At 56.5% G+C, this 101,156-nt stretch carries 98 protein-coding genes and 4 tRNA genes (1 of these 102 running past the window's edge); 32 read left to right on the forward strand and 70 right to left on the reverse strand.

What is annotated here, in order from left to right; genetic code table 11:
• Positions 1 to 599, forward strand: partial view of a TIGR01777 family oxidoreductase gene (locus NR114_RS16985; RefSeq protein WP_234528927.1) — the 3' portion only. The gene continues 316 nt to the left of window position 1, outside the view; 599 of the gene's 915 nt are visible here — the last part of the coding sequence; its start codon lies off the left edge, out of view; its stop codon occupies positions 597 to 599.
• A gap of 41 nt (positions 600 to 640) precedes the next feature.
• Here the strand turns inward: NR114_RS16985 and hisP are convergent, their stop codons facing one another.
• From hisP to NR114_RS17060, 15 genes are all read right to left on the reverse strand, one after another.
• Entirely contained in the window at positions 641 to 1,414 is a 774-nt protein-coding gene (gene hisP, locus NR114_RS16990; RefSeq protein ID WP_020827863.1) for a histidine ABC transporter ATP-binding protein HisP, read from the reverse strand.
• Positions 1,415 to 1,432: 18 nt separating this feature from the next.
• Positions 1,433 to 2,137, reverse strand: a complete 705-nt coding sequence (locus tag NR114_RS16995) for an ABC transporter permease (protein WP_020827864.1) — start codon at positions 2,135 to 2,137, stop codon at positions 1,433 to 1,435.
• Positions 2,134 to 2,820, reverse strand: a complete 687-nt coding sequence (locus NR114_RS17000) for a histidine ABC transporter permease HisQ (RefSeq protein ID WP_020827865.1) — start codon at positions 2,818 to 2,820, stop codon at positions 2,134 to 2,136. The genes NR114_RS16995 and NR114_RS17000 overlap by 4 nt, the downstream gene beginning before the upstream one ends.
• An 85-nt stretch (positions 2,821 to 2,905) precedes the next feature.
• On the reverse strand, positions 2,906 to 3,688 hold the full coding sequence (gene hisJ, locus NR114_RS17005; protein WP_020827866.1) for a histidine ABC transporter substrate-binding protein HisJ: 783 nt from the start codon (positions 3,686 to 3,688) through the stop codon (positions 2,906 to 2,908).
• A gap of 302 nt (positions 3,689 to 3,990) precedes the next feature.
• Entirely contained in the window at positions 3,991 to 4,563 is a 573-nt protein-coding gene (locus tag NR114_RS17010) for a UbiX family flavin prenyltransferase (protein WP_020827867.1), read from the reverse strand.
• A gap of 131 nt (positions 4,564 to 4,694) precedes the next feature.
• Positions 4,695 to 6,212 (reverse strand): amidophosphoribosyltransferase, encoded by a 1,518-nt coding sequence (gene purF, locus NR114_RS17015; RefSeq protein ID WP_020827868.1) that lies wholly within the window; start codon positions 6,210 to 6,212, stop codon positions 4,695 to 4,697.
• Between the two features lie 21 nt (positions 6,213 to 6,233).
• Positions 6,234 to 6,734, reverse strand: a complete 501-nt coding sequence (gene cvpA, locus NR114_RS17020; protein ID WP_020827869.1) for a colicin V production protein — start codon at positions 6,732 to 6,734, stop codon at positions 6,234 to 6,236.
• 232 nt (positions 6,735 to 6,966) lie between these two features.
• The gene (gene dedD, locus NR114_RS17025) at positions 6,967 to 7,731 is read right to left on the reverse strand and encodes a cell division protein DedD (protein WP_048763008.1); all 765 of its coding nucleotides are present in this window, start codon (positions 7,729 to 7,731) and stop codon (positions 6,967 to 6,969) included.
• Positions 7,732 to 8,997, reverse strand: coding sequence for a bifunctional tetrahydrofolate synthase/dihydrofolate synthase (gene folC, locus NR114_RS17030; RefSeq protein ID WP_020827871.1), 1,266 nt, complete (start codon positions 8,995 to 8,997; stop codon positions 7,732 to 7,734). It lies immediately after the preceding gene.
• Positions 8,998 to 9,204: 207 nt separating this feature from the next.
• Complete coding sequence (accD, locus tag NR114_RS17035) at positions 9,205 to 10,113, reverse strand: acetyl-CoA carboxylase, carboxyltransferase subunit beta (RefSeq protein WP_020827872.1); 909 nt, start codon at positions 10,111 to 10,113, stop codon at positions 9,205 to 9,207.
• Between the two features lie 233 nt (positions 10,114 to 10,346).
• Positions 10,347 to 11,009 carry a DedA family protein gene (locus NR114_RS17040; RefSeq protein WP_020827873.1) on the reverse strand — a complete coding sequence of 221 codons (663 nt, stop codon included), beginning with the start codon at positions 11,007 to 11,009 and terminating at the stop codon, positions 10,347 to 10,349.
• Between the two features lie 75 nt (positions 11,010 to 11,084).
• Positions 11,085 to 11,906 carry a tRNA pseudouridine(38-40) synthase TruA gene (gene truA, locus NR114_RS17045; RefSeq protein ID WP_020827874.1) on the reverse strand — a complete coding sequence of 274 codons (822 nt, stop codon included), beginning with the start codon at positions 11,904 to 11,906 and terminating at the stop codon, positions 11,085 to 11,087.
• The gene (locus NR114_RS17050) at positions 11,906 to 12,916 is read right to left on the reverse strand and encodes an aspartate-semialdehyde dehydrogenase (protein WP_046373047.1); all 1,011 of its coding nucleotides are present in this window, start codon (positions 12,914 to 12,916) and stop codon (positions 11,906 to 11,908) included. The genes truA and NR114_RS17050 overlap by 1 nt, the downstream gene beginning before the upstream one ends.
• An 89-nt stretch (positions 12,917 to 13,005) precedes the next feature.
• Complete coding sequence (pdxB, locus tag NR114_RS17055) at positions 13,006 to 14,127, reverse strand: 4-phosphoerythronate dehydrogenase PdxB (protein ID WP_046373046.1); 1,122 nt, start codon at positions 14,125 to 14,127, stop codon at positions 13,006 to 13,008.
• A 177-nt stretch (positions 14,128 to 14,304) separates the two neighbouring features.
• Positions 14,305 to 15,078: a helix-turn-helix transcriptional regulator gene (locus NR114_RS17060; protein ID WP_046373045.1), complete on the reverse strand. Its 774-nt coding sequence runs from the start codon at positions 15,076 to 15,078 to the stop codon at positions 14,305 to 14,307.
• 117 nt (positions 15,079 to 15,195) lie between these two features.
• On the opposite strand from NR114_RS17060, the gene NR114_RS17065 reads away from it, so the two are divergent.
• Positions 15,196 to 16,098 carry a DMT family transporter gene (locus NR114_RS17065; protein WP_020827878.1) on the forward strand — a complete coding sequence of 301 codons (903 nt, stop codon included), beginning with the start codon at positions 15,196 to 15,198 and terminating at the stop codon, positions 16,096 to 16,098.
• Here the strand turns inward: NR114_RS17065 and NR114_RS17070 are convergent.
• The 3 genes from NR114_RS17070 to NR114_RS17080 all read right to left on the reverse strand — a co-directional run bounded on the left by NR114_RS17070 (position 16,095) and on the right by NR114_RS17080 (position 18,721).
• A complete protein-coding gene (locus NR114_RS17070; RefSeq protein WP_020827879.1) occupies positions 16,095 to 17,513 on the reverse strand; it encodes a sensor histidine kinase in 1,419 nt (472 codons plus the stop codon). The two genes, NR114_RS17065 and NR114_RS17070, sit on opposite strands and share 4 nt — an antisense overlap.
• Entirely contained in the window at positions 17,500 to 18,174 is a 675-nt protein-coding gene (tctD, locus tag NR114_RS17075; protein ID WP_020827880.1) for a transcriptional regulator TctD, read from the reverse strand. The genes NR114_RS17070 and tctD overlap by 14 nt, the downstream gene beginning before the upstream one ends.
• Positions 18,175 to 18,394: 220 nt before the next feature.
• A complete protein-coding gene (locus NR114_RS17080; protein WP_046373043.1) occupies positions 18,395 to 18,721 on the reverse strand; it encodes a hypothetical protein in 327 nt (108 codons plus the stop codon).
• Positions 18,722 to 19,021: 300 nt separating this feature from the next.
• Between NR114_RS17080 and NR114_RS17085 the strand changes: the two genes are divergently transcribed.
• From NR114_RS17085 to NR114_RS17095, 3 genes are read left to right on the forward strand one after another with little or no spacing between them, the layout of a single operon-like run.
• Entirely contained in the window at positions 19,022 to 20,002 is a 981-nt protein-coding gene (locus NR114_RS17085; protein WP_020827882.1) for a tripartite tricarboxylate transporter substrate binding protein, read from the forward strand.
• 13 nt (positions 20,003 to 20,015) lie between these two features.
• A complete protein-coding gene (locus NR114_RS17090) occupies positions 20,016 to 20,447 on the forward strand; it encodes a tripartite tricarboxylate transporter TctB family protein (RefSeq protein ID WP_046373041.1) in 432 nt (143 codons plus the stop codon).
• Between the two features lie 11 nt (positions 20,448 to 20,458).
• Positions 20,459 to 21,976, forward strand: a complete 1,518-nt coding sequence (locus NR114_RS17095) for a tripartite tricarboxylate transporter permease (RefSeq protein WP_020827884.1) — start codon at positions 20,459 to 20,461, stop codon at positions 21,974 to 21,976.
• A 35-nt stretch (positions 21,977 to 22,011) separates the two neighbouring features.
• On the opposite strand, the gene NR114_RS17100 is transcribed toward NR114_RS17095, so the two are convergent.
• Both NR114_RS17100 and NR114_RS17105 read right to left on the reverse strand, forming a co-directional pair.
• On the reverse strand, positions 22,012 to 22,641 hold the full coding sequence (locus NR114_RS17100) for a CatB-related O-acetyltransferase (protein ID WP_020827885.1): 630 nt from the start codon (positions 22,639 to 22,641) through the stop codon (positions 22,012 to 22,014).
• Between the two features lie 155 nt (positions 22,642 to 22,796).
• Positions 22,797 to 23,792 carry a DMT family transporter gene (locus NR114_RS17105; protein ID WP_256813469.1) on the reverse strand — a complete coding sequence of 332 codons (996 nt, stop codon included), beginning with the start codon at positions 23,790 to 23,792 and terminating at the stop codon, positions 22,797 to 22,799.
• Between the two features lie 169 nt (positions 23,793 to 23,961).
• Here NR114_RS17105 and NR114_RS17110 point away from each other — a divergent pair, with 169 nt between their 5' ends.
• Positions 23,962 to 25,419: a PLP-dependent aminotransferase family protein gene (locus tag NR114_RS17110; protein WP_122080656.1), complete on the forward strand. Its 1,458-nt coding sequence runs from the start codon at positions 23,962 to 23,964 to the stop codon at positions 25,417 to 25,419.
• An 8-nt stretch (positions 25,420 to 25,427) separates the two neighbouring features.
• Here the strand turns inward: NR114_RS17110 and NR114_RS17115 are convergent, their stop codons facing one another.
• The 4 genes from NR114_RS17115 to NR114_RS17130 are packed head-to-tail and all read right to left on the reverse strand — an operon-like array spanning position 25,428 to position 29,085.
• Positions 25,428 to 25,928 (reverse strand): protein disulfide oxidoreductase, encoded by a 501-nt coding sequence (locus tag NR114_RS17115; protein ID WP_020827888.1) that lies wholly within the window; start codon positions 25,926 to 25,928, stop codon positions 25,428 to 25,430.
• Complete coding sequence (locus NR114_RS17120; protein ID WP_256813468.1) at positions 25,921 to 26,637, reverse strand: DsbA family protein; 717 nt, start codon at positions 26,635 to 26,637, stop codon at positions 25,921 to 25,923. Before NR114_RS17120 ends, NR114_RS17115 begins: the two co-directional genes overlap by 8 nt.
• A complete protein-coding gene (locus NR114_RS17125; RefSeq protein ID WP_256813467.1) occupies positions 26,634 to 28,670 on the reverse strand; it encodes a protein-disulfide reductase DsbD in 2,037 nt (678 codons plus the stop codon). The genes NR114_RS17120 and NR114_RS17125 overlap by 4 nt, the downstream gene beginning before the upstream one ends.
• A 49-nt stretch (positions 28,671 to 28,719) precedes the next feature.
• On the reverse strand, positions 28,720 to 29,085 hold the full coding sequence (locus tag NR114_RS17130; protein ID WP_046373035.1) for a hypothetical protein: 366 nt from the start codon (positions 29,083 to 29,085) through the stop codon (positions 28,720 to 28,722).
• A gap of 305 nt (positions 29,086 to 29,390) precedes the next feature.
• Here NR114_RS17130 and flk point away from each other — a divergent pair, with 305 nt between their 5' ends.
• Positions 29,391 to 30,419 carry a flagella biosynthesis regulator Flk gene (gene flk / locus NR114_RS17135; protein ID WP_046373034.1) on the forward strand — a complete coding sequence of 343 codons (1,029 nt, stop codon included), beginning with the start codon at positions 29,391 to 29,393 and terminating at the stop codon, positions 30,417 to 30,419.
• Between the two features lie 95 nt (positions 30,420 to 30,514).
• On the opposite strand, the gene NR114_RS17140 is transcribed toward flk, so the two are convergent.
• Positions 30,515 to 30,970, reverse strand: a complete 456-nt coding sequence (locus NR114_RS17140) for a rhodanese-like domain-containing protein (protein WP_129983429.1) — start codon at positions 30,968 to 30,970, stop codon at positions 30,515 to 30,517.
• Between the two features lie 93 nt (positions 30,971 to 31,063).
• Here NR114_RS17140 and NR114_RS17145 point away from each other — a divergent pair, with 93 nt between their 5' ends.
• Positions 31,064 to 32,497 carry a PLP-dependent aminotransferase family protein gene (locus NR114_RS17145; RefSeq protein WP_372907087.1) on the forward strand — a complete coding sequence of 478 codons (1,434 nt, stop codon included), beginning with the start codon at positions 31,064 to 31,066 and terminating at the stop codon, positions 32,495 to 32,497.
• 32 nt (positions 32,498 to 32,529) lie between these two features.
• Here the strand turns inward: NR114_RS17145 and NR114_RS17150 are convergent, their stop codons facing one another.
• A complete protein-coding gene (locus NR114_RS17150; protein WP_020827894.1) occupies positions 32,530 to 33,426 on the reverse strand; it encodes an endonuclease/exonuclease/phosphatase family protein in 897 nt (298 codons plus the stop codon).
• 214 nt (positions 33,427 to 33,640) lie between these two features.
• On the opposite strand from NR114_RS17150, the gene pepT reads away from it, so the two are divergent.
• On the forward strand, positions 33,641 to 34,873 hold the full coding sequence (gene pepT / locus NR114_RS17155; RefSeq protein WP_256813465.1) for a peptidase T: 1,233 nt from the start codon (positions 33,641 to 33,643) through the stop codon (positions 34,871 to 34,873).
• A gap of 43 nt (positions 34,874 to 34,916) precedes the next feature.
• Here pepT and NR114_RS17160 read toward each other — a convergent pair whose 3' ends face one another.
• Positions 34,917 to 36,029 (reverse strand): SLC13 family permease, encoded by a 1,113-nt coding sequence (locus NR114_RS17160; protein WP_149572613.1) that lies wholly within the window; start codon positions 36,027 to 36,029, stop codon positions 34,917 to 34,919.
• A 157-nt stretch (positions 36,030 to 36,186) separates the two neighbouring features.
• On the opposite strand from NR114_RS17160, the gene apbE reads away from it, so the two are divergent.
• Positions 36,187 to 37,218: an FAD:protein FMN transferase ApbE gene (gene apbE / locus NR114_RS17165; protein ID WP_046373029.1), complete on the forward strand. Its 1,032-nt coding sequence runs from the start codon at positions 36,187 to 36,189 to the stop codon at positions 37,216 to 37,218.
• A gap of 46 nt (positions 37,219 to 37,264) precedes the next feature.
• Here the strand turns inward: apbE and NR114_RS17170 are convergent, their stop codons facing one another.
• The 7 genes from NR114_RS17170 to fabB all read right to left on the reverse strand — a co-directional run bounded on the left by NR114_RS17170 (position 37,265) and on the right by fabB (position 45,764).
• Complete coding sequence (locus NR114_RS17170) at positions 37,265 to 40,384, reverse strand: efflux RND transporter permease subunit (protein ID WP_256813464.1); 3,120 nt, start codon at positions 40,382 to 40,384, stop codon at positions 37,265 to 37,267.
• Complete coding sequence (locus NR114_RS17175) at positions 40,381 to 41,832, reverse strand: efflux RND transporter periplasmic adaptor subunit (RefSeq protein ID WP_256813463.1); 1,452 nt, start codon at positions 41,830 to 41,832, stop codon at positions 40,381 to 40,383. The genes NR114_RS17170 and NR114_RS17175 overlap by 4 nt, the downstream gene beginning before the upstream one ends.
• Positions 41,829 to 43,088 carry a TolC family protein gene (locus tag NR114_RS17180; protein WP_256813462.1) on the reverse strand — a complete coding sequence of 420 codons (1,260 nt, stop codon included), beginning with the start codon at positions 43,086 to 43,088 and terminating at the stop codon, positions 41,829 to 41,831. Before NR114_RS17180 ends, NR114_RS17175 begins: the two co-directional genes overlap by 4 nt.
• Before the next feature lie 10 nt (positions 43,089 to 43,098).
• Positions 43,099 to 43,422: a copper-binding protein gene (locus tag NR114_RS17185; protein ID WP_020827901.1), complete on the reverse strand. Its 324-nt coding sequence runs from the start codon at positions 43,420 to 43,422 to the stop codon at positions 43,099 to 43,101.
• Positions 43,423 to 43,490: 68 nt separating this feature from the next.
• The gene (locus NR114_RS17190; RefSeq protein ID WP_020827902.1) at positions 43,491 to 43,913 is read right to left on the reverse strand and encodes a hypothetical protein; all 423 of its coding nucleotides are present in this window, start codon (positions 43,911 to 43,913) and stop codon (positions 43,491 to 43,493) included.
• A gap of 204 nt (positions 43,914 to 44,117) precedes the next feature.
• Positions 44,118 to 44,339, reverse strand: a complete 222-nt coding sequence (locus NR114_RS17195) for a membrane protein (protein WP_020827903.1) — start codon at positions 44,337 to 44,339, stop codon at positions 44,118 to 44,120.
• A gap of 210 nt (positions 44,340 to 44,549) precedes the next feature.
• Positions 44,550 to 45,764: a beta-ketoacyl-ACP synthase I gene (gene fabB / locus NR114_RS17200; RefSeq protein WP_020827904.1), complete on the reverse strand. Its 1,215-nt coding sequence runs from the start codon at positions 45,762 to 45,764 to the stop codon at positions 44,550 to 44,552.
• Positions 45,765 to 45,934: 170 nt separating this feature from the next.
• Here fabB and mnmC point away from each other — a divergent pair, with 170 nt between their 5' ends.
• Positions 45,935 to 47,959 (forward strand): bifunctional tRNA (5-methylaminomethyl-2-thiouridine)(34)-methyltransferase MnmD/FAD-dependent 5-carboxymethylaminomethyl-2-thiouridine(34) oxidoreductase MnmC, encoded by a 2,025-nt coding sequence (gene mnmC, locus NR114_RS17205; protein WP_256813461.1) that lies wholly within the window; start codon positions 45,935 to 45,937, stop codon positions 47,957 to 47,959.
• 46 nt (positions 47,960 to 48,005) lie between these two features.
• Here mnmC and NR114_RS17210 read toward each other — a convergent pair whose 3' ends face one another.
• The 6 genes from NR114_RS17210 to prmB form a co-directional block, all read right to left on the reverse strand.
• Positions 48,006 to 48,287 carry a YfcL family protein gene (locus tag NR114_RS17210; protein ID WP_020827906.1) on the reverse strand — a complete coding sequence of 94 codons (282 nt, stop codon included), beginning with the start codon at positions 48,285 to 48,287 and terminating at the stop codon, positions 48,006 to 48,008.
• 285 nt (positions 48,288 to 48,572) lie between these two features.
• Positions 48,573 to 49,130: an elongation factor P hydroxylase gene (locus tag NR114_RS17215; RefSeq protein WP_020827907.1), complete on the reverse strand. Its 558-nt coding sequence runs from the start codon at positions 49,128 to 49,130 to the stop codon at positions 48,573 to 48,575.
• 66 nt (positions 49,131 to 49,196) lie between these two features.
• A complete protein-coding gene (locus tag NR114_RS17220; RefSeq protein WP_256813460.1) occupies positions 49,197 to 49,997 on the reverse strand; it encodes a sulfite exporter TauE/SafE family protein in 801 nt (266 codons plus the stop codon).
• A gap of 128 nt (positions 49,998 to 50,125) precedes the next feature.
• Positions 50,126 to 50,953 (reverse strand): penicillin-insensitive murein endopeptidase, encoded by an 828-nt coding sequence (mepA, locus tag NR114_RS17225; RefSeq protein ID WP_044552709.1) that lies wholly within the window; start codon positions 50,951 to 50,953, stop codon positions 50,126 to 50,128.
• A 5-nt stretch (positions 50,954 to 50,958) separates the two neighbouring features.
• Positions 50,959 to 52,044, reverse strand: coding sequence for a chorismate synthase (aroC, locus tag NR114_RS17230; RefSeq protein WP_020827910.1), 1,086 nt, complete (start codon positions 52,042 to 52,044; stop codon positions 50,959 to 50,961).
• A 62-nt stretch (positions 52,045 to 52,106) separates the two neighbouring features.
• Positions 52,107 to 53,039 (reverse strand): 50S ribosomal protein L3 N(5)-glutamine methyltransferase, encoded by a 933-nt coding sequence (gene prmB, locus NR114_RS17235; protein ID WP_041415542.1) that lies wholly within the window; start codon positions 53,037 to 53,039, stop codon positions 52,107 to 52,109.
• A gap of 170 nt (positions 53,040 to 53,209) precedes the next feature.
• Between prmB and smrB the strand changes: the two genes are divergently transcribed.
• Positions 53,210 to 53,740: an endonuclease SmrB gene (gene smrB, locus NR114_RS17240; RefSeq protein WP_041415545.1), complete on the forward strand. Its 531-nt coding sequence runs from the start codon at positions 53,210 to 53,212 to the stop codon at positions 53,738 to 53,740.
• Positions 53,741 to 53,806: 66 nt separating this feature from the next.
• Here smrB and sixA read toward each other — a convergent pair whose 3' ends face one another.
• From sixA to NR114_RS17260, 4 genes are all read right to left on the reverse strand, one after another.
• Entirely contained in the window at positions 53,807 to 54,289 is a 483-nt protein-coding gene (gene sixA / locus NR114_RS17245) for a phosphohistidine phosphatase SixA (protein ID WP_041414795.1), read from the reverse strand.
• 405 nt (positions 54,290 to 54,694) lie between these two features.
• Positions 54,695 to 56,860 (reverse strand): fatty acid oxidation complex subunit alpha FadJ, encoded by a 2,166-nt coding sequence (fadJ, locus tag NR114_RS17250; protein WP_256813459.1) that lies wholly within the window; start codon positions 56,858 to 56,860, stop codon positions 54,695 to 54,697.
• On the reverse strand, positions 56,860 to 58,170 hold the full coding sequence (gene fadI / locus NR114_RS17255; protein ID WP_044552712.1) for an acetyl-CoA C-acyltransferase FadI: 1,311 nt from the start codon (positions 58,168 to 58,170) through the stop codon (positions 56,860 to 56,862). Before fadI ends, fadJ begins: the two co-directional genes overlap by 1 nt.
• Positions 58,171 to 58,363: 193 nt before the next feature.
• Positions 58,364 to 58,660 (reverse strand): YfcZ/YiiS family protein, encoded by a 297-nt coding sequence (locus NR114_RS17260; RefSeq protein ID WP_020827916.1) that lies wholly within the window; start codon positions 58,658 to 58,660, stop codon positions 58,364 to 58,366.
• A gap of 405 nt (positions 58,661 to 59,065) precedes the next feature.
• Between NR114_RS17260 and fadL the strand changes: the two genes are divergently transcribed.
• Positions 59,066 to 60,400 carry a long-chain fatty acid transporter FadL gene (gene fadL / locus NR114_RS17265; RefSeq protein WP_046373020.1) on the forward strand — a complete coding sequence of 445 codons (1,335 nt, stop codon included), beginning with the start codon at positions 59,066 to 59,068 and terminating at the stop codon, positions 60,398 to 60,400.
• A gap of 117 nt (positions 60,401 to 60,517) precedes the next feature.
• Here fadL and mlaA read toward each other — a convergent pair whose 3' ends face one another.
• From mlaA to ccmA, 10 genes are all read right to left on the reverse strand, one after another.
• Positions 60,518 to 61,276 carry a phospholipid-binding lipoprotein MlaA gene (gene mlaA, locus NR114_RS17270; RefSeq protein ID WP_020827918.1) on the reverse strand — a complete coding sequence of 253 codons (759 nt, stop codon included), beginning with the start codon at positions 61,274 to 61,276 and terminating at the stop codon, positions 60,518 to 60,520.
• 35 nt (positions 61,277 to 61,311) lie between these two features.
• Positions 61,312 to 62,523: a c-type cytochrome biogenesis protein CcmI gene (gene ccmI, locus NR114_RS17275; RefSeq protein WP_234530618.1), complete on the reverse strand. Its 1,212-nt coding sequence runs from the start codon at positions 62,521 to 62,523 to the stop codon at positions 61,312 to 61,314.
• A complete protein-coding gene (locus NR114_RS17280; protein ID WP_020827920.1) occupies positions 62,523 to 62,996 on the reverse strand; it encodes a cytochrome c-type biogenesis protein in 474 nt (157 codons plus the stop codon). Before NR114_RS17280 ends, ccmI begins: the two co-directional genes overlap by 1 nt.
• Positions 62,993 to 63,544, reverse strand: coding sequence for a DsbE family thiol:disulfide interchange protein (locus NR114_RS17285; RefSeq protein WP_020827921.1), 552 nt, complete (start codon positions 63,542 to 63,544; stop codon positions 62,993 to 62,995). Before NR114_RS17285 ends, NR114_RS17280 begins: the two co-directional genes overlap by 4 nt.
• Complete coding sequence (locus NR114_RS17290; RefSeq protein ID WP_256813458.1) at positions 63,541 to 65,511, reverse strand: heme lyase CcmF/NrfE family subunit; 1,971 nt, start codon at positions 65,509 to 65,511, stop codon at positions 63,541 to 63,543. Before NR114_RS17290 ends, NR114_RS17285 begins: the two co-directional genes overlap by 4 nt.
• On the reverse strand, positions 65,508 to 66,002 hold the full coding sequence (gene ccmE / locus NR114_RS17295; protein WP_012146100.1) for a cytochrome c maturation protein CcmE: 495 nt from the start codon (positions 66,000 to 66,002) through the stop codon (positions 65,508 to 65,510). The genes NR114_RS17290 and ccmE overlap by 4 nt, the downstream gene beginning before the upstream one ends.
• A complete protein-coding gene (gene ccmD, locus NR114_RS17300; protein WP_020827923.1) occupies positions 65,999 to 66,235 on the reverse strand; it encodes a heme exporter protein CcmD in 237 nt (78 codons plus the stop codon). The genes ccmE and ccmD overlap by 4 nt, the downstream gene beginning before the upstream one ends.
• Positions 66,232 to 66,969: a heme ABC transporter permease gene (locus NR114_RS17305; protein ID WP_020827924.1), complete on the reverse strand. Its 738-nt coding sequence runs from the start codon at positions 66,967 to 66,969 to the stop codon at positions 66,232 to 66,234. The genes ccmD and NR114_RS17305 overlap by 4 nt, the downstream gene beginning before the upstream one ends.
• 118 nt (positions 66,970 to 67,087) lie before the next feature.
• Positions 67,088 to 67,747, reverse strand: coding sequence for a heme exporter protein CcmB (gene ccmB, locus NR114_RS17310; RefSeq protein ID WP_234529619.1), 660 nt, complete (start codon positions 67,745 to 67,747; stop codon positions 67,088 to 67,090).
• The gene (gene ccmA, locus NR114_RS17315; RefSeq protein ID WP_020827926.1) at positions 67,747 to 68,379 is read right to left on the reverse strand and encodes a cytochrome c biogenesis heme-transporting ATPase CcmA; all 633 of its coding nucleotides are present in this window, start codon (positions 68,377 to 68,379) and stop codon (positions 67,747 to 67,749) included. Before ccmA ends, ccmB begins: the two co-directional genes overlap by 1 nt.
• Before the next feature lie 251 nt (positions 68,380 to 68,630).
• Between ccmA and NR114_RS17320 the strand changes: the two genes are divergently transcribed.
• The 4 genes from NR114_RS17320 (at position 68,631) to dsdC (ending at position 71,682) form a co-directional block, all read left to right on the forward strand.
• Positions 68,631 to 69,560: a formate/nitrite transporter family protein gene (locus tag NR114_RS17320; RefSeq protein ID WP_234529618.1), complete on the forward strand. Its 930-nt coding sequence runs from the start codon at positions 68,631 to 68,633 to the stop codon at positions 69,558 to 69,560.
• A 129-nt stretch (positions 69,561 to 69,689) separates the two neighbouring features.
• Positions 69,690 to 69,764 (forward strand) — tRNA-Arg (locus tag NR114_RS17325).
• A gap of 201 nt (positions 69,765 to 69,965) precedes the next feature.
• Positions 69,966 to 70,505: a DUF2058 domain-containing protein gene (locus NR114_RS17330; RefSeq protein ID WP_020827932.1), complete on the forward strand. Its 540-nt coding sequence runs from the start codon at positions 69,966 to 69,968 to the stop codon at positions 70,503 to 70,505.
• Between the two features lie 247 nt (positions 70,506 to 70,752).
• The gene (gene dsdC, locus NR114_RS17335) at positions 70,753 to 71,682 is read left to right on the forward strand and encodes a DNA-binding transcriptional regulator DsdC (RefSeq protein WP_020827933.1); all 930 of its coding nucleotides are present in this window, start codon (positions 70,753 to 70,755) and stop codon (positions 71,680 to 71,682) included.
• A gap of 28 nt (positions 71,683 to 71,710) precedes the next feature.
• On the opposite strand, the gene NR114_RS17340 is transcribed toward dsdC, so the two are convergent.
• The 3 genes from NR114_RS17340 to NR114_RS17350 all read right to left on the reverse strand — a co-directional run bounded on the left by NR114_RS17340 (position 71,711) and on the right by NR114_RS17350 (position 73,322).
• Entirely contained in the window at positions 71,711 to 72,010 is a 300-nt protein-coding gene (locus NR114_RS17340) for a hypothetical protein (protein ID WP_048762969.1), read from the reverse strand.
• Positions 72,011 to 72,013: 3 nt separating this feature from the next.
• Positions 72,014 to 72,937 carry a DMT family transporter gene (locus tag NR114_RS17345; RefSeq protein WP_234529617.1) on the reverse strand — a complete coding sequence of 308 codons (924 nt, stop codon included), beginning with the start codon at positions 72,935 to 72,937 and terminating at the stop codon, positions 72,014 to 72,016.
• 94 nt (positions 72,938 to 73,031) lie between these two features.
• Positions 73,032 to 73,322, reverse strand: a complete 291-nt coding sequence (locus NR114_RS17350) for a hypothetical protein (protein ID WP_130016444.1) — start codon at positions 73,320 to 73,322, stop codon at positions 73,032 to 73,034.
• A 419-nt stretch (positions 73,323 to 73,741) separates the two neighbouring features.
• Here NR114_RS17350 and NR114_RS17355 point away from each other — a divergent pair, with 419 nt between their 5' ends.
• Positions 73,742 to 74,893 (forward strand): porin, encoded by a 1,152-nt coding sequence (locus tag NR114_RS17355; RefSeq protein ID WP_116690036.1) that lies wholly within the window; start codon positions 73,742 to 73,744, stop codon positions 74,891 to 74,893.
• Between the two features lie 56 nt (positions 74,894 to 74,949).
• On the opposite strand, the gene mltB is transcribed toward NR114_RS17355, so the two are convergent.
• Positions 74,950 to 76,035, reverse strand: a complete 1,086-nt coding sequence (gene mltB / locus NR114_RS17360) for a lytic murein transglycosylase B (RefSeq protein ID WP_234529616.1) — start codon at positions 76,033 to 76,035, stop codon at positions 74,950 to 74,952.
• A 293-nt stretch (positions 76,036 to 76,328) separates the two neighbouring features.
• Between mltB and NR114_RS17365 the strand changes: the two genes are divergently transcribed.
• The 3 genes from NR114_RS17365 to ypdK all read left to right on the forward strand — a co-directional run bounded on the left by NR114_RS17365 (position 76,329) and on the right by ypdK (position 77,917).
• Positions 76,329 to 76,769 carry a hypothetical protein gene (locus tag NR114_RS17365; protein WP_234529615.1) on the forward strand — a complete coding sequence of 147 codons (441 nt, stop codon included), beginning with the start codon at positions 76,329 to 76,331 and terminating at the stop codon, positions 76,767 to 76,769.
• 74 nt (positions 76,770 to 76,843) lie between these two features.
• A complete protein-coding gene (locus NR114_RS17370) occupies positions 76,844 to 77,284 on the forward strand; it encodes a transcriptional regulator (RefSeq protein ID WP_020827940.1) in 441 nt (146 codons plus the stop codon).
• A 558-nt stretch (positions 77,285 to 77,842) separates the two neighbouring features.
• A complete protein-coding gene (ypdK, locus tag NR114_RS17375) occupies positions 77,843 to 77,917 on the forward strand; it encodes a membrane protein YpdK (protein WP_104410986.1) in 75 nt (24 codons plus the stop codon).
• Positions 77,918 to 77,984: 67 nt separating this feature from the next.
• On the opposite strand, the gene NR114_RS17380 is transcribed toward ypdK, so the two are convergent.
• From NR114_RS17380 to NR114_RS17390, 3 genes are all read right to left on the reverse strand, one after another.
• Positions 77,985 to 78,509, reverse strand: coding sequence for a cytochrome b (locus NR114_RS17380; RefSeq protein WP_020827942.1), 525 nt, complete (start codon positions 78,507 to 78,509; stop codon positions 77,985 to 77,987).
• A 110-nt stretch (positions 78,510 to 78,619) separates the two neighbouring features.
• Positions 78,620 to 79,858 (reverse strand): alanine transaminase, encoded by a 1,239-nt coding sequence (gene alaC / locus NR114_RS17385; RefSeq protein WP_115058380.1) that lies wholly within the window; start codon positions 79,856 to 79,858, stop codon positions 78,620 to 78,622.
• Positions 79,859 to 79,979: 121 nt separating this feature from the next.
• A complete protein-coding gene (locus NR114_RS17390; protein WP_046373010.1) occupies positions 79,980 to 80,519 on the reverse strand; it encodes a GNAT family N-acetyltransferase in 540 nt (179 codons plus the stop codon).
• Between the two features lie 169 nt (positions 80,520 to 80,688).
• Between NR114_RS17390 and NR114_RS17395 the strand changes: the two genes are divergently transcribed.
• From NR114_RS17395 to NR114_RS17405, 3 genes are all read left to right on the forward strand, one after another.
• Positions 80,689 to 81,933 carry a DUF1479 domain-containing protein gene (locus tag NR114_RS17395; protein WP_046373009.1) on the forward strand — a complete coding sequence of 415 codons (1,245 nt, stop codon included), beginning with the start codon at positions 80,689 to 80,691 and terminating at the stop codon, positions 81,931 to 81,933.
• Between the two features lie 108 nt (positions 81,934 to 82,041).
• Positions 82,042 to 83,733 (forward strand): sensor histidine kinase, encoded by a 1,692-nt coding sequence (locus NR114_RS17400; protein ID WP_115060978.1) that lies wholly within the window; start codon positions 82,042 to 82,044, stop codon positions 83,731 to 83,733.
• Positions 83,730 to 84,464: a LytTR family DNA-binding domain-containing protein gene (locus NR114_RS17405; RefSeq protein ID WP_020827947.1), complete on the forward strand. Its 735-nt coding sequence runs from the start codon at positions 83,730 to 83,732 to the stop codon at positions 84,462 to 84,464. Before NR114_RS17400 ends, NR114_RS17405 begins: the two co-directional genes overlap by 4 nt.
• 10 nt (positions 84,465 to 84,474) lie before the next feature.
• Here the strand turns inward: NR114_RS17405 and NR114_RS17410 are convergent, their stop codons facing one another.
• Entirely contained in the window at positions 84,475 to 84,801 is a 327-nt protein-coding gene (locus tag NR114_RS17410) for a DUF2502 domain-containing protein (protein ID WP_256813455.1), read from the reverse strand.
• A gap of 397 nt (positions 84,802 to 85,198) precedes the next feature.
• Between NR114_RS17410 and NR114_RS17415 the strand changes: the two genes are divergently transcribed.
• Positions 85,199 to 86,425: an OFA family MFS transporter gene (locus NR114_RS17415; protein WP_020827949.1), complete on the forward strand. Its 1,227-nt coding sequence runs from the start codon at positions 85,199 to 85,201 to the stop codon at positions 86,423 to 86,425.
• A gap of 65 nt (positions 86,426 to 86,490) precedes the next feature.
• On the opposite strand, the gene glk is transcribed toward NR114_RS17415, so the two are convergent.
• A complete protein-coding gene (glk, locus tag NR114_RS17420) occupies positions 86,491 to 87,456 on the reverse strand; it encodes a glucokinase (RefSeq protein ID WP_122080658.1) in 966 nt (321 codons plus the stop codon).
• A gap of 342 nt (positions 87,457 to 87,798) precedes the next feature.
• On the opposite strand from glk, the gene NR114_RS17425 reads away from it, so the two are divergent.
• Positions 87,799 to 89,052, forward strand: coding sequence for an ion channel protein (locus NR114_RS17425; RefSeq protein ID WP_020827951.1), 1,254 nt, complete (start codon positions 87,799 to 87,801; stop codon positions 89,050 to 89,052).
• Here the strand turns inward: NR114_RS17425 and NR114_RS17430 are convergent.
• Together NR114_RS17430 and NR114_RS17435 are read right to left on the reverse strand one after the other, a co-directional pair.
• Positions 89,049 to 89,741, reverse strand: a complete 693-nt coding sequence (locus tag NR114_RS17430; RefSeq protein ID WP_256813453.1) for an aspartate/glutamate racemase family protein — start codon at positions 89,739 to 89,741, stop codon at positions 89,049 to 89,051. The two genes, NR114_RS17425 and NR114_RS17430, sit on opposite strands and share 4 nt — an antisense overlap.
• A gap of 67 nt (positions 89,742 to 89,808) precedes the next feature.
• Complete coding sequence (locus NR114_RS17435) at positions 89,809 to 90,261, reverse strand: multidrug/biocide efflux PACE transporter (RefSeq protein ID WP_020827953.1); 453 nt, start codon at positions 90,259 to 90,261, stop codon at positions 89,809 to 89,811.
• Positions 90,262 to 90,419: 158 nt separating this feature from the next.
• Here NR114_RS17435 and NR114_RS17440 point away from each other — a divergent pair, with 158 nt between their 5' ends.
• The gene (locus tag NR114_RS17440) at positions 90,420 to 91,280 is read left to right on the forward strand and encodes a LysR family transcriptional regulator (protein ID WP_020827954.1); all 861 of its coding nucleotides are present in this window, start codon (positions 90,420 to 90,422) and stop codon (positions 91,278 to 91,280) included.
• 5 nt (positions 91,281 to 91,285) lie between these two features.
• Here NR114_RS17440 and NR114_RS17445 read toward each other — a convergent pair whose 3' ends face one another.
• Positions 91,286 to 92,947 carry an alpha-keto acid decarboxylase family protein gene (locus NR114_RS17445; RefSeq protein WP_256813450.1) on the reverse strand — a complete coding sequence of 554 codons (1,662 nt, stop codon included), beginning with the start codon at positions 92,945 to 92,947 and terminating at the stop codon, positions 91,286 to 91,288.
• A 245-nt stretch (positions 92,948 to 93,192) separates the two neighbouring features.
• Here NR114_RS17445 and mgrA point away from each other — a divergent pair, with 245 nt between their 5' ends.
• Both mgrA and NR114_RS17455 read left to right on the forward strand, forming a co-directional pair.
• Complete coding sequence (mgrA, locus tag NR114_RS17450) at positions 93,193 to 94,182, forward strand: L-glyceraldehyde 3-phosphate reductase (protein WP_046373005.1); 990 nt, start codon at positions 93,193 to 93,195, stop codon at positions 94,180 to 94,182.
• A 230-nt stretch (positions 94,183 to 94,412) separates the two neighbouring features.
• The gene (locus NR114_RS17455; RefSeq protein WP_020827957.1) at positions 94,413 to 94,814 is read left to right on the forward strand and encodes a DUF2502 domain-containing protein; all 402 of its coding nucleotides are present in this window, start codon (positions 94,413 to 94,415) and stop codon (positions 94,812 to 94,814) included.
• A 135-nt stretch (positions 94,815 to 94,949) separates the two neighbouring features.
• Here NR114_RS17455 and NR114_RS17460 read toward each other — a convergent pair whose 3' ends face one another.
• Positions 94,950 to 96,182 (reverse strand): Nramp family divalent metal transporter, encoded by a 1,233-nt coding sequence (locus NR114_RS17460; RefSeq protein ID WP_234529613.1) that lies wholly within the window; start codon positions 96,180 to 96,182, stop codon positions 94,950 to 94,952.
• A gap of 378 nt (positions 96,183 to 96,560) precedes the next feature.
• On the opposite strand from NR114_RS17460, the gene NR114_RS17465 reads away from it, so the two are divergent.
• Positions 96,561 to 97,748: a NupC/NupG family nucleoside CNT transporter gene (locus NR114_RS17465; RefSeq protein WP_020827959.1), complete on the forward strand. Its 1,188-nt coding sequence runs from the start codon at positions 96,561 to 96,563 to the stop codon at positions 97,746 to 97,748.
• Positions 97,749 to 97,903: 155 nt separating this feature from the next.
• Here the strand turns inward: NR114_RS17465 and NR114_RS17470 are convergent.
• Together NR114_RS17470 and NR114_RS17475 are read right to left on the reverse strand one after the other, a co-directional pair.
• A tRNA-Ala gene (locus tag NR114_RS17470) sits at positions 97,904 to 97,979 on the reverse strand.
• A 60-nt stretch (positions 97,980 to 98,039) separates the two neighbouring features.
• Positions 98,040 to 98,115: transfer RNA gene (locus NR114_RS17475), tRNA-Ala, on the reverse strand.
• 307 nt (positions 98,116 to 98,422) lie between these two features.
• Between NR114_RS17475 and NR114_RS17480 the strand changes: the two genes are divergently transcribed.
• Positions 98,423 to 99,208: a formate/nitrite transporter family protein gene (locus NR114_RS17480; protein ID WP_234529612.1), complete on the forward strand. Its 786-nt coding sequence runs from the start codon at positions 98,423 to 98,425 to the stop codon at positions 99,206 to 99,208.
• Between the two features lie 66 nt (positions 99,209 to 99,274).
• On the opposite strand, the gene gltX is transcribed toward NR114_RS17480, so the two are convergent.
• The gene (gltX, locus tag NR114_RS17485; RefSeq protein ID WP_020827961.1) at positions 99,275 to 100,690 is read right to left on the reverse strand and encodes a glutamate--tRNA ligase; all 1,416 of its coding nucleotides are present in this window, start codon (positions 100,688 to 100,690) and stop codon (positions 99,275 to 99,277) included.
• Between the two features lie 292 nt (positions 100,691 to 100,982).
• Between gltX and NR114_RS17490 the strand changes: the two genes are divergently transcribed.
• Positions 100,983 to 101,058 (forward strand) — tRNA-Val (locus tag NR114_RS17490).
• The last annotated feature ends 98 nt before the right edge of the window (positions 101,059 to 101,156 follow it).

The raw sequence follows: 101,156 nt of genomic DNA on the forward strand, positions 1-101,156 counted from the left end.
CCAGCGTGCTGATTTCCGGTTCCGCGACCGGTTATTACGGCGATCAGGGCCAGGCGGTGGTCACCGAAGACGAAGCGCCGCATGACGAGTTCACCCATCAACTGTGTCAACGTTGGGAATCGTTGGCGTTGCAGGCGCAAAGCGATGCCACCCGCGTCTGTCTGCTGCGCACCGGCGTAGTGCTGGCGGCAAAAGGCGGCGCGCTGGCGAAGATGCTGCCGCTGTTCCGCTTCGGTCTGGGCGGGCCCATCGGCAGTGGCCGTCAATACCTGCCGTGGATCCACCTGGACGACATGGTCAATGGCATTATCTATTTGCTGGATCACCAGACCCTGCAAGGCCCTTTCAATATGGTTGCCCCCTACCCGGTCCACAACGAGCAGTTTGCCGCTCAGTTGGCCAACGTGCTCGATCGACCGGCATTTTTGCGCGTACCGGCATTCGCCATGCATTTATTGATGGGGGAAGCGGCAGTGTTGGTCTTGGGTGGGCAACGTGCGGTGCCGAAACGGCTGGAAGAGGCAGGCTTCAGCTTCCGCTTTCTGGAGCTGGAGCAGGCGCTGGATGATGTGATCAATCAGCGGGACCCAGTCCGCTGAGGAAGTTATCGGGGCCAGAAAAATCCGGCCCCGACAATCGATTATTTTAATGCGCCGGAAAGAAACTGCTGCAAACGCGGGCTTTTCGGATTGCCAAACAGTTCGGCCGGTGGCCCCTGCTCTTCAATCAGCCCTTTGTGCAGGAAAATCACGTGGCTGGACACGTGGCGAGCAAACTCCATCTCGTGCGTCACCACCACCATGGTTTTCCCCTCTTCCGCCAGCTTTTGCATGATGCGCAGCACTTCCCCTACCAGTTCTGGATCCAGCGCCGACGTCGGTTCATCAAACAGTAAAACTTCCGGCTCCATCGCCAACGCCCGGGCGATCGACACGCGCTGCTGCTGCCCGCCGGACAGGTGCACCGGGTATTTGCCGCGGGCACGTTCATCGATGCCGACCTTATCCAGATAGCGTATCGCGCGCTCACGCGCCTCGGTCTTGCTCAACCCCAGCACCTGCACCGGTGCTTCCATCACGTTCTCCAGCACCGTCATGTGGCTCCACAGGTTGAAGTGCTGAAACACCATGGTCAGGCGGGTACGCAGCAGCTGCAGCTGTTTCTTGTCGAACACCTTAAGCTGCCCGTCCTTGTCGCGCACCATGCGGATATCTTCATTGTTCAGGCTAATGGACCCTTCACTCGGCTTTTCCAGGAAGTTAATGCAGCGTAAAAAGGTACTTTTACCGGACCCGGAAGAGCCGATGATGCTAATCACATCCCCTGCGTTAGCCGCCAGCGATACGCCTTTCAACACTTCGTGTTCGCCATAGCGCTTATGCAGTTCGGTGACGGCTAATTTATTCTCAGACATAGTGTGTTCCCGTCATTATCAGTGATTAACGTGTGCCATCCAGCGCTTTTCCGCCTTGCGGAACAGGCTGATTAACCCGTAGGAGATAATCAGATACAGCACCGCCGCAATGCCGAAGGCATAAAACGGTTGATAGGTCGCCGCATTGATGTCACGCGCTATCTTCAGCAGATCCGGCACGGTGGCGGTAAACGCCAGCGCGGTAGAGTGCAACATCAGGATCACTTCGTTGCTGTAGGCCGGCAACGCGGTGCGCAGCGCGGAAGGTAAAATGATGCAGCGATACATTTTAAAGCGTGAGAAACCATAGGCATTGGCTGCCTCGATTTCACCATGCGGTACCGCGCGAATAGCACCGGCGAAGATTTCGGTGGTATAGGCACAGGTGTTCAGCGTCAGCGCCAAAATGGTGCAGTTGAGCCCGCTGCGGAAGAAGGCGTTGAGGAAGTCCGTACCACGCACGATTTCCAGGCTGTACATGCCGGAGTAGAACACCAGCAATTGCACATACAACGGCGTGCCGCGGAAAATGTAGGTATACAGCCATACCGGGAAACGCACCCAGCTGATGGAGGAAACGCGCGCCACCGCCATTGGGATCGCCAGCAAACCGCCCATCACCACCGAGGAGATCAGCAACCACAGCGTGACCGCCACGCCGGTAAAGCGATAACCGTCGCTCCACAACAACGACTGCCAATACTGTTGCAAAATTTCGATCATAGCTCAGCCCTCCGGACGCCGAGGGAATAACGCCGTTCAAGCCACAACAGCACGCCATTGGACACGGTGGTGAAGACCAGATAAACCACTCCTGCCACGATCGCAAAGAAGAACGGCTGATAGGTGCCTTTACCGGCCAGCTGGGTGGCCTTCACCACGTCGTTCAGGCCCAGAATTGACACCAGCGCCGTCGCCTTCAGGATCACCTGCCAGTTATTGCCGATGCCCGGCAGGGCAAAACGCATCATGGCAGGGAACAGAATGCGGCGGAATATTTGCGAACCGGAAAAACCGTAGGCGGTGGCCGCTTCTATCTGCCCTTTCGGCACCGCCAAAAAGGCCCCACGAAAAGTCTCAGTGAAATAGGCACCGTAGATAAACCCGAGGGTGATGATCCCCGCGCTGAGCGGATCAATATCGATTTGCGAAAAACCAAGCAGTTCGGTGATGTTGTTAAGTGCAATTTGCAGGCCGTAGAAAATCAGCAGCATCAGTACCAGATCGGGTACGCCACGGATCAGCGTGGTATAAGCGCCAAACAGCGTGGAAAGCAGGCGGTTATGGGAAAGCTTGCCACCGGCGCCGATCAAACCAATCACCACCGCCAGCAGTACGGAACTGAGGGCCAGCTCCAGCGTCACCAGAGCGCCCTCAAATATCAATTGGGAGTAGCCTTGCAGCATTTACTTCACCCTGTCGTCATAGGATCCCGAACCATCGGGGCCGGCAGACCGGCCCCGTAGTCACAACATGGAAGGGTATGCGGCATTAACCGCCGTAGACGTCAAAGTCGAAGTATTTCTTCGCAAACTTGTCGTAGGTGCCGTCTTTGCGCATTTCGGCAAAGGCCTTATCCAGCGCCGCCTTGAGCTCGGTATCGGTCTTGCGCAGGCCCATGCCGGTACCTACGCCAAAGAATTTGTCATCCTTCACCGATTCGCCGGCGAAAGCGTAATCCTTGCCTGGAGGCTGTTTCAGGAAGCCATCACTCCCTGCGACTTCATCCTGGAAGGCGGCATCGATACGGCCGGATGCCAGGTCGGCGTAGACCAAATCCTGGTTCTGATAAGGCACAACGGTGATGCCCTTAGGTTGCCACATGGCGTTGGCATAGGCTTCCTGAGTGGTGCCCTGCAGCACGCCGACGCTCTTGCCTTTCAGCGCATCCACGGTAGGCAACAGTTTCGACCCTTTCGGCGCGATCAGGCGGGCGTTAGCGGCATACAGCTTGTCGGTAAAGGCAATTTCCTGCTGGCGTTTTTCGGTGATCGACAAAGAAGAGATGATGGCGTCAATTTTCTTCGCCTTCAGGGAAGGGATCAGCGCGTCAAAATCGCTTTCCACAAAGGTACATTGGGTATTTATGCGTTTGCACAGCTCTTTGGCCAGATCGATATCAAAGCCGACCAGCTCACCTTTGGCATTTTTGGACTCAAAGGGTGCATAGGTCGGATCGGTACCTATCTTCAAGGTCGATGGTACGGCGGCAAATGCGCTGCTTGCCGCGCTTAAAGCCAAGACTAAAGGAAGAACCTTAACCAGCTTTTTCATAAATTACCCTCAAATTGATTTTTTCGATGCCACTGCGGGCATTATTTTTCCACCAAATCAATTTGCAGTAATCGTGCCACATTGGTTGCTGTAGGCGGAGGGAACGGCTCCGACCTTCACAAAACTGTTTCCTGGGACGATAACCGCAAAATTAAATCGGCCTGGCTGGGCCGCGCCACGGGCAATGGAGAAATACCAGCGCCTTGAAACAGTGAACGTGATGAAGTGGGATCATTATGGTGCAGGTGCCGCCCTAATTCAGTGCGGTGTTGCACAAATGTGCCAAATTGGAGAGAAATTTGTTAATTGGCACCTTGCCAGCGGGAAAATAAATCTTTGGGTAATTCAATATCGAACTGATCGACCACCCGGTTCACCGTTTGGTCGATGATGTCTTCTACACTTTCGGGGCGGTGATAAAACGCCGGCACCGGCGGCATAATGACGGCCCCCATTTCTGCCGCTTGAGTCATCAGGCGCAGGTGGCCCACGTGCAGCGGAGTTTCACGCACGCACAGCACCAACCGGCGACGCTCTTTAAGCACCACGTCAGCGGCGCGCGTCAGCAGACCATCGCTGTAGCTGTTGGCGATACCGGACAACGTTTTGATTGAGCAAGGTAAAATCACCATCCCGATAGTTTTGAACGATCCGGAAGAGATGCTGGCGCCAATATCGCGCGAGTCATGTACCACATCGGCCAGCGCCTGCACTTCGCGCAGGCTGAGCGCGGTTTCCAGCGACAGCGTTTGTCGCGCTGCATTACTCATCACCAAATGGGTTTCCACCTCTGCGACGTCACGCAATACCTGCAGCAGGCGCACGCCGTAGATAGCGCCGCTGGCGCCGGAAATACCGATGATGATTCGTTTCATAAAGCTGGCCTCTGCCACGGAAAAAATAGGATCAGGCAGACTTTGCCGCAATGGCGCTATATAAGCAAGTCAGGCGGGAATAATGCACCGCAGCGACCGCCGCGGTGCACCATTTTGGTCAGTGCGAAGGCTTAACCTTCGTTGTGCATTTCCAGATTTTCCGCTTCGGTCTGGCTACGCATTTCTTTGGCGTCGTCATTGCGCAGCGATTCCAGATACTCGAGGTAGCTCTGGTCGACGTCTTTGGTGACGTAGATACCGTTGAATACCGAGCATTCGAACTGGCTGATGTCCGGATTCTCTTCACGCACCGCTTCAATCAGATCGTCCAGATTCTGGAAGATCAAACCGTCGGCGCCGATGATCTGGCGGATTTCATCCACTTCACGGCCGTGGGCAATCAGTTCGTTGGCGCTTGGCATGTCGATGCCGTACACGTTGGGGAAACGAATCTCCGGCGCTGCGGAAGCCAGATAAACACGCTTCGCCCCGGCGTCACGCGCCATTTCCACGATCTGTTCAGACGTGGTGCCACGCACGATGGAGTCGTCCACCAACAGCACGTTCTTGTCGCGGAATTCGGCGCGGTTGGCATTCAGCTTGCGGCGTACCGATTGGCGACGCGCCTGCTGACCCGGCATGATGAAGGTACGGCCGACGTAGCGGTTCTTCACAAAGCCCTGACGATACGGCTTGTCCAGGATACGGGCGATTTCCAACGCGATATCACAGGAGGTTTCCGGGATAGGGATCACCACGTCGATGTCCAAATCTTCCCATTCGCGGGCAATTTTCTCACCCAGCTTCTGCCCCATGCGCACGCGGGCGCTGTAGACCGAAATCTTGTCCATAAAGGAGTCTGGACGGGCGAAGTAAACGTATTCGAACAGGCACGGGTTGGTTTTTGGGTTCTCTGCACACTGACGAGTGAACAGTTGGCCCTTGTCGGTGATGTACACCGCTTCCCCAGGCGCCACATCGCGCAGGAACTCGAAGCCCAGCGTATCCAACGCCACGCTCTCGGAAGCCACCATATACTCGTTGCGGCCGTCTTCAAGCGTGCGTTTGCCAATCACCAGCGGGCGGATGCCGTTAGGGTCACGGAACGCCAGCAGGCCATGGCCGATGATCATCGCGACGCAGGCGTAAGCGCCGCGCAGCTGCTGATGCATGGCGGCAACGGCGGTGAAAACGTTGTCGGACTCCAGCGGATAGTGTTGGAAACGGTCCAGCTCGCTGGCCAGTACGTTCAGCAAAATCTCGGAATCGGAGGTGGTGTTGACATGGCGGCGACCGCTTTCAAACAGCGTTTGACGCAGTTCATGGGCGTTGGTCAGGTTGCCGTTGTGTGCCAGCGTAATGCCGAACGGTGAGTTTACATAGAAAGGTTGAGCCTCTGAGGCACTGGAGCTGCCAGCCGTCGGGTAGCGCACATGGCCAATACCCATGTTGCCCTGCAAGCGCTGCATATGGCGTGCCTCGAACACATCCTTCACCAGACCGTTTGCCTTACGCAGACGGAACCCGTTATGGGCATCGATGGTGACGATGCCTGCGGCATCCTGGCCACGGTGCTGTAGCACCGTCAACGCATCATAAATCGACTGGTTTACCGGCATAAAACCGGCGATACCGACAATACCGCACATGTTGTCTTTTCCTCATCAGCGCTACCGCCCCGGTAAATGGGTCGGTAAGAAACTCGACGTGCTCTGCAGGTAGTCAAAGAACCACCTGATGATGTAACTGAACTGGGGAATAAGCTGCGACTGTTTCCAGTCTGCGCTTTGTGAAAAGCCGGTAAAGGTATCCAGGAAAAACAGTATCGCCGAAACGATTAACACGCCGCGCAGTGCGCCGAAACAGACGCCCAGCACCCGGTCGGTGCCTGATAACCCGGTTTTCTCTACCAGTGAGCTAATCACATAGTTAACAATAGCTCCTACGATCAGGGTCGCGATAAACAAGATGGCAATCGCGATGCCGTTTCGCACCAGTTCATCTTCAAAACGAGTGAAGTAGACCGCAAGGTAAGAGTAGAAATGGCTGGCAACAAAAAACGCACATCCCCATGTCACAAGTGACAATGCTTCGCGAACAAACCCTCGGATCAGGCTAACCAGAGCCGAAAATCCAATCACCGCTATAATGACGTAATCAATCCAGACCATGAACTATTCCAATGATGAATCGCCCCTGCATCCAATTCGCGGCGAATTCTAACAGAAAAAGAAAACGTTTGCGTAGGGGTTTTCCTACCACGTTACAAATAAAAAGCGGCGATAAAAAAATTCCCAATCGCCGCGCCTACATAGGCCATTTCAGCTACGAAAGGCACAGTTTTTTTAATGATTATACCGTCATCTTTCGGTTCCGGGGCACAGCATGCTGTGCCCCCTGCGGTTAACGTACGCCGTACGGCTTCACCTGACCGCTCAAGCCGCTGATAGAATTCAGCGCGGGCAGCGAAGACTGCAGTTTCTGTTTCGAGGCGTCTGGCCCGACATAAATCCGGGTGATCTGCCCCTGTACCGGCGTTGACGGCACGGTAAAGGCACGATAGCCGGACAGCCTCAGCGACGCCACCACCTCATTGACCTTGGCGGCGTTCTTCAGCGCCCCGAGCTGCACCACATATGCCTGCCCTGCCGGCGCTTTCTCTTCCGCCGGTTTCTGCACGGGTGCAGGTTCAGGCTTCGGTGTCGGCGTAGGCTCCGGTTTCGGCTCTGGCTTAGGTTCAGGTTTCACCACCGGCTTCACTTCCACCGGTTTCGGCTGCTGCACCGGTTTTGGTTTCACTTCCACCGGCTTGGTCTCAACCGGTTTCGGTTTCGGCTGCTGTACCGGTCGGGTTTCAACCGGCGGCGGCGTAACCTGGGTCGGCTGCTGAGCCGGCTGGCGGATGGCCTGTTGCGTCGCCGCTTCATTGGCGGCCTGCTGCTCCACCATCGCGCCCGCGCCTTCCGGCGGTTGGGCCGGCAGCGTCTGGCTTACCGGCGGCACCACGTCGTTTTCTTCCACATCACCGGCCTTCGGCACCAAAGGGATGGCGGCGAACTCGTCCTCATAATGTTTCTTTTTACCGTCCAGCAGCCCTGGCAGGATAATCACCCCCAGCGCAACCAAAATGACGGTACCGACCAATCGGTTTTGAAATTTACTTGCCACTCACACTCCCCGCATCTCGTCTAACGCCGCCATTACCTGTGCAACGGTGTGGAACGATCCACAGACGATCACAATATCCTGAATATCAGCGTCCTGCATAGCCTGACGCCAGGCAGTTTCGACATCGGCGAACTGCCGCGGTTCCGTCAAATGTTGCGCCAACTGCTCGGCGCTGGCACCGCGCGGCCCTTCCAACGGCGCACAATACCACTCATCGACCTGCTCACTCAGACAGGCCAGCGTACCGGCGATGTCTTTGTCCGACAGCATGCCCACCACCGCGCGCACTTTACCGCCATTGCGCGGCAGCGTCGCCAGACGCCCGGCCAGATAACCGGCTGCGTGTGGGTTATGCGCGACATCGAGGATCAACATCGGATCGCGGCGCACAATCTGGAAGCGCCCAGGCAACGTCGCCTGCTGCAGACCGGCGAAGATCGCACGTTCATCGATTTCCAGCGCAGAAAAATGCAGCGCCGCCAACGCCGTCGCGGCATTCGCCAGCGGCACATTTGGCATCGGCAAGTCGGTCAGCAAGGTGCCACCGCCCTCCCACTGCCAGCGTTCGCCCTGTTCGCTGAAGGTCCAGGCGTCGCCGCGACGATACAGCTGCGCCCCCAGCGTATCCGCCACCTGCTGAATGGTCGCCGGCATATCCGGTTCCCCCACCACCGCAGGTTTACCACCACGGAAAATACCGGCCTTTTCGCGGCCAATGCTTTCGCGATCGCTGCCCAGCCAGTCGGTATGATCCAGCGCGATGCTGGTTACCACCGCCACGCTCGGATCGACGATATTGGTTGCGTCCAGGCGGCCGCCCAGGCCCACTTCCAGGATCACCACGTCAAGCTTAGCCTGTTTGAACAGCTGCAACGCCGACAGGGTGCCAAATTCGAAGTAAGTCAGTGAGGTTTCGCCCCGGCCCGCTTCAATGGCGGCAAACGAACGGCTGTGTTCGGCCTCGCTCAGCTCATCGCCTTGAATGCGCACACGCTCGGTGTAGCGCACCAGGTGCGGCGAGCTATAAACGCCGACGCGCAGACCGGCCGCCATCAAAATGGCTTCCAGGGTGCGGCAGGTGGTGCCTTTGCCGTTGGTACCGGCAACGGTGAACACCGTCGGTGCAGGGGTGAGTAAATCAAGATGCGCTGCAACGCGCTGTACGCGTTCCAGGCCGAGTTCGATCGCCTGGCTGTGCAGACGCTCAAGATAGAAAAGCCACGAGCTCAATGGCGACGTGGCTTGGGGAATTTGGTGGTTTTGCATGAGTCCCGTCACTGAACTTGGGTTCATTAATCCATCAGGGCACCACCCTCACCGCGGTAAAGGCGATGCTCTGCATGATACCCGTTGTCTTCCAAGCGTCGGAATGGACCGCTACGCTCAATCTACAAGGGTATTTCAACCGTCACTTAGCCACAAAATGACGGTTGAAACCCGCGAGACCTGCGCCGCGCGGGTGACTTATCAGCCTCAGGCGTCGGCCTGACTTTCCTGCCCGGCCACCGGCGCTACCTCATCGAAATGCGGCTGCGGCTGGTTGGTCAGCTTGGAAAGGATACTCGCCAAGGTCTGGCGCATTTCCGGGCGACGCACGATCATGTCGATCGCGCCTTTCTCAATCAGGAACTCACTGCGCTGGAAGCCCGGCGGCAGTTTTTCACGCACTGTCTGCTCGATGACGCGTGGGCCGGCAAAGCCGATCAGCGCCTTCGGCTCGGCGATATTGATATCGCCCAGCATGGCCAGACTGGCGGAAACGCCCCCCATGGTCGGGTCGGTCAGCACCGAAATGTACGGCAGACCGCGTTCCTGCAATTTTGCCAACGCTGCGCTGGTTTTCGCCATCTGCATCAGCGACATCAGCGCTTCTTGCATACGGGCACCGCCACTGGCTGAGAAACACACCAGCGGACAGTTGTCTTCCAGCGCCTGCTCAACCGCACGAACAAAACGCGCGCCGACCACGGACGACATGGAACCGCCGATGAAGGCGAATTCGAATGAAGCGGCAACGATCGGCATGCCGTACAGCGTGCCTTTCATCACCACCAATGCATCTTTTTCACCGGTCGCTTTCTGCGCGGCAACCAGGCGGTCCTTATACTTCTTGGAATCCTTGAACTTCAGAACGTCTTTCGGCTCCAGTTCGCTGCCCAGCTCCACTTCACTGCCTTCATCAAGCAGGGTATGCAGACGCATACGCGCGGTCATGCGCATGTGGTGGTCGCATTTCGGGCACACTTCCAGATTACGCTCCAGCTCGGCGCGGTAGAGAACCTGGCCGCAGCTATCGCATTTGGTCCAAACCCCTTCAGGAATACTCGCCTTACGGGTTTGGGTAATATTGCTCTTGTTAAGAATTCGTTCAATCCAGCTCATCGATGACCTTTCTGTTTGAACCTGGCAGACGCCAGTCCGCAGTTCATGCTTTAACAATCCCCCCGAAAACAAACCCAATGAAAAAGTGCCCGAGCAAAACGCGACTAGCGCGCGACAGAGGCACTGGTTTCAAGGTTGTTAACAGGAACAGACCATAAATGTCGCTCATTAAACCATATCGGCCCGACACTGTGGATAAAAAACTGGTCGAACCGACAGGTTGAGCGATGTTTTTACTGTTTTTGCTGGCGAGCAGCCGCGCGCTTGTGGCGCCAAATTTCAATGATGCCCGGCAGAATTGAAACAATGATGATAGCCACGATCAACAGTTTCAGGTTTTCCTGCACGATCGGCAAGTCGCCGAAAAGGTAACCAGCATAGGTGAACAGCAGCACCCAAACCAATGCGCCAATCACGTTGTAGGCAGCGAAATGGCGATAGGACATATGCCCCATACCGGCGACGAACGGCGCAAAAGTACGCACGATCGGCACAAATCGCGCCAGAATGATCGTCTTCCCGCCGTGTTTTTCATAAAACTGGTGGGTTTTATCCAGGTAGCTGCGGCGGAAGATTTTCGAATTCGGGTTACTGAACAGCTTTTCCCCGAACAACCGCCCAATAGTGTAGTTCACCGCATCCCCGAGTATCGCCGCGCCGATCATCAACGCCACCATGGTGTGCACATTCAGATCGTTGGTCGGCAATGCCGCCAGCGCCCCTGCAACAAACAGCAGAGAATCCCCCGGCAGGAAAGGCGTCACCACCAGGCCGGTTTCGCAAAACAGGATCAGGAACAAAATACCGTACACCCACATACCGTATTGCGCCACCAGCTCGGCCAGATGCACGTCAATATGCAGAATAAAATCAATCACAAACTTGATGATGTCCATAGGTTCTCTCTTTGACCGGGTGTCTCACCCACCCGGCAGGTACACAAGGGAGCAACGCGTCAGTCGCGCCGGCGTTTAATCGTCGGGTAAAAACAGTGGCCCCATCGGTGGCCGGGGTAAAGCAAAGTGCTCAGGATAATCAACGCTCACCAGGTATAACCCTTCGGCCCGCGCCGTAGCCGCAGCCAGATTGCGATCCTTCAGCGCCAGCAACTCGGCCATCCAGTTCTCGTCCTGATTGCCGCAGCCAATTTCCATCAGGCTACCGACAATGTTGCGAACCATATGATGCACAAAGGCATTCGCCTTGATATCTACCACAATATATTCACCGTGGCGCGTAACCTTAACGTGTTTTACGTTACGCCAGGGAGTACGCGACTGGCATTGCACGGCGCGAAACGACGTAAAGTCGTTTTCGCCCAGCAGCGCCTGCGCCGCCCTTTCCATCCGGTCGGCATCCAGCGGGTGATAAAAATGGGTCATCCCCTGCTGCAATACCGCTGGGCGGTAGCGGTGATTATAAATAATGTAGCGGTAACGGCGCGCGGTGGCGCTGAAACGCGCATGGAAATCTTCAGGCACGCCGGTTACCCAGCGCACGGCGATATCCGGCGGCAGATGGGTGTTGACCCCCATCGTCCAGGCGGCGTCCTTGCGCTGCGCGGTGGTTTCAAAATGCACCACCTGACCGGTAGCGTGCACTCCGGCGTCGGTACGTCCGGCGCACAGCACGTTGATCGGCGCATTGGCCACCTTGCTCAAGGCCTGTTCCAGACAGGCCTGCACGCTGGCCACTTCCTGCTGACGCTGCCAGCCATAATAACGGCTGCCGTCATATTCAATCCCCAGCGCGATTTTCAGTGTCGGCTGGGTGGGCAAAACAACCTCTGACATCAGTACATCTGCTCCTGCACCAGACGCTCTGCGGTTTCGATAGCCATCAGCGCGCCACCGAAGCGTACGTTGTCGGCGACCGACCAGAACTGCAGAATTTCAGGAATGCCGTAGTCATTGCGCAAGCAGCCCAGGCTCAGCGCATCGCTGCCGGAAGCTTCAGTGACCTGAGTCGGATAGTCGTCTTCTTCGCTCAGTTGGATATCGTCTACCTGCTCCAGCTCGCTGCGCGCTTCTTCCGCAGAAATTGGGCGCAGCGCTTCCAGATGCACCACCTGTGCATGGCCGTAAAACACCGGCGACTGCACGCAGCTCACCGAGATCGGCAGCCCTTCGTCCTGCAGCACTTTACGCACCTGGTCGACGATCAACCGTTCTTCGCGCACGCTGCCCTGCTCGTCGGTCATCAACGGCAGCAGGTTGAACGCCAGCTGCTTGGCAAACACGCCCGGCTCGGCCGGAATGCCGTTCAGCAGGCGCGCACTCTGACCGGCCAAATCGTCTACCGCCACTTTTCCGCGGGCGGAGACCGACATCAGGGTGGTGACGTGCAGACGGGAAAGCCCGGCCTGTTCGGTCAAAGGTTTGATGGCCGTCAGCAGTTGGCTGACCATGCTGTCGGCCACGGCGACGATATTACGATTACGGTAATCCGCCAGCACCTGCGGGTTAACCCCCGGTACCACCAGCGGAACGTCCGGCTCCAGCGCAAACAGGCCACTGGTGTCGATCACCAGGCAGCCCATATTGCCGGCTTCTTCCGCATAGCGGGCCGAGGCTTCGCTACCGGCGACGAAGAACGCCAATTGGGCCTGTGACCAGTCGAATTCTTCCGCTTTTTGCACCAGAACCGATTTGCCATTGAAGCGCACCGTGGCACCGGCACTGCGTTCGCTGGCCAAAGGATAGAGTTCGCCCACCGGGAACTGGCGTTCCTGTAACAATTCCAGCAACGCTTCACCTACCGCGCCAGTGGCGCCAAGCAGAGCGATATTCCAGCCGTCAGACATTGGGTTTCTCCAGAGTATTTTTCAAATGCAGATGGGCGACTGATTCGCCGCCCTGATAACAAAATTAGTCACTGTGGCTTAAGAAAGCCTTACGCGATCGAAAAGCCCAGCTTGTGCAGCAGCTCCGCACTGGCGCTATCATCACACTGGACGCGTAATGAAGACCATTCACGGCGCTCCTGATAATGTTTGCGCAGACGATCAAACTCGCCCGGTTGCCCGGCCACTTTACGCAGCGGCGCGTCGTCGCGGCGCACATCATACACCAAGTGCATCAATCGTTTTAATTTGCCTTCGTCCAGTGGCCCATTGAGCTGGATCTGACTGAACTCGGGCACCGGCAACAATGAGGCCAGTTCGATCTGCTGCGGCTGTCCCAGGTGGCGGCTGAAGGCCTCGAAGACCTGCGTCGTGCCGCGCGCCTTGCCCTCCAGCGTGTAACCGGCGATATGCGCGGTACCGATATCGACCCGCGCTAGCAGCGGCAGAGACAGCTCCGGCTCCGGTTCCCACACGTCCAGCACCGTGCTCAGCTTTTTGCCTTTTTCCAGCGCCTGCAACAGCGCCGCGTTGTCGACTACCGGACCGCGGCAAGCGTTGATCAGAATGCGATTGTCCGGCAGTGCCGCCAGCAGTTCGGCATCCGCCAGGTGCAATGAATGATAAGGGCCGGATTTATTGAGCGGCGTATGGAAGGTCAGCACGTCAGCTTCCGCCACCAGCTTCTCCAATGGCCAGAACTCGCCGCTGTCACCACGATCGGCACGCGGCGGATCGCACAGTAAGGTACGCACGCCCAGGGCTTTCAAACGGGCATCCAGCCGTGAACCTACGTTGCCGACGCCGATAATGCCGACGGTTTTATCGCGCAGGTGAAAACCGTCACGCTCAGCCAGCAACATCAGCGCGGAGAAGACATATTCCACCACGGCAATGGCGTTACACCCCGGTGCCGCAGAAAAACCTATGCCCTGCTGTTGCAGCCAGGCGTCGTCTACGTGATCGGTGCCGGCTGTCGCGGTGCCGACAAAACCAATGCGGGTGCCGGCCAGCAGCGCTTCATTCACTTTGGTCACCGAGCGCACCATCAACGCATCGGCATCCGCCAACGCATCACTCGGAATTGGGCGGCCAGGCACGGCCTGTACGTTCCCCAAGCGACTGAACAATTCAGTCGCGTACGGCATATTTTCATCAACCAGGATTTTCACTTGTTGCTCCGACGGTTTACGGCTATTTATACCCAAAATAATTGGCGCTGCATCAAGGCGGTAAGAGCAGGAGTCCCCAGAAGCTTACTCAAATAAGTGACTGGGGTGAGTGCTCGCAGCCAACGCAGAGGCGGCGTCAAGTATGAAGAGTGATCTGGGAAATAGTGTGCCACTGAATCATGCCCGGCGAAAGCGCTCGGGGGTGGTGCCGGCGATTTGCTGAAACATGACGATAAACGCCGACGCAGAGCTATAGCCCACTTCCAGCGCAACCTCTTGTACGGTTTTACCCTGCTCCAACAGCGAAACGGCATGCAAAAAACGCAGGCGCTGACGCCATTCGCTAAACGACATCCCCAAGTCCTGCTGGCAGCGGCGCGACAGCGTGCGTTCAGTGGTGTAGACCCGAGTGGCCCAGATGGCGAGCGAGGTATTGTCCGACGGACAGTGCTCCAGGGCTTCCAACACCGGTGCCAAAAATTTGTCTTCGGAGGTCGGCAGATAAGTTTGCTGCACCGGTGAGATATGCAGTTGGTCGATCAACGCGCGGCACAGGCGTAAATCCTGTTTGCTTTGCGGGATGTATTGTTTGCGAGCGTAAAAATCTTCGGCAATGGCGCGGAAAATCGGGGTCACGCTGACCAGACAAGGTTCTTCCGGCAAACCGGCGCACAGCGGCAGCGCAATATCCACCATGCGACACTGCGCCAAGCGCTGGTTATAGCAGGAGTGTTCAATCTCCGCTGGCGCCCACAACACAAATTCCGGCGGTGCCAAAAAGCGCTGGCCGCCGATACGCAGCACCATGACGCCAGCTTTTACCCACATCAACTGTCCCCAGCTGTGGCGATGTGGCTGGAACTCGGTACGAGCATTGAACTCTTCGCAGCGGAACTGCACCGGCCGCGGCGCCGGGATCAAGGCTTCTGGGAAATGGCGGATTTCTGGCATGGTTTCGCCCCGTTACTTGTCTTGTTTGGCAGAAAATTTGTCTGGATATCACTATATATAATAAACCGGACACGAGTAAACTAGCCAGCATGTTAGTCGTTAATGAGAATAATTATCATGAATATGCTCTTCCCTTTGCTGGCGGTTCTGATTTGGTCAATCAACGCCGTGGTCAGCAAACTCTCGGCCACCGCTATCGATCCGGCCGCGATCTCCTTCTACCGCTGGTTGCTGGCGCTGATCACCCTTACGCCGTTCGTACTGCCCGGCGTGATCCGCCACTGGTCGGCGATACGCGCCAACTGGTGGAAATTGCTGGTCCTCGGCATGCTGGGCATGGTGCTGTATCAGAGTCTGGCCTATTACGCGGCGCACAGCGTCAGCGCGCTGTTTATGGGCATTATTGTCTCGCTGATCCCATTACTGACCATTCTGATCAGCATCGTGCTGTTGCGCGTCGCTCCCACGGTAGGTATTGCCATCGGCAGCCTGTTGTCTTTGGGCGGCTTGATCTGGCTGGTGAGTGCCGGTAACCCGGGTGAGTTGCTGCAGCACGGCATCGGCAAGGGGGAATTGATGATGTTCGCCGCCACCGCCTCTTATGCGCTGTACGGCGTGCTGACCAAACGCTGGGCGATTGCCCTGCCGAACTGGCAGTCGTTGTATGTGCAGATCCTGTTCGGCGTGGTGTTGTTACTGCCGAACTTCCTGATGGCACAAGACGTGTCTCTGACCAGCCAAAACATCCCGCTGGTGCTGTTTGCCGGCATTCCGGCCTCGATTGTCGCACCTTATCTGTGGATCCACGGCGTTATGCGTCTGGGGGCCAATACCGCGTCGATTTTTATGAACCTGGCACCGGTATTTACCGCCATCATTGCGGTGCTGTTCCTGCATGAACATCTGCACAGCTACCATCTGATCGGCGGCGGCATTACCCTGCTGGGCGTGATCCTGTCGCAGCGTCTGCGCACGCCGCTGGGGCGCAAGGCCAAACAAGCCGCGGAATGTCAGAGCTAAGATAACAATTGAAAACGCACCCGCACCAGCAGGCCACCCAGCGTGGCCGAGGTCAACAGCTCCGGGCGGGTGCCGTGATAACGGGTGATATCGCTGACCAGCGCCAGCCCTAACCCGGCACCGGGTTGATCACCCACGTTATCCAACCGATGAAACGGCTGCAGCGCCTGCGCGGTATCCTGTTGGGCAATGCCCGGGCCGCTGTCTTCAATTTCCAATATTCCCTCCCCGGCCTGCTTGTCCAGGGTTAAACGTGCGGTGACCGTGCCCTGATGCGGCGTATATTTCAGTGCGTTATCCAGCAAGTTGGCGCACAGTTCGGTTAGCAACAGCGTTTCTCCGCCGACCCAACAAACCGATTCTCCCTCGTACCCCAAATCGATGCGCTTGCTGCGAGCCTGGGGTAAACGTGAAAAACAGGCATCGCGCAGCACCTGCGCCAGGTTTACCGGCTGCAGTTGGCGATCGGCGTGATGCTCATGAGCTTTGAGCCGTGAGAGATAGAGCAAGCGATCGGTCAGCGCCACGGTGTTATCCAGCGTTGCGCTCATGGCCAGCAAGCTTTCCCGCCACTGCTCCGGCTTATCGCTGGCCAGCGCCACCCCCACCTGGGTTTTCAATACGGTTAACGGCGTGCGCAGCTGATGTGAAGCGTCGGCGCTAAAACGTTCCTGTCGTGCGACCATCACCCGCAGCCGTTCAATATAGCGGTTGAATGCCAGCAACAGCGGCTGCATTTCCGACCAGGGCAACACCATCGGCAACGGCGTCAGCTCACCCGGGTCACGCCGCAGCATAATGCCGGAAAGCTTGCGCATCGGCTTAAGCACCCGCTTGAGCAGCGCAAAGGCCAGGATCATGGTCAGTACCACCACGGTTCCCTGGCTGAGCAAAGCGGAAAGCATCATCTGCCTTGCCAGATAGCGGCGCGACTCCAGGGTTTCCGCCACCAGAATGGTGGCCATGCCCATCACTCCGGATTCGTTGACCGGCTGGTACAGGGCAGCGACGCGGATCGGGCGACCGCGATATTCGGCGTCATAGAAATGCACCAGCGCCGGGTACAGGCTTGAGCGTAAAATATGCGGCGGCATCGTCGGCAGATCGTCATAGCCGGAGATACTTACGCCCTGCGGGGAGATCACTTCGTAGTAGAGCTGATCGTTCATGTTGCGCTCAAAGCTGTCGAGCACCACGTAGGGCACATCCGCCTCAAGCCGGCCATTTCGCACCACCAACCGTTCCGCCACGGTACGCGCTGACGCCAGCAACGTACGATCGTAAGCCAGCGTAGCGGCATTCATCGCGCTGAAGTAGTGGGTATAAATCGAGATACCGCCTAACACCAGCAGCGGCAGGCCAAAAAACAACAGCAGTTGATAAAACAGCGATTGCGGCGCGTTAAACCACCTCATTGCAAAGCTCCAGGCTGTAGCCCAGACCGCGCAGAGTGATAATCGCCACGTTGCTGCCCTGCAGTTTTTTTCGCAGCCGGTGGACATAGAGTTCGATGCTTTCCGGATTGGCCTCGTCGGCCAAAGTAAACACCTGTTCAAACAACTGCTGTTTGGCCACCGGCCGACCACGGCGGTGGATCAACGCGGTCAGCACCGCCAGTTCACGCGGCGTCAATTGCAGAGGTTTGTCGTCCAGCTGAAAATAGCCTTCATCGTGATAGGTCAGCGCACCGTATTGCAGCGCCTGCTGGGTCACGCCAACGCTGCGGCGCAGCAACGCCCGAATGCGCGCCTCCAACTCATCCAGTTCGAAAGGCTTGGTGAGATAATCGTCGGCCCCCAGGTTCAACCCTTTAACCCGATCGGCGACGTCGGTTCTGGCCGTCAGCAACAGCACCGGTAAATCCTGCCCTCGCTTGCGCAGACGGGCCAGCAGATCCAGCCCGTTCAGCCGCGGTAACGCCACGTCCAGCACCACCAGCGCATAGGATTCGTTTAACAACAAATGATCGGCCGCCAGCCCGTCCGGCGCGACGTCGACGGCAAAACCGACGCCGGTTAACGCCTTTTGCAGCCAGTGGGATAACTCGGGATGATCCTCAACCAATAACAGACGCATGTTTCCATTCCATTGATTTTTCTATGCCCGCAGGCCGAATACTGAGCGATAGCGCCAGCATCCGACTTATTGTCAATTAACATCTTTATAACAGCAGGATGGCACGGAAGACGCAGTGATAGAAGGGTTGCCCCCATTCAGTTTTGGGAGCTGGAACACAATTGCGACACGGAATAAACCCTGAGCCGCCGGCAACAGGGCTAATTCGTTTATCCAGCCACTACATTTCGAATTCGCAGTCAGCCAGAGCGATATCAAATACCGGTTTCAATTTGGTGGGGGTAAACGGTGGAGACACCAGTACCAAACGATTGTTGGTGGAGAAAACCAGATCTATGCCAGTAACACAGGCGGTCATGTAGCTAGTGTATTTTTCGCCTTTGCCATTTGAAAAATGCAGTTCAAAAACGCCGATATCTGCACGCAGGCGCTTCAGTCGGCAATGGCCTTCTTCCCCAACAGCCTCGGCATAAGCCGCGGGCAACATCTTGATGGCACTTACTTTATTGCTGTCCTTGCTGCCGAATAACTTCCCTAATGAAAACATAATACCGCACCTTCATACATTTTATTTTTCGGCATTTTATCGCAAGAAAGAACGACCAAAACTGACATTACGCAGGCTTTCAGCAGGTTTTACGGGCTGTTATTCCCCTGTCGTATGTGTTAGCCGGCGGGCAATCAGGACGATGGTCAGTCGTGTAATTCTCGCTAACAGGAGACACGTATCACATCCCGGAAACTTTTCCCTCGGTTGAAAGGTAAATGAAAGGTTGTTGATTTAACAATCCAGCAACCCGTATCGGCGGGGATCCACACCGACTGAAAAAATACCTTGGGGAAAGCAATGAAAAAAATAATCACCCGCACACTGACCGCTACCGCTCTGCTGCTGGCCACCCATCAGGCTTTTGCCCTGGAAGCGCCGAAACGCACCGAATGTATCGCTCCTGCCAAGCCTGGCGGGGGATTTGACCTGACCTGCAAGCTGATCCAGGTCTCGTTGCAAGAAACTAAAGCCATCGACAAACCGATGCGCGTGACCTATATGCCTGGCGGCGTCGGCGCGGTGGCTTACAACGCCATCGTGGCTCAGCGCCCGGCGGAATTCGGCACGGTAGTCGCCTTCTCCGGCGGCTCGCTGCTGAATCTGTCACAGGGAAAATTCGGCCGTTACAACGTCGATGACGTCAAATGGTTGGCCGCTGTCGGCACCGACTACGGCATGATCGCCGTGCGTGCCGACTCACCGTACAAAACCCTGAAAGACCTGATGAACGCCTTCCAAAAAGATCCCAACAGCGTGGTGTTCGGCGCAGGCGCTTCTATCGGTAGCCAGGATTGGATGAAAACCGCCCTGCTGGCGCGCGAAGTCGGCGTCGATCCCCACAAGATGCGTTACGTGGCGTTCGAAGGCGGCGGCGAGCCGGTTACTGCTCTGCTCGGCAACCACATCCAGGCAGTTTCCGGCGATCTGAGCGAAATGGTGCCTTACCTGCAGGGCGACAAAATTCGCGTGCTGGCGGTGTATTCCGAACAGCGCCTGCCGGGTCAGTTAGCCGATGTTCCGACCGCCAAAGAGCAAGGGTTCAATCTGGTCTGGCCGATCATTCGCGGCTTCTACGTTGGCCCGAAGGTCACGGAAGAGGAGTACCAGTGGTGGCTCGATACCTTCAAGAAAATGATGGCGACCGAGGAATTCAAGCAACAGCGCGATCTGCGTGGCCTGTTTGAATTCGACCTGACCGGCAAAGAATTGGACGCCTACGTGAAAAACCAGGTCAATCAGTACCGCGAACAGGCCAAAGTTTTCGGTCTGGCAAAATAACCGGGGGCATACCATGAGCGATCGCATTTTTGCCGGATTCTGGCTGCTGCTGTGCATCGGCGGCCTGTTTATCGGCTGGGGTATCCAGAGTGAATACAGCTATGAACCACTGGGTCCGCGGCCCTTCCCACTGGCTATCCTCAGCCTGATGGCGCTGTGTGCGGCACTGCTGCTGTTGAACAAACCGCAGGCCGTTGAATGGCCGCATAACAAGGTGATGCAACGTCTGCTGGTGCTGGTGATCACGCTGGTGCTGTACGCCTGGGGCTTCGAGTGGCTGGGCTTTCCGCTGGCAACCGCACTGCTGACCTTCAGCATTGGCCTGCTGTTCCAGGCCAGCCTGATAGCGGCGTTGGTGTCTGGCGCGATCATGGGCGTTTCGCTCTATTACGCCTTTGACCGCTTACTTGATGTGACACTGCCACTCGGCGTTTGGCTGAGCTAACGGGGGCGATGATGGAAACCTGGATGTATTTGTCTCAAGGGTTCGAGGTGGCGCTGGTGCCCCAGAACCTGATTATCGCCCTGATCGGCTGCTTCGTCGGCACCATTGTCGGCCTGCTGCCGGGTCTGGGGCCGATCAACGGCGTGGCGATCCTGCTGCCGCTGGCGTTTGCCCTCAAATTACCAGCCGAGTCGGCACTGATCCTGCTGGCGACGGTGTATATCGGCTGCGAGTACGGCGGCCGCATCTCCTCGATATTGCTCAACGTACCGGGAGACGCCGCTGCGATCATGACCGCACTGGACGGTTACCCCATGGCACAACAAGGCCGTGCCGGCGTCGCGCTGTCGATTTCGGCGGTCAGCTCCTTTGTCGGTTCGATGATTGCCATCGGCGGGATCATTCTGTTTGCCCCGCTGCTGGCCCGTTGGTCACTGGCATTTGGTCCGGCAGAATATTTCGCCCTGATGGTGTTCGCTATCGCCTGTCTGGGCAGCATGATGAGCCAAAACCCGCTGAAATCGCTGCTGGCGGCACTGATTGGTCTGGGGCTGGCGACGGTCGGGGTGGACGCCAACACCGGCGTTTATCGTTTCACCTTCGACAGCGTCCACCTCTCCGATGGCGTGCAATTTATCGTGGTGGTGATTGGCCTGTTCTCGGTCAGTGAAATCTTGCTGATGCTCGAAAGCACCAGCGCTGGGCAAAAACTGGTGCGTAAGACCGGCCGCCTGCTGTTTAACCGTAAAGAGGCCGCCGAGTGCGTGGGCCCCACGCTGCGTTCTTCGGTGATCGGTTTCTTCGTCGGCATTCTGCCGGGTGCCGGGGCCACCATCGCCAGCGCCCTGACTTACATGACCGAAAAGAAAATCAGCGGCAACAGTGAAACCTTCGGCAAAGGGGATATCCGCGGCGTCGCTGCGCCCGAAGCGGCCAATAACGCCTCGGCCTGCGGTTCGTTCATTCCGATGCTGACGCTGGGCGTACCGGGTTCCGGCACCACCGCGGTAATGATGGGAGCACTGACGCTGTACAACATCACGCCAGGTCCGGCAATGTTCACCGAACAGCCGGATATTGTCTGGGGGCTGATTGCCGCGCTGCTGATTGCCAACGTGATCCTGCTGATCATGAACCTGCCGTTGGTGGGCCTGTTTACCCGCATGCTGACCATCCCTTTGTGGTTCCTGGTACCGGCGATTGCCGCGGTGTCGGCGGTCGGCGTTTACGCGGTGCACAGTACCACCTTTGACCTGCTATTGATGGTTGGGCTGGGGGTGTTTGGTTACATACTGAGGAAGATGCACTTCCCGATGTCACCGCTGATCCTGGGCTTCGTTCTGGGAGAAATGCTGGAGCAAAACCTGCGCCGCGCGCTGTCGATCAGCAACGGTGAGTTCAGCATCCTGTGGGGTAGTGGCATCGCGCAAACGCTGCTGGTGCTGGCGGTATCCGTGCTGGTGCTACCGCTGCTGTTGCGCAGAATACGCAAACGCCGCCTGACGGCGGAAGCGGCCAAGGCCGAATAAGTAAAAGGGCGGAGTATTAACTCCGCCCTTTTCATTTAACGTTTAATTTCGCTTATCGCCCGTTCAAGGGCCGCAATATCGTCATTGGCCAGCAAAGGCTGCACCTGAGAAAAATCCTCAGCCGACAGATCATAAATGCGCAAAGCGAGTAACCTGGCTACGATCTGCGGAGCAAAGCGCAGTCTTATTGGTCGCGCCGGATTGCCCCCCACCAGGGTGTAAGGCTCAACATCCTTCGTCACAACGCTGCCGGCGGCGACTATCGCTCCTTCCCCAATCGTCACGCCCGGCATCAGCATCGCCCGCATGCCTATCCAGCAGCCGTCCCCCAACCGGGTATCGCCCTTCGGCTGATAGGAAGCCAGAATGCTTTCCATCATCGGATACAGGCAGAACCAATCGGCACGATGGGTATGGTTGCCCCCCATCAGGATCACCGCCTCGGCGGCAATGCAGACATAATCGCCGATCAGCAATTGGTCTATCGTTCCTAGCGGCTGCCACTGTTGGCTGACCTCGTCTCCGTGCAAATAACGCACCACGGAGCGCTCAAAGCCGTCATCCAGGTAGTCGCTGTAATAGCTGTGAGTCCCTTTGACGATAATATTGGGGTTGGTCACCGTTTGGTGTAACAGTTCTGTTTTTGACCAGTGTTTTTCAGTCATGGCGCTTTCTCTATATTCATTGCAAGAGCCACAGCCAAATGTCTGTGGCAGTGTTTTTTGGTCGTAAAACACTGCCGCTTTAAGCGATTAACGCCCGTTTTAATCTTGGGTTATTGGTCATTGTTGCCTCCACATCCGGCCCTAATGTTAACAAATCACGTCGCAGCCGTCTTGCTCTTCAGCATCAGCACCCCGCCCATCACCAACGCACTGCCCAGCAGCTGTAACTGATTCATACTTTCCCCCAGCAGGAAGTAAGCGATCGCTGCCGTGAACACCAGTTCCAGCGACAAAATCAGGTTTGCCACCGCCAGCGGCAAGGTTTTCAAACTGATGTTGTACAGGCCGAACCCCAACAGCGTTGGGCCGGCAGCCAGGGTCAGCAGCAACCACCAGCCCCCCCACTCGATACCCTGAACGCCCTGCGACAGGAACCACAATGACCCCGTCATGCCGTGGAACGCTTCCAGCGGGTAAAAGGTCAGCGCGGCATTGAACAACCACTGATAGACCGCCGAAAAGCCGAACACGTACAGGATGGTGTTCCACACCGGGTAACGCCGTTCGGTCGCGACCCGCCCGCCCAGCGTATAGAGGGTGTATCCGATGCCGGACAGCATGCCCACCACCAGCCCCAACAGGTTAAAATGGCTGTTGCCCATGCTGTCGCCGTTGCTGACCAGAAAACAGCCGCCCAGGCTGACTACAATCACCACCAACTGGCGCAGGCTAAGGCGCTCGCTGTACATCATCCAGCCGAGAAACACGGTAAAACCGACCGAGCAGTAGGTCAGGATAGTCGCCACCGACGCACCGTTCAGCGCCACCGACAGCGTCCACAGGCTGTTGAACACTGCCAGCAGCAGACCATAGCAGGCATAAAAGGGGATCTGCGCGCGCTGTAAACGCGCCCATTCGGGTTTGAACAGCAGCAGTACCGGCAACAGCACCAGAGCAACCAGCGCCGCGCGCCAAAAAGCCAGCACAAAGGTCGGCAGGTGATAATACTCCGTCAGCACGCGGATAATAATGGCGGTAAAGGCCAGCAACATGGCGCTGATGATAGCAATCACATACCCCTGACTGCTGCCCTGTAAAATGTGCGCCCCCGGGAAAACCGGCCTGGCTGAGATACCCGATGGTAATGACATGACACCCTCAAAAAACGGCAATAGTGGACTCAGGCGAGATTCTAACGCCGCGTAACTTTACCGCCAGAGCCACTTTCCCCCGATGTTATATAGGCCACTTTTATACTCTTGAAGCCCTGTAACTATGGGGTATAGTAAAAAACATCACCGTCAACCGGGCCAATTTTGCATGCATATTCCCTTAGACCGTCAGCAAAACATTCCTTTATATCTGCAAATTGAGGAAGCGCTGCGGCGGGCGATCCTCAGCGGCGCATTTGTCGACGGCGATAAGCTGCCCTCCACGCGCACGCTTGCCGCCAAGCTGGCGGTCAGCCGGTTGACGGTGGAAAACGCCTATGCCGAACTGGCGGCAAAAGGTTTTTTGCACCAGCGGCGCGGCAGCGGTGCCTATGTCTTGCACCCGCTGATCCAGCCAGCCCAGCCACGCCCAACAAGCGATGCGCCCTTCCCGGCGGAGCGTTTCACTACCCTGACCTCTCGGCTGGATGGCTACCCCGATACGCCGTTGCCGGACAACATCATCAACTTTGCCGCCGGCGTCGGCAGCCCGAAAGTCTTTCCGCAGGAGGAGTTCCGCAAGATATTGCTGTCGGTACTCAGCCGCCATGCGGAAGAAGCCTTCAGCTATGGCGAATACTGCGGCTATTACCCGCTGCGCGATACCCTGGGGCGGATCCTCACCGCTCAGGGTATTCCGACCCATGCAGAGCAACTGCTGATCACCAACGGTTCGCAACACGCCATCAGCCTGATAGTGCAAAGCCTGCTGGAGCCGGGCGACACGGTGATTGTCGAACAACCGACCTACGCCGAAGCGCTGGGGCTGCTGCGCCAGCACCGCATCAATATCGTCACCGTCGCCAGCGACCGGCACGGCATGTTGGTTGAACAGCTGCCCGCACTGATCGAAAAACACCAACCGAAGTTGATTTACACCATTCCCAATTTTCATAACCCCACCGGCCGCTGCATGAGTGAAGCGCGCCGTCGACGCCTGCTGGCACTGGCCCAGCAGGCCGGTGTAGTGATATTGGAAGACGATTTTGTCGGCGATCTGCGCTACAACGGCAAACAGCTGCCGTCGCTGCGATCGCTGGCGCAGCCGGGGGCGGTGATTTACGTCAGTACCTTTTCAAAAATGCTGCTGCCCAGCATGCGCATCGGTTACCTGGTGGCGGACAGCGAACACTATCAGCGACTGGCTCGTCTGAAACACGTCGACAGTTTTACCAGCTCCAACCTGATCCAACGGGCACTGGACGCATTCGTCACTATCGGTCGTTACGACAAGCAACTGCGGCGCGCCGGGCGGTTATATCGCCAGCACAGAGACGTGATGGTGGCAGCCTTGCAGCAGCAACTGCCGCCCGGCTGTCAGTTTGAAACGCCGGAGGGTGGACTGTTTATCTGGCTGACGCTGCCTGCCGCCGTCAGCACCGAGGCACTGATGCCGCTGGCCTGGCGACACGGCGTAACCTTTGCGCGAGGGGAGTGCTTTTATGCCGAAGAACAGCAAGGCGCACATGGCCTGCGATTGAATTTCGCCGCCAATACGCCGCCGCAGATAGAGGAAGGTATCGCCCGACTGTGCCGGGCGATTAATGAGGTCATCACTTCAGAATAGGCCGCGGTTCAGAGGCCGGCCCACCATAGCCGCAGCTTCATTCCCCAATAGCTGGTCCAGCCGGTGGTGCTTTGCACCACCTTGCCCTGGGAAATGACCACCAAGGTGGGCGTGACGCCGATCTGCCACTGCGCCGACAGCTCGCCACGGGGATCGTTAACCACCGGCAACGTCACACGCTTGCCCGCCAGCCACTGTTCCACCTGACGATCGTCGCCGGAACGCAGCGCCACGGTCAATACGTTGCCGCCCTCGCCGACCAGTCTGGCAACATACGGCGTGGTAAACCGGCAAACCCCGCACCAGCTGGCCCAGAAATAAACCAGCAGCGGCTTGTCCTGGCTGAGCTGCGCCAGCGAGACTTGTTCACCGTTCAACGTCGTCAACGGTTGCGAATCGAACGCCGCCGGTGGCTGCGGCGCGCGTAACCAGTCCATTCCGAACGCAACCGCCAGCACAATCAGCAACAGGATCAGCAGTTCGCGGCCCCAACGCCGCAGCTTAGCCATTGTTAACCTTCGCAAGCTGTTGTTTCACTACCGCCTCCAGATCCTCATACGACACCGCGCCAGGCAGCATTTGATCGCCGATCAGGGTGGCCGGCGTTCCTTGTACTCCAAGCTGCTCCGCCAATGCCATATTGGTGCGCAAGGTGGTCATGCTCTGTTCGCTTGGTGCAACGGCTTTAACCCCGGTTTTCTGCTGTGCGGCAGCGATGCTGGCCGTGTCATGGAAGCCTTTTTTCGCCATCAACCGCTGATGCAGCGCCCAGAATTGGTCCGGGTGTTGCTGCCAGGTCGTCAGCGCCACGCGTGCAGAACTGACGGAGCTCTCTCCTTTGAACGGCAGCAGTTTTACCACCAGCGCCACATCAGGATACTGTTTGACGATTTTTTCCAGCATCGGGTCAAAACGCTTGCAGTATGGGCAGTTGTAATCGGTAAAGGCCACCAGCGTCAGTTTGGCGTTGGCCGCTCCCAAACGTGGGCTGGCCGGATCTTCGTATAGGGTTTTGGCGTTTTGCTTGATCGCCTGGCTGATTTGCTGACCAGCGGTCTGTTGCTGCCAGGCATCCACCGCCTGCGCCAGAATATCCGGGTTCGACACCAGCGTTTCGCGGATCAGCTCTTTAATCCGCACTTCTTGTTCCGGGGTAAAAGGAGCCACAGCCCAGACCGGAGTAACCATCAGCATCAGTAACATCAGTAATTTTTTCATTGTGAATTTCCTTTGGCGGCGGACAGGGTTTGCAAGACGGCATCGCGGGTCAACAGCGGGGATAACACCACGCCATCAGGGCTGCCGGGGCCATAAATCTGGTTAAAAGGCACGGCAACGCTGCCGCGTTTTTGCAGGAAAGCGCTAATCTCGGCCGAAGGACGGCTCCAGTCTCCTCGCAGGGCGACGACGTCGCCGGCGCTCAGCGCTTTCTGCACGTCATCACGCAACAGCACGTTGAATTTGTTGGCTTTACAGGTTACGCACCAGTCTGCGGTGACGTCGACAAACACCCGTTTGTTCTGAGCGAGTGCCTGGGCGATCGCCTGTTCACTTAGCGGTTGCCAGGTGACATTGTCGTGCAGCGGCTGACGCCACAGCCCGGCGGTCAGCGAACCGGCCAATAACACCACGCCGACCAGCACCAGCGTGCCGGCCGCCAGCTTGGCCGCCAGACGAACCCCATGTTGCCAGCCTACCGCCAACAACAAGGCCAACAGTGCGATACCGCCCAATGCCAGCGTCGGCAAGGTGCCAATATGATTGACCATCAGGCTCAGCAGCCACAGTGAAGAAGCCAGCATCAGCAACCCCATGGCCCACCGTAAAGTGTTCATCCAACGCCCCGGACGCGGCAGGCGCAGCGCTAAAGCAGGCCATGCGGCGATCAGCAGCCAGGGCAGGCTCATGCCGATACCCAAGGCGACAAACATGCCCCACAGCACCGGCAGCGGCGCAGCCAGTGCAAAGGCCACGGCAGTGCCCAGGAAGGGAGCCGAACAGGGCGTCGCCAGCAAGGTGGCAAATGCGCCCTGCCAGAAATGCCCGCTCAGGCCACGGCCGTTATGGGTCGCCAATTTGGTATTAAGGGAGGAGGACAGCTGCAAATGGAACAGGCCAAACAGGTTGGCGCTGAACAGGAACGTCACCAGCACCATAAAGCCGATAAACCACGGGTTTTGGAACTGAATGCCCCAGCCCAGCGCCTGATTGCTCAAGCGCAGCAGCGTCATCAGCAACGCCAGCGCCATAAAGGACGCCACAATGCCAAACGAGGACGCAAGGAACTGCAGCCGAATGCTGTGGCGGTCGCGCTGCTCCACCTGCAAAATCGATCCCAGTTTGATGCCCAGAACCGGCAGCACACAGGGCATCAGGTTGAGGATCAGGCCTCCCGCCAACGCCATTAGCACCGCTTGCCACAGCGAGAAACTGGCGGCGCTCGGCAGCGTCAGCGGCCCGCCAATCGGCAGCGTCACCTGCTGTGCCATGCCACCGTCGCCGATTACCAACGTCAGGGTTTTACCGCGCAGATCCGGGGCGCTGTCACCCCAGCCATCGCTGACCGGTACCCGCGCGGTCATCAGTGAACCTTCGCTACTGACCCGTGGCTTGCCGAGGTCTGCGTCCTCCAAGGTGTCGAAGAACAGCTCCGGCCGTTGCCAACCGGCGGCTCGCTCGGCGCTGATCTGTAATTCGCCATTGAGATAACCGGCCTTGATGCTCTCCACCAGGCCCTCGGCGATCGGCACCTGGCCCATCGCCTGGGTAAAGTCATGGTCAAACTGCGCGTCAGACGGCGCAGCAAGATCCAGACTGAACGGATAGTCGGTCAAAATACAGACGTTGCTGCAGGTGGACAGCGTCAGCGTCCCCGCCAACTGGCGCGGTGCCGTTCCTTTCATCACCATCGGCAGCTCTACCCGATCGTGGTAGCCCTGCGTGGAAATGCCGGCCACCTCAAAACGCTGCGGCGTCGGCCAATACCAGGTCACCGGAGGCGGATTGCCTTGCCAGGTTATTGCCGGCGCAATGCCGCCTTCCCCCGGCGAACGCCAGTAGGTTTTCCAGCCTTTTTGCAGCTCAATAGCCAACAGCAGCCGGGTTTCTCCTGGCTGCGAGGTGTCAGCGCGGAGTCGCACCTTGGCATGATCGTTGGTCGGGCTTTGCAACCAGCCGCTGTCCGCCGCCTGCAAAGCGGGCAGCCACAGCATTAACAGGCAGACAAACGTCGACCTGATGATATTCAACATGTTTTTTCTCCATAAATAAGACAATCACCAAAACAAACGGGCGATTAACTCATTCACGGAAGACGCATAATCGGAGATGCACCCTAAGGGTGGGAGGGGAAATCACTCTGGGAGGAGGAATGCGCAAGCGCGCAGCCACGGTAGGCGCCAACAGCGCCAGCAGCAGGCCAAGCCCGAGCAGCACGGTTTCAAACATCACCGGCGGTGAGGCCAATAAGGATTTAGCGCTCAGTTCACAGGGGGTAGGTTGCAGTTCGGCGGCATCGTCGCCGGCGGATGGCGCAGCGCTGGCAGCAGGAATCCCCATCGCTTGCTGCAACGCATGCAGGCTTGCCATGCGCTGAGTCATGCAGGTCAGCACCACCAGGCAAGCCAGGCATAAAAACCATTTCGCAATCCGCTGCTGTTTAACCATGCCGCCCTCAATTCCAAGTCTGCGCTTATCTTAGCGGCGCAGGCGCGTTTAGCAATGTTTTGCCTGTAAAGAAATGTCTTACGACGGTATTGATGGCGGGCATTTACGGGTATCATAGGCGCACACCTGCGCTTTTCGCCGGGTACGACGATTATTCTTTCCCCAAAGTCATGGGTGTTGCGGCAAGGCGGCAAGCAAGCGAGTCTCGATGAGCTTACTCAGGTAAGTGTTTCGAGTGAGATTGCGCAGACCACACCGCGGCAACGCCAGCTAAACTGGGGGATACACAGCGAAGGACAGGTGATATGCAACCTTTGAGTGGACCGGGCACCCCGATCGCCAGCGATCGTCCTTCAACCCCGGGCAAAACCACCCCCACAGACGATAGCCCGCTCTCCCCGGCGCAGCGTACGACGCTGGAGAAGCTGGTGGTCAAAATCATGGCGCTAAGCCCGGCCAAATCCGCAGAGATTTGGGTCACGCTGCGTCACGATCTGCAGACAGACAACAGCAGTGAATTGCTGGCGCGTCATTTTCAGCCGGCCGAGCAACTGCTGCAAAACCGTCTGACGCAGGTACAGCAAAACCATGCCAGTCGCCAACTGATGCAGCAGCTTACCGAACTGTTGCCGCAGGGCAATAACCGCCAGGCGGTGAGTGATTTCATTCGCCAGCAGTTTGGCCACACGGTACTGAGCCAGTTGAGCCACTCGCAGTTGCAGCAGGTACTGAATCTGTTACAGACCGGCAGCCTGACGATCCCTCACCCGCAGCAAACTGCCACCAGCGATCGCCCGCTGCTGCCTGCCGAGCATCAAAGCCTGCAGCAGCAGGTCACCAAGCTCAGTGCCGCCACCGGCGAGTCGCCGGCCAAGATCTGGCAAACGCTGTTTGATCTGACCGGGGTTAAAACCAACGATCCGCTGCCGGCGCGCCACTTCCAACTGCTGAACCAGTTTTTGCAGGTGAAGGTCGCGCTGAGTCCACAAACCGCGCCGACGCTGAACAACCTGCTCGCCGTACTCAAACAGCCGGCGGATGCGCAGGAGCAGCAGCAGTTGAATGACTACTGCCAGTCCCGCTTCAACTGCAATGCCAGCGCCCCCTTGACCCACCCGCAGATGAGCGACGTCATCAACCAGCTATTTGCACGTCGTCTGGAAAAAGCCGGTCATGCTCAGCCGATCATCGGCAACGCTACCGAGCCGCAACCGCTGCTCAATCCGCTGATTGCCGCCCTGCCCCAGCCGCTACAAAAAGCGCTGAGCAAACCGGCGGTGACGCTTATCCTGTTCATTTTGGTGCTAGCTCTGGTATTGGCGCTGGTGTTTTAACGCTTTCCCTTCCCAAACGATTTCTGGCCTGTGGATGCCCTGTCCAGGGCCAGACTCGAATGCTGATGTTAACTTCGCGGTAACTCCGGCCAACGTCAGGCGCAGCCACAGTCCTCTCCACTGGCACTTCCCACCAGCGAGCCCGGCTGTTCACCGGTGGCCAGGGGATGACCATCACGTATCCAGAAGTCCAATCCACCAATCAGCTCTTTCACCCGCAGCCCCTGTTGAGCCAGTTTGTAAGCCCCTTTGGTCGAACCGTTGCAGCCGATGCCATCACAATAAGTGACGTAAACCTTGTCGCGATCCAGATGCGCCGTGCCCGCCTCGTCCATCAACCGGTGCGGCAAACTGATAGCGCCGGGAATATGCCCGGCCGCATAGAGCGCCTCTGCACGGGTATCGATCACCAGGATCTCACTGACCCCGTTGCGCAGATCCTCCGCCACGTCCCACGCATCCGCGTAATAACTCAGCTTTGCGGCCAGATAATCCAGGCTCTGGGCCGCGCTGCCCGGTGGAAAAGCCAAAACCAATGAAGATACCGCCATGTAATTCACTCCTGTAGAGAAAGACTGATGACAATATTGCCTGATTTTGGTCTTATGCTTGATACCCATTTTTGCCCATGGATAAGTCCCATTATGGCTAACGCATTGCCCACTCTGTTTCATCAACCGGAACACGCCGGTGGCACCTTGCGTGAACGCGTCTGCAGCACGCTGCGCCGGGCTATTCATCATGGGGCTCTTGGCCCTGGGCAACGCTTGCCCTCATCGCGGGTCCTGGCTGAAGATTTGGGCGTCTCGCGCGTAACCACCGAAGCAGCCTATGCCCAGTTGGAAGCCGAAGGCTATCTGCAGCGCCGCGTTGGTCAAGGCACCTTCGTGGCGATCAACATCGTCAAGTCACCACCCGCCGCCAAAGTCAGCGGCGAACCCCGCCTTTCACAACGCGGCACGCAGATCGCGCAAACCGGTGGCTGCCACGATCCATTGCAGCCTCTGCCCTTCGCTGCCGGTTCGCCTGATTTACGTGCTTTCCCACTAAAACTGTGGAAACAGCTCACCGCTCAACAACTGCGTCTGCGTGGGGAAGCTCTGATGCGCTATGGCGATCCTCAGGGCTACTTTCCGCTACGCGAAGCCATTGCCGGCTATATCAGCCAGACGCGCGGCGTTAACTGCGATGCGCAGCAGGTCGTGGTGCTGACCAGTTCGCAGCAGGCCCTGCAGCTGATTGCCACCCTGCTGTTGGATAGCGGTGACAAGGTGTGGATGGAAGACCCCGGTTATCGCGGTGCCAGAAACGCCTTTAGCAGCGTCGGAGCCGAACTTGTCCCGGTCAAGGTGGACGACGCCGGACTGATGCCCGATGAACACCTGCCTGCACCTCGACTGATTTACCTGACGCCCTCGCATCAATACCCCACCGGCGTAGCACTCAGCCTGCCACGCAGGCTCGAGCTGCTGGCGCTGGCACAACGGCAGCGGGCCTGGATTATTGAAGATGATTACGACAGCGAGTTTCACTATGACGGCCAGCCGATGCCGGCGATGCAGGGATTGGATCGGCACGGCAACGTGCTTTATCTGGGCACCTTTTCCAAGGTGCTGTTTCCTTCCCTGCGGCTGGCTTATTTGGTGTTGCCACCGGCGTTAGTGGAGCCTTTTACCACCGCACGCACGGTATACGACGGCCACAGCGCCCAATTGATGCAGGCGGTGACCGCCGAATTTATCCAGCAGGGGCACTTTGCCGCCCATATCCGCTATATGCGCCAGCTGTACCGCAGCCGACGTGACCTGTTACTGGTGGAGGTGCAGGAAAAGCTTGGGCATTTCGCCACCCCGCAACCGGCAGGGGGCGGCTTGCAGCTCAGCGTTTGGCTGCCGCCCGGGCAGGAGAGCGCCCTGACTCAGCAGGCGCAACGCCTGGGCATAGTCACGCCCGGATTGACGGCACAGTACCAAACCCCGAGCCTGCGGCGCGACGGCTGGCTGCTGGGCTTTTCCGCCCTGACACCGGGCGAGATCCGCGCCGCCGTCGAGCGGTTGACGCGGATCTCGCCTGCTTGACCTTGCGGGGCGCTTGGCGGCCCCGAGTCAGGTTATTGCTCGGTCAACCGCAGCTCGGCCACCAACGGCAGGTGATCGCTGACTGCCGGCCAGTGAATGCCGTTCCAGTCGCCGCTGGCGTTCGGCACCGTCAGGCTGTCCAGATGCCAGCGCTGGGCATTGCCGCTAAAGATATAATCGACCTTGATTTCGGCGTTTTCCGCCGGCCAGCTGCGGCCATCCTGCTGCTTGGGCATGATATCGTTCCAATAGCGGCTCAACTCAGTCCAGGTGACGCTGCCCGGTACGTCGTTCATATCGCCGAACAACAGCTTGATACCGCGCATTTCAATCGTGCGGTCATTCAGTTCGCGCACCTGATCCAGCCGCATCGCCGGATCTTCCTTGGTATCCAGATGGGTATTGATCAGGGTAATCGGCGCCGGGAACTCGGGCACGTCGGTCTGGGCGCTGAATGCAATTCGCTGTTCGCGCTGACCGGAAGGCAACGGGTAAATTTTGCTGTCATGCAGCGGGTATTTCGATAGGAACGCCAGCCCATATTCGCCGCCGTCAAAATCAATCGCGCGGCCGAACGCGACGTGCATACCGGTCAGTTTGGCCAGTTCCTCCGCCTGATCGAGCTTGCCGCTGCGGCCGGTCAGTTTGTCCACCTCCTGCAGCGCCACCACATCGACATTCATCGCCTTGATCGCTTTGGCGATTGCGGTCATGTCGCTGACCTTGCCGGCGGCGATATTGAAGCTGGCTACGCGGATCTTCGGTGCCTGCTCCAGGCTATAGGTTTTGTTTTTCAGACCGCCAAGCGCACTGGCTACTTCACGGCTATTGGCGTTGCTGTTGGCATGGCCACCATCGGTGGATGACCAGGCCGTATGCGATATTCCCAGGGATAACAAAGTGATAAGTAAAGCATGACGTGAGCGCATGTATTCTCCTTTAACGATCCTATTATTTGGGGGCACCCGTTCCCCCACAGCTAACAACGATTTTGCCGCAGTTACCCGAGACTATTTCCTAGTTGTGCCGCTATTTTTTTATTCTGCGCGGCATCTCGCATTCCGGCAGCGAAAGCATTGCACCATTGGACAACCGGCTGATTTAGCTTTAAAACCGTTAGACCGCTTATCGAGAGGAACCCGCATGACCAGCGCCATTGCCGAACAGCTCACCGAACGTTTCTTCCGCTATCTGGCGGTGACCAGCCAGAGCGACGCCGCCGTAACCACCCTGCCCAGCACGCCGGGCCAACATGATATGGCCAAGCTGCTGGCGGCCGAACTGCGCCAGCTAGGCATGCAAGACGTGCAAATCGACGATCACGCTACCGTGACCGCCCGCAAACCCGGCAATCAGCCAGGCGCTCCACGTATCGGCTTTATCACCCATATCGATACCGTTGACGTTGGCCTGTCGGCCCATATTCACCCGCAGCGCCTGCGCTTTACCGGCCAGGATCTGTGCCTGAATGCCGAACACGATATCTGGCTACGCACCGCCGAACATCCGGAGATCCTGGCCTATCCGAATGAAGAAATTATTTTCAGCGACGGCACCAGCGTGCTCGGCGCCGATAACAAAGCGGCGGTCACGGTGGTCATGACCTTGCTGGCCAACCTGAGCGCCTCCGATCGCCACGGCGACATTGTGGTGGCCTTTGTCCCGGATGAGGAAATTGGCCTGCGCGGCGCCAAAGCGCTGGATCTGACGCGTTTCGAGGTGGATTTTGCCTATACCATCGACTGCTGCGAGTTGGGGGAAGTGGTGTATGAGAACTTCAATGCCGCAGGTGCGGAGATCCGTATCGAAGGGGTCACCGCGCACCCCATGTCGGCGAAGAACGTGCTGATCAATCCGATTCGCATCGCCAACGACATCATCAACCAATTCGACATCAAGGACACACCGGAACATACCGAGGGGCGCGAAGGCTACTTCTGGTTCAACGATCTGACCGCCAATGCCAACCTCGCTACGTTGAAAGTGTCGATCCGCGATTTTGACCTGGCCGGGTTCAATGCGCGTAAAGAGCGCATTCAGGAAGTGGTGCAACAGGTGGCGGCAAACTACCCGCACGCCAAGGTCAGCTGCAAGGTGACGGATATCTACAGCAATATCAGCAACTCTATCGGGGAAGACCAGCGAGCCATTGAGCTCATTTTCGGTGCCCTGGCCGCCCACGGCATTCCCCCCAAGGTGATCCCGATGCGCGGCGGCACCGACGGCGCCGCACTCTCCAGCCGTGGGCTGCTGACGCCGAACTACTTCACCGGCGCGCACAATTTCCATTCGCGCTTTGAGTTTCTGCCGATCAGCGCCTTTGTAAAATCCTATCAGGTGACTCGCAGCATCTGCTTGCTGGCGGCACGCGGTTAGACGCCATAGTTAACAAGCGCGGTATGGCAGGAAAATACCGCGCTTAAGCCAACAGCCAGCCAAGCAAGCCGGCCCAGACCAGTAACGGCAACGAATAGTAATGAAATTTCAGCCAAATTTTGCGCTCGTCCGCCATACGCAGCGCAATCAGGTTCGCCAGCGAACCGATCGCCAGCCCAAAGCCACCGGCGTTGACCGCAAAGGCCAGCAGTTGGCTGGAAGGCACGTAGTTGAGCATTAAAATGGTCGCCGGCACGTTGCTGATCACCTGCGACAGGCCAATCCCCAAAGCGTAAATGCCCCCGTTACCCAGCGTAGCGATATCGGCGAACCAAGGCTGGATCGCCTGCAAGCGGGTAAACAGCCCCACGTCGATGAACATGGCGATAAAGACGAAAATCAGGCTCCAGTCGATCTGCAGCAATACCCGACGCGCCAGCAGCAAAAAACCGACGAACACCGCCAACAGGCCATACAGCGGCAGATCAAGATCCAGACACAGCAGAAAAATCACGTACAGCGCCACACAGCTCAGCAACAGGCGTAGCTGATACGGATAACCTTCGGTGTGCGGCGCTTTAACGATATCCCGCGCCGGGAAGCAGAACCCGGTCAGCAGCAGCAAACTGACCAGCATCACCACGCCAAACGGTGCCATTTGGCCAATGAACCCCAGGAAAGAGAGTGAAGACTTGCTCCACAGCAGAATGTTTTGCGGGTTGCCAATCGGCGTCAGCAATGAACCGGCATTGACCGCCAGCGCCTGGAAGATAATCAACCGGCCAATCGGTACCGACGACAGTTTTTTCAGCGTGATGGTCAGCGGAATGACGATAAACAGCGCCACGTCGTTAGTCAGGAACGACGACAGCAACGCGGCGGAAAACACCAGAAACAGCGCCAATCGCCGCTCGCTGTGCAGCGTATTGATGATTTTGCGGCCAACAAAATCGAAATAACCGCTGACCTCGACGCCCTTGGTGAGTAACATCAATCCAAGCAGCGTAATGATGGTGCGCCAGTCGATAAAACTGTTTAACGCAGGCAGCTGTTGCGGGTTAAAGGCCGCCATCAGTACGCCGACTAACAGCAAAATATGCAAAAAACGATCTTTCAGGAACGGCTGAATCAGCCGGGAAACGGCGTTTGAACTCATGTTGAGCGCTTCAAAAAAACAACCAGGGATCAGGAACCAGACGTTAGCCCAAGCACGGCGGCAACGCCAGCAAAATGCTCTTTTACCGTTAACTGCTTTTCATTTGCCGCGCTTTACTTTATTTGTAGCGCCTTTCACTGTTTCAAAGGATGTTTTCATGGCTAACGTTTTTGCCAAAGGGCTGTTGCTGAGTGTGACCATCGGCTTACTGGCTGCCTGTAATGACCCGGATACCCGCCCACAGATCGACATTGAAGGCAAAACCATGGGCACCTTCTACAGCGTCAAGGTCAGCGGTGACGTGGCGGTCAATAAACAGCAGTTGCAACAGCAGATTGACGCCGTGCTGGAACGCGCCAATGACGATATCTCCACCTATCGCAATGATTCTGTGCTTTCGCGTTTTAATCAAACCCAGAGTACCGAGCCACAGCCGATCCCGCGCGGAATGGCGGATATTATCCTGATGGCTCAGCGCATTGGCCGCGACACTCAGGGCGCGATGAATATCACCGTGGGTCCGCTGGTGAATTTATGGGGCTTTGGCCCAGACAAGCGTGTGGTCAAGGTACCGAGCCAACAGCAAATAGAGGCGGCACAAAAAAATATTGGCCTGCAGCACCTCAAGCTACTCAGCGACAGCCGTGGCGAATGGCTGCAAAAGGACTTACCCGGGATGTATGTTGATCTCTCGACGTTGGGCGAAGGCTATGGCGTCGATCAGTTGGTGCAGTTGATGGCCCGTAATGGTATCACCCATTATCTGGTGTCGGTCGGCGGTGCGGTTTCCTCGCGCGGCGTTAACGGGCAGGGCAAACCCTGGCGCGTGGCGATCCAAAAACCGACCGACCGCGAAAATGCGGTTCAGGCACTGGTTGATTTGCAGGGTTACGGCATCAGCACCGCCGGCAGCTACCGCAACTATTTTGAACAGGACGGGCAGCGCTATTCGCACGTGATCGATCCCACAACCGGCAGGCCGATTACTCATCGCCTGGTCTCCGCTACGGTGATAGCGCCCACCGCGCTGGAAGCCGACGGCTGGGATACCGGGTTGATGGTGTTGGGGACGGAAAAAGCGCTCAAACTGGCGGAAGAAAAAGGCTTGGCGGTTTACCTGATCAGCAAAACCGATGATGGGTTCAGCGCCGTAATGACGCCGCAGTTCAAGGCGTTTCTAGTGAAATAGTTTCTGTGCGGTAAAGACGGGGCGCAGTGCACTGCGCCCCGCTTGCTTATCCTTTTCGGTGCAGTAACAGGTAGACCACAGGAACCACCAACATCGACAACAGCGGTGCACTGAGCATGCCGCCAATCATCGGTGCCGCAATGCGCCGCATTACCTCAGAACCGGCACCGTTACCCCACATAATCGGCAATAGCCCGGCCATAATGGTGGCAACGGTCATCACTTTTGGTCGCACCCGCAATACCGCCCCCTCGGTGATGGCATCCATCAGCTGTTTTTGCGTGAGCGGCTGTCCCGGCTGGCGATGTTTTTCCAACGCATGGTTCAAGTACAGCACCATTATCACGCCGAATTCCGCCGCCACACCCGCCAGCGCGATAAAGCCAACTGCCCCGGCCACCGACAGGTTGTAGTTCAGCAGATAGAGCAGCCACACCCCGCCGATCAGCGCAAACGGCAGCGTCGCCATGATCAACAACGCATCACGCACGCTGCTGAAGGTGACAAACAGCAGCACGAAAATGATTGCCAATGTTACCGGCAGTACGATTTTCAACTGAGCACTGGCACGTTCAAGATATTCAAACTGCCCGGACCAGCTCAATGACACCCCGGCCGGCAGCTTGACCTGCTGCGCGACGGCCTGCTGCATCTCTTCCACCGCCGATTTGAGATCGCGCCCGCGCAGATCGACATAAATCCAGTTGGAGAGCCGCGCGTTTTCACTTTTCAGCATAGGCGGCCCTTCGTTAACCCGAATATCCGCCAGCATCGACAGCGGCACCTGGCCACCGCTGGCGGTCAGTACCGGTAACGCCTGCAACTGCTGTACCGAATCACGCACCTCACGCGGATAACGCACATTGATCGGGTAACGCGCCCGGCCCTCGACGGTTTCGCCAATGTTTTCGCCGCCCACCAGCGTCGCCACCATGGATTGCAGCTCTTTCACCGAAACGCCGTAGCGCGCAGCCCGCTGACGGTCGATATCGATATCCACGTAGCGGCCGCCGGTGATGCGTTCTGCCAGCGCCGAAGTGACGCCCGGCACCTGCTTCACCACCTGCTCAATCTGCCCGGAAATCCGTTCGATATCGGCCATATTATTGCCGTTCACCTTGATGCCCACCGGACTTTTGATTCCGGTGGCCAACATGTCCAGCCGATTGCGGATCGGCGGAACCCAGACGTTGGCAATACCCGGCACCTTGACCACCGCATCCAGTTCCGCCACCAGCTTGTCCATGGTCATGCCCGGTCGCCACTGGTCACGCGGTTTGAAACGAATGGTGGTTTCCAGCATGGTCAGCGGAGCGGGATCGGTAGCGCTTTCCGCCCTGCCGGCCTTACCGAACACCGTCGCCACTTCCGGCACGGTTTTGATCAACCTGTCGGTCAGTTGCAGTAGCCTGCTGGCCTCGCGCGCCGACATCCCCGGCAGCGAGGAAGGCATATACAACAGGTCACCTTCGTCGAGCTGCGGCATAAATTCGCTGCCCAACCGGCTAAGCGGATAGGCGGTTAACAGCAACAGCAGGCACGAAATCCCCAGCGTGGTTTTTGGCCGTGCCAACACCGACGCCAGCACCGGCTGATACAGGCGGATCAGCCAGCGATTGATCGGATTGGCATGTTCGTCGGGAATGCGGCCGCGGATAAAGTAGCCCATCAGCACCGGCACCAGCGTAATGCCCAGACCGGCCGCCACCGCCATGGCGTAGGTTTTGGTGTAGGCCAGCGGGGAGAACATCCGGCCTTCCTGCGCCTGCAGGGTGAACACCGGAATGAAGGACAGCGTGATAATCAGCAAACTGCAAAACAGCGCCGGCCCCACCTCCACCGCCGCCTGCTCTGAAATACGCCAATAATCCGTCGACGTCGGCTGCTGTCCTGGATGGCGTTGCCGCCACTGCTCCAGCACCTTATGCATGTTCTCAATCATGACGATGGCCGCATCCACCATGGCGCCAATGGCGATGGCGATTCCCCCCAGCGACATGATATTGGCGTTTACGCCCTGGTAATGCATCACCACAAAGGCGCCAAGAATGCCGAGCGGCAGCGTGATCATCGCCACCAGCGCCGAACGAAAATGGAACAGGAACAGCGTGCACACCAAAGCCACTACGATAAACTCTTCCAGGAGCTTGTGGGACAGGGTTTCAATTGCATGTTCGATCAGTTGGGAGCGGTCGTACACGGTCACAATTTCCACACCCGGCGGCAGGGTCTGCTGAACCTCCTGCAGCTTGACCTTCAACGCGTTGATGGTTTCCAGGGCATTTTTGCCGTAGCGCATCACGACGATGCCGCCCGCCACTTCGCCCTCGCCGTTCAGCTCCGCCACGCCCCGGCGGATCTCCGGCCCTTCGCGCAGTGTTGCCACTTGCGACAGCAGGATCGGTACACCGTCACGCACGGCGATTACCACGTTGGCAAAATCGCTGAGTTTTTTCAGGTAGCCCGAGGTGCGAACCATATACTCCGCCTCCCCCATTTCCAGCAGCGCACCGCCGCCTTCCTGGTTGGCGTCCTGAATGGCACTGACTACCTGTTGATGAGTGATGTTCAGCGCGCGCAGGCTGGGTGGATCCAGCACCACCTGATATTGGCGTACCATGCCGCCCACGCTGGCCACTTCCGCCACGTTGGGGACGGTTTTCAGTTCAAACTTCAGCGTCCAGTCTTGCAGCGCGCGCAGGTCGGCCAGGCTGTGCTTGCCGCTTTTATCCACCAGGGCATACTCGTACACCCAGCCGACGCCGGTGGCGTCCGGCCCCAGTGCCACCTTCACCTGCGGCGGCAGTGAGGATTGCACCTGGCTGAGCGCCTCCAGCACCCGCGAACGCGCCCAGTACAAATCGGTGCCGTCCTCGAACAACACGTAAACGTAGGCGTCGCCAAACATGGAAAAACCCCGTACCGTTTTGGCCCCCGGCACCGAGAGCAACGTGGTGGTCAGCGGATAGGTCACCTGATCTTCAATTACCTGCGGTGCCTTGCCCGGATAGGTGGCACGGACAATCACCTGTACGTCGGAGAGATCCGGCAGCGCATCCAGCGGGGCTTTCTGCAATGCCCAGATCCCCCAACCGGCCAACAGCAACGAAGCCAGCAGCACCAAGAGCCGGTTGCGCAGCGACCAGCGGATCACGAAAGCAATCATAAGTGGCCCCCATGTTCAGCGCTTGTCGGCACGATTTGGCTGATATGTGAACCTTGTTCATCAACGCTAAAGTGGATTTTTACGCTATCACCGGGTTTGATACCGGCAGGTATTCCCCCTGGCGGCAGGGCAAAATCCATGGTCATCGCCGGCCACTGCAGCTCCGGCACGGGGCCGTGGGACAGCGTGATGGTGCTCTCGTTCACGGCATCCACCACCCCCTCGGCCTGGTATTGTTTCACCTCGTTTTGCGCCGCCATTTGTGGCAAGGCACTGCGCATGCTGGCCTCGGAATCAATCAGGAATTGGCCGGAGGTCACTACCCTTTGCCCAGCATTCAGCCCACGTTTAATTTCTACCCAGCCGTCCTGCGCACGACCGGCCACCACGTCAACCGGCGTGAAGTGCCCATTGCCTTCGGCGATCAACACCCTATTGCGATCGCCGCTGTCGATCAGCGCCTCCTGCGGTATCGCCAACACCGGCTGGCCGAGGTTGCTGTGCGACAATGTCAGTTGCAGGTACATGCCCGGTCGAAGCTTTTGTTGAGGGTTTTTCAACAGGATGCGCGCTTTGAAGGTTCGGGTCAGCGGATCGACATTGGCCAGCAGTTCGCTCACCTCGCCTTCAAATCGTTCACCAGGCCAGCTGGCGGAGGCGGCCTGCACCTTATCGCCCACTTTCAACAATCCGGCCTGCGCCTGCGGATAATCGGCAACGATCCACACCGGATCGAGGCTGGCTAGTTCAAACAGCCCCTGCGCGGCCGTCACCTGAGCGCCTTCGAGCACGCTCAGCTTATTCACAAAACCATTTTCCGGTGCCGCTATCTGCACCCGCGGTTCGGGTTTACCTGAACGTTCCACCTGCCGGATCACCGCCTCGGGCATAAACAGCAACTGCAACCGCTGACGTGCAGCGGCGGTCAGTGCGCTATCGCCCAGTTTGCGTATTGCCAGATATTCCTGCTGAGCCGCACTCCAGTCGGGGATCCACAGCAATGCCAGGGCTTCGCCCTTTTTCACCTGTTGCTGACTGGCACGCACGTAGAGTTTTTCCACCAGTCCGTTGGCGCGGGCGGCGACAATCTGAACCCCGCGTTCATCGGTGGCGACGCTGCCGAAAGCGTTCAGTTGTGGCTCCAGTTGGCGCAATTGTGCAGCTTCGGTGCGAACGCCCAGGTTCTGCTGTTGCCGGGCGCTGATGGTCACGCCCCCTTCCGGCTCAGCCTCATCGGCATAGCGCGGCACCAGTTGCATATCCATAAAGGGCGATTTACCCGGTTGGTCAAAACGCTGCCCCGGCATCATCGGGTCGTACCAATAAAGCACCTGCCGCTCACTCTTGATGGCCGGCGCAGGCGCTTCCCCCGCTGCGCCAAACCAGTATCCCGCCAGCCCACTGCCAATCAGCGCCGCTAACAGCGCCAGCTTGAATTGTATTTTCATTGCATCGATTCCTGAGGGGTGAGATAGCGAATGGCGGCCCAAATCTGCGCCAGTTCCCTGGCGGCCTTGCCGGCGCTGAGGCGACTGTCGAGCAGCGCCCGCCGAGCTTCCAGTACCGCCGACAAATCGCTTTTACCGCTGCGGTACTGCGCTAACAGCAAAGTGACCCGCTGTTGTTGCAGGGGAATAGCCTGCTCCTGTTGGCGTTGCCACTGCGCCTGAGCCGCCTGATATTGCGCCAACAGCGTATCGAGCTGTGCCTGATGATCACGTATCAACAACGTGAGCCGATCGTTGGCCTCCATGCTGCGGGAAACATCAGCGGCATAGTCCTTATCCTGCCGCTGCGAGCGGAACAACGGCAGATCGACGGTAAACATCACCCCGGCCAAATCCTCGTACTCGTCGGCCCGTTTGCCGTAATACACCTCGACGCCGACGTCCGGTATCGCCGCCACCTCTGATTGCGCCGAACGCGCCTTGGCGACGTCCGCCTCACGGCTGGCCTGCAACACCTCGGGGTGTTGACTGATGGCCTGCCGCAATACTTCGCTGTCCGCCGGTAAACGTTCAAAGCGCGGCATGTCCCCGGCGGTATCCGTCGCAGACAGGCCGGTCAACTGCGTCAGACGCGCCTGCGCGACAGCAACATCACGCTGCGCCTCGCTGATGCGATCCTGCATGCTTAGCAGCGTCAACCTGGCATCCAGCACTCCACTCGCTGGGGTTCCCCCACCGGCTACCGCAGCAAGCTGAGTGGCAATCTGGCGTTCACTCTCCGTCACCAGGGCTGAGGCATCCCGCAGGGTTTGCCGACTCAGCGCCAGCGCCAGCCAGGCCTGCGCGGTTTGCTGTTGAAGGCGAGCGCGAATGGTGGCGCTGCCCGCATCCGTCTGGCTGGCTTCGGCGCGCAGGGTATCCGCTTTACGCTGACGTTTGGTGCTGCTGACGTAATCCTGCATGATGCCGATTCGTCCCATGGTCATGCCTTCGCGGGTAAAACGCTGAGCGTTGCTCCCCTGCACCGGCACGTTTTCAATGCCGAACTTCAGCTTGGGATCGGGCAACTGCATTGCCGAATCCGCCATGTTCTGCAAGGCGTCAACCTGATGCCGATTGGCGGATAGCTCCGCCGAATAACCTTCGGCCGCCGTCAATGACTGTTGCAGCGTCAGACCCGCCGCCAGGGTGGCCGGTGCCCAACAGGCAAGCAGCAGCCAGCCCACCCGCCAAGGGTGAGAAAGGATAATGGTCATAACGCCTCCGTTATGGTCGAGCGGCGGCGATGGCGATCAGCTGATAACCGCCGTCGATCGGCAGGAAGCTGAAATCAACCTCGGTACCCACCGGCAAGACGGCGAATGAAGGCGATGAAGGGAGCAGGAAGCTCATGGTCATTGGCGGCCAACTGAGTGCAGGAATGGCCTGGTGCGCGATAGACACCTTTCGCTCATCCCAGCTTTTGACGACGCCCTGGCTGTGGATTTCAACGGCAGTTCTTGCGGCAGGATCCTGCATTGCCATATCGGCAGCGCTGGCGCTGAAGGAGAAAAACAGGGCGATCACTACGGCAGCAAATACATTACGCATAACGGGTACTCCATAAAATAGTTAACAAACGCGGAAAACCGTCGGGGACGGCAAAGCGGTTGTCAGAGCTATTCACGGAACCGGCAGAAAACGATCTCTGCCGGCGGACCTGTTATCGGGGGCGTTTGCCAGGTATTGGAGGGGACTGAACGAGACGGGAAAGGCGTAATAACGGCCAATTCGCTGCTGGTGGGCAGCGCAGCCAACGTCAGGTTGCTGTGATCCTGTTGGGCTGACTCCGGAACGCAGTGTTTCTCACACAGCGGCTCTTGGGTCTGCATCTGCTGCTGCGACGGCACGCTGTTTTGCATATGCATCATATGCTGAGCCATCGGCGCTTCACCGCTGAACTGCAGGTTGCAGTTGTGGCTGGCCAACGCCAGTTGAGTATTCAACAACAGCCAGCTGACGACCAATAACCATGCGCAGGCCCGCTTTTTAGCAAAGCGCAGGCGGTGCATGGATAAGGAGATGGACGCCAAAGCCGACATCAGATCGTTCCAGAGTGGGAGATAGCGGGAGTATATCGACCCGGACCGGGCGCAGGAATGGAATTTACATCCGCTGACAAAGAACTGCTCATCTGTGGGCCGGTAATATAAATGCCATGACTTCAATCAACTGGCGGCGGATTACCCAAACAAAAAGCCCAGCAGATGCTGGGCTTTTAAACCGGGAGACTCTCCGACGGAAGGTTATTTGGTCAACGCGATAATACCCAGCGTCAGACCGGCAACTGCCGCCGCCCCACCGGCGATGGCGCCAGCGGTTTCCCAGTTGTCCTGCGTAGTGCCTTTCATGCAGGTATTGGTGTGCACCAGACGGCCCTGATCGTCATAGACCGGGACACAAGGGGAATCGGTCGCGCACCCAGCCAGAATGACCGACAGCAATCCAACCGCAATTAACTTTTTCATACTCTTGCCTCAATGTTCGATCACTCTGAAACGCTACGCCGAGTGATATTCGCGCTATTGAGCCATTGTATGCGCAAAAGGCTGAACAAAGCGTTAATGATCCGTCAGGAGATGTAATTTGGGATAACTCCTAGCGGCCCGTCGGCAGGGATTGCAGGCATTAAAAAGCCCGCAAAAATGCGGGCTTGATCCAGAACCTTGAGGCCGGAATTACTTCTGCAGCTTACGCATCACCAGCGTGGCGTTGGTGCCGCCGAAACCGAAGCTGTTGGACATCACGGTGGTCAACTCGCGTTGAGTTGGCTCAGTCACGATGTTCATGCCAGCAGCTTTCTCATCCAGGTTATCGATGTTGATGCTCGGCGCGATAAAGCCGTGTTCAACCATCAGCAGGCTGTAGATCGCTTCCTGCACGCCCGCGGCACCCAATGAGTGACCGGTCATCGCCTTGGTGGAAGAGATTGCCGGGGTGTTGTCGCCAAACACTTCGCGAATGGCACCCAGCTCTTTCACGTCGCCCACCGGCGTGGAGGTGCCGTGAACGTTCATGTAGTCGATTGGGGTATCAACGCCCTGCAGCGCCATCTTCATGCAGCGCACCGCGCCTTCACCTGATGGAGCCACCATGTCGGCACCGTCGGAGGTCGCACCGTAGCCGATGATTTCAGCATAGATGTGCGCACCACGCGCCAGAGCGTGTTCCAGCTCTTCAACCACCACCATACCGCCGCCGCCGGCGATGACGAAACCGTCACGGGCAGAGTCGTAAGTACGAGAAGCTTTTTCAGGAGTGTCGTTGTAGCTGGTGGACAGTGCGCCCATCGCGTCGAACTCACAGGCCATTTCCCAGCACAGCTCTTCGCCGCCGCCGGCAAAGACCACGTCCTGCTTGCCCAGTTGGATCAGTTCAACCGCGTGACCAATGCAGTGTGCAGAGGTTGCGCAGGCAGAGCTGATGGAATAGTTAACGCCACGAATTTTGAACGGGGTTGCCAGGCAGGCAGAAACGCCTGAAGCCATAGCCTTGGTCACCATGTACGGGCCAACGCCGCGCAGGCCTTTGGCACGCATGCCATCGGATCCGGCAACCTGGTTGCGCGGAGAACCACCACCTGAGCCAACAACCAGACCGGTGCGATCGTTGGAAACCTGATCGGCAGCCAGACCTGAGTCCTTGATGGCTTCTTCCATGGAAAGATAGGCATAAACGGACGCGTCGCTCATAAAGCGCATCACTTTACGGTCAATCAGACCCGTAGTGTCCAGTTTAACATCGCCCCATACGTGACTACGCATGCCGGAATCTTTCAGCTCCTGGGAGAAAGTGATCCCAGAACGTCCTTCCTGCAGGCTCGCCAGGACCTCCTGCTGGTTGTTACCAATGCTGGAGACGATTCCCAGGCCAGTAATCACTGCACGTTTCATTCAATACCTCTTCCACAATTTTACATTCGGGATTTTGCATCGCACTTTAGCGTACAGATGTACGCCGAACAAGTCCGATCAGCGTTTTTCAGCTTTATTCTTATCCAGTTTGCGCCATAGCGCCAGCGCCGTTAGAATCCCGTCACCCCTTGAGTTACGAGCAACTAACCGTGAGCCACGCCCCGATCCAAACCGCAGCGTTATCCTGGAATGAACAGGGTACACCTGTTTCGAAACAGTTTGATGACGTCTACTTTTCCAATCAGGATGGGCTGGAAGAAACCCGCTATGTGTTTCTCATGGGCAACCGACTGCCGCAACGTTTTGCCGACCACCCTCGCCCGCTGTTTATCGTGGCGGAAACCGGCTTCGGCACCGGGCTTAACTTTTTGACGCTGTGGCAGACCTTTGCCGGTTTCCGCACGGCGATGCCGGACGCCCCGCTTCAGCGCCTGCACTTTATCAGCTTTGAAAAATTCCCGCTGCTGCAGGCCGATTTGGCGGCGGCGCATGCCCGCTGGCCGGAACTGGCGCCATATGCCGATGAATTACGCGCTCAATGGCCGTTGCCGCTGCCGGGCTGCCACCGCCTGCTGCTGGCCGAAGGGCGCATCACGCTCGATCTGTGGTTTGGCGACGTGAACGCGTTGCTGCCTCACTTCGACGCCAGCATTAACCGTCAAATCGACGCCTGGTTCCTCGATGGCTTCGCCCCGGCAAAGAACCCTGATATGTGGACGGAGCAGCTGTTCAGCGCCATGGCGCGCTTTGCCCGGCCGGGCGGCAGCCTTGCCACCTTTACCGCCGCAGGCTTCGTGCGTCGCGGCTTACAGCAGGCAGGGTTTGATGTCATCAAAACCAAAGGCTTCGGCCAGAAGCGAGAGATGCTGACCGGCGAGTTGCCTGCCGATGCGCCGGCCGTCGCTCACCCTGCTCCCTGGCTGATGCGCCCGGTGGCGGAGAATACCGATGATATCGCCATCATTGGCGGCGGCGTCGCCAGCGCGCTAACCGCCCTCGCCCTGTTGCGACGCGGCGCAAAAGTCACGCTGTATTGCGCAGATCCGCAGCCGGGCGAAGGGGCATCAGGCAACCGTCAGGGCGCACTCTACCCTTTGTTGAACGGCCGAGCCGATGCGCTGGAAAATTTCTTCAGTGCCGCCTTTCCGTTTGCCCGTCGTCAGTACGATGCACTGGTGCGACAGGGCGTGGAATTCGACCATCAGTGGTGCGGTGTGAGCCAACTGGCCTTTGACGAGAAGAGCGCCGGGAAAATTGCCAAGATGCTGGCGGTTGAATGGCCGCAGGCGCTCGCCATGCCGGCCGACCGCGCTACGCTCAGCGCCTTGTGTGGCGTCGACAGCGGTTTTGGCGGCATTAACTACCCGCAGGGTGGCTGGCTGTGCCCGGCCGAGCTGACGCGCAGTGCGATTGCGCTGGCGCAACGGCAAGGGATGCGCTGCCATTATGACGCTACGCTCAGCGCTCTGACCGCCCAAGAGGCAGGTTGGCAACTCAGCTTTAGCCAAGGTGAAATTCGGCAGCATGCGACGGTGATTCTGGCCAACGGCCATCGCTTATCCGAACTGACGCAAAGTGAAGCGCTGCCGGTTTATGCGGTGCGCGGTCAGGTATCCCATATTCCTACCACGCCGCAGCTGAGTGCATTGAAGCAGGTGCTGTGTTACGACGGCTACCTGACGCCGGTGAATGCCAATAATCAGCAGCACTGTATCGGCGCCAGCTACCAGCGCGGCGAGACCGCCACCGAATACCGCGAAGAAGAGCAGCAGGAAAATCGGGCTCGCTTGCTGCGTTGCCTGCCGGATCAAACCTGGCCGCTGGAGGTGGACGTCAGCGACCGCCATGCCCGCTGCGGAGTACGCAGCGCCACTCGCGATCATCTGCCAATGGTAGGTGCAGTGCCCGACTACCAGGCCACGCTAACGCAGTACCAGGATCTGCAACGTCAACACCAATGCGGTGAAGCTATCGCCAATGCGCCGAGCTACCCCAATCTGTTCATGATTGGCGGGTTAGGCTCTCGTGGGTTGTGCTCGGCCCCGCTGGCGGCAGAGATTTTGGCGGCGCAGCTGTTTGGCGAACCTTTGCCGGGCGACGCAGACCTGTTAGCGGCGTTGAACCCGAATAGAATGTGGGTAAGGAAATTACTGAAGGGACGTGCGGTAGCGTAAGAAAAATCACGCAGGGCGCCGGCAACAGCGCCCTGCAGAAGCACTATCAGGCGGTAGGCAATGCCGTTTTGTACAGCGTTTCCCACATGCCATACACCAATGCCTGATCCGGTGGTGACAGTTCACCGGCGGCGATGGCTTTATGCAGGCTGCCCTCCACCTGCGCCTTCAGCGCTTCAGCGGAGTGTTCACCCAGCTCTTCGACCTCGGCAACCGCCAACGTCAGATGACCGCGCAGGTAGCCACCGGCAAACAGTTCATCATCGCTGGCGTGCTCTACCATGTCATCAATCAGCGCCAAAATGCGCGCTTCAAATTCTGCGATCATCAAATTTCCTCTCATACCCTTCATCTTTCAAACTCCAGCGTTGTTGGCTGCGCTCACGCATCCCAGTCACTTACCTGAGTAAGCTCCTGGGGATTTGTTTGCTTGCCGCCTAGCTACAGCTTGGAAGCTATTGGGTATCTATTTTCAGTTAAACATATATACCCGTCATACTTGAAGCTGCTTCTTTGTTGGCTGCGCCGACTCGCCCCGGTCACATAGTGGACTATGCTCCCAGGGACTCGCAGGCTTGCCGCCGCGATGCAACTCCAAGTATTTAGGGTATAGTCAGTTGAGATCTTCCGGATAGGGAAAATGCTCCGCCGCCAGCGGTGGCGTATTGTAAAACGATTGTAACGCCTGAATAAAGCGTGCAGGTCTTGTGGGTATTCCCTGCTCCAACAACAGCAGCACCCGTTCGCGCACCTTGCGTTGGAAGGCAATGCGGTCCGGCTCGCAGTCACCGTTGAGGTTGTCGCAACTGACGTTGAACGGGAAACCGGCGGCGACGCAGAACATCCATTCCAAAGATTGCGGTTTAATTTCCACCGCTTCAAATTCACTTTGCGTCTGTGCGTCTCGCCCGTCCGGGCAGTACCAGTAACCGAAATCTACCAACTTGCGGCGCTGTTCGCCGGCGATGCACCAGTGCGAGATTTCATGCATGCCGCTGGCGTAATAGCCATGGGCAAAAACGATCCGGTTGTACGGCAGCTGATCGTCGGCCGGCAAATAGATCGGCTCATCGTCGCCTTTGACCAGTCGCGTGTTGTATTCATCGCTGAAGCACTGATTAAAAATTTCAATCAGTTGCTCATATTGATGGGTAGCCTGTGTGTCTGACATAAATAAAAATCCAATAACCACAAAAATAAAGAGGTAATTATTTCATTTTACCGCTCTTTTAGCATGCTAAAAATGCAGGGCCAGCCACTGCTGAATTTCAGCGCCGTGGTTGTCGTACAAGAGCTTGCAGCTCATCACCAGAGAAACGATAACGATCATCGGTCGGATCAGCTTTTGCCCGCGGGTCATCACCATGTGAGCCCCGAGGCGCGCACCGAGCACCTGCCCAACCAGCATCACCAGGCCAATACCCCACAGCACTTTGCCGCCAATGATAAACAACACCAGGCTGCCAAAGTTGGAAGTGAAGTTCAGCACCTTGGCGTGCGCGGTGGATTTGGCCAGGTTAAAACCGCACAGCGTCACGTAGGCCAGCGCATAGAAGGAACCGGCACCGGGCCCAAAGAAGCCATCGTAAAAACCGACGCAGCCACCGGTCACCAGCCCGAACGGCAAGGCGCTCAAACGGCGCTGCCGATCGTTTTCCCCCAAACGCGGCGTCAGCAGGAAGTACAGACCGATGCCGATCACCAATAACGGCAGCATTTGCCGCAGCAGATCGGCGCGCATGTGCTGCACCAGCACAGCCCCGGCAACGGAACCGATCAGGGCCAGCAAAATGGTCAGCTTCTGATCGTTGAGATCGACCGCTCGTCGGCGGATAAAATACAGACTGGCGGAGAGGGAACCGCCCACCGACTGCAGCTTGTTGGTCGCCAGCGCCTGCGCCGGGGGAACCCCCACCGCCAGCAGTGCCGGTACGGTTAACAGCCCGCCGCCGCCGGCGATAGAGTCGATAAAGCCTGCGAGTAACGCCACCACAAACAAAACCCCGAGCATCTCGGGGCCTACGACGAACCAGTCCATTTATACCCCTCTTACTTGAAGCTGCATCTGTGTTGGTTGCACTCACTCACCCGAATCACTTACTCGTGTAAGCTCATCGGGATTCCTTCCCTTACCGCCTTGATGCAACTCCAATTACTTTGGGTATATTATTCCGCAGCGAAATGGTTATCCAGCAAAGCCTGACAGGTCGGCGGTAACGGCGGCGGCACCGGTTTACCCGGTTTGGCGCTCGGCTGATGCGGCACGAACCAGCTTGCCAGCTCGGCACCGCAACCGTCGCCCGGCGGCGGCGTATCCTGTTCTTTACATTCCAGGCTGCCTGCCGGGCAGCGCAGACGCACGTGCATGTGGGCACGATGACCAAACCACGGGCGCACCTTGTGCAGCCAGTCGCGATCGGCACCGGCATCCAGACACAGACGCTGCTTGATCGCCGGGTTAACGAAGATGCGCGTCACTTCCTGATCCTGTGCCGCCGCTTTGATCAGCGATTCAATCTGCGGCTGCCACTGACGAGCAACCACCTGCTTGCCGTCGCTGGAAACCAGATCGATCGGTTGCGGCTTCAGCAGCTGCTGCGCACTCCAACGCTGGCGCGGCAACTGTAACCAGATGTCGACATCAAGCCCGGACTGATGGCTGGCATGGCCGCTGCTAAAGCGCCCACCGGCCGGCATCGCCATATCGCCGATCAGCACCGTGCCCAAATTTCTTTGGCTGGCTTTGCTGCTCAGCCGCTGGATAAACGCCAGCAGATCCGGGTGGCCGAAGTAGCGGCGTTGATCGGGTCGCATCACCTGATAATCCGGTGAGTTCAGCGGTAACGGCTGAGCGCCGATAATGCAGCCATTGGCAAAACCGCCCACTGCCTGCGGCGCGCCGGCCACCGGGTGGTCGATCTTCTGCCACGGCGTCAGCGCCAGGGCGGAGCCCGAAGCCATCAGGGCAAGGATGCCCAACATCCAGTTTTTCATGGGAGTTACCAGCGTGGAACGTTAGAGACCACATCACCGTTTTGCGCACGCTGGCGCAGCAGGTGATCCATCAGCACAATCGCCATCATCGCTTCGGCAATCGGCACCGCACGAATGCCTACGCAAGGATCGTGACGGCCACGGGTGACCATCTCCACCGCTTCGCCCTGACGGTTAATGGTTCTGCCCGGCACCATAATGCTGGAGGTAGGTTTCAGCGCCAGGTGAGCAATGACCGGCTGACCGCTGCTGATGCCACCGAGAATGCCGCCTGCATGGTTGCTCTGGAAGCCTTCCGGAGTGATCTCATCACGGTTTTCGCTGCCGCGCTTGTTGACCACCGCGAAACCGTCGCCGATTTCCACGCCTTTTACCGCATTGATGCTCATCAACGCATGCGCCAGATCCGCATCGAGGCGGTCAAATACCGGCTCACCGAGGCCGACCGGCACGTTTTCGGCAATCACGCTGACCTTGGCGCCAATGGAGTCGCCCTCTTTCTTCAGCGCACGCATCAGTTCATCCAGGGCTTCCAGCTTATCGGGATCCGGGCAGAAGAACGGGTTCTGTTCAACCTGCTCCCAATCTTTCAGCTCACAGACCACGTCGCCGATCTGCGCCAGATAGCCGCGCACCTGTACGCCATATTTCTGCAGCAGATATTTCTTGGCAATAGCCCCTGCCGCAACGCGCATGGCGGTTTCACGAGCCGAAGAACGACCCCCGCCGCGATAATCGCGCACGCCGTATTTTTGCTCGTAGGTGTAATCCGCATGCCCCGGACGGAACACGTCTTTGATAGCGCCGTAATCTTGTGAACGCTGGTCAGTGTTTTCTATCATCAGCCCAATGCTGGTGCCGGTGGTCACACCTTCAAACACGCCGGAAAGAATACGTACCTGATCCGGTTCGCGACGTTGAGTGGTATAGCGAGAGGTGCCTGGACGGCGACGGTCCAGGTCGTGCTGCAGATCGGCTTCGGTAAGCGGGATACCCGGCGGTACGCCGTCTACGATACATCCCAGCGCCACACCGTGAGATTCACCAAATGTGGTGACGCGGAAAATCTGCCCAATACTGTTTCCTGCCATCGCGGCTCCTTACCCTTAATTATTATCTTTGTGGGGCCCGCCAAAGCAGGCCCGAAGAATGCTTAGCTGCGGTAGAGGCTGAAGTGCTCTTTGCAATCCACCAGTTGCTGCTTGGTCAGCATGAACACGCCGTCACCGCCGTTTTCAAACTCCAGCCAGGTGAACGGAATATCCGGATACTGTTCCATCAGATGTACCATGCTGTTACCCACTTCACAAATCAGCACGCCGTCGTCGCTCAGGTAGTCCGGCGCGCAGGCCAGAATACGGCGCACCAGCTTCAGGCCATCGCTGCCGGCCGCCAGGCCCAACTCTGGCTCAAAGCGGAATTCCTGCGGCAGATCGGACATGTCTTCCGCATCCACGTACGGCGGATTGGTGACGATCAGATCGTACTGGATCGCGGGAACATCGCGGAACAGATCGGAACGGATCGGGATCACCTGTTGTTCAACGCCGAGCGCCTGAATATTGCGCTCGGTCACCGCCAGCACGTCGCTGGAGATATCGACCGCGTCAACTTCCGCTTCCGGGAAAGCGTAGCTGCAGGCAATGGCGATACAACCGCTGCCGGTACACATGTCGAGAATATGACGCGGCGGGTGCGGGATCAGGGCGCTGAAGCGATCGTTGATCAGTTCGCCAATCGGGGAACGCGGAACCAGCACACGCTCATCAACGTAGAATTCCAGATCGCAGAACCAGGCTTTGTTGGTCAGATAGGCTACCGGGACACGTTCGTTGACGCGGCGGATCACGCGCTCAACGATGCGGTGGCGCTCGCTGGAGGTCAAACGGGCGGTGTGCATGTCCTCTGGAATGTCCAGCGGCAGGAACAGGCTTGGCAGCACCAATTGCACCGCTTCGTCCCACGGATTATCGGTTCCGTGACCATAGTAGATATCAGCGGCGTTAAAACGGCTGACCGTCCAGCGCAGCATATCTTGAATGGTGTGCAGTTCGTTCACTGCTTCCTCGACGAAAATTTTGTCCAATTTGCCCTCCGGCAGGCACTGTGATTCATGATTTAGCCGCATAGTTTGCCATGAAGCCCGCGACAAATCACGCTAACCCCTTGCGCTTTTCATTCTGGCGTGAATTTTGCGTCGACAGAGACCCGCGACAAGGTAAACTATCGCGATAAATGATTTCCGGTGAATTCCAAATGAAGAACAAGCACCCTCTGAGCAAAGATGAATTGCAGCTCTTCAGAGAGTCGGTAGTAGACGCAAAAAAGCTGCGTCAGGACACCATCGTCCACCGTAAACCCAAGCCTGTCACCAAGAAAATTGCTCCACAGCGCCTGCTGCAGGAACAGGTAGACGCCAGTTATTATTTCTCGGATGAATACCAGCCACAGTTGGAAGAGGAAGGCCCGACGCGCTATGTGCGCCCCGGTTACAGTGCCTTTGAACTGAAAAAGCTGCGCCGTGGCGATTATTCACCGGAGCTGTTTCTCGATCTTCATGGCCTGACCCAGATGCAGGCCAAGCAAGAGCTGGGGGCGCTGATCGCCGCCTGCAAGCGCGAACACGTGCACTGCGCCTGCGTAATGCACGGCCACGGCAAGCACATCCTCAAACAGCAGACGCCGCTATGGTTGGCGCAGCACCCTGACGTGCTGGTGTTTCACCAGGCGCCCAAAGAATGGGGCGGCAGCGCGGCGATTTTACTGCTGGTCGAACTGGCTGAGTGAACGGCAGAAATGACAAAGGGCGATGTTTGACATCGCCCTTTCGTTTTGGCCCCGCCCTGGGGTGCCTTATACTTTAGCCATCACCTGCGATGGACTCACCTGCCACTCAAATTTACCGTAGCTGCCGTCGGCGGCCAAATCGACATTGGCAATCGCCGAGGTCGCGAACATCGGCGGGCATTCGCCCGGACAGAGTTCCGCCACCAGGTAACCCACCAGCGGTAAGTGGGAGACGATCAGCACCGCGTGAACCCCCTGCTGCGCCAGCGCCTGCAGATAGCTGCCGACCAGGCTGGCATCCCCGCCCGGCGTCAGCTCAGGCAGCACTTCTTCGCTTGCCGGCAAGGTCAAGGCTTCGCGAACCGTAGCCAGCGTCTGCTCTGCCCGCAGGTACGGGCTGACCAGCACGCGTTCAATATCCACAGACTTGGTATTTAACCAGGCCGCCATCTGACGTGACTCATCACGGCCACAAACAGTAAGAGGTCTTACCGAATCGCTGGCCGCATCAAGTGCCGCCTCTCCGTGACGCATAATCAAAACTTGCATATTGCACCGCTGTTGTTGACAAAATAACGCTATACAGAAACGCCGAGCGTGCTGTATCGCCGAGTTTTACAACCCCAAAGCAAACGCTTTGAAACGATAACGCGCCGTCTCTTTATGGCGGCCGGGCATTTTGCCTGAAAGTTCACGTAAAGAAAATGCTGTTTTTTACATCAATGGCGCCGTAACGGGAATTCAGCGCTCACATAACAACCAATTCAACAGGTTAAATTTTAACCTTCTCATCATGAATTTTATTGATGGCGGCCAGCCTTTCACCGCCATCAGGCTACGTTACCTCGTCCCTATCTCCCTGTATAGGGTCAGGGAATACCGGTATTGCAAGGAGTGATAGTGATCACATGCAACCTTGATCCTACTCTAGTACAAATCACGTCGCCGCGCCGCTCAGGTCCCCTGCGGATAGAAGCGTTCACCCTGCTGAGCCATGCGCTGCAGGCGTTCGCAAGGCGCAAAATATTCACCGTGCTGCCGCTGCAAGTACTCCAGCGTTTTAACCACCTTATCGGCCCCCAACTGATCCATATAGCGGAAAGGCCCGCCGAGGAATGGAGGAAAACCAATACCGAACACCGCGCCGATATCGCCGTCGCGCGCGCTGCGGATCACGCCTTCATCCAGACAACGTGCAGCTTCATTGAGCATCATCATTACGCAACGCTGAGCGATGACGGCCGGTTGTAAATGCGACTTCGGCGTGATGCCCAGCAAAAGATAGACCGAGGTATCGGCGCGCTTGCTCCGCTGACGCTGCTGGCCTTCACTGGGGTAGAGATAAAAACCACGGCCGTTTTTGCGCCCTTTGCGTCCGTCTTTCAACACCGCCTCGAAGGCGGCTGGAGCGGCAAAGCGCGGCCCTAACTGCTCTACCAGCACCGGGATAATCTTGGTACCGACGTCGATGCCCACTTCATCCAGCAGGGTTATCGGCCCAACCGGGAAACCGAAATCCACCAGCGCCTTGTCCAACGCTTCGATCGGCTCACCTTCCAGCAGGCAACGAGTCGCTTCATTTATATAAGGAGCCAGAATACGGTTAACGTAGAAACCGGCGCGGTCGGCCACCACGATCGCCGTTTTGCCCTGCTTGTGCGCCAGCGCCACGGTGGTGGCAATGGTTTCTTCGTTGGTGGTAGCGTGTGGGATCACCTCAACCAACGGCATTTTATCCACCGGGCTGAAATAATGCAGGCCGATCACCTGCTCAGGGCGCTGCGCCTTGGCGGCAATCTGGCCAATCGGCAGCGATGAGGTATTGGAGGCAAAGATGGTGTGCGGCGCCGCGTGCTGTTCTATCTCGGCCACCATCTGCTGCTTCAGCGCCAGGTCTTCGAACACCGCCTCAATCACCACGTCCACCCGTTCAAAACCGGTGTAATCGGTCGAACCGGAGATCAGCATCATCTGTTTTTGCCGTTCCGCCGGGCGCATGCGTTTACTGCGTACCCGCTTGCCGAGCACGTCCCAACTGTATTTTAACGCGTGGTTAATGCCCGTTTCGTTAACGTCTTTAATCCGCACCGGCAAACCACCCCGCGTGGCGGTCACACAGGCGATACCGCCGCCCATCAGGCCGCCACCCAGAATGCCGATTCGGTGCAGTTCATGAGGTTGTGCATTGCCACCGCGTTCTTTTTTCAAGGAGGTAGAGGCAAAGAACAGGCTGCGCAACGCGGCGGACTGCGGGGTCATGGCCAATTCGCCAAACGCCCGCGCCTCGGCTTCATAACCGCTGGCGCTGCCGTGATCCAGACCGGTGCGCACCACCTGAATAATGCGTTCTGCGGCAGGATAATTGCCGTGCGTTTTCTCCAGCGTTTTCTTGCGCACAATGCTGAACAGCAGGCTTTTACCTAGCGGGCCGTTGAGCAAACGCTCCTGCCACGGCAATTCGCGCCGGCTCTGCCAGCCTTGCTTGACCCGTTCGACGGCAGCCTGCAATAAAATTGACTGGGGCACGGCATCGTCCACCAACCCCATGCGCAACGCCTGACGCGCCCGAATGTGTTTGCCGGTCAGGATCATGTCCAACGCCTTGCTGGCACCAATCAACCGCGGCAAACGCTGGGTGCCACCGGAACCCGGCAGCAAACCTAGCTGCACTTCCGGCAGGCCGAGTGCGGTTTTGTCATCCAGAGAACAAACGCGACTGTGGCACGCCAGCGCCAGCTCCAGCCCACCGCCTAAGCAAGCGCCGTGAATAGCCGCCACCACAGGGACCTGGAATGCGGCAATCTGTGCCAGCGTACTTTGGCCTTTTTTCGCCAGCGCTTCGGCCTCTTTGGCAGTGGTACAGGCGGCAATCATGCTGATATCCGCCCCGGCAATAAACGAATCCGGCTTGCCGGAGATAATCACCAGCCCTTCCAGTGCCGGATGCTGCTGCGCGCGGATCAGTACGTCGTTGACCTGCTCGACAAACTCGGCCTTCAGGGTGTTTACCTTCTCCCCCGGAACATCGATGGTGATCACACCAATGTTGTCCGGACGAAGGGTCAGTTGAAAGGCCGAGGGTTTGGCCCGCTGTTCATGCAATGCGTTTTCAAAGCTCATTATTCCACCTCTACGATCATTGCGGCCCCTAACCCTCCGGCTGCGCAGGCGGTCGTCAGCCCCAGTCCGCCGCCACGACGCTTCAGCTCGTGCAACGTTTGGGTGATCATGCGCGCGCCGGTAGCGGCAAATGGGTGGCCATAAGCAATTGAGCCACCCAATACGTTGAATTTTTCCATGTCCACTTCGCCAATCGCCCGGCTGCGGCCCAGCTTTTTCTGAGCAAATTCGTCGCTGGCAAACATTTTCAGGTTCGCCAGGGTCTGAGCAGCAAAGGCTTCATGCATGTCGATGAGGGTCAGGTCGGCCAGGCCGATGCCGGCGCGATCCAGCGCCAGCGGCGTAGCGTAAGACGGCCCGAGCAGCATATCTTCCCACACATCGATGGCGGAGAAGGCAAAGCTGCGCAGATAACCCAGCGGTTGCAACCCCAACTCTTTCGCTCGCGACTCACTCATCATCAGCACCGCTGCCGCGCCGTCGGTCAACGGCGTACTGTTGGCTGCGGTAACGCTACCGTGCTTGCGATCGAATGCCGGTTTCAGCTTTGCGTAGGACGCCAGGCTGGAATCTTTGCGAACGTTGTTGTCTTCGGTGATTTGCGTACGGTATGGCGGCACATAGGCCGTCATCACCTCGTCGCGCAGCAGCCCCTGCTCCCAGGCTTTGGCAGCCAGTTGGTGAGAGCGGTGCGCCAGCGCATCCTGCTCTTCCCGGGTGATGCCGTGGCTTTTCGCCATTTGCTCTGCGGTATCGCCCATGCGCAGCCCTGTGGAATATTCCGCCACTGCCGGCGGCACCGGCATCAGGTCACGGAACTTCAGTCGGCTAAACAGCTTGAGACGCTGCGACAGGGTACGGGCTTTGTTAACGTCCACCAGCGTGCGCGCCAGCGCTTTACTGACGCCGATAGGCAGAACGGAAGAAGAGTCAGCGCCACCGGCGATGCCGATACTGATGCTGCCTGCCATGATGCTTTCCGCCACGTTGGCAATCGCCTGGAAGCTGGTAGCGCAGGCACGCGACACGCTATAAGCATCGGTATGCACGCTCATGCCGGTACCGAGCACGATTTCACGCGCAATATTCGGCGCCTCAGGCATTTGCACCACCTGGCCGAACACCAGTTGTTCAATCAGCGCCGGATCGATACCGCTGCGGGCTAACAGTTCACTTACCGCCGTTTTCCCCAGATCCACCGCCGGAATGCCGTGATAAGCGGTCGCCTGTTTGGCAAAGGGGGTCCGCAGTCCATTTACAATCGCAATACGGTCACCGTGACGGGTCACCAACGGCAGTGCCTTACTCATAAACGCTCCTGAAGAAAATAACGCCAGCGCAACGGTCAAGAAGAGGTCTGACCTGATGGGGTCATTGTTAACCAAATGTTTACATTTGGCAAACCGGCAGAAGTGAAAACTGAGAGCAGGAGCAACTTTCTAGAGGGGGATTGAGGTGGAAGCGAGCGGCGCGGGATGACCCCGCACCGTTTTAAAGCCGTGATTAACGCAGGCCGAGCTGGAAAATCAGGGTTTCTGCCTGGCAGGCGAAGGTGAAATCAGCCACCAGTTCCACGCCACCGTCAACCGGTTTAATGCTACTGCTGATGTCGCAAGGGTCGGATTCCACACCGCGGGCTTTTTCGGTCAGCGTGGCCAACATTTTTTCTGCATCCTGCTGATTGGCAAACACCTGGCTGTAGGAGGCGGTGCAATCGGTATTGTCCATCACGGTACCGACATCAACACAGCAACAGGCGGCAGTTTCCTGGGCACTACATTTATTAATTGGATTGGACATGATTCATTCTCCTCAGGGACCGCCGTTACGCGAGTCCAAATTGCCATTTAGCTACTGGCGCAAAGACACAAGATTCTGCGTTTATTTTACTCTGCGATGAAACCGATCACTAGCACTTACTTTTTATAGGTGTTTTAAGTGATGGAAATCACAAATGAAAATCGACGTCTGCTAAGGAATGGTAGGAATATTGTTATGCATTGCTGGTTTTTTGTTATGCAGATCTCCTTTTTGATATCAATTTGGAAATATCTCAAAAACATTGTTGCAACATTTTCACAGGTCGGACCTATAATTCAGCCACTGGTCTGATTTGTCTGAATGATAACGGACCCTACAATCCCGCGCTCCTTGTTACTTTAAGTAACATAGTTTAAATAATAAACACATAATGAGGTTTTGGTCATGAGCCAGAAAAACCTATTTACTAAATCAGCTCTCGCAGCTGCAGTGGCAATTATTTCTTCAAACGTGTCTGCCGCAGGATTCCAGCTGAATGAGTTTTCATCAGCTGGTTTAGGACGTTCGTATTCTGGCGAGGGCGCCATGGCGGATACTGCAGCTTCCGCCAGCCGCAACCCGGCCCTGCTGATGATGTATACCCGCCCGGAACTCTCCCTAGGTGCGGTGTTTATCGATCCGGATGTAGATATCTCCGGCAAGTCACCTTCCGGTGCCAGCCTCGACTCCAAGAACATCGCCCCTACCGCCTGGGTGCCAAACCTGCATTATGTTCAACCGATTAACGATCAGTTTGCCGTAGGCGGCTCGGTCACCAGCAACTACGGCCTGGCGACAGAATTCAACGACGGTTATACCGCAGGGGCTTACGGCGGTAAAACTGACCTGACCACCGTCAACCTGAACCTGAGCGGTGCCTACCGTCTGAACCAACAATTCAGCTTCGGCCTGGGCTTTGACGCGGTTTATGCCAAAGCCAAGCTTGAGCGTTATGCCGGTGAATTGCCGAAGCTGCTCGCAGCACAGGGTATGCAGAGTGGAAAGCTTACGCCGCAGCAGGCACAGCAAATCGGCGGCATCCCGGCAGATACCCAGATTTCGCACCTGAAAGGTGACGAATGGGGCTTTGGCTGGAACGCCGGTATTCTGTACGAAGTGGACGAAAATAACCGTTACGGCTTCACTTACCGTTCCGAAGTGAAAGTCAAATTTGACGGCGACTACAAAAGCAGCCTACCGTCGGCTTATAACCCACTGCTCGTTCCTGCCGGCTTGCCTTATGGCACCAACGGCAGCACCATCCCAGGCTCTCTGGATCTGAACCTGCCGGAAATGTGGGAAATCTCGGGTTACAACAAGGTTGCACCGCAGTGGGCTATCCACTACAGCCTGGCTTACACCAGCTGGAGCCAGTTCCAGGAGCTGAAAGCTACCGGCAACAACGGTCAAACGCTGTTTGAGAAGCACGAAGGCTTTAAAGACGCTTACCGCATCGCACTGGGTACTACCTACTTCTACGACGATAACTGGACCTTCCGTACCGGTATCGCCTTCGATGACAGCCCGGTGCCGGCCCAGAACCGTTCTATCTCTATCCCGGATCAGGACCGCTTCTGGTTGAGCGCAGGTACCAGCTACGCATTCAACAAAGACGCCTCTGTTGACGTCGGTGTTTCCTACATGCACGGCCAGAAAGTCACCATCAAAGAAGGTCCATATACCTTCGAATCCGTGGGCAAGGCCTGGCTGTACGGCGCCAACTTCAACTACCGCTTCTAATCTTTTCGATGACGAAGTCAGGAGCGCCCTTCTTAGGGCGCTTTTTTTTTGCCCGCCGATCTCAAAGCATAAAAAAACCCGCCATCAAAGCGGGTTCTTTCTCTTCGCCAAGCGAGATTACTGCGAGTCGATCTCGTCCAGATCGCCCTGGATCGCCTGAGCGTTCGGGTTGATCTCAGGTTTCAGCGAGCCGCCGTTCGCCAGGAAGTCGTTACGCTGGAAGTAGGCTTCGCGCACCATCAGGTACGGATCGGAAGAGTTGCGCAGCAGGCCGTCGGAATCCAACAGCTCGGCACGGGTTTCAATCCCTTCAACCACCCATTTGCCCGCCGACATCCAGAAGGTCAGGTAGCTCAGCACCGGATAGACCGTATCCGCCCAGTCACCGCCCTCTTCACGCAGGGTGAAACTGCCGTAGCCCGGCAACATCACATAAGGACCGTAGCCGACGCCATAATGCCCCAGGGTGCTGCCGAAACGGTTAGGCTCTTCGCGAGCCAGTTTCGGGTTAGCCATCCCGGCCACGTCGATCAGACCGCCCATCCCCAGAAGGGTGTTGAGGAAGAAACGGTTAAAGTGGATCATCCCCTTATAGGGGTCGCCTTTCAGGAATGAGTTGACCATGCTGGCCGGCTCTTCCAGGTTAGACGTAAAGTTGCTTATCCCATTACGCGCCGGCATGGGCAGGTAGTTGCGCCAGGCCACGGCCACCGGGCGAAGTACATACGGATCCAGGACGTTATAGTTGAAGTTGAACATCGTCCGGTTAAATCCTTCCAGAGGATCGGATCGCCCTTGTGGTTCATCTTGTGGCGCGCTGGCACAGCCCACCAATAACACCGTTGTGAAAGCCAGCCCAGTCAGGCGAAAGTTCATATTTTTCTCCATAAAAACACGTTCGGTCTTTTTATTTAAGGGACCTGTTTGTTTATCTGAACGTCAATCTGCTCTTTACCGCTGAAATTCTGCAGCGCACTCTCGCCGAACCAATCACCCGCCTGTGGCGTGGCCAGACCATCCTGAGAAATTCGCACCCGCACCTTGACCTGATGCTGAGCCGAAAGCAGGCGTTCAGGCATCATGGCGTTGCTGTCATCCAGAGAAAATGACAGCGGGAAACGGCTTAAGGGCAGTTGTTTTACCGCAACCGGCACTGGATTGGTGCCATCGGTCACTGAAATTACCAGCGTCCCCTTCTGCGGCAAAGCGTTCGTCGCCTGTGGCGATAACGTCACGTTAATGCCAAGTTTAACAGTTTCTTCGCCCGCCTGTGTTTTTGCTTGTTCAATGCTGCGCTTTATCACTTCGGCGCGTTGATCATTGGCTGGCAACAGCTTCAGCATAACCTGCCAGGCGCCAATCGCCTGCTTGAAATCCCCCTGTTCGAAGGCGTTGAACGCCAGCAGGCTCAGCACGCGCATATTGGTGTGATCTTCGGCGATCATCTTGCGCAGCATCTGAGTGGCCTGCTTGTTATCCTCCGGATCGTTGGATCTCGTCAAGACTTCTGCATAGCCGAGACGGACTTCCAGACTATTCGGATCAAGTTGATAAGCATGAGCAAATGCCTGGGTGGCGGTAGTGGCGTTATTCAGCGCCATCCCCACGCGACCCAGCATCATCCAGTCGTTGATATTGCGATCGTCCTGTTGCAACGCGGTACGCAGCCCCAGCCCGAGGCGAGCAATCTCTTCCATGCTCAACGGTTGGGCGCGTTCATTAGCGACGCGCGCGCGCAGATCCGGCATTTGCGCCTCGACCTGTTGCCAGTCCAATACCTGCGCCAACCCACCGGTTTTCAGATAAAAGCCAAGGGTGACCACCACTAGCAAGGCAACCCCAGGCACCAATGCCCAGCGGTTAATGGGTTTCTCCTGCGTATCCTGCTGGCCGGGGATGTCATTGAGCAGGTTTTGCTGCAGCTCTTTCACCAGTTCAGGGCGCTCAGCAACCACGCCCTGCTGTTCGTCCTGCTCCAGCTCATGCAGACGATCCTGATAAAACGCCTTGTTCAGCGTATCGCGGCTCGCCGCGGTGCTTTTACCGCTGTGGCGCATCGCCGGTACCACCAGCAACGCCGCAGCGCCCACCAGCAGGACAATAATAATCAGCCAAAAAGCCATTAGGGTTTCTTCCTGTCAGTCTCTTTCAGCAGCGCCGCCAGACGCTGTTGCTCCTGCTCGGAGAATTCATCGTTAGCGTTAACGGCACCGGTACGACGGTGGCGGGTGCGCAGTATCACTACCGCACCGCCGATCAACACAAACAGCAACGGGCCTACCCACAGGATCAGCGTCGCCGGGGTCACCGGCGGTTCGTAGGTGACGAAATTACCGTAGCGCGCCACCATATAGTCGATAATCTGCTGCTTGTTCTGCCCCTGCATCATCAACTCGTACACCTTGGTACGCATATCGGCCGCAATGATGGCGTTAGAGTCGGCGATGCTGTTGTTCTGGCATTTCGGGCAACGCAGCTGTTCGGTCAGCTCCCGGTATTGCTGTTCCTGCTCGACCGAATTGAACCGATAAGTGTCGATAGCCGCCGCGGCGCTCCAACTCAGTAACGCGGCAAATATCAGGGTCAGCAGCCTCATGCCTCACCCCCATATTTTTTGTACAGCGGCAGCACTTCCTGCTGCCAAACGCGCTCGTTCATGTCTCCGGCGTGGCGGTAGCGGATAATGCCCTGCCCGTCGATCAGGAAGGTTTCCGGTGCGCCGTACACGCCCAAATCCAGCCCCAGCATGCCGTCGCCGTCGTACAGGCTGAGCGCGTACGGGTTGCCCAGCGAGTTCAGCCAGGTCACCGCTTTGCCGCGATCGTCTTTATAGTTCAGCCCCACCACGCGAATGCCGCGCGCGGCCAGCGTATTGAGGTATTGATGTTCGGCACGGCACGTTGGGCACCAGGTCGCCCAGACGTTCAGCAGCATGGGTTTGCCATTGCGCAGCACCGCCTGGTCGTAAGTCTTGCCAGGCTGGTCGAGGGATTCCAGCTTGAAAGCCGGCACCGGCTTGCCGATCAACGCCGATTCCAGCATGGTCGGGTCTTCGCCACCGGCGTTGCGCGTCAGCTGCACCATAAACGCCGCCACCAGCAGCAGGAACAGGATTAATGGGATAAACAGCAGCTTACGGTTCATGCCTGCTCCTCCAGCTTGCCTTCACGCTTGAGTTTTTTGCTCATCCGATAGCGCGGATCGAGTATGCACAGGATACCGCCCAGCGCCATAAACACCCCGCCGAACCAGATCCAGCGTACGAAAGGTTTGTAGTACAACCGCACTGCCCAAGAGCCGTCGTCCAGCTCTTCGCCCAGCGCGGCGTACAGGTCGCGGCTGAAGCCGCCGTCAATCGCCGCTTCGGTCATCATGCTGCGCGCCACGCTGTAATAGCGTTTTTCCGCGTGCAACGTCGCTTCCGGCTTGCCGTTGCGCGTGACATCGATAATGCCGACGCCGCCGCTGTAGTTCGGCCCACGAATATCGTGCACGTCACGGAACACAAAGTGATAGTTATGGATATCCACGCTGTCGCCGGCTTTCATGCGGACATCACGTTCCACACTGTAGTTTTGGCTGAAGGCAATGCCGATTACCGTTACCGCCACGCCAAGGTGGCCCAGCACCATCCCCCAGTGGCTGCGGGAAAGATGGCTCAGCCCACGCCAGAAACCGTGGCGATGCGTTGCACGTTCGTGCAGTTCCATCAGCGTCAGGATTATCACCCAAACAGCCATGATCAGCCCCACCACCGTCATGCCGGCGATGCTGTCTTGCAACAGCCACGGCAGCAGGATCGACAGCACCAGCGTAATCACCAGCGCCACGCTCAGGCGACGCCACAGCTTGGTCGGCTCGTCGCGGCGCCAGCGCACCAACGGGCCAATCCCCATCAGCAACGCCATCGGTGCCATCAGCCAGGTGAACATGGTGTTGAAGAACGGTTCGCCGATAGAAATGCTGCCCAGGCCCAACTGCTTATGCACCAGCGGCAGCAGCGTCCCCAACAGCACCACCAGCATGGCGGCGATCAGCAGTACGTTATTGCCCAGCAAGAAGGTTTCACGCGAGAAGGTTTCGTGCTGCACCCGGCTGCGCACTTGCCCGCCCTTGACCGCATACAGCAGCAGAGAACCGCCTATCACGATCACCAGATAAGCGAGGATAAACATGCCGCGTGCCGGGTCGGAAGCAAAGGAGTGCACAGAAACCAGCACCCCAGAGCGTACCAGGAAGGTGCCCAGCAGGCACAATGAGAAGGCGGTAATCGCCAGCAATACCGTCCAGGCTTTGAAAGTGCCGCGTTTCTCGGTCACCGCCAACGAGTGCATCAGCGCGGTACCGGCCAGCCACGGCATAAATGAAGCGTTCTCGACCGGATCCCAGAACCACCAGCCGCCCCAGCCCAGTTCATAATAGGCCCAGGCGGAGCCCAGCACGATGCCCATGGTGAGGAACACCCAGGCGGCCGTGGTCCAAGGGCGCGACCAGCGTGCCCAGGCCGTATCCAGGCGACCGGCCATCAGTGAAGCGATGGCGAAAGCAAAGGCCACCGAGAAACCGACATACCCCATGTACAGCAGCGGCGGATGGAAAATCAGGCCGATATCCTGCAGCAGCGGGTTAAGGTCGCTACCGTCGATCGGGAAGTTCGGCAGCGTACGGGTGAAGGGGTTGGAGGTCATGATGATAAACAGCAGGAAACCTGCCGTGATCATGCCCATCACCGACAATACGCGCGCCACGGCATCTTGCGGCATCGAACGGCTGCACAGCGCCACCGCCAGCGACCAGCAGCTCAGCAACAGCACCCACAGCAGCAGCGATCCCTCATGGGCGCCCCAGGTGGCGGCAATGCGGTAATACACCGGCAGTTGGGTGTTGGAGTTGGCGGCCACATAGGCCACGGTAAAGTCATTAACGACAAAGGCGTGCACCAGACAGATGAACGCCAGGGCGATAGCGGCAAACATGCCGTAGGTCAGTGGGCGCGCCACCGACATCATGCGACGGTCCTGACGCGCCGCGCCCCACTGCGGGTAAATGCTCAGCAGCAGCGAAATCGCCAGCGCCAGGCATAGCAGAAAACTTCCCGTTTCCGGCATCATGATTTAGCGCCCTCGTTCTGCGGGGTGGCGTAGGCCGAAGCTGGCCCCTTATGGTTTTCTTTCATCGCGTCGGCCACTTCCGGCGGCGTGTATTTTTCATCGTGTTTCGCCAGCACTTCACGCGCATTCACCACGTTGCCTTCGCCCAGCACGCCCTGTGCCACCACGCCCTGCCCCTCACGGAACAGATCCGGCAGAATGCCGGTGTAAGTGACGTCGATTGCACCGCGTGCATCATAAACTTTGAAACTGACCTGCAGCGTTTTCTGATCGCGCTTTACCGAACCCGGCATCACCATGCCACCGATGCGCAGACGTTGGCCCACCTCCGGCTTCTCATGATTTTCGCCCTTGCCCTGCAGAATTTCGCTTGGGGTATAAAACAGATCGATGTTGGAGCGCAGCGCATACAGCATCAGGGTCGCGGTCAGCGCAACGCCGATCAGCACTACGATCGCCAAATACAGGCGACTTTTACGACGAGGATTCACAATGATTTCTCCCGCGGGTTAGCGGTTTTTTGTTTCGACTGCTGCGAATGACGAATACGTCGTTCGCGTGCCTGACGGCGTCCAATCTCATCCAGCAATTGCCGGCGCTGCCAGAAAGTGTGGGCCACCAGCCCCAGCAACGAGAGCAGGGTTACGGCTACCGCCAACCAAACGTAGAAGGCATAGCCGCCCATGGCGAAAAACGCCTGCCAGGAAGTAAAGGCTGCATTCATGGTTGACGCTCCTTGTTAACCAGCCCTGCCACCCAAGGGCGCTGGCGTTCCTGAGACAAAATCAGATTGCGCAAGCGCAGCAAGGTGAGAGTGATGAAAAACAGCAGGTAACCGAGGATTGCCCATCGCAGCGGGGTGCGCATGCTTGGCGCGATGCTCTGTTGCATATTGGTGGAACCCTGATGCAGCGTGTTCCACCATTCGACCGAGAAGTGAATGATCGGGATGTTCACCACCCCGACCAGTACCAGAATGCCGGCGGCGCGGCCCGCCAGGCGGCGGTCTTCAAAGGCGTTGTACAGCGCAATGATGCCAATATAAAGAAACAGCAACACCAGTTCAGACGTCAGGCGGGCGTCCCACACCCACCAGGTGCCCCACATCGGCTTGCCCCAGGCGGAGCCGGTGACCAGCGCAATAAAGGTAAACACCGCGCCGACCGGTGCCATCGCCGCCACCACGGTATCGGACATTTTCATCTGCCACACCAGGCCGATAAACGCCGCTACCGCCATTGAGCCATAGATCCCCATCGACCACATCGCCGCCGGCACATGGATATACATGATGCGGAAGCTATCGCCCTGCTGGTAATCCTTGGGTGCGAAACCGAATCCCCAGACCCAACCCAGCAACAGGCAAGCCGCTCCGGCCAGTCCCAGCCAGGGGATAAAGCGGCCACAGACGTGATACAGCCGTTCAGGCTGGGCAAACTGATGTAACCATTTCCACATTGTCGTCATTGCTCACGGTAAATTTATACGGTGGCCGCCCCGTTTACCGGGGCGACGAAAATTGCTTGTGCGGTGGAACACGCTCTTGATGGCGTTAACCCGCGTTTCAATAAGTTAGCTAGTGTACGCTCACTCGCAGCGCCGCTGCGGTGGCGAAAGGCGCCAGCGTTATGCTTCCCGCCAGCATCGCGCCCAGTATCGCCAGGTAACCGTCTATCGGCATGCCCATAGAGGCGGCGTCGATAGCGGCGGTAGAAAATATCAGCACCGGGATATACAGCGGCAGCACCAGCAGGCTCAGCAGCACGCCCCCCTTGCGCAACCCGACGGTCAGCGCCACGCCGATAGCGCCAATCAGGCTCAGCGTCGGCGTACCCAGCAACAGCGTAAACGCCACCGCCAGCCAGGTGTGAGTGTCCAACGACAGCAGCAGCGCCACCAGCGGCGACAGGATCAACAGGGGTAAGCCTGTTACTACCCAGTGAGCACACACTTTGCCTAACACCGTCATCGGCAGCGGCGTTGGCAATAACAACAGTTGTTCCAGCGAGCCGTCGAGGAAATCATCGCGAAACAAACGCTCCAGCGACAGCAGGGCCGCCAGCAGCGCCGAGACCCAGATAATCCCCGGCGATATACGCGCCAGCAGTTGCGGTTCTGGCCCAATTCCTAACGGAAACAGCGTGATAACGATCAGGAAGAACCACAACGGATTAACGATTTCCGACCCTTTGCGAAAGGCAATCTTCAGCTCACGGCGCAATACAGTCAAAAACATTAAAGAGTCTCCACGCGGTTTTCCGTCAGGCTTATTTTCCCTACCGCCTGCGTTGCGCCGGCCAAATCCTGATGCGTAGTCAACAATACCATGCCGCCCTGCTGAGCATGTTGCTCAAAAAGGCTTATTAATTCAGCCACACCCTGCTTGTCTATCGCCGTCAGCGGCTCATCAAGGATCCACAGCGGGCTACTGCTGAGCCACAACCGCGCCAACGCCACACGCCGCTGTTGACCGGCGGAAAGCTGCGCCACCGGTAAATCCTCATAACCCACCAGACCGACCTGCTCCAGCGCTTGCCAAATGGCCTGACGATCGGGCGCACCGCGCACCGCCTGGTAAAACTGCAGGTTCTCAAAGGGCGTCAACATGGTTTTAATCCCCGGCTGATGGCCGAGGAATAACAAATCCTGATAATAACGTTCGCGATGACGCAACGTATTTTGCCCGTGCCAGCAGACTTCTCCGCTTTCCGGTCTTGCCAGGCCCGCCAGAATGCGCAGCAGGCTGGTTTTTCCCGCGCCGTTCGGCCCTTCCACCTGAATAATATCGCCCGGTTTTACCGTAAAGCTTAACGCGCTAAACAGGGTGCGTTCATCACGGACGCAACTCAGATTTTTAGCTTCCAGCATCGGGAGAACTCATATTTTTCTTTGGGATAGCGATCATAGCATAAGCCATCTGCAGCACGTAGCCCGCAGCGGGCCCCTCAACTACTCCAATAGGGGTAATATTGCGCCCCAGATCAAAAATGCGTAGAAAAACCCGGCAACGTTAAACTCTTGTTACTTTTTTCTGCAATTTGCCACATCGCTTTCACAGCTTCCCTGAGCCAACTACGCTTAATCATGACCCTGACAGTCTTTGATGGAGATAACGGATAATGAGCAATCAGCAGCAGCGCCCGGATGCAGAGCAGGAAAATAGCCTGCAGGTAGAAAGCAAAGAGCATGAACAGGGCAAGAGCGAAATTGAGGTAAAAGAAGAGAACCTACCCTCGCGTGCAGCGGCGGTGCATGAGCTGATCCGCATGGAGGGCGAAAAAGAGCTGGAGCGCGACTGGCTGGCACTGCTGTGGTCAGCGGTGGCCGCCGGGCTGTCGATGGGGGCCTCACTGATGGCGAAAGGCATCTTCCACGCCCGCCTGCCGGACGATCCCAGCCGCTTCTTTATCGAAAATATCGGCTACACCTTTGGCTTTATCATCGTGATCATGGCCCGCCAACAGCTGTTTACCGAAAATACCGTCACCGCGGTACTGCCGATAATGCAAAAACCGACGCCGAGAAACCTCCTGCTCCTGTTTCGCCTGTGGGGCGTGGTGCTGCTGGGGAACCTGGTGGGGACCGGGCTGGCGTCGCTGGCGTTTATCCACATGCCGATTTTCGACGAGAACACCCGCAGCGCCTTCGTTAGCCTGTCGGAAGAAGTGATGAAAAACTCGCCGTCTGAAATGTTCGCCAACGGCATTCTGGCAGGCTGGATCATCGCCACCATGGTGTGGATGTTCCCTTCCGCCGGGGCCGCCAAGATTTGGGTGATTGTACTGATGACCTACCTGGTGGCGATCTGCGATCTGACCCACATCGTGGTGGGATCGGTAGAGATCCTTTATCTGGTGTTTAGTGGCGTCATTCCCTGGCAAGATTTTATCTACCCGTTCGCTATTCCAACGCTGGCCGGCAACATTATTGGTGGCACCTTTATCTTTGCGTTGATCAGCCATGCGCAGATCCGCAACGACATGAGCGACAAAAACAAGGCAGAGCGGCTGGCGGCGGAAAAACAAACCGGCAAGGCGAGAAAACCGTGATCGCGATCAGCGCAGCGCGCGAAAATCACCGCATATTGGCGAGGGAATGAGCAAACGCACCGCTAAGCGCTTATTCTGCGGGTAAAAAAAGGTATACTGCCCCGGCAGCCTAGGTTGCCGGCCCGCAGCGTCCCCGTAGTTAAACGGATATAACAAGCCCCTCCTAAGGGCTAGTTACTGGTTCGATTCCAGTCGGGGACACCATAAATTTATATACTCGCCTCTGCCGCACCCACTAACCCACGACGTACACCCCCTCCAATCCTGAGTGATTTATCGAACTTCAAATTTGGTCAATAAACCCCGTTTTATCAGAATGATGCATCCTCTCGCCCACAATCTGGCACAACGTCGAATATTAAAGGTATAATCTCAGATACTATTTGATCGATTTTAGAAACGAACATGACAAAGCTGACATTACAAGAGCAGATGCTCAAAGCGGGATTAGTAAGCAGTAAAAAGCTGGAGAAAGTACAAAGAACCACGAAAAAATCACGCGTTCAGGCTCGCGAGGCAAGAGAAGCCGTTGAAATCAACAAAAAGGCGCAAATAGAGCGCGATAAACAGCTGAGTGAACAGCAAAAGCAGGCCGCTTTATCTAAAGAATATAAAGCCCAGGTAAAACAGTTGATTGAAATGAACAGGATCGTCATTTCAAATGGTGACATTAGTTATAACTTCACAGACAACAATTTAATTAAAAATGTACGCGTGGATAAACTGACTCAATCTCAGTTAATTAATGGGCGTCTCGCCATTGCACGGCTGGTTAGTGATAATAACCCTGAGGGTGAATATGCTATTATCCCTGCGGTCGTGGCTAATAAAATTGCACAGCGCGATGCAAGCTATATTGTACTGAGCGCTGAACTCAGCCAGGAAGCCAAAGACGAAGAAGATCCTTACGCCGATTTTGTCGTCCCTGATGATTTGATGTGGTAATCAGAACTTTAGGGCAACGGACTCTCCCTCTTGCCCTAACATCAAAAATACGTATTCCTGCCGCACCACGAAAAGATCACTGACTGCAAATCAGTGATTAGTATCCTCAGGCTAAAAAATATTTTCATCACGCTTAAAAATGACAAATTAAACGGTCACACCTACAGCATTAAAAAACTTAAAATCGTATTTTAGTTCCCTCCGTTAAAATGTTAATATTGGCAAATGATCCGGATGGAGTAATAGCATGTTTCCCAACAAAAAATATTCACGACGAGCAAATCCGCTGACCAGCTATCAATTTTCTCGTCTGCATACTTTTGAATGCGTCGCCCGTCATTTATCTTTTTCACTGGCGGCAGAAGAACTGTCTATTACTCCCAGCGCCGTAAGCCACAGAATTAACCTGCTGGAAAAAGAGCTGGGGTTTCTTTTATTTCAACGATTCCACCGCAGAATTACGCTAACGCCGGATGGCGAGAGAATGCAATGGGCGTTAAATCATTCCTTCGATGCCCTGACACAGGAAATCCTGGATATCAAAAACCGCGAGCTGACGGGCAGCCTGACCATTTATTCTCACCCCTCTCTGGTCCAGTGTTTGCTGATACCCCGCATCGGCGATTTTATTGCTCTGCATCCGACCATTCATTTAAACATTCTCACCGGGCAGGAAAATATCAATTTGGCCAATCGGGGCGTTGATTTAGCCATGTATTTTGGCCGTCCACCTTCGGATAAACAGCTGGACGAAATCTTTATGCGGGAGTCCATGGTTCCAATCTGCACGGAGAAATACGCCAAAACGCATAACCTTTATAATGCGCCTGGGAACCTGGCAGACTGCACTCTATTGCATGACAGATACAACTCCGGTGAAGACGAGTGGCAGATCTGGTCACAGCATTTTGATTTGGGCCTGGATACCGACGCCAAAAGCATGGAGTTCGACCGCTCTGACCTGGCGGTGTTGGCGGCAACTCAGCATCTTGGCGTGGCGATGGGGCGACTCAATCTGGTGCAGGACTGGATCAAAAGCGGCGAACTGATTATCCCGTTTACCGACATGATCTTGCCCTGCGAACACAGCTATTTTATGTCGACGCTCTCTGGGCGTCAGTGGCCTAAGATTATCGCATTCAAAGAATGGATGATGAAAATAACCCCTCTGGTCTGAGGGTCCAAAGGCGAAAAGATCGAAATGATCACCATTTTTTCGGAGTATACGAAAACTCAAGCGCACAGCTGTACAATCGTCCGGCCTTTGAATAATAAATATGCTTGCGGTTGTTATCCCACACCACAGCATAGTTATTAGCAAAGTTTATTATTTCAACCGGAGTTTGGTTTGATAATTTCCCCCGTTTCGTATTTTTCACTACAAAGAAATCACCATTATCGCTTAAGGTGATCAAAGGATAACCCCAGGCATATTTTGACACTTGTACGGTAATAATGAATTGGCTTTCACAGTTTATCTGATAGGTATGAATATCAACGTCCATAGTTTATATTTTTGGTGCAATCCTTCTGGTAAAATAAAACAAATATGAGCAGCTCACGACAATAAGCCCCAAAACGATCAGCACTGAACCCAAGACGAACTCGATCTGCAGCGGTTCTCCCAAGATCACCACACCGGCCAGAATGCCAAAAATAGGCGTCATAAACGTCAGGATACCCAGCGAAGAAGCCTGGTAATGACGCAGCAGGGAGAACCAAATTAAATAACTGATAAATGAGACGATAACCGTTTGAAATACCAAACTGCTCCAGGCCACGGAACTCAGCGTGAAATGTACGTCCTGCATCGTCATCGCCAACAGGGATAGCACAATGCAGGCGCCCGTCAGTTGGAACAGCAGCGTCTGTTTTGACGAGCAATTCGCCAAACCGGTTGTTCGGATAAGGATTGTAGAGCCGCCCCAGGATAACCCCGCTAATAAGCCATAAATATCGCCACGCAGCTGATTCACGCCCCCAGAGCTCTCGCCCATAGCGGAAATCGCAAGCACCACACCGCCGAAAGCGATGGCAATACCGACCCACTGTACAGCCGACAAACGCTCGTGCCTGATGAAAAAATGCAGTCCGATGGCAGAAAAAAGGGGGGCCGTGTACAGAAAGACCGCCATGTGCGAGGCGCTGGTATAGCGCAAGCCTTCAGAAACGAAAAAGAACTCCAGCGCGAACGAAAACCCAACGCCGAAACCGGCTAACAGCGTGCGGGGATCCAATAAAAACTTTTCGCCTTTAAAACGCGCCAAGAGATAGACCGCCAAAGCGGCAATCCCTGATCGGATGGCAATTTGCAGCACGGCGGAAATATCCGGCTCGGCTGCCTTGATCGCCACCTGCTGCAGCCCCCATATGGCGCATATCATCACCATAGCGGCGCCAGCTTTGCCGTCTATATTATTTCTGGCACTCATCTAGCCTCCCGCAAACCGCTGAGTTATAAATGCACGCCTCCCTCACCACGAATAATCAGGTGATATACAATAAAATCGAGGGAAGCCGAAAAAATTATTCTTTAAAGACCAATATTTCCTGGTACATTTTAATCACTTCACTGTCGCTGTCAGTATCCCCGGTATATTCAGTTTGTTGTGCCACATGAATGACCTTCCAACCTCGTTTAGCGAGATCCGGAATAGTCATGCGCCCAATGTCGCGACAGTTAAACAAGGTATCATCACTCAGCCGCATCTCCCCGACACTGGCATAATCATAAGATTTTGACTGACAAACATGCGATTCAGCCGCCATTAACGGTATTGAAAAAAGCCCGATTAACAGTATGAAACATCCTTTCATAATAACCTCCACAACCCTTATCAATTTCATCTGACTTGTAAATAACCCGTGTTAAATAACAAGGCGTAAAATCCATTTAAATATATTTCGTTACGATGAAATTACACGGTATATGCCATTCTCTGACAAGTGATAAATATAGAGCTTTGTGTTAGATGAATTCATCCGAAGATTGACCTCCCCCACGCCCTCCAGCTGAGCATTTTTCGCTCACCTTGCCTCTCCCCAGCATCGAGCCGGTTAAAAACAAACCAAATAATTAGCAAGAAAAGTAACTCATTGTGACGCACATTGTGTTACATATGCGTTCCGCTTTACTCACGCCAAAAAACAATGAAAACGCTCAGAAAACAGCCTGGGCAACTCACTGATGCCAGAGGGTTTCGGAGAGGTTGGCAATCTATACACAGGGATAAAAAATGACATACAAATTGCGCACATTAACCCAGGCTATTGCTCTGGGACTGGTCGTTGGCAGTGCTTCTTTCGCTGCCCAGGCTGAGATCACATTGTTGAAGCAGGACCCGCAGGCCGGCGATCCGTTGAGCCGTCTTAACTTTACCGTTGGCGGCAGCATCCGCCCGCAGTTCAACAATATGACCGGCGATGGCGATAAGGGCTCTTACAAACGTAACGGTTTCGACGGCGGCACCCGCTTCCGTTTTGCCGCCGATTACTACCTGTTCGACGATATTAGCTGGATCAGCTATTACGAGCTGGGTGTCAATATTCCTGCGCTGTTCAACTGGGATAACCACTACGCCGACGGCGCCAATGACACCAGCCGCCGTATGCTCTACACCGGCCTGAAAAGCAAAACCTTGGGGCAGCTGACCTTCGGCCAGCAAAACAGCATTTACTATGACGTGGTCGGTGCCAAAACCGATATCTGGGACTATGACATGTTGGCTCAGGCGCCAGGCAACGGCATCAACGGCGATTACGACGGTTCCTACCGTTCACGCAAGATGCTGAAGTACAAAAACAGCTTCGGCGATGCGGATGTTTATGCCTCTTACCTGTTCAGCGATGGCGAATACCTGCCGGGCAACGGTCTGCGCTATAAACGCCAGGGCGGCGGCTCACTGGGCGTGGACTACCATCTGACACCGGACCTGACCTGGGGTACCGCGTGGAACTATACCCGCGCCGAGATGCGCAATCCTTCCACCAGCGGCTCGAAAAATTACGATCAGAATATTGTCGGTACGGCGATCAGCTGGAAGCCGGACAACTGGACCCTGACCTTCGGCGGCGGTTGGTACAACAACTTCCTGACCACCAAAAAAGCCAACGTTAACGACTACTTCGCCGGCGATGCCTGGGGGATTGAATATCTGGCGGGGTATACTGTGCCGGTAGGCCAATATGCGGTGAAATCCGTGATGCCGTACTTTATGGGTGACCGTCTTGAGTACGTAACCGGCCGCAACTATCAGCGTATCGATAACGGTCTTGGCGTGACGGTACAGTTTGATTACGGTTTCCGTGTGGACGTGGAACACGTACTGACGTCCAGCACCGATAACCTCGGCGACATGACTCTGGTGCGTTTGCGCTACGATTTCTGATTGTCACCGACGTAAAAAAGGCCGCTTATGCGGCCTTTTTCATTGCTGATCCGGCATCAGAATCCGCCGCGTGCCGACCGGCCCACCGCTTCACCCAACTGCCAAACCGCCATCGCATAATGGGTGCTGTGGTTGTAGCGAGTGATGGTGTAGAAGTTTGGCAGACCGTACCAATACTGATAACCGGTGCCAACATCCAGACGCAGCAGGCTGGCTTCCTGATTGTCGCCCAGCGATCCCTGCGGGCTCAACCCGGCCTCCGCCAGACTGGCGACGGAATAGCGGGTTTTAAACCCATTTTCCAATCCTGGCGCCTGGCCATTTGCCTGTACTGCCACGGGTTCACCCTTGGCCCAACCGTGTGCTTTAAAGTAGTTGGCAACGCTGCCGATGGCATCCACCGGATCCCACAGGTTGATGTGGCCGTCACCGTTGAAGTCAACCGCATAGCTCTTGAATGAAGACGGCATAAACTGACCGTAACCCATTGCCCCGGCGAATGAACCTCGCAGCTCCAGCGGGTCATCCCCTTCGGTGCGCGACATCAGCAAGAAGGTTTCCAACTCGCCGGCAAAGTAGTCGGCGCGGCGCGGATAGTCGAAGGCCAGCGTCGCCAGCGCATCGATAATGCGGGTTTTACCCATCACGCGGCCCCAACGGGTTTCAACGCCGATAATGCCGACAATGATCTCCGGCGGCACGCCGTAAACCTGATAGGCACGCTGCAACGCGTCCTGGTACTGATTCCAGAACTGCACGCCGTTTTGCACGTTGTCCGGGGTGATGAATTTATTACGATAACGCAACCAGGAGCCGTTTGGCCCGGTCGGTCCCTGGGTGCTTGGCGTCGGCGCTTGGCGATCCATCAGCCGCAGCACGGAATCCAGCCGACGGGCCTGCGCCAATACGTCATGCAGTTGCTGGCGATCGAAACCGTGCTCCCGCACCATTTTATCGATAAAGCGGGCGGTGTTCGGGTTATTGGCGAAATCGCCGCCCAACGGCTGACCGGAATGCGCCGGCGTCAACAGGAATCCTCCTTTTACGGCGTTGTCCTGAGGCACGGACGGGGTCGACTTCGGCCCGCTGCTACAGGCAGTGAGTAAGGTAAGCAGAGGGAGAAGAACAACTAAATGACGCATCGGATATCCATATAAACCAGGCCAGTGATAAGTGTGGGTTATGTTAATCCATTGTCGGGTGCGAACAAACTGGATTATGTCGCTCATCACAGAGCAACAAGTCGAAGTATTTTCGAAATGTGATGCAAAGCACAGAAACAAAGCACCACTTAGGGTAAGCCCGCGATACAGACAAAAACCTAAACCTTGATTAAATGAGATAAACTCTCATTTTGACGCGACGCAAAGCTTCCCTACGCTGCTTTTTTAGCGGCTCTTCCCGTCGGCAATGACTGATACAACGGAGTGTAATTTTGGATTCTCTCGGACAGATCGCTAAAAACACCTTTAAAAAATGTATTCCCCGCCGCGCCTACCTTTTCTCCATGCTTATTTTCGCCGCTGGCCTGATCTTGTTGTCCTATCTGTCGCCCTATCTGGATGAAAATCGGTTTCGTGTCTACGCACACAGCGACATCGGCGAGTTTTTTGCGGTGTTCGTCTACCTGCTGTGCATAATGCTGTGGTCGCTGGGCTGGATAGGGTTAACCCTGTGGTTTGTCGCCCGAACCGCCTTTCGGTTCAACGACATCGGCACGCTCGGTTGGCCGCTTGCCCTGATGCTGTATGGACTTAGCGTGGTGAATAACTACCATCCCGGCCCTGTCGAACGCTGGCTGATCCTGATAAGCCTGTTAGGGATGCTGTGCGCACTGCTGCTGCCCTCAGGGTTCCTGGCACGTAAGGCCGGTTAGGCGCGCCGCCGCTGGCTATCTGCGGGGCAAGCGGTCACAATGCCACATCTCTCCCGGCCCAAACAGGAAATGCCATGTCTTGCCACTACCCCGCCCATTACGCCTTCGATAACGAAAGCGACGCCTGGCAGATTCACTTTCGCGATTTTCCTGAACAGCAGGCCGCCTGCTATAAACGTGAAGATATCGAGCTGGAGGCGCAGGAAAGCCTGCTGCTTGCCATCGCCATGGAAATGGAAGAAGGCCGTACGGTGCCTGCCCCTTCCCCTGCTCTGCCGGATGAATTGGCTATCCACCTGCCGGTGTTGGTGAAGCTAAAACTCGAACTGCATAACATTATGCTGGCCGGTGCCACCTCCAAAGCCGATCTGGCGCGCAAACTGGGCTTTAACGCCGGCCAGATGGATCGCCTGCTGGATGTGGCCTATGCCTCAAAGGTGGAAGCGCTGGAACAGGCGCTTTACCTGTTGGGCTATGAAGTCCAGACCTCGGTAGCAGAAGTGCGCCGGGGTTAAGAAAAATATTTTTGTCGGGGGCTAAATATTCTTCACTTTTCGCCGATGTGTTCGTTACCGAATCACCAAAAGCAAAAAGTGAAGGCTAAAAATGGAGTGGAGTCGCCGCAATATCTGGACCGTTATTCTGCTGTCGTGCCTTGTCTTCTGGGTCATCCTGCTGACCGGCGCCAACGCCGTCGCCTGATCCCTTTTCATAACATCACAGCAAGCATAATTATAAGGCCCGCGTCAGCGGGCTAATCCTCTTTTGCCTGATAAAAAAGGTAAATAAAAATCGTTTAAAAACAGTCAGCGCTGGTTAAGAAATCGCCAAAAAATGTGATCAAAAACACAGTATTGTAATCAGGCTGGCAATGGGAGTACATTAGCGCCGATCCTGTCGTGGTTCATGTTTTACCTCAAGGACTATGAAGCGCGACGACCGGGTAATCCGTGGCCGAGGACGTTGTTCTTCCTTTTGAAGGATCCGCCTATTTGCCCTGGACTACCCACAAAATACTCAGCACAACAATCGGGATCATTGGCTTGCGAGGGACTCCAAACGGGAGTTGTTCAGTGAAATATTTTGTTATGGGCGTTTCATTCATGTTGGTGACATGGATTGGCACCTTTATGCTGATGGTTGCATAACCAAGGCATGACCGGGAATTTAGATAAAGGGGCGCACCAGCGCCCCTTTGTTGTTTCTGCTCCCCGGCTATTTCCCCGGCATCATGCGGCGCAAGGTATCGTCCTTACGCAGATAGTGGTGGTACAGCGCCGCCAACGCATGCGCGCCAATAATAAAGTAACCGGTATTGGCCAGGGTCTCATGCGTACTTTTGATTATCCGGCGCAACCACGGATCTGGCGTAACAAACTGCGGGACCTGCCAGCCCAGCAAAACCCACTCCTTTCCCCCGTAAGCCAGCGTCAGTACGCCCAACACCGGCAACGTTAGAAACAGCAGATAGAGCAACGCATGAAAGATTTTTGCGCCCCATTCCTGCCACTCTTCCAGCGGCGGTGTGGTTGCCGGCGTAGCATAACGCCGACGTAATCCCAACCGGATGAACATCAGCAAAAAGACCGCCAGGCCAAAGTTAAAATGCAGATTTTTTACCAGCGACGCCAGATCATCCGGTACCGAGTTCTTCAGCAGCATCGCCGCGTAGGTGAGGATCACCATCAGCAGCGTCAGCCAGTGCAAAACAATTTGCGATTTTGCGTAACGATTACCCATACAGGCTTCCAAATAAATAAAGAAAATCTTATTGGATCATAGTGGGTAAATAATGAAGAAAACCTTAGCGGGAAGAAAAAAGCCGGCGCGAATGCACCGGCCTGAAGGCATTACTTGGTCGCGGCCGGGGTGCTGCTCTTGGCCAGCTTGATCAGCCCGTCAGCACGGAACATTGCTTTGATACCGCGAACCGCCTGGCGGATACGATCCTGATTTTCAATCAATGCAAAACGCACGTGGGTGTCGCCATAATCGCCAAAGCCGATGCCTGGCGATACGCAGACCTTGGCCTCCGCCAACAGGCGTTTGGCAAACTCAAGCGAACCGAGATGCGCATAAGGCTCGGGGATTTTGGCCCAAACGTACATGGAAGCTTTCGGATTTTCCACCATCCAGCCCGCCTCATGCAGCCCTTTGACCAGCACGTTACGGCGCTGGCGATACTGTTCTGCAATATCCAGCACGCATTGTTGGTCGCCTTCCAGCGCAGCAATCGCGGCGACCTGCAGCGGGGTGAACGTCCCATAGTCGTGATAGCTCTTGATGCGTGACAGTGCGTTGACCAGCTCCGGGTTGCCGACCATAAAGCCGATCCGCCAACCCGCCATGTTGTAGCTTTTCGACAGGGTGAAAAATTCTACCGCGATATCTTTGGCACCCGGCACCTGCATGATCGACGGCGCTTTCCAGCCGTCATAAACGATGTCGGCGTAAGCCAGATCGTGGATCACCAGCACGTCGTATTGCTTGGCCAGCGCCACCACGCGTTCGAAGAAGTCCAGCTCAACGCACTGGGCGGTGGGGTTCGACGGGAAGCCGAGGATCATCATTTTCGGACGCGGAATGGTTTCACGAATGGCGCGCTCCAGCTCACCAAAGAAATCCACGCCGTCCACCAGCGGCACAGAACGCACCTGCGCGCCGGCGATTACCGCACCGTAAATATGGATCGGGTAACTCGGGTTCGGCACCAGCACGGTATCGCCATGATCGAGCGTCGCCAGCATCAGGTGCGCCAGGCCTTCTTTCGAACCAATGGTGACAATGGCTTCAGTTTCGGGATCGATCTCCACCTGGTAGCGGTCGGCATACCAGCGTGAAATCGCACGGCGCAAACGCGGGATACCGCGCGAGGTGGAATAGCCGTGGGTGTCGTCACGCTGCGCAACGGTGCAGAGTTTTTCCACAATGTGCGGCGGCGTCGGCCCGTCGGGGTTGCCCATGCTGAAATCGATAATATCCTCGCCGCGACGGCGTGCAGCCATCTTGAGTTCGGCGGTGATGTTGAATACGTAAGGGGGAAGACGTTCAATACGCGTAAAACGGCGTTGCGGACTATTATCAGCCATAGGGACCTCAAAGTGACGTTAGCGCCCGGACCATCCGAGCGACGCTGGCCAATCTGTCGATTGACCGGATATTGAACATATCTCAGCCCCGGCAGGCTTGTCGATACCTCGCGCAATATTTTTATTTACCGGCCCTGAACTCGCTCGCCAACAGCCCGAACTGCCAGTCATCGCGCCATTGTCCCGCCAGCCGGTAGTTATCGCGCAACGTCCCCTCCAGCAAGAAACCGCATGACTCCAGCAGTCGGCGCGAGGCGATATTACCTTCGGTCACGGTGGCCGTCAGCTTATGAAAATCGCAGGCGTTAAAACCGAAATCCAGCACCGCCCGCAGCGACTCCTTGCCGTAGCCCTTGCCCTGCCCGGACGGCAAACTGCCATAGCCCACTTCCGCCTGTTGGTAAGGTAACCACTGCGGACGAAAACCGGTCATCCCTACCACTTCTCCACTGGCCTTTTCTCGCATTACCAGGCACAACCACTGCTCCCCATATTTGTCCCAGACAGGGAGTCTGGCTTCAAAGCGCGTGCGAATTTCTGCTTCACTGAGCGGATCGGCGATATAACGAATCACCTCGGGATCCTGATACAAGCGCAGAAACAGCGGCCAATCGTTGGCCGTTATCGACTGCAGGGTCAAACGTTCAGTGACCAGTTTCATCTAAAATCTCCGAAAAACGAAAATGAGGAAGTTACGAATGAAAGATATCCCTTTATTTTCCTCTATTAAATTTAGATAATCATTAACGTCAAAACAACAAAACCATAACGCCTTACCCGGTCCCCTACAACCGTCCGTCGTTGCCCAGCGGCAGCGCGAGGAGAACACCATGGCTTCCTTACTGATTGACGATATTCCCAGCGCCATTACCGCCGTCAAACGGCAATTGCGACAGGCTTTGCCAAATTACCGCGAAACCTTTCTGGCGCTGGAAGACAACATCCGCCAGCAGGTTGAACAAATTCGCCAGGAACTGGCCGCCGGTCAGAACCCGGTGCCGCAAATTGATGCCGAAGATATTCTGCAGCAACGCGTCAGCGAGCAGCAAAAAGCCTTGATCAAACAGCGTGGTGCCTGCGCCATCCGCGGCGTGTTTCCTCGCGATAAAGCCGAAGCCTGGAACCGGGAAGTTGGCAACTACCTTGAGCGCAACAACTTCGTTGAACGCCTGAAAGGCGCTGCCGAAGATAACTACTTCGGTAAACTGGCCGCCAGCAAACCGCAAATCTACGGTATTTACTGGTCAAAACCGCAGGTGGAAGCGCGTCAGGACGCGCGCATGCACGCTGTGCAGGTGTTCCTCAACAGCCTGTGGGAAACCGAGAGTAACGGCAAACAGCACTTTGACCCGACGCGCGTTACCACCTATGCCGATCGCACCCGCCGCCGTCCGCCAAACTCCTCTTCGCTCGGCCTGTCGCCGCACGTCGACAGCGGCACCATCGAACGCTGGCTGGATGAGAATTTCCGTTACGTCTATCGTCACGTGTTCTCAGGCAACTGGCAGGCTTACGATCCCTTTGCCGCCGATGGTCGCACCGAAGTTCGTGAAATCGCGTCACCGGCGGTGTGTTCGATGTTCCGCACCTTCCAGGGCTGGACAGCATTAACGCCGCAGCGTACCCACGCCGGCACGCTGAACCTGGTGCCGATTGCCAACGCCATGGCCTACGTGTTGCTGCGTGCGCTGCAGGATGACGTCGCGGATGACGATCTGTGCGATGCCGCACCAGGCCGAGCGCTGTCGATCTCCGAAAAATGGCATCCCCTTTTATTAAGTGGGATTTCCCCTATTCCCGATTTGGAACCGGGCGACACGGTGTTCTGGCACTGCGACGTGATCCATGCGGTGGAAAACGAACATAACGGCGAGTTCGACAGCAACGTGATGTACATCGCCGCCGCACCAGGCTGCGAGAAGAACGACGCTTACCTGCAACGCCAACTGCCCAGTTTTATGAGCGGTAAAACACCGCCTGACTTCGCCCCCGATGATTTCGAGGTGGATTTCGACGGGCGCGCCACGGTCGACCTGCTGACCCCACTCGGCAAAGAACAGTTAGGCATCAAATAACCGCGTCCCCGTGGTGCGCCGCCGGCCGCCACGGGGCCAATCCGCTGTGATATACTCCGCCCTATCTTTCCGCCGCAGCGAGAGCCCGTCGTGCACCCTTTTTTTGAAATGCTGTTAGCGGTATTCGATCGCGCAGCGCTGATGCTGATCTGCCTGTTTTTCCTCACTCGCACCCGGTTGTTCCGCCAGTTGCTGCAAAAAGAGGACCATACGCCGCTTGAACTGGGCATGGTCACCGCCATTTTCTCGCTGTTTGCGCTGTTCAGCACCTATTCAGGCGTCAACGTGGAAGGCTCGCTGGTCAACGTGCGGGTGATCGCCATCATGGCCGGCGGCATCCTGTTCGGCCCCTGGGTAGGGATAGTCACGGGGATTATCGCCGGGGTGCACCGCTACCTGATTGATATCGACGGTATCACCTCGGTTCCCTGTCTGATCACCAGCATCATTGCCGGTATCAGCGCCGGCTATATCAACCTGAAGGTGAAGAAAGAGCAGCGTTGGCGCGCCGGGATCGTCGGCGGCATGCTGTGCGAATGCCTGACCATGCTGTTGATTGTGCTGTGGGCCAAGCCGACCGAGCTGGGGCTGGATATTGTCTCCAAAATCGCCCTGCCGATGATCCTCGGCACGGTGTGCATCGGCCTGATCGTGCTGCTGGTGCAGAGCGTGGAAGACGAAAAAGAAGTGATTGCCGCGCGGCAAGCCAAGCTGGCGCTGGATATTGCCCGCAAAACGCTGCCCTATTTCCGTAATATCAACAGCGAAACGCTGGCCACCATTTGCGACATCATTCGTCATGACATTCAGGCCGATGCGGTGGCCATCACGGATACCCACCAGGTGCTGGCCTACGTCGGCGTGGGCGAAGAGGCATACCCCATTGGGCGTGAAGGGCTGAGTCGCGTCACCCGCGAAAGCATCCGGCACGGCAAGATCATCATCAAAAATAACCTGGAAAACCCGGCCACGCCGCAGATCCACTCGCAGTTGGTGATCCCGCTGTGGGAAAAGGGAGAAGTGACCGGCGCGCTGAAAATTTACTACTGCCACGCCCACCAGATCACCAATACGCTGAAGGTGATGGCGGTCGGTCTGTCGCAGATCATCTCCACCCAAATGGAGGTCTCGCGTATTGAGCATCTGCGTCAAATGGCGGACAAGGCGGAAATGCGCGCCCTGCAGAGCAAGATTAATCCCCATTTCCTGTTCAACGCCCTGAACGCCATTTCGTCCTCGATCCGCATCAATCCGGACACCGCTCGTCAGCTGATTATCAACCTGTCGCGCTACCTGCGTTATAATTTGGAGCTGAACGACGAGTTGATCGACATCCGCAAGGAACTGCATCAAATTCAGGATTACATCGCCATCGAACAGGCGCGTTTCGGCGCCAAGCTGACGGTGATCTATGATATCGATGACGACATCTCGGTGCGTATTCCCAGCCTGCTGATCCAGCCGCTGGTCGAGAACGCCATTGTGCACGGCATTCAACCATGCAAGGGCAAAGGGGTAGTGGTGATTGCGGTGAAAGATCAGGGCGATCGGGTCAGGATTTCGGTCAAAGATACCGGTCACGGTATCGACCAGCAGGTCATCGAACGCGTCGCCCGCAATGAGATGCCTGGGCACAATATCGGCCTGCTGAACGTGCATCATCGCGTCTCCCTGCTGTACGGCGAAGGGTTGCGAATTCGTCGTCTGGAACCCGGCACCGAGATTGCCTTTTACATCAGCAAAAACGGCGGCAAACTGCCGGTGGATAACAGCGCGCTGCCAGCCGGAGAGCCATCATGAAAGCCATCATTGTCGAAGACGAGTTTCTCGCTCAGGAGGAGCTCAGTTATCTGATCAAGAAACACAGCAATATCGTCATCGAAGCCACCTTCGATGACGGGCTGGACGTGCTGAAATACCTGCAAAACCACCAGGTCGACGCCATTTTCCTCGACATCAATATTCCGTCATTGGACGGCGTACTGCTGGCGCAAAACATCAGCAAATTTGCGCACCGGCCTTCGATAGTGTTTATCACCGCCTATAAAGAACATGCGGTGGAAGCGTTCGAAATCGAAGCGTTTGACTACATCCTCAAGCCCTATCACGAGGCACGCATCGTCACCATGCTGCAAAAGCTGGAGGCGCTGCATAACCGCCCGGCCAACCTGCCGGAACAGGCCAGCGCACCGAACCGCAGCAGCCACAGCATTAACCTGATCAAAGACGAGCGGATAATCGTTACCGACATCAACGACATTTACTATGCCGCCGCCGATGAGAAAGTGACGCGGGTTTACACCCGGCGCGAGGAGTTTGTGATGCCGATGAACATCACCGAATTTTACGGCCGCCTGCCCGAGGAGCATTTCTTCCGCTGCCACCGTTCCTACTGCGTCAACCTGTCAAAAATTCGCGAGATCGTCCCTTGGTTCAATAACACCTATATTCTGCGGCTGAGCGACCTTGATTTTGAAGTGCCGGTCAGCCGCAGCAAGGTCAAAGAGTTTCGCAAGCTGATGCGCCTGTAATCGCCAGCGGTTACCAGCGTGGCCCCGGCCCGTAGTAATAACCTGGCGGAGGCGGCATGCGGTAATGCGGGCGATCGCGCCATTCGCGCCGTGGCGGACCGTAATAGATCACCCGCGGTGGTGGGCCATAGTAATAGCCACGCGGACGTTCATAGCCACGATGTTCAGCCCACCAGCGTGGAACGCGCCAGCGACCGCCGTCCCAATAGTGACCGCGATTATCGCGATCGCCGATATGCAACGAAAGCCCCGGCACATTCACACCGATGGACACGTCCGCATGGCTCACTAACGGCAGCGACAGCAGTGCGGCCAGTAACAACACTGTTTTTTTCATCTTAACGACTCCTGCAAAGCGGAACCCGTCCGTTCACCGCTAACATAGGCCTGTGCCCGCCGCCGCTCTATAGGAACAGTGCCCATTTACGCCTTTCGCACACATCCTTCACAATTTACCCACAATCTTGCACCGATGATTTACAATAAATCGCTGATATTCTTGATGTAGATCACGTGGCATCAGCTGCATTTCATCCCCTTTTACCCCCTAAAACGGCAACTCATGCGCTGCCAGATGCATTTCATTCCTTCCCTTGTGCAACTCATTCCCGATCCGCAGCCGAGTGGTACTACCAGCCATATAATATGCCCATACCGCGGGGCTACAGACGCTACCGCAAATTCTCGCCAACGGCTGACCGCCCGGCAATACACACACAGGAAGGAGACCGGCCATGAACACTAAACCGGTAAATCGCAGCTTAATCGTTCTGGGCACCATCATCTGCCAGATGGGTCTCGGCACTATCTATACCTGGAGCCTGTTCAACCAGCCGCTGGTCGACAAGTTCCACTGGGGCCTCGGTGACGTCGCCACCACCTTCTCCATCACCAGCTTCTTCCTGGCCTTCGCCACCCTGTTTGCCGGCAAACTGCAGGAACGCTTCGGCATCCGTAACCTGACGCTGTTCTCCGGTATCCTGGTAGGTCTGGGGCTGATTGCCAGCGCCTACGTCAGCTCGCTGGACATGATTTACCTGCTGGCCGGCGTGGTGGTCGGTTTCGCGGTAGGTATCGCCTATATCTCTACCCTGTCCAACCTGATCAAATGGTTCCCGGCCAACAAAGGCTTGATCTCGGGTATCTCTGTGGGGGCTTTTGGTAGCGGCAGCCTGCTGTTCAAATACGTCAACGCCGCGCTGATTGCCGACGTGGGCGTCTCCAGTGCCTTCTTCTATTGGGGTGCCATTGTTATGGCGCTGATTGTTCTGGGCTCCCTGCTGCTGAAAGAACCCGTACTGGCAAGCAAATCCGCACAGCAGAGCGCGGGTAATCTGGGCAACGACTTCAGCGTACGCCAGATGCTGGCGACCAAAGAAGCCTACCTGCTGTTCATGATTTTCTTCGCTGCCTGCATGAGTGGTCTCTACCTGATCGGTATCGTCAAAGACATGGGCGTGCAACTGGCCGGAATGGACCTGGCGACCGCCGCCAACACCGTGTCCGCCGTCGCTATCTTTAACACCGCAGGCCGCATCATTCTGGGCACGCTGTCTGACAAAGTGGGCCGTATGCGCGTCATCAGCTTCACCATGCTGGTTACCGTGCTGGCGATTGTGGCGCTGAGCTTCCTCACCCTGAATCACACACTGTTCTTTATCTGCGTCGGCGCAGTCGCCTTCTGCTTCGGGGGCAACATCACCGTGTTCCCAGCGATTGTCGGTGACTTCTTCGGCCTGAAAAACCACAGCAAAAACTACGGCATCATCTATCAAGGCTTCGGTTTGGGCGCGCTGGCAGGGTCATTTGTCGCCAAATACTTCGGCGGCTTCCACGCGACCTTTATGGTGATTGGCGTGCTGTCCATCGCTTCCCTGATTATCACCTTGTTCATCAAGGCACCGAAAGCGGTAGCGCAGGAAGAAGAAACATTCGAGCCGGCGCATCTGGCTAAAGCCTGATAGCTTAGACGGCAAAAAGGGGCGCAACCCACTGGGTTGCGCCCCTTTTTTATCGCTGCGTCAGGTTACAGATGCATCCCCAGCGTCTGGCGCAGGTGGGCACCGGCACCCAGCAAGCCCGGTTGGCCATGGGTAATCATGAATACCGGGATCTCACGTACATAATCTTTGAAACGTCCTTTATCCTCGAACGCCGCACGGAAACCGGAAGCTTTAAAGAATTCCATAAAGCGCGGCACAATGCCCCCAGCGATGTAAACGCCGCCAAAGGTCCCCAGGTTCAACGCCAGATTGCCGCCGAAACGGCCCAAAATTACGCAAAACAGCGACAGGGCACGGCGGCAATCGATGCAGCTGTCGGCCAATGCGCGCTCGGTAATGTCCTTCGGCTCCAGCTTTTCCGGCAGCCGGTTATCCGACTTGACGATAGCGCGGTAAAGATTGACCAGGCCCGGACCGGACAGGACGCGTTCGGCGGAGACATGACCCACTTCGGCGCGCAGTACCTCCAGAATGATGTCCTCTTCTTCGCTGTTCGGCGCAAAGTCCACGTGACCGCCCTCGCCCGGCAGGCTCACCCAGCGGCGGTTAACGTGCACCAGATGCGCCACCCCCAGGCCAGTCCCGGCACCGTATACCGCAATAGGTTTGTCTTTTTGCGCGTTGCCGCCGCCGAACTGCAACACGTCGTCTTCTGACAGCATCGGGATCGCCATCGACACGGCGGTGAAGTCATTGATCACTTCCAGATGGCTCAGCCCCAGGTTGGCCTTCATCTCTTTAATCGAAAACGCCCAGGTGTGATTGGTCATGGCAACCCAGTCTTCGGTGACCGGGCAGGCAATCGCGATACAGGCGTCCTGCACCTGAATATCATGCTCTTGCAAATATTGGCGGATCACCGCCTCCAGACTGTCAAACTCCAGGCCGGAATAGGTTTTCGCCTGGGTAATTTCACCCGTCGCCACAGTGCACAACGCCAGGCGGGCATTGGTGCCGCCTACATCACCTACGAGGGCATAGGTCATCAGTATCTTCTCCGCAAAATGAATAATAGAAAGCTGCCCACACTGTAAAATCCCGCCGCAAAAACAACAATCACCATCCTCCGTGCTGCCGTCCATTAGCGATCCAGATCACAAAAAACGTTTCAGCCTGGCGGCTTCAAGGCGATTTGAAACAAATTGCGGCAAAAAACGTCGCGCAGTGGCTGTTAACCGTCATAACTCGTAGGCACTATTACTCCGCTGTGGACCTGGCCCAGCCGGAAATTTCTTTGCGTGCCAGCGTGTCGATTGTCTGGCAAGCTAGCGCTATAACCCAATCACCCGTTCGCCCTGCCAGCCAGAGGGCCATTGACAAGGGATCCCCGCATGTTGCACCCGCGCGCCAATGCCATGTTGGCCTTCGCTCTGCCTGCTCTCATTATCGGTTCTGCCTCAAGTTTGGTGCTCATTCTGGTGATGAAGTTCGCCGAGGCTCTGCAACGGCTGCTCTGGGTCAATGTTCCCGCAGCGTTGAATATCGACACTCACTCCCCCTGGTGGCTGGTGGGCATGTTAACGCTCACCGGCGTCGCCGTCGGGCTGATTATCCGTTTTCTCCCCGGCCATGCAGGGCCGGATCCGGCGACCGAGTCTTTGATCGGCATGCCGTTGCCGCTTTCTGCGGTGCCTGGGCTGGGGCTGGCGTTGATTATTGGCCTGGCGGGCGGCGTCAGTTTGGGGCCAGAAAATCCGATCACCGCCATCAATATTGCGCTGGTGGTGGCGGCAGGTTCGCGTTTGCTGCCGAAAGTGCCGCGTATGGACTGGATTATTCTCGCGGCGGCCGGCACCATCGGCGCGCTGTTTGGCACCCCGGTCGCCGCGGCGCTGATCTTTTCGCAAACCCTGGCGGGCAATAATGACGTTCCCTTGTGGGACAGGCTATTTGCCCCGCTGATGGCGGCAGCGGCGGGAGCGGTCACCACCCAGCTATTTTTCACCCCGAATTTCTCACTGCAAATTGATGCCTATGCCGCGACACGGCTGGCAGATATTTTCAGCGGCTCGATAGTCGCCCTGATCGCCATCGCGCTGGGTATGGTAGCCGTGTGGAGTTTTCCGCACATTCATCGCCTATTTCATTCGATTAAGAATCCGGTGCTGATGCTGGGGTTAGGCGGCTTTGTGCTCGGCCTGCTGGCGCTGATCGGCGGTGAAATCACGCTGTTCAAAGGGCTGGACGAAATGAAGCAGTTAGCCATCGGTGAGAATTTCTCCGTCACGGAACTGATGCTGATTACGCTGACTAAACTGGCGGCGCTGGTGATTGCCGCTGCCAGTGGCTTTCGCGGCGGGCGCATCTTCCCAGCGGTGTTTGTCGGCGTAGCCTTGGGGCTGATGCTGCATCAGCACGTGCCGGCCGTGCCGGCAGCCATTACCGTCTCTTGCGCCATTATGGGGTTGGTACTGGTGGTCACGCGTGACGGCTGGCTCAGCCTGTTTATGGCCGTTGCGGTGGTGCCGGAGCTGCATCTGCTGCCGGTGCTGTGCATCGTGATGCTGCCCGCCTGGCTGGTGCTGGCGGGCAAACCGCTGATGCTGGTAGGCAAGGGCAAACAGCTTCCCCCGCGCGAAGATTAAGCCAGCGCGAATTCCGCTGCGGCGCGCGCATGGATGTCGGTGGTGTCGAATACCGGCACTGACGCATCTTGCGCGCTGACCAGCAGGCCAATTTCGGTACAGCCGAAAATAATGCCCTGAGACCCCTGCTGCTCCAGATCACCGATAATGCGGCGATACTCGTCGCGCGACGCATCGCGGATTTTACCCAGGCACAGTTCTTCATAAATAATGCGGTGCACAATGTCACGATCGGCGGCTACGGGAGTGACCACCTCGATACCGTGCTTTTCCTGCAGTCGCCCACGGTAGAACTCCTGCTCCATGGTAAAGCGCGTACCGAGCAGCCCAACGCGACGAATATCCTGTTGGCGCACCTGCAGCGCAGTGGCGTCAGCGATGTGGATCAGCGGTAAACCGCTGGCCTGCTCGACCGCATCCGCCACCTTGTGCATGGTGTTGGTGCAAATGACGATGGCCTGCGCACCGGCGGCGCGTAACGAGGTCGCCGCGTCAGCCAACAAGCGCCCGGCACCGTCCCAGTCGCCCTGATGCTGCAGGCGTTCCACCTCGTGAAAGTCGACGCTGTAGAGCACGATTTTAGCGGAATGCAGACCGCCCAGCCGTTGCTTAACCTGTTCATTGATCGTGCGGTAATAAGGAATGGTCGATTCCCAGCTCATACCGCCCAGCAGTCCCAGCACTTTCATCATTGCTCCTCGTTTTCATCGCCGTAATTCTTCGACATTACCTCAGAATCACGGCGGATACGACGGCTTATTTCGCACCGGAATTCACCGGCTGGCGCGCCTCGAACCAGCGCTGACGCAGCGTGTCGTACACCCAGTTATAGAGCATGGTGTACGGCAGGAAGAACAGGAAGAAACCGATCTCCAGCATAAAGGCCTGAACGAAAGAAATGCTCAGCATCCAGGCGGCAATCGGCACGCCGATCAGCACAAAACCGGCCTCAAAGCCCAGCGCGTGAAACACCCGCACTTTAAGGTTACGTGCCACACGGCTCACCGGCCACAGGCGGTCAAATACCGTGTTATAAACCATGTTCCAAACCATGGCGACGGTGGATAACATCACCGCCAACGCACCGATCTGCACCATCGAACGGTTGAGCAGCCAGGCGCCCAGCGGGGCGCAAATCATCACTGCGATAGCCTCAAAACCGACGGCGTGGACGATACGTTCAATGAAAGACTTGTTTTGCAGTTGCATACATCACCTGTTTTTTTACCTTATTAATTTATAGGGGCGCTGCAAGCCGCGCCCGTGTTACCAGGAGCGGATTTATTCGCCTCCTATGAAAACCAGGTGATTATCATCGAGTTTTTGAGTAGATTAAAGATAGATTCCATCTATAAAGTAGATACATCATGCGCTACTCCCCCGAAGCTTTGCTGGCCTTCGTTGAAGCCGCCGCCCTGGGCTCTTTTTCCGCCGCGGCCCGTAAGCTGCGTAAAAGCCAGTCAACCATCAGTACCGCCATCGCCAATCTTGAGGCCGATCTGGGTTTGATCCTGTTCGATCGCCAGGCACGCCAGCCGGTACTGACAGCCGCTGGGCGGAAAGTGCTGGGCCATGTACAGGAAATTCTTGCGGCCAGCGAACGGTTGGATGCCCTGAGCATTCGGCTGGCGGACAATATAGAGCCGCGCTTAAGCGTAGTGTTTTCCGATACCTATCAGCCGAAACACCATGACCGACTGATGCAGCAGTTCGAGCAGCGTTATCAGGATATCGAACTGGAGTGGATGATCGCTGAAGAAGGTGACGTGATTGACCTGCTGCAAATCGGTCGCGCGCACCTGGGCATGGTTGAGGTGCAAAAACAGTATCCGCCAGACATCGCCTTTGCCCGGCTGCCGGAGCAAACCGAAATGGGGCTGTTCGTCGCACATTCGCACCCGATGGCGCAAACTGCCTCGCCCACGCCTGAACAACTGTCCAGCACTCGGCAACTTATCCTGAACACCTATACCGGTGCCGAAACCGCCCGCTCTGGCGGGCTGGTATGGTCAGCCCCCAGCTATCTGCTGTTGCTGGAAATGGCGGAACAAGGGTTTGGCTGGGCGGTACTGCCCCGCTGGCTGGTGCAGCAATACGGTCACAACAGGCTCACCGAACTGCGTCCGCGCGGCTGGCCCAAGCTGATATCGGTGGATGCGGTTTGGTCTAAGCTGACCCCGCCGGGACCGGCGGGGTACTGGATGCTGGAGCGGCTTTTGGAAAGCTAACAGGTTCAGGCCGCCGCGTTACGTGACTGAAGGGCACTTGAGATCGTTTGCAGCAGTTCGGGAATGTCCATCTTCGGCAGCACCACTTCGACAAAGGCCAGCTGTGGGCTGTCGGCCACTTCGCTCAGCGCCTGGCGCAGCTGTTCCAGTTCGCTAACGCGTAACGCTTTCACTTGGCGTTCAGCACCTAACGCCTGCGGCAGTTGGGTCCAGTTCCAATGAGCGATGTCGTTATAACGCTGGTTCGGGCCGTGGATTGCCCGTTCAATGGTGTATCCGTCATTATTCAGCAGGAAGATCACCGGCTTCAGCCCATCGCGCAACATCGATCCCAATTCCTGCACCGTCAACTGTGCTGAACCGTCGCCGATCAGCAGCACCACTCGCCGCTCCGGCTCCGCCGTCTGTGCACCGAACGCCGCCGGCAGCGTGTAACCGATAGATCCCCACAGCGACTGGACGATGAAACGGCAGCCTTGTGGCAAGCTTAGCGATGCCGCGCCAAAACAGGCGGACCCCTGCTCGGCGAGCAGGATATCGCCCGGCCGCAAAAAGCCCTGTATCTGTTGCCAGAAACCGTGCTGATCCAGACCACTGCCGTTCGGATCCGGCAACGCTGAACGTTTAATCTCTGACCGTTGCCATTGGTTGGTCAGCGACAACGTTAACTGGTGTAACGCGATAACCGCGTCACGCATCGGGATTTGACTGAATACCTGCTGCCCCACACGCGCTTCAAAGGGCTGAAGATCAATACATTTCTCGGCAGGAAGGTGCTGACTGAATCCGGCGGTAATGGTATCGGTAAAACGTACACCAACATTAATGATCACATCGGCGTTCTCAATCAGCTGTTTTACCTGTGGCTCGCTAGCCGCACCGACGTAGGTCCCGGTGAAACAGGCATGAGTTTCGTCCAATACGCTCTTGCCTAGCAGCAAGGTTGAATGCGGCATATCCACCTCATTCATCCACTGCTCCAGCACCTTTTCAGCACCGAAGCGTTCGGCCAGGAAATCGGCCAGCAGAGAAACCCGCCGGGCCGGTAACAGCAATTCCCGTGCGGCGGCGATAAAGCCCTGCAGTGATGCCGGTGAAAGATTGGCCTGTCGTAGCATTAACGGGGCAGGCTTTGACACCAGCGGCGCTTCAGCCACGTCGCTCGGCAGCAGCAGATAGACCGGACGACGCTCGAACAGCGCGGTAGTCAGCAGGCGATCTATTTCCCCTTCGGCGTTATCGGCGGTGAGGCTGGCCTGAGCCACAGTCACCTCTTTCGCCATGCGGGCGAAGTGACCAAAATCCCCGTCGCCCAGGGAGTGATGCAACAATTCTCCAGCCCGTTGCGCACGCAGAGCCGGGGCGCCCACCACGTGGATCACCGGCAGGTATTCGGCATAGCTGCCGGCAATACCGTTGACTGCGCTCAGTTCACCTACGCCAAAAGTCGTCAACAAGGCGGCGGCTGGTTTACAGCGCGCGTAACCGTCAGCAGCATAGGCGGCATTAAGTTCATTGGCGCACCCTACCCAGGTGATTTGCGGGTGATCGATCACGTGATCAAGAAACTGCAGGTTATAGTCACCAGGCACGCCAAAGAAGTGCCGGATGCCGATCTGAGCTAAACGATCGAGTAGGTAATCAGCCACCGTATAGTTCTTATTCATGATCATCACCTGCCAAGGGTTAGGATTTTCAGTATTAAGTATCGAAGATGTTGTATAAATTTCGAACTTTATGTCTGAAAGGTAACTGGAAACCCTGCGTTACATCCCTGCCCCATTGGCTGGCATTGGGCCGCTCTGATAAGCCATGTTGATATACAGGCTGTTTAGCGTGATCGCAGCCTCTGACAAATGTGGTGAAAGCGCATACACTAAAATTCATTTCACCTCCGCTGAAAAGGGTTCGTATGCTCTACCAGGCTGATTCTTCACGTTATCAAAGTATGGAATACCGTCGCTGCGGTCGCAGCGGGCTAAAGCTCCCGGCCATTTCACTTGGCTTATGGCATAACTTTGGTGACGTCACGCTGTATGACAATGCTCGCAAGCTGATCCACTGCGCGTTTGATCTCGGCATTACCCATTTCGATCTGGCCAACAATTATGGCCCGCCGCCCGGCTCCGCCGAGGAAAACTTCGGTCGCATTCTCAAGGCGGATTTGAAGTCCTGGCGCGATGAACTGATCATCTCGTCAAAGGCCGGTTACACCATGTGGCCCGGGCCTTATGGGGATTGGGGATCGAAAAAGTACCTGGTCGCCAGCCTGAATCAAAGCCTGCAGCGCATGGGGCTGGAATACGTGGACATCTTCTATCACCATCGACCGGATCCGGACACGCCGCTGGAAGAAACCATGGCCGCCCTGGATTTGCTGGTACGACAGGGCAAGGCGCTTTACGTCGGGTTGTCCAACTACCCTGCCGATCGTGCGCGCCAGGCGTTCAGCATTCTGCAGCAGCTCGGCACGCCCTGCGTGATCCATCAGCCGAAATACTCCATGTTCGAACGTTGGGTGGAGCCAGAACTGTTGGATACGCTGGAAGAACACGGTGTGGGTTCTATCGCCTTCTCACCGCTGGCCGGCGGCCTGTTGACCGATCGTTATCTGCAGGGCATTCCCCAGGATTCACGCGCTGCCAGCGGCAGCCAGTTCCTGCAACCCGATCAGCTCACCGAGGATAAACTGGGAAAAATTCGTCGACTTAATGCACTGGCGCAGCAGCGCGGACAGAAGCTATCGCAAATGGCGCTGGCCTGGGTATTGCGTGGCGATCGCGTCACTTCGGCACTGATTGGCGCCAGCAAGACCAGCCAAATTGAAGACGCCGTAGGCATGTTGGCTAACCGCACCTTTAGCGATGATGAAATTAAGCAGATCGAGCAAATATTAATGTAATCGCTTACAATTATCGCCGGTTTATCGCCGGCGATAACGCCTGCCGCGCCAGACAAATCTTAAATCACTCCCCCTGCCCCGTTTTTAAGAATGCCGCTAAGATTCAACCCTATCCACAAAGGCTAATATGCCGATATTGCAGGTAAAACTATAAGGCTGTTTTATAAACTGATGAACGCGCTTCATTAATTGTAAAACCGGCCAAGCCGCTACGGCGGAAAGGAGCATTCATGTTTAAACCTCTGTTATTGGCCGCTCTGTTGGTGGTGTCAACGCTGCCTGCCATCCAGCCAGCGCAGGCGGAAGGGCTGAGTATCGATCTGATGCCGGGCGTCTCATTACGTATCGGTGAGCAAGACAATCGCGGCCGTTACTGGGACGGTTATGACTGGCGCGACCGCGACTGGTGGCAGGGCCATCAGGGTCGGTACCTGGGTGAACGCAATCGTCGGGGCTACAACTGGGATGGTTATCGCTGGCGCGACAACAATTACTGGCGCAAGAATTATTACTATCATGAGGGGCGCTATCGTAAATACGATAAGCACTATTATAAGCACCATGAGAAGCATCACGGGAAAGGCCGACGTCATGACGATCGCGATCATCGCCACCATGACCACGATGATTGACGGCCAAAGGCCGTCAGCCCGCCTAATCCCCCTCATTTAACAGATCGAGATACCCGGGGCGACCCGGGTTTCCGCTGATATTGAGCTTTAGTGAACCGCATTAGACTCAATGTTGGCCCTTCGTTTGGTATCCGCTCAGAGAAGGCTGCTGACCAGCAGGTAGCCGTTCAGCCCAACCACCACCAGCACGATCACTTTCCCTATCGCCTGTATGCTGCGGCTGTTGACCATCTCCCCCATCAGCTCGCGGTTGCCGGTGAACGACAACAGCGGCACCAGCGCCAGCGCAATACCGAAACTCAGCAGCACCTGGCTCAGTACCAGAATACGCGTAGCGTCCATGCCCATCATAATGACGATAAACGACGGCAGCATGGTGACCACCCGGCGCACCCACAGCGGAATATAAAAGTGTACAAATCCCTGCATCACAACCTGCCCTGCCAGCGTCCCCACCACGGTGGAAGATAATCCGGCAGCGACCAGACTCAGTCCGAAGATGGTCGCTGCCGCCTGGCCCAATAGCGGCTGCAGCGTCAGATAAGCCTGATCGAGATCGGCAATGCCGCTGTGGCCGTTAAAATGGAAGGCCGCAGCGGCGGTAGCCATCATCGCCAGGTTAACAAAACCGGCTATGGTCATGGCAATGGCGACGTCAAACTTGGTGGCCGCGTAGCGATCGGCTTTTGAATGCTCACCGCCGGTCTGGGTTAATGACGAATGCAGATAAATCACGTGCGGCATGATGGTGGCGCCGAGCACCCCGGCAGCCAAAAATACCGCGTCGCCGCTCGGCAGGTCCGGTATCGCCATGCCTTTCAACAAAGGCTCCAACTGCGGTTGTGAAAATACCAATTCCACCATATAAGCTGCGGCAACAAACAGCAGCAAACCGCCGATCACCATTTCCAGCGGTTTCTGCCCGCGTTTTTGCAGCATCAGGATAAGGAACGTGGCGATACCGGTCAGGATCGCCCCTTGCAGCAGCGTGACGCCCAGCAGCAGTTTGAAGCCAATCGCTGCACCAATAAACTCGGCCAAATCTGTGGCCATGGCAATGATTTCCGCCTGAACCCAATAGGCCCAAACCGCCGGACGCGGGAAACGATCGCGAATGTGCTCTGCCAGATTTTTACCGGTGGCAATACCGAGTTTTGCGGACAACAGCTGGATCAACATCGCCATGACGTTGGCCCACACCACCACCCACAACAGGGTGTAGCCAAAGGAAGCGCCTGCCTGGATGTTGGTGGCAAAATTACCGGGATCGATATAGCCGATAGCCGCTATGAATGCGGGGCCCATCAAGGAAAGTTTGATCTTCCTGGCAGGACGACTGGTGGTTTCAACCACATCACTGTTCAGCATGTTCTGAACCCTTACTTCTATTAAGCCTGTGGTTATCTTATGTAAATGATAATAATTATCAAGTGCATTTAGAGCGGTAATGCTTATCTCTGCGATAGAAAATAACCACGGGTTTAACGAAGGGTTTGGCGGGTAAGTGAACATTTACCGCACTGAACGAAGTTCTATCCTGGGAAAAATCCTTTGGATGATCCATTTAGCGCAAGAATATGAATTTCATATGGATTGATTAACCTCTTGATTTTTTATGCTTTACCGTACAAGTTTAAGATGTTTCCCCCTATGATTTTCCATATTTGCAATAGAGCTCTCGTTTTTAAACGTGGCGTTACATAAAATGACATCCGAAATTCAGCCTGCCTCAAGTTTGGAGCAAACATGTCCCATATTGCGCACTTTGCGTTGGCGTTAGTGGTCGTCGCGATCCTGGCACTTTTAGTGTGTCGCGATCGTAAAAGCATCCGCATTCGCTATGTTATTCAACTGTTGGTTATTGAAGTACTGCTGGCCTATTTTTTCCTGCATTCGGAAGCGGGTTTAGGCTTTGTAAAAGGATTTGCCGCGCTGTTTGACAAGCTGCTCGGGTTTGCTGGGCAAGGGACTGATTTTGTATTCGGCGGTATGGGCGACAAAGGTCTGGCCTTCTTCTTCCTGAAGGTACTGTGCCCAATCGTCTTTATCTCTGCGCTGATCGGTATTCTGCAATACATTAAAGTACTGCCGTTTATCATCCGCATTATTGGTACCGTGCTGTCAAAAGTAAACGGTATGGGCAAGCTGGAGTCCTTCAACGCCGTCAGCTCGCTGATCCTGGGCCAGTCTGAAAACTTCATCGCCTATAAAGATATTCTGGGCAAGATGTCAGAAAAGCGCATGTACACCATGGCGGCAACCGCGATGTCCACGGTTTCCATGTCCATCGTCGGCGCTTACATGACCATGCTGGACGCCAAGTTTGTGGTGGCGGCGCTGGTACTGAACATGTTCAGCACCTTTATCGTGCTGTCATTGGTCAACCCGTATGACACCAGCAAAGAAGAAGAGCTGCATCTGGGCAACCTGCACGAAGGCCAGAGCTTCTTCGAAATGCTGGGCGAATATATCCTGGCAGGTTTCAAAGTCGCGATTATCGTTGCTGCGATGCTGATCGGCTTTATTGCCCTGATCGCCGCGCTCAACGGCCTGTTCAGCGCCATCTTCGGCCTGAGCTTCCAGGAAATCCTGGGCTACTTCTTCTATCCATTCGCTTGGATTATGGGTATTCCTAAGCACGAAGCGTTGCAGGTTGGCAGCATCATGGCGACCAAGCTGGTTTCCAACGAATTCGTGGCGATGATGGAGCTGCAGAAGGTTTCTGCTGAACTCTCTCCGCGCAGCCTGGGTATCCTGTCGGTGTTCCTGGTTTCCTTCGCCAACTTCTCTTCCATCGGCATCGTAGCCGGTGCGATTAAAGGGCTGAACGAGCACCAGGGCAACGTGGTTTCCCGCTTTGGTCTGAAGCTGGTTTACGGTTCTACGCTGGTCAGCATCCTGTCTGCGTCGATCGCAGGCCTGGTTCTGGGCTAAGCTTAAAAGCCAGTCATGCAAAGGTCGCTTCGGCGGCCTTTTTTATTGCCTGCGATTCTTCTGTAACTGCTGGCATAACAGGAGGCGTTACGGTGATTCAATATGGGAAAAGACAGAAAGCAAAAAGCCGACCCTAAGGTCGGCTTTTTAAATGGTGGTGGAGCTAGACGGGATCGAACCGTCGACCTCTTGCATGCCATGCAAGCGCTCTCCCAGCTGAGCTATAGCCCCACAAAAGTGGTACGCTTTAACCGGCGTTACGGTATTCCCCAACCCTTCTGAGATAAAGGTTGGTGGAGCTAGACGGGATCGAACCGTCGACCTCTTGCATGCCATGCAAGCGCTCTCCCAGCTGAGCTATAGCCCCAATCCACAATCACGAAATCCTGTGAACGGGGCGCATAATATGAAACCCCTGAAAAACTGTCAACGGCTAAATTGAATTAGTCGATCAAGCGCTGAAAAAGCCGCCAAATCAGCGCGTTTCACGCTAAAAAATCGTCATGACGGACAAAAATCAGCCATCGTCGCCTGACTTCACAAAAAACAAAAAACCTTATCCATTGTGTTGATTTTTAATTAACGGAATGTTAGCGAAATACCCTTGAGTCATCTCGCCCACAGGCATAGACTTCCCCGCGTCTTAAATCCCACAACAATAAACCGAGTCAGTTATGTCGTTGCATTCACCAAAAGAAATCGCTGCGTTAGCCATTCAGGCTGGCGTAAACAAAAGCCGGGCGTCGCTCGCCAACCTGCTCATTCTGGGCTTTCTCGCCGGTGCCTTTATCGCGACCGGCTTCCTGTTGGATATCCACGTGATCGGCACCCTGCCGGCCGAATGGGGCTCCTTCGGCGCATTGCTGGGCGCTGCCGTCTTCCCGATAGGGCTTATCCTGACGATTCTGGCCGGCGGCGAGCTGCTGACCGGTAATATGATGACCCTGCCGATAGCCTGGTTTGCTCGCCAAATTTCGCTGCTTGCTGTCGTGCGCAACTGGTTCTGGGTCACCCTGGCCAACTTCGCCGGTAGCCTGGCCGTCGCCTATTTCTTTGGCCACCTGCTTGGCCTGACCGAAGGCGCCTTCCTGCACAAAACCCTGTCCATTGCACAAGCCAAGGTAGATGCCGACTTCCTGCACGCCTTTATATCCGGCGTAGGCTGCAATTGGTTGGTGTGCCTGGCGGTGTGGCTGGCCTTTGCCAGCAAGGATGTGCCGGGCAAAGTGATTGGCATGTGGTTCCCGGTGATGGCGTTTGTCGCCATCGGCTTCCAGCACGTGGTGGCGAACATGTTTATTATCCCGGCGGCCATTTTTGCCGGTGGTTTAAGTTGGAGCCAATACCTGCCCAATTTCACGGCCGTGTTTCTCGGTAACGCGCTGGGCGGCGCCGGTTTCGTCGGCCTGATGTACTTCCTCGCCTACCGCCCCACCGTGCCGGCCGCTGAACAGGTCTGATCGACAGCGACAAAAAAAGCCCCGGGATTGCTCCACGGGGCTTTTTCATTATAGGCTCAGAAACTATCAGGCCTGAGCTTCACGCCCGGCGATATAAGCCAATGCCAGATCGATACGCTGTAGAGAACGTGCCTGACCGATGGCATGCACGGTCACATCCATGCCTGGTGACTGACCGGCACCGGTGACCGCTACGCGCAGCGGCATACCTACCTTGCCCATACCGACGCCCAGCTCATCAGCCGTGCCCTGAATGGCATCATGCACGTTTTCCGGCGTCCAGGCGGTGATGGCCGCCAATTTGGCGCGTACCGCTTCCAGCGGCTGACGTGCAACCGGGCGCAGGTGTTTTTTCGCAGCGTCAGCGTCGAACTCGCTGAAGTCTTCGTAGAAGTAACGGCAAGACTCAGCCATTTCCTTCAACGTTTTGCAGCGCTCGCCCAGCAGCTTAACGATATCTTTCAGCTCTGGACCGTTGCGGGTTTCAATGCCCAGTTGCTCCACGTGCCACGCCAGATACACGGCAACTTCTTCGGCCGGCATATGGTTAATATAATGATGGTTCAGCCACTGCAGCTTTTCGGTATTGAAGGCGCTGGCGGATTTGTTGATCGCTTCCAGCGTGAAGAACTCTTTCATCTCATCAATAGAGAAGATTTCCTGATCGCCATGTGACCAACCCAGACGCACCAAATAGTTCAGCAACGCCTGCGGCAGATAACCGTCATCGCGATACTGCATCACGCCCACGGCACCGTGACGTTTAGACAGCTTTTTACCGTCGTCACCGAGGATCATCGAAACGTGGGCGTATTCCGGTACCGGTGCGCCCAGCGCTTTCAGGATGTTGATCTGGCGCGGGGTGTTGTTGATGTGGTCTTCACCGCGGATCACGTGGGTGATTTCCATATCCCAGTCGTCGATCACCACGCAGAAGTTATAGGTCGGCGCACCGTCGGTACGACGAATGATCAGATCATCCAGTTCCTGGTTGCTGAATTCGATCGGACCACGGATCTTGTCATCGAAGATTACCGAGCCTTCCTGTGGGTTACGGAAACGCACCACGTGCGGCTCGTCGTCAGTATGGCTGCATTGGCTGTCGCGGCAGTGGCCGTCGTAACGCGGTTTTTCACCGTTTTCCATCTGCTTTTCACGCAGCGCTTCCAGACGTTCCTTCGAGCAATAGCATTTATAAGCAGTTCCCTGCACCAGCATGTCGTCAATCACCGCGTTATAACGGTCAAAACGCTTGGTCTGGAAGTACGGGCCTTCGTCCCAATCCAGGTTTAACCAGTTCATGCCATCCATAATTGCGTCGATAGCATCCTGGGTCGAGCGTTCCAAATCGGTATCTTCGATACGCAGAACGAACTCACCGCCAGCATGGCGAGTGAATAGCCAGGAGTAAAGCGCAGTACGGGCGCCACCGACGTGAAGATAGCCGGTTGGGCTCGGTGCAAAACGGGTTTTGATTTTCATTGGGTTCACTGCCTTATTACGCAACGCATGTCAGCGGTTGCCGACGATTGCTCGGAATTTAAAAAAGTGGCCGACATTGTATCACCACGCGCTAATTCCTCAACGCTGACACGATATTGCTGCATCAGCTTTCATCATCTCTGCGGCGCTTTTCGCATAACAATGTGCAAAGAATCAGCATTGCTGGCGATAAATATCGCATCCTGTTTAAATTTGCGGCGAACGATTGAAATCATTTTAAAAACCGTTGACTCACTTTCAACTATCCCTATAATGCGACTCCAACAAGACGGGGCGATTAGCTCAGTTGGTAGAGCATCTCCTTTACACGGAGGGGGTCGGCGGTTCGAGCCCGTCATCGCCCACCACTCATTCTCTTGTTTAGCAGTACCTGGAAGTCCTGAAGTGGGTGATTAGCTCAGTTGGTAGAGCATCTCCTTTACACGGAGGGGGTCGGCGGTTCGAG

Origin of the sequence: Serratia sp. Ser99 (assembly GCF_024519545.1) — a bacterium.
Lineage (GTDB): Bacteria > Pseudomonadota > Gammaproteobacteria > Enterobacterales > Enterobacteriaceae > Serratia > Serratia liquefaciens.

Bases quoted from the DNA above. Each gene is read 5' to 3' on its own strand.
- NR114_RS17390 (WP_046373010.1), bottom strand. From the start codon at position 80,519: ATGAAACTGGTCACTGAACGTTTGACCCTGCAGTCGATAACGGCCAAC.
- dsdC (WP_020827933.1), top strand. From the start codon at position 70,753: ATGTTTCCCAACAAAAAATATTCACGACGAGCAAATCCGCTGACCAGC.
- NR114_RS17380 (WP_020827942.1), bottom strand. From the start codon at position 78,509: ATGGGTAATCGTTACGCAAAATCGCAAATTGTTTTGCACTGGCTGACG.
- mgrA (WP_046373005.1), top strand. From the start codon at position 93,193: ATGCTCTACCAGGCTGATTCTTCACGTTATCAAAGTATGGAATACCGT.
- NR114_RS17435 (WP_020827953.1), bottom strand. From the start codon at position 90,261: ATGCAACTGCAAAACAAGTCTTTCATTGAACGTATCGTCCACGCCGTC.
- NR114_RS17120 (WP_256813468.1), bottom strand. From the start codon at position 26,637: ATGAAAAAATTACTGATGTTACTGATGCTGATGGTTACTCCGGTCTGG.
- NR114_RS17115 (WP_020827888.1), bottom strand. From the start codon at position 25,928: ATGGCTAAGCTGCGGCGTTGGGGCCGCGAACTGCTGATCCTGTTGCTG.
- NR114_RS17370 (WP_020827940.1), top strand. From the start codon at position 76,844: ATGTCTTGCCACTACCCCGCCCATTACGCCTTCGATAACGAAAGCGAC.
- NR114_RS17190 (WP_020827902.1), bottom strand. From the start codon at position 43,913: ATGTCGGCTTTGGCGTCCATCTCCTTATCCATGCACCGCCTGCGCTTT.
- NR114_RS17290 (WP_256813458.1), bottom strand. From the start codon at position 65,511: ATGATGCCGGAAACGGGAAGTTTTCTGCTATGCCTGGCGCTGGCGATT.
- tctD (WP_020827880.1), bottom strand. From the start codon at position 18,174: ATGCGTCTGTTATTGGTTGAGGATCATCCCGAGTTATCCCACTGGCTG.
- NR114_RS17095 (WP_020827884.1), top strand. From the start codon at position 20,459: ATGGAAACCTGGATGTATTTGTCTCAAGGGTTCGAGGTGGCGCTGGTG.
- NR114_RS17465 (WP_020827959.1), top strand. From the start codon at position 96,561: ATGTCCCATATTGCGCACTTTGCGTTGGCGTTAGTGGTCGTCGCGATC.
- NR114_RS17175 (WP_256813463.1), bottom strand. From the start codon at position 41,832: ATGAAAATACAATTCAAGCTGGCGCTGTTAGCGGCGCTGATTGGCAGT.
- mepA (WP_044552709.1), bottom strand. From the start codon at position 50,953: ATGAAAAACTGGATGTTGGGCATCCTTGCCCTGATGGCTTCGGGCTCC.
- NR114_RS17065 (WP_020827878.1), top strand. From the start codon at position 15,196: ATGAATATGCTCTTCCCTTTGCTGGCGGTTCTGATTTGGTCAATCAAC.
- NR114_RS17355 (WP_116690036.1), top strand. From the start codon at position 73,742: ATGACATACAAATTGCGCACATTAACCCAGGCTATTGCTCTGGGACTG.
- NR114_RS17105 (WP_256813469.1), bottom strand. From the start codon at position 23,792: ATGTCATTACCATCGGGTATCTCAGCCAGGCCGGTTTTCCCGGGGGCG.
- NR114_RS17160 (WP_149572613.1), bottom strand. From the start codon at position 36,029: ATGAGTTCAAACGCCGTTTCCCGGCTGATTCAGCCGTTCCTGAAAGAT.
- NR114_RS17080 (WP_046373043.1), bottom strand. From the start codon at position 18,721: ATGTTTTCATTAGGGAAGTTATTCGGCAGCAAGGACAGCAATAAAGTA.
- NR114_RS17130 (WP_046373035.1), bottom strand. From the start codon at position 29,085: ATGGTTAAACAGCAGCGGATTGCGAAATGGTTTTTATGCCTGGCTTGC.
- NR114_RS17090 (WP_046373041.1), top strand. From the start codon at position 20,016: ATGAGCGATCGCATTTTTGCCGGATTCTGGCTGCTGCTGTGCATCGGC.
- NR114_RS17220 (WP_256813460.1), bottom strand. From the start codon at position 49,997: ATGGACTGGTTCGTCGTAGGCCCCGAGATGCTCGGGGTTTTGTTTGTG.
- NR114_RS17180 (WP_256813462.1), bottom strand. From the start codon at position 43,088: ATGACCATTATCCTTTCTCACCCTTGGCGGGTGGGCTGGCTGCTGCTT.
- NR114_RS17145 (WP_372907087.1), top strand. From the start codon at position 31,064: ATGGCTAACGCATTGCCCACTCTGTTTCATCAACCGGAACACGCCGGT.
- fabB (WP_020827904.1), bottom strand. From the start codon at position 45,764: ATGAAACGTGCAGTGATTACTGGCCTGGGAATCGTCTCCAGCATTGGT.
- NR114_RS17195 (WP_020827903.1), bottom strand. From the start codon at position 44,339: ATGAAAAAGTTAATTGCGGTTGGATTGCTGTCGGTCATTCTGGCTGGG.
- NR114_RS17330 (WP_020827932.1), top strand. From the start codon at position 69,966: ATGACAAAGCTGACATTACAAGAGCAGATGCTCAAAGCGGGATTAGTA.
- aroC (WP_020827910.1), bottom strand. From the start codon at position 52,044: ATGGCAGGAAACAGTATTGGGCAGATTTTCCGCGTCACCACATTTGGT.
- NR114_RS17140 (WP_129983429.1), bottom strand. From the start codon at position 30,970: ATGGCGGTATCTTCATTGGTTTTGGCTTTTCCACCGGGCAGCGCGGCC.
- NR114_RS17110 (WP_122080656.1), top strand. From the start codon at position 23,962: ATGCATATTCCCTTAGACCGTCAGCAAAACATTCCTTTATATCTGCAA.
- NR114_RS17415 (WP_020827949.1), top strand. From the start codon at position 85,199: ATGAACACTAAACCGGTAAATCGCAGCTTAATCGTTCTGGGCACCATC.
- NR114_RS17170 (WP_256813464.1), bottom strand. From the start codon at position 40,384: ATGATTGCTTTCGTGATCCGCTGGTCGCTGCGCAACCGGCTCTTGGTG.
- NR114_RS17070 (WP_020827879.1), bottom strand. From the start codon at position 17,513: ATGAGGTGGTTTAACGCGCCGCAATCGCTGTTTTATCAACTGCTGTTG.
- NR114_RS17215 (WP_020827907.1), bottom strand. From the start codon at position 49,130: ATGTCAGACACACAGGCTACCCATCAATATGAGCAACTGATTGAAATT.
- truA (WP_020827874.1), bottom strand. From the start codon at position 11,906: ATGTCAGAGGTTGTTTTGCCCACCCAGCCGACACTGAAAATCGCGCTG.
- mltB (WP_234529616.1), bottom strand. From the start codon at position 76,035: ATGCGTCATTTAGTTGTTCTTCTCCCTCTGCTTACCTTACTCACTGCC.
- NR114_RS17425 (WP_020827951.1), top strand. From the start codon at position 87,799: ATGTTGCACCCGCGCGCCAATGCCATGTTGGCCTTCGCTCTGCCTGCT.
- fadI (WP_044552712.1), bottom strand. From the start codon at position 58,170: ATGAGTAAGGCACTGCCGTTGGTGACCCGTCACGGTGACCGTATTGCG.
- fadJ (WP_256813459.1), bottom strand. From the start codon at position 56,860: ATGAGCTTTGAAAACGCATTGCATGAACAGCGGGCCAAACCCTCGGCC.
- NR114_RS17440 (WP_020827954.1), top strand. From the start codon at position 90,420: ATGCGCTACTCCCCCGAAGCTTTGCTGGCCTTCGTTGAAGCCGCCGCC.
- NR114_RS17445 (WP_256813450.1), bottom strand. From the start codon at position 92,947: ATGAATAAGAACTATACGGTGGCTGATTACCTACTCGATCGTTTAGCT.
- NR114_RS17430 (WP_256813453.1), bottom strand. From the start codon at position 89,741: ATGAAAGTGCTGGGACTGCTGGGCGGTATGAGCTGGGAATCGACCATT.
- NR114_RS17000 (WP_020827865.1), bottom strand. From the start codon at position 2,820: ATGCTGCAAGGCTACTCCCAATTGATATTTGAGGGCGCTCTGGTGACG.
- fadL (WP_046373020.1), top strand. From the start codon at position 59,066: ATGAGCCAGAAAAACCTATTTACTAAATCAGCTCTCGCAGCTGCAGTG.
- NR114_RS17400 (WP_115060978.1), top strand. From the start codon at position 82,042: ATGCTGTTAGCGGTATTCGATCGCGCAGCGCTGATGCTGATCTGCCTG.
- NR114_RS17285 (WP_020827921.1), bottom strand. From the start codon at position 63,544: ATGAACCGTAAGCTGCTGTTTATCCCATTAATCCTGTTCCTGCTGCTG.
- ccmD (WP_020827923.1), bottom strand. From the start codon at position 66,235: ATGAATGCAGCCTTTACTTCCTGGCAGGCGTTTTTCGCCATGGGCGGC.
- apbE (WP_046373029.1), top strand. From the start codon at position 36,187: ATGGCTAACGTTTTTGCCAAAGGGCTGTTGCTGAGTGTGACCATCGGC.
- NR114_RS17320 (WP_234529618.1), top strand. From the start codon at position 68,631: ATGAGCAATCAGCAGCAGCGCCCGGATGCAGAGCAGGAAAATAGCCTG.
- NR114_RS17100 (WP_020827885.1), bottom strand. From the start codon at position 22,641: ATGACTGAAAAACACTGGTCAAAAACAGAACTGTTACACCAAACGGTG.
- mlaA (WP_020827918.1), bottom strand. From the start codon at position 61,276: ATGAACTTTCGCCTGACTGGGCTGGCTTTCACAACGGTGTTATTGGTG.
- NR114_RS17345 (WP_234529617.1), bottom strand. From the start codon at position 72,937: ATGAGTGCCAGAAATAATATAGACGGCAAAGCTGGCGCCGCTATGGTG.
- NR114_RS17395 (WP_046373009.1), top strand. From the start codon at position 80,689: ATGGCTTCCTTACTGATTGACGATATTCCCAGCGCCATTACCGCCGTC.
- sixA (WP_041414795.1), bottom strand. From the start codon at position 54,289: ATGCAAGTTTTGATTATGCGTCACGGAGAGGCGGCACTTGATGCGGCC.
- NR114_RS17010 (WP_020827867.1), bottom strand. From the start codon at position 4,563: ATGAAACGAATCATCATCGGTATTTCCGGCGCCAGCGGCGCTATCTAC.
- folC (WP_020827871.1), bottom strand. From the start codon at position 8,997: ATGCAAAACCACCAAATTCCCCAAGCCACGTCGCCATTGAGCTCGTGG.
- ccmB (WP_234529619.1), bottom strand. From the start codon at position 67,747: ATGTTTTTGACTGTATTGCGCCGTGAGCTGAAGATTGCCTTTCGCAAA.
- accD (WP_020827872.1), bottom strand. From the start codon at position 10,113: ATGAGCTGGATTGAACGAATTCTTAACAAGAGCAATATTACCCAAACC.
- NR114_RS17455 (WP_020827957.1), top strand. From the start codon at position 94,413: ATGTTTAAACCTCTGTTATTGGCCGCTCTGTTGGTGGTGTCAACGCTG.
- smrB (WP_041415545.1), top strand. From the start codon at position 53,210: ATGAAGAACAAGCACCCTCTGAGCAAAGATGAATTGCAGCTCTTCAGA.
- NR114_RS17085 (WP_020827882.1), top strand. From the start codon at position 19,022: ATGAAAAAAATAATCACCCGCACACTGACCGCTACCGCTCTGCTGCTG.
- pepT (WP_256813465.1), top strand. From the start codon at position 33,641: ATGACCAGCGCCATTGCCGAACAGCTCACCGAACGTTTCTTCCGCTAT.
- gltX (WP_020827961.1), bottom strand. From the start codon at position 100,690: ATGAAAATCAAAACCCGTTTTGCACCGAGCCCAACCGGCTATCTTCAC.
- NR114_RS17060 (WP_046373045.1), bottom strand. From the start codon at position 15,078: ATGCCAGAAATCCGCCATTTCCCAGAAGCCTTGATCCCGGCGCCGCGG.
- NR114_RS17150 (WP_020827894.1), bottom strand. From the start codon at position 33,426: ATGCGCTCACGTCATGCTTTACTTATCACTTTGTTATCCCTGGGAATA.
- NR114_RS17305 (WP_020827924.1), bottom strand. From the start codon at position 66,969: ATGTGGAAATGGTTACATCAGTTTGCCCAGCCTGAACGGCTGTATCAC.
- hisP (WP_020827863.1), bottom strand. From the start codon at position 1,414: ATGTCTGAGAATAAATTAGCCGTCACCGAACTGCATAAGCGCTATGGC.
- NR114_RS17350 (WP_130016444.1), bottom strand. From the start codon at position 73,322: ATGAAAGGATGTTTCATACTGTTAATCGGGCTTTTTTCAATACCGTTA.
- NR114_RS17340 (WP_048762969.1), bottom strand. From the start codon at position 72,010: ATGGACGTTGATATTCATACCTATCAGATAAACTGTGAAAGCCAATTC.
- purF (WP_020827868.1), bottom strand. From the start codon at position 6,212: ATGTGCGGTATTGTCGGTATCGCCGGTTTTATGCCGGTAAACCAGTCG.
- NR114_RS17260 (WP_020827916.1), bottom strand. From the start codon at position 58,660: ATGTCCAATCCAATTAATAAATGTAGTGCCCAGGAAACTGCCGCCTGT.
- NR114_RS17410 (WP_256813455.1), bottom strand. From the start codon at position 84,801: ATGAAAAAAACAGTGTTGTTACTGGCCGCACTGCTGTCGCTGCCGTTA.
- alaC (WP_115058380.1), bottom strand. From the start codon at position 79,858: ATGGCTGATAATAGTCCGCAACGCCGTTTTACGCGTATTGAACGTCTT.
- NR114_RS17040 (WP_020827873.1), bottom strand. From the start codon at position 11,009: ATGGACATCATCAAGTTTGTGATTGATTTTATTCTGCATATTGACGTG.
- NR114_RS17480 (WP_234529612.1), top strand. From the start codon at position 98,423: ATGTCGTTGCATTCACCAAAAGAAATCGCTGCGTTAGCCATTCAGGCT.
- NR114_RS17210 (WP_020827906.1), bottom strand. From the start codon at position 48,287: ATGATCGCAGAATTTGAAGCGCGCATTTTGGCGCTGATTGATGACATG.
- NR114_RS17185 (WP_020827901.1), bottom strand. From the start codon at position 43,422: ATGCGTAATGTATTTGCTGCCGTAGTGATCGCCCTGTTTTTCTCCTTC.
- flk (WP_046373034.1), top strand. From the start codon at position 29,391: ATGCAACCTTTGAGTGGACCGGGCACCCCGATCGCCAGCGATCGTCCT.
- NR114_RS17280 (WP_020827920.1), bottom strand. From the start codon at position 62,996: ATGAGGCTGCTGACCCTGATATTTGCCGCGTTACTGAGTTGGAGCGCC.
- ccmA (WP_020827926.1), bottom strand. From the start codon at position 68,379: ATGCTGGAAGCTAAAAATCTGAGTTGCGTCCGTGATGAACGCACCCTG.
- NR114_RS16995 (WP_020827864.1), bottom strand. From the start codon at position 2,137: ATGATCGAAATTTTGCAACAGTATTGGCAGTCGTTGTTGTGGAGCGAC.
- cvpA (WP_020827869.1), bottom strand. From the start codon at position 6,734: ATGGTCTGGATTGATTACGTCATTATAGCGGTGATTGGATTTTCGGCT.
- hisJ (WP_020827866.1), bottom strand. From the start codon at position 3,688: ATGAAAAAGCTGGTTAAGGTTCTTCCTTTAGTCTTGGCTTTAAGCGCG.
- NR114_RS17125 (WP_256813467.1), bottom strand. From the start codon at position 28,670: ATGTTGAATATCATCAGGTCGACGTTTGTCTGCCTGTTAATGCTGTGG.
- NR114_RS17405 (WP_020827947.1), top strand. From the start codon at position 83,730: ATGAAAGCCATCATTGTCGAAGACGAGTTTCTCGCTCAGGAGGAGCTC.
- ccmI (WP_234530618.1), bottom strand. From the start codon at position 62,523: ATGGCTTTTTGGCTGATTATTATTGTCCTGCTGGTGGGCGCTGCGGCG.
- NR114_RS17050 (WP_046373047.1), bottom strand. From the start codon at position 12,916: ATGTCTGACGGCTGGAATATCGCTCTGCTTGGCGCCACTGGCGCGGTA.
- NR114_RS17460 (WP_234529613.1), bottom strand. From the start codon at position 96,182: ATGCTGAACAGTGATGTGGTTGAAACCACCAGTCGTCCTGCCAGGAAG.